Origin of the sequence: Haematobacter genomosp. 1 (assembly GCF_002196855.1) — a bacterium.
In the GTDB taxonomy this organism is placed as follows: domain Bacteria; phylum Pseudomonadota; class Alphaproteobacteria; order Rhodobacterales; family Rhodobacteraceae; genus Haematobacter.
Genome location: NZ_NIPW01000004.1, coordinates 168116 through 280046, shown reverse-complemented (window position 1 = coordinate 280046; position 111931 = coordinate 168116). Strand labels below are relative to the sequence as shown.

Genomic DNA, 111931 nt, shown 5'->3' with positions numbered 1-111931 from the left:
TTTCAGGGCTATATGACGGCGGAGGTCGCTGCCGCCTGCGAAGGCGCGCGTGCCGCGGGCGCGACCGAGATCGTAGTGAAGGATGCGCACGAAAGCGCGCGTAACCTGATCCTTGACCGGCTGCCGGAGGGTGTCCGGGTCATCAGGGGATGGAGCGGCCACCCTGACTCCATGATGTTCGGTATCGACAGCAGTTTCGATGCCGCCATCTACACCGGGTATCATGCAAAGGCGGGAAGCGATACGAACCCGCTGGCGCATACGATGAACGGGCGGATCGGTCGGCTGCTCATCAACGGTGAGGTTGCCTCCGAATTCACGATGAATAGTCTTTGTGCCGCGCGTTATGGCGTGCCATCGGCCTTTCTGGCGGGGGATGCTGGCATCTGCGCCGATGCAGCGGGTCTCGTGCCCGGCATCGCGACGCTGACGACCGGGCAGGGCTATGGCAACGCGACGGTCTCCCTCGCCCCGATCGAGGCCGTGCGCCGCATTCGTGCAGGCGTGGAAAAGGTGCTCCGCGGTGATTTTCGCGCCGCCCTGCCTGCACTTGCTTCGGATTATGAGATGGTCATCGAATTCTCCACCCCCGGCGACGCCTATCGCGGAAGCTGGTATCCGGGTGTCGAGCAGACGGGGCCGCGCAGTATCCGCTTCATCGCCAAGGATTTCTTCGAGATTCAGCGCGCCTTCCGGTTTGTCGGCAGTGCGTGATTGATCGGGTTTGTCGCAAAACTGTTACAATCCTTGCAACCGCCATGGAATGCTGCAACTCTGAGGTTCTAACACGGACCTCTGCAGGCCCGGTGACCGGGGGGCTTGCGCCATGGTGCCAACGTCTGATCCAACTGTTCAACTCATCGACCTGATCGGTGCGGCCGCACTTTTGCTGCTGGGACTGCGGCTTATCAAGCTCGGTGTGCTTCGTGCTTTCGGGGCGACGTTGCGGCAGTGGATCGCGCGCGGCACCCGCAACCGGGTGGCAGCCGCATTCTGGGGGTTCCTTGCCACGCTGGGCTTGCAGTCCAGCACGGCGACGGCGGCGATGACGGGGTCTTTCGTCGCGCGCGACATTCTGGACCCGCGGATGGCGCAAGCGGTGATGCTGGGGGCGAATCTCGGCACCGCTGTCGTCGCGCTGATTCTCTCTCGCGATATTCACTGGCTGGGGAGCGCTTTGATCGCCGTGGGCGTGGTGCTCTCCACACCTTCGCGCACCGGCAGGGTGCAGGCCATCGGCAGGAGCCTGCTCGGTCTCGGCCTGATGCTGCTGGCGCTCCGGCTGCTGGGCGGGGTGACGGAGCCGCTCCGCCATTCCCCGACGCTCGCCGTGGTGATGGCCTCGCTCGACAATGCCCCGATCTTCGCCGTGCTGCTGGCTGCGGGACTTGCGGTCCTGGGTTCTTCCAGCCTTGCCGTGGTGTTCCTCATCATGGCGCTGGCGGGTGCCGGGACAATTTCACCGGCGCTGGTCGTGTGTCTCGTGGCGGGCGCCAATCTGGGGGGCGCGATCCCTGCCTATCTGGCTGTCGCAGGGGAAGGTGTGGCAGCGCGGCGTCTGGCATTATCCAATCTGCTGGTTCGCGCTGCGGGGGCGGCAGTCGCCACGCTTTTCGCGGGCGACATTGCCGCAGTGCTGGAACCCCATCTGTCGCAGGGCATGTTGGCGGTGGGTCTGCACGTGCTTTTCAACCTCACGTTGCTGATCGTGTTCCTGCCGCTCATTGCCCCGCTGGGGCGGCTGGTGGAACGGCTTCTCCCGCAGGGACCGGGGACAGAAGGCGCGCCCAGTTATCTCGACGACAGTCTTCTTGCCACACCGGGGCTGGCGCTTGCCGTGGCCGCGCGCGAGGCGCTCCGGCTCGGCGATCTGGTCGGTCAGATGCTCGACCGTTCCGAGCAATCCCTCCGCTCGGGGGATGAGATGGCGGTGCAGGAGGTCGCACGTCTGGAGCGGGAGGTGGACCGTCTGCATGAGGCGATCAAGCTCTACGTCTCCCGGCTCGGCCAACAGGAGATGGACGCGGTGGACAGCCATCGGGCGAGCGAGATCATCTCTTATGCCATCAACCTCGAGCATGTGGGCGACATTGTCGAAAGCGGGCTGGCGGAGATCGCCGCAAAGCGCATCCGAAAGCGCCTGACCCTCTCGCCCGAGGGGCTGGATGAACTTTCGCGCTTCTTCGCCCATACGCGAGAAAATCTGCGGCTTGCACAGGCGATCTTCCTGTCACGCGACACCGACCTTGCGCGTCAGCTTATCAATGGCAAGGTGATGGCGCGCAAGATCGAGGCGGGCTCCGCGGAACGCCATCTCGCGCGGCTTCGGGCCGGGCGGGTCGAAACGATCGAAACGAGCACGATCCACCTCGACCTGCTGCGCGATCTGAAGCGGGTGAATGCTCACCTTGCCTCCGTCGCCTATCCGATTCTAGAGGAAATCGGTGCTTTGGGTGAGAGCCGCCTGACGCCGGCCAGCAAGTCGGTCACGCCCGTTAACCAACTATAACTTATATAATTTTATAAGATTGATGATCCATTATACTGGCTTGGTGTAGAGTCGGTTAAAGGGTTTCATCATGTCGAAGATTTGCGGGTTCACGGCGCTGGCGATGCTGGTGTCGGGCCCTGTCGTGGCGGCGCCGTTGAACTTTCAGGACATCCTGCAACAGTTCAATCTGGTCGTGCTCGGTAACGCGACAAACAGCAGTGAGGTCGAGGGCCGGACTTATGTCGGCGGCAACCTCAGCGGAACATCGAACTACTGGATCGGCGGTTCCCATGACCCGCAGGCCCCGTCAGACTATGCGGCGCTGACCGTAGGGGGAACGCTGACCGGCACCGTGCAGGTGAACAATGGCGGCGCGGTGGTTGTCGGCGGCAATGCCACGGGGATCAATCTGAACGGAGGCGGGACTGCGCTTATCGGAGGTGTGGCGACTCAGGTCCAGGGCGGCGCCGTTACATCGGGTGCCTCGGGAAGTGCCGGCTTCTCCGACCTGTTTCCGGTCTCCATCGAACAGACGGTGAGCGAAGCCTCCCTGTCTTTCGGAAATCTTGGCGGCGACGCCGTTACCATTACCGGAAACACGGCATATTTCGGCAGCGGGATGGCTGGCCTGACCATCTATGAGATGACGCTGGCTCAGGTTTCCGCGTTGGGACAGGTGGATTTCTCCCGGCTGGGTGTGGGCGAGAGTATCCTGATAAACGTGACCGGCGCTGGAACGGGAAGTTTTCTTGCCAACCCGCTGGGCGGAACCGGGGCGGCGGAGCATGTGCTGTGGAATTTCGCGGGCGCGACGGACCTAACCATTCAGGGTATCGTGGGATCGGTGCTGGCGCCGCTGACCCATGTCATCGTCACCAACCCGGTGGAGGGAACGCTGATCGCGGGCAGCGCAACGCTCAACAGCGAAGTTCACCTCAGGCCGGCTCGGGGAAGCTATCTCCCCCCGGATCCACCTGCGCCCGTGCCCCTGCCGGCCGCTCTGCCGCTGCTGCTTGCGGACCTCGGCGCAATGGGTCTGGCGGCGAAGCGGCGTCACTGATGATTGTGAGGGTGGCTGCCCTGCGGCCATCCCGCTCAGGCGGAGCGACGGCCCCGGCGGCTGACCCGCCCGGCGCGGGAGGGCAGTTCGGCCATGATCTCCGCCCGTTCCTCGGCGCTCATGCGTGTCCACATGCCGATCTCCATGGTAGTGCGGAAGCATCCGGTGCAGATCCGCTCCTTCGGGTCGATCTGGCAGACCTTGACGCAGGGCGTTTCGATCCCCCGTTCAATCCGCATCCTTCCGCTCCTCCTTCATGTAGCGCATCCGGTCCAGCGCGCCTTGAAGGATATAGGCAGCCGCGACGTTGTCGATAAGCTCTCCGCGGCGCTTACGCGACGTGTCGGCCTCCAGAAGCGCCCGCTCCGCCGCGACGGTGGAGAGGCGCTCGTCCCAGAAACCGATGGGGAGGTCCGTCAAACGGGAAAGGTTGCGGGCGAAGGCGCGGGTTGACTGGGCGCGCGGGCCTTCGCTGCCGTCCATGTTCTTCGGCAGGCCAAGCAGGAAACCGCCCAGCGAGCGGCCCTTGGCAATGTCGAGAAGCCGTGCCGCGTCCGCGCTGAACTTGGACCGGCGGACGGTTTCCAGCGGCGTGGCGACGCCCATCAGGATGTCGGACACCGCGACCCCCACGGTCTTCTCTCCAAGGTCCAGCCCGGCGATGCCGCGAACGGGGGGGAGGGCAGCGGCAAAATCCGCGATGTCGTCATAGACCATGGCGCCTCACAATCCGGTTACGCCCGCCTTTTCCGCCGCATCGCGGATGGGGGCAAGGGCGGAGTCGCGCCCGGCAAACACTTCCTGCGCTTCGGCCCAGACGGCGGCGGCTTTCTGTCCCTCCCCCAGCACACCGAGCGAGGAGATCAGCCGTGCCCAATCCTCGGGCGGCCCGCCTTCGCGGGAGAGGCGATCGGAGAGGCGATCTACCATGCCGCGCACCATGGCGTCGCGATCCTGTGGGGTCATGTCGTCCGCCGCGGATATGTCCGCCGCGGAGGGGCCGGCGATGGGCGGCGCCGCTTCCGGGGGCAGGGTGTAGTCCACCCCGGCGAGCAGCGCGAGGCGCGGCAGGTCCTGCCGGATCGCCGGTATCCAGGGACTGCCGGGCGGGCTGGTTTCCAGCAGATCGCTCCACAGGCGGAAGGCGAGGTCCGGGCGGCCGGTCTGCGCCAGCATCAGGCCGCTGTAGAAACGCGCCGCCGGATTCTGCGGGTCGCGGCGCAAGGTTTCCGTCAGCGCGGCTTCGGCTTCCGATGACACCCCGCCGCCAGCGGCGAGGATCAGATAATCGGCAAGATCGGCATAGTCGGAGGCCGCCGCGTCACTCCCCTTGAGGGTGACGACCCGCGACTGGGCTGCGGCAGCGGAGGAGAACCGGCCAAGTGCCGCTTCGTTTCTGGCCAGAAGCTGCTGCCCCCGGAGGTCGTCGGGGTTGGCATGAACCGCGGCGCGGAGTTTCTCCATGAGATCAAGGAAGGCCGCGTCCTGCGCCCCGTCGAGCGTGAGGGGCGGGGCGGCGGCCTCCATCTGGGCCTGTGTCGGACGGTTGGCCTTCAGCTCCGCCGCCGCAGCATACCGCGAGGCAAGCGGCATGTCCGGGTAATCCGGTGCGCCGAGCTTCAGATAAAGCCCGAAGCCAGCCGCAAGGAGGAGGATCACCGCAAGCCCGGCGACCAGCGGTGCACCGCGCCCGGCGGGCTGCTCCGTCTCGCGGTCGGCCTCCAGCAGCCGCCGGGAGATCTCCGTGCGCAGGCGCCCCGCTTCCGCTGCGGGCAGGGTGCCGCGTTCGAGATCACGCTCCACCTCCCGCAGCTGGTCGCGATAGACGCGGACATTGGCGTGCTCTGTGTCTTCCTCCCGGCGGGAGCGGAGGGAGAGCAGCAGAACGACCGCTATGGCGAGCGTAAGGGTCGCCGCGGCGATCCAGAAAGGCATGGCTCCTCCGATCTCATGACCTGTTCCATTTAGGACCTCCTGACGGGGGGAGAAAGTCACAATAAGTCGCAGAGCCTGAAAGGCATGTCGTCGCCGAAGGGCCGATGTCGGAAATTTCCCGATTGTGCCGCTTTGCGGCGTGGCCGATAGTCCCGGACGGTGCACAAGCGCCCAAGGGGAAACCCCACCACAGGGAACCGACCGTTCGATGAAACGCTACTCCGTCTTCGCCCTCGCCAGGGAAGCGATGCGACACCAGAAAGGGTGGGAGCGCGCCTGGCGCTCGCCCCAGCCGAAACCGAGATATGACGTGGTGATCGTGGGCGCGGGGGGGCATGGTCTTGCCACCGCCTACTATCTGGGCCGGAATTTCGGCGTGCGGAATGTCGCGGTGATCGAGAAGGGCTGGCTCGGAGGCGGCAACTCCGGGCGGAACACCACGATCATCCGGTCCAACTACCTTCAGGATCCGTCCTCCGCCATCTTCGAGAAGGCGCGCAAGCTCTATGAGACGCTGAGCCAGGACCTGAACTACAACGTAATGTTCTCTCCCCGCGGCGTGATGATGCTGGCGCAGACCCCGCATGAGATGCGGGGTTACCTGCGGACCGTGCAGGCCAACCGTCTGCAGGGCGTGGAGACGGAATGGATCGGGCCGGAGCGGGTGAAATCGCTGGTGCCCATCATGAATATCGACGGGCCGCGCTATCCGGTTCTCGGCGCGCTCTGGCAGCCGCGGGGCGGAACCGCGCGGCATGACGCGGTGAACTGGGGCTATGCGCGCGCCTGTTCCGCCATGGGCATGGACATCATCCAGCAGTGCGAGGTGACGGCCATCCGCTCCGCCAACGGGCAGGTGACGGGGGTAGAGACGACGAAGGGCCGGATCGACTGCGGCAAGCTCGGCATCGTCGTGGCCGGGCATTCCGGTGTGCTGGCGGAGATGGCGGGCTTCCGCCTCCCCATCGAGTCGCTGGCCCTGCAGGCGCTGGTGTCGGAACCGATCAAGCCGGTGCTCGACACGGTCGTGATGGCCAATACGGTGCATGGCTACATCAGCCAGTCAGACAAGGGCGAACTTGTCATCGGCGGCGGCACGGACGGTTTCGTGAACTATGCGCAGCGCGGCTCCTTCCAGCACGTGGAGGAGACGGTCCGCGCGCTGATCGAGACCTTCCCGATCATCTCGCGCCTCAGAATGATGCGGCAATGGGCAGGGATCGTGGACATGACGGGCGACCGCTCGCCGATCCTGTCGGCCACGCCGCTCGGCAACTGCTTCGTCAACTGCGGCTGGGGCACGGGCGGGTTCAAGGCGATCCCCGGCTCAGGCTGGGCGATGGCGGAACTGATTCACAAGGGCGCGCCGGGGCCGCTGGCCGCCGAATTCGGGCTCGGCCGCTTCCGCGAGGGGCGGTTCATCGACGAAAGCGTCGCCGCTGGCGTCGCGCATTGAAAGACCGGCAATGCTGATCCTGACCTGCCCCTACTGCGGTCTCCGCGCGGAGGAGACCGAGCTTCACCCCGGCGGAGAGGCGCATCTGATGCGTCAGGGCCCCGGTTCCGACGATCCTGTCTTTGAGGACTACCTCTTCAACAGGCGGAACCCGAAGGGCGTGCATTTCGAGCGCTGGCGCCATGCCTACGGCTGCGGCAAGTGGTTCAACGCCGCGAGGGACACCGTGACGATGGAGGTGTTCGGCACCTATCCGGCGCAGGTGCCGACCCCTCCCGCCGATCTCATCGCGCATATCAGGGAGCGCCGCCCGGACTGGACTTCCCCCTTTGCGGAGGTGGAGGCATGAGCGCGCGTCTTGCTGCCGGCGGGCGGTTGATCGACCGGACGCGGCCCATGACCTTCACCTTCAACGGACGCGCGCTTACGGGGTATGCGGGCGATACGCTGGCCTCTGCGCTGCTTGCGAACGGGCAGGTGCTGGTGGGGCGGAGCTTCAAGTACCACCGGCCCCGCGGCTTTGTCGCCTCAGGCCCGGAGGAGCCGAACGGGCTGTTCGGCATCGGGCGCGGCGGGCGGTTCGAGCCGAACCAGCGCGGCACCACGGCGGAGCTTTTCGACGGGATGACCGCCGTCAGCCAGAACCACTGGCCGAGCCTCGCCTTCGATATCGGGGCGATCAACGGACGGCTGTCGAAGTTCTTTCCGGCGGGCTTCTACTACAAGACCTTCATGCATCCCCGCCGCGCGTGGGAGAAGCTGTTCGAGCCGGTGATCCGTCACAGCGCGGGCCTTGGCAAACCGCCCGCGGAGCCGGATGCGGATCGCTACGAACACGTTCACCGTCACGTGGATGTGGTGATCGCGGGCGGCGGCATCGCCGGGCTTCAGGCCGCGCTGGTCGCGGGGGAGGCGGGCGCGGACGTGCTTCTGCTGGAGCAGAGCGCCACCTGGGGCGGTCGCGCTCCGGTGGACGGAGAGGAGATCGAGGGCCGCCCCGCAGCCGAGTGGGTTGCTGCGACGCTGGCCCGGCTCTCCGCGCTGCCGAATGTGAGCCTGCGCCTCCGCACGATGGCGGCGGGGCTTTACGATCACGGCTACCTGGTCGCGATGGAGCGGCTGGCGGAGCATACGCCGGGCGACGGTCGGCCGCGGCAGCGGCTCTGGCGCATCCGGGCGGGTCAGGTCGTCATGGCGACAGGGGCGATCGAACGGCCCGTTGCCTTTGCCGGGAACGACCTGCTGGGGGTGATGCTCGCCTCTGCCGGGCGGGATTTCCTGGTGAACTGGGGCGTGGCGGTGGGCCAGCGGGTGATCCTCGCGACGGCGAATGACGACGCCTATCGGAGTGCCATCGCACTTGCCGAAGCGGGGGTGACGGTGGTGGCGGTGGTCGATGCCCGCCCCGCCGCCATCGGACCGCTGCCGGACAGGGCGCGGGCGCTCGGCATTCCGGTTGAGACGGGTCGTGGCATCGTGCGCGCCCTGGGCGGCAAGCGGGTGACGGCTGTGACGCTGGGGGTGATCGACGGCACCGGGGTGGAAGGGGAGCACATTCCCTGCGATGCCGTGCTGATGTCTGGCGGTTGGTCGCCAGTCGTGCATCTGTGGAGCCAGGCGGGCGGCAAGCTCTTCTGGGATGGCCAGCTTGCCATGTTCCGTCCCGATGCCCTGCGTGCGCCCACGGGCGACCGGGGCCAGATCGTCGCCATTGCCGCGGGCGCCGCGAACGGCGCGCTCTCGGCTCAGACGACGCTGGCCGACGCGACGGCGGCCGGGCGGCGTGCCGCCATCGCCATGGGCCGCGAGGTGGGGGAGCCAGATCTGCCGGTCGCCACATCGCCGGAGGAGAAGCCGCTCCGCCCGCTCTGGCATATGCCGGAGGCGGCAGGCCCGGCCTTGCGGGAGAAGATGTTCCTCGACTTCCAGCATGACGTGAAGGTCTCCGACGTGGAGCTTGCCGCGCGCGAAGGCTATGAAAGTGTGGAGCACACCAAGCGCTATACGACGCTCGGCATGGCGACGGATCAGGGAAAGCTGTCGAACATCAACGGCCTTGCCATTCTGGCGGAGGCGCTGGCCGCGCCCATTCCTGCCGTCGGAACCACGACCTTCCGCCCGCCCTATACGCCGATCTCCTTCGGGGCCATCGCGGGTGAAGCGCGGGGCGAGCTGTTTCAGCCGCTGCGGCGGACCCCCATGGATGACTGGCATGCGGAGCATGGCGCGCATTGGGAGCCGGTCGGCCAATGGCGGCGGCCCTACACCTATCCGCGCAAGGGAGAGGATCACGCCGCCTCCGTCGCGCGGGAAATCCGGTCCACGCGGGAGCGGGTCGGGGTGCTCGATGCCTCCACCCTCGGCAAGATCGTGGTGAGCGGGCCTGACGCCGGGCGGTTCCTCGACATGATCTATACCGGGTTGATGTCGTCGCTTGCGGTCGGCAGATGCCGTTACGGGCTGATCTGCAATGAAAACGGCTTTCTGATCGACGACGGCGTGGTGGCGCGGCTGTCGGAGGACAGCTTCCTCGTCCACACCACGACAGGCGGGGCCGATCGCATCCACGCGCATATGGAGGAATGGCTCCAGACCGAATGGTGGGACTGGCAGGTGTTCACCGCCAACGTGACCGAGCAATACGGCCAGATCGCCGTGGTCGGGCCGAAGGCGCGAGCGGTGCTGGAAGCCCTCGGCGGTATCGACGTCTCGCGAGAGGCGCTGCCCTTCATGGGCTGGGTGGAGGGGGATCTGGCGGGCCATCCGGTGCGGATCTACCGCATCTCCTTCTCGGGTGAACTCTCCTTTGAAATCGCCGTGCCTGCCAGCCGGGCGCGGGCGCTGTGGGATGCGGTTCTGGCGGCGGGCGCGGAGCACGGGATCACCCCCTATGGCACCGAGGCGCTGCATGTGATGCGGGCGGAAAAGGGCTTCATCATGATCGGCGATGAGACGGACGGCACGGTCATCCCGCAGGATCTGGGGCTCGGCTGGGCGATCTCGCGCAAGAAAGCCGATTACATCGGCAAGCGGGCGCAGCAGCGGAGCTTCATGGACAACCCGGACCGGTGGCAGCTTGTCGGTCTGGAAACGGTCGATGGCTCGGTGCTGCCAGATGGCGCGCTGGCCCCGCTCGGGGCGGAGAATGCGAACCGGCAGCGCCGGGTGCAGGGCAGGGTGACGTCCACCTATTTCTCGCCGACGCTGGACCGTGGAATCGCGCTCGGCCTGGTTCATCGTGGCGTGGACAGGATGGGTGAATTCATCGCGTTTCAGGGGCCGACAGAGGACGCGCCCCTCGTGCGGGTGCGCATCGTGAACCCGGTATTCCTCGACGTCGAAGGAGCGCGGCAGAATGTCTGATCTGGGGATCCTGGCCTCCGAAGGTTATGTGAGCGTCGTGGAAGCGCCGACGCCCGGCATGGTGACCCTCCGTTGCCGGGACGGTGCCGCACTGACGGCGGCGCTGAAAGGGGTGGGCCTGACCTTTCCCGATCACCGCGGACGAAGCGTGACGGAGCGGGGCGAAGTGCTCTGGATGTCACCCGACGAGCTTCTGTTGCTCCTGCCGCCGGAAGACGTCGCGCGCATGATCGCAGCGCTGGGGGAGACGCTCGGCGGAGTGCCGGCTCTCATCGTGGATGTCTCGGACGCCCGTGTCATGTTCCGGCTGACCGGTGCGGGGGCCGGGGAGGTTCTGTCCAAGATCAGCCCCGCCCTCCTGCCAGCGCGGGGAGAGGTGAGGCGCAGCCGTATCGGACAGATCGCCGCGGCCTTCTGGCGCTCCGGCGACGCGGAGATGACGGTGATCTGTTTCCGGTCCGTCGCCGGATATGCGCGCGACCTGCTCTCCCATGCCGCGCGACGAGAAAGTCAGATCGACCCTGTCTGACACATATCGGGGGAGCATCTCCCCCGCAGCCCCTGTCCGGCGTGCAATTCCACCCCCGGTTGCCGCCAGCCCATCGCCCGAAGGAAAAGACCATGCCGCCCCGCAAGATCATCATCGATACCGACCCGGGGCAGGACGATGCCGTCGCCATCCTGCTCGCCCTCGCCAGCCCCGAGGATATGGAGGTTCTTGGGATTACCGTCGTAGCGGGGAACGTGCCTTTGCCGCTGACCCAGCGGAATGCCCGTATCATCTGCGAACTTGCCGGACGGCGCGACATGAAGGTCTTTGCGGGTGAGGCGGCGCCGCTGTCCCGGCCTCTTGTCACCGCCGAGCATGTTCACGGCAAGACCGGGCTGGATGGCCCGCAACTGCCCGAACCCACCATGTCCCTGGCGGGGGAGGATGCGGTGGGCTTCATCATCGACACGCTCCGCTCCGAACCTGCGGGAACGGTGACGCTCTGCCCGCTGGGCCCGCTCACCAATATCGCCACCGCTTTTCGCCGTGCGCCGGATATCGTGGGGCGGGTGCAGGAAATTGTTTTGATGGGAGGGGCGTATTTCGAGGTCGGCAACATCACCCCGGCGGCTGAATTCAACATCTACGTTGACCCGGAGGCGGCGGACGAAGTGTTCAGGTCCGGTGCGAAGATCGTCGTGCTTCCGCTTGATGTCACTCATAAAGCCATGACAAACAAGCGTCGCGTCGATGCATTCCGGGCGCTGGAGACAAAAGTGGGCCGCATGGTCGCGGCATGGACGGATTTCTTCGAGCGGTTCGACAAGGAGAAATACGGCGGAGAAGGCGCACCCTTGCACGACCCCTGCGTCATCGCCTGGCTGATCCGGCCCGAGCTGTTCTCCGGCCGTTTCATCAACGTGATGATCGAGACGAAGGGCGAGTTCACCACCGGCATGACCGTCGCCGACTGGTGGGGGGTGAGCGGGCGGGAACCCAATGCCCTGTTCCTCGGCGATGTGGACGCCGAGGGGTTCTTTGGACTGCTGACGGAGCGGCTTGCCCGCTACTGAGGGCTCAGGCCGTGGCGGGTTTCAGCCCGCCGCGCGCGGCCCTTGTCCCGCGACGCCCGTACCGCGAAATGCCAAGGTCGGAGGCATCGATTTCCGTGGGGCGGCGGGAGACGATATCGGACAGCACCTTGGCCGAGCCCATGGACATGGTCCAGCCGAGCGTGCCGTGCCCGGTGTTCAGGAACAGGTTCTGCACCGGCGTCCGGCCTATCACGGGCGTGCCGTCGGGCGTCATCGGCCGCAGGCCCGCCCAGAAGGTTGCGGCAGCCATGTCGCCCGCGCCTCCGAATAGCTCTCCCACCGATTTCTCGAGCGTCGCGCGGCGGCGGTCGTTCAGCGAGGTGTCAAAACCCGCGATTTCTGCCAGCCCGCCCACACGGATGCGATCCCCCAGCCGGGTGATCGCGACCTTGTATGTCTCGTCCATCACGGTCGATTCCGGCGCTTTGGCCGCATCCATGATCGGGATGGTGAGCGAATATCCCTTCAGCGGATAGACCGGCAGCTTCATCCCGAGCGATTTCACCAGCGCCGGGGAGAAGCTGCCCATCGCCACGACATAGGCATCCGCCACCATGGGCCCTTCGGAGGTCTGGATCGCGACGATCCGATCACCTTCCTTATCCAGCCCCTTGATGGTCACACCCTGTTTGAAGGTCACGCCGAGCGCCTTGGCCATCTCTGCCAGCCGGTTGGTGAACTTGAAACAGTCGCCCGTTTCATCCCCCGGCAGGCGCAGACCGCCCGCGATCAGATGCCTGGAGCCGGCGAGCCCGGGTTCGTGCGACAGGCACTCCTCCGCGCTCAGCAGTTCGAACGGAACCCCGTCCTCCCGCAGCACCTCGATATCCTTCTGAAGCCCGTCGAGTTGCTTCTGGCTCCGCAGGAGCTGCAAGGTGCCCTGCGTCCGTTCGTCATAGGAGATGCCGGTTTCCTGCCGCAATGCCGCAAGCCTGTCGCGGCTGTATTCGGCGACGCGAACCATGCGGCCCTTGTTGAGGGCATAGGCTTCGGAGGTGCAGTTGGAGAGCATCTGCCCAAGCCAGCCCGCCGCCTTCAGCGAGGCGAGCGGGTTCAACACCAGGGGCGCATGCCGCTGGAAGGCCCATTTCAGTGCCTTGAGCGGAATTCCCGGCGCAGCCCAGGGGGTCGAATAGCCCGGAGAAACCTCACCGGCATTCGCAAAGCTCGTCTCCAGCGCGGGACCGGCGGACCTGTCGATCACCGTCACCTCATGCCCGGCGCGGGAGAGTTCCCAGGCCGATGTCACGCCAATCACGCCTGATCCGAGAACAATGACTTTCATGGTTGCGAACCCCTGTTGTGCTTGAAAGACAATATGGGGCATCAGCCATGAAATTTCCCGGCAAAGACTCCCGTTGACGGCGGCATTCGTCGAAGTAAACACGATGAAATTCCCATGCCGTCGAACAATATTCGATCATCATCATTTATGGCGCAACTATTCCCCATCCTGTTTCCACCGGCCCGCCTTGCGGCTTGCGCTTGACCCGGTCCGCTGTTCGACTAAACCCGCTGGCATGGTGCCCTTGGATAAGCTCGACCGGATCGACCGCCGTTTCCAGTTTCTGGAGGCGAAGCTGAACGGTGGCGCCAGCCCAGCGGAGATCGCATCCCTCGCTCGCGAATATGCGGAGCTGAAGCCCGTCGTCGCCCGGATCGCCGATTATCGCCAACTTTTGCGCGATCTGGAGGAGGCGGAGACCCTGCTGGCGGACCCGGAAATGCGGGCGCTTGCAGAGGATGAGATTCCCGCTCTCCGCGCCGCACGGCCCGCACTGGAGGAAGCTTTGCGCATCGCGCTGTTGCCAAAGGATGCTGCCGATGCGCGTCCCGCAATGCTGGAGATACGTCCCGGAACGGGCGGGGAGGAGGCTGCGTTGTTCGCGGCTGATCTCCTGCGCATGTATCAACGCCATGCCGATCGGCAGGGCTGGCGGTTCGAGGTGCTCGACCTTCAGGAAACCGAGCTTGGCGGGGTAAAGGAAGTCGTGGCCTCCGTGCAGGGAGAAGGCGTATTCGCCCGGCTGAAATATGAAAGCGGTGTCCATCGGGTGCAGCGGGTGCCCGAGACCGAGTCCGGTGGCCGTATCCACACCTCCGCCGCCACGGTCGCGGTGCTGCCGGAAGCGGAGGAAGTGGATATCGATATTCCCGCGGCCGACATCCGCATAGATACGATGCGGGCATCCGGCGCCGGTGGGCAGCATGTGAACACAACCGATTCGGCTGTGCGGATCACCCACTTGCCGACGGGGATCGTGGTGACCTCCTCCGAGAAATCGCAGCATCAGAACCGGGCGATTGCGATGCAGGTGCTCCGCGCTCGGCTCTACGATCTTGAACGGCACCGCGCGGAGGAAGCCCGCGCCGCCGACCGCAAGGCCCAGGTCGGCTCCGGCGACCGGAGTGAGCGGATCCGCACCTACAACTTTCCCCAGGGGCGCATGACGGATCACCGCATCAACCTTACCCTCTATCGTCTGGATCAGATCATGGATGGCGATCTGACGGAGATCATCGACGCGCTGGTTGCCGCGGACCAGGCAGCCAAACTCGCCGAGATGGAAGGGTGAGAGCGGCGGACCTGTTGCCGGCGGCGGCGCGCCGCCTTGCCGACGCCGGTGTGGCCGATCCGGCACGTGATGCGCGGCGGCTGCTGACCTTTGCGTTGGGTGTGGCGCCGGATAGGCTCATGCTTCACCTTCACGATCCCGTAGAAGATGCTGTTATTACGAAGTTCAACGCGGCGATAGATGAGCGTTCCAGACGTCGCCCGCTCTCCCAGATCGTCGGAGAGCGACTGTTCTGGGGGCGGAGTTTTCACGTAAACCGTGACGTGCTGGACCCGCGACCCGAAACGGAAACGCTGGTGGAGCTTGCTTTGGCCGAGCCGTTCGGTGCGGTGCTGGACCTTGGAACCGGATCGGGAGCGATCCTGCTGACCTTGCTGGCGGAGCGGCCGGAGGCGAGAGGGCTGGGCGTGGACGTGAGTCCTGCGGCGCTTGCGGTGGCGCTGGACAACGCCTCGCGGCTGGGTGTTCTTGCAGATTTCATAGTGTCCGACTGGTTTTCCGACGTCAGCGATCAGTTTGATCTCATCGTGTCCAACCCGCCCTATATCGCGGCAGCCGAAATGGCGTTACTTGACCCTGAGGTGCGTGACTGGGAGCCGCATCTGGCGCTTACGCCCGGGGGAGACGGGCTCGACGCCTATCGCCGGATCGCCCGTGGGGCGTCTGCACATCTGAAGCCGGGGGCGCGCGTCATGGTGGAAATCGGCCCGACGCAGGGCAAGGATGTGGCCAAGCTTTTTCGTGATGAGGGGTTTCAATCGGTAAATATCGCCCCAGATATGGACGGAAGGGACCGTGTCGTGACGGCGCGGTGACCCGGTAAGGTGCAAATGCGCCAATTCTCGGGTGGCAGGCAGCAGAAAGTTGCACTGAAGCCCAGAATTCACTTGTTTTGTCGAAGTCCCCGTGTTTATTCGGCCCTGCGCAGAGGAAACCCGTTTCGAGGTTGACCGGCGCGAATTAGCCAAGAGCACGGACCGGGATCTTGCGGCGCGGCGCTGCCGCGGTTCTGACGGACCCCAGATCAACGCTGGAAACACAGTACACATGAGATCATCCAAGTCACGTTCGCGTTCGAAGTCGAACCGCCCGCGCACGATGGGAAATATCGTGAACCGGGTCTTCGACAGCTCCGGGCCTGAGGGAAAGGTGCGGGGCACGCCCCAGCAGATTATCGAGAAATACCTTATCCTTGCGCGCGATGCCCAACTGTCGAACGACAGGGTTGCAGCGGAAGCCTTTCTCCAGCATGCCGAGCACTACACCCGCATGTTGGGAGAAGCGCAGCGCGAGCTTCAGCGGGAAGCCGATGCCCGCCGCGAATATCAGGAAAGCAACGGCCACCATAACCAGCAGGGCAACAGCCAGCAGGGCAATGGTGGCAACCGCGACGGTCAGCGCGACTATCGCGATCAGGGGCAGCAGCCCCGCCGTCACCGCGAGGATGAGGGTCGCTCACAGGAGCAGCCCGCTTTCTACACCCCCTCGCAACGGCCTGCGACGGATTCCTCCGCCGACGTGATCGAACTGGATGGCGAAGGGGACAGCGGTCTCGTCGTGACGCCGGAGATGCAGGCACCCGCTGCCCCGCGGCCGGAACCGACCGCCGAGCAGGAGGCGCCCGCAGCGACGGCACCGCGCGCCGACGTCAACCCGGCGGAAGCTGCGCAGGAGGCGCCCGCAGCGGAGCCTGCGCCGGAGGTTGTCGAAGCACGTCCGCGCCGCACGCGCACGCCCAAGGCCGTGCAGCCGTCGGAAGACGGGGGTGAGGCCAAGCCGCGCCCGCGCCGCCGCTCTCCCACGCGTAAGAAGTCGGAAAACAGCGAAGCGCCTGCAGCCGAATGACGGCGCAGGTTCTTTGTGGATCAAGCAAAAAGCCGGGCAGTGACGCCCGGCTTTTTGCTTGAAGCCTTAGCCGAAAGTTCGGGAAAGGGCGCAGAACTGCTCCAGAGAGAGCTGCTCCGCCCGTTCGGTGGGTTTGATGCCCACGGAGAGCAGACGATCCTCGATATCCGGTGCGAGGCCCTTGAGGCTGGAGCGCAGCATCTTTCGCCGCTGGTTGAAGGCAGCAGCGACAACGCGCGACAAGATGGCGGGATCAGCCGGGTAGGCGGGTTCGGCCCGCGCGACGAGATGCACGACCGAGGAATGCACCTTGGGCGGGGGGGTGAAGGCGTCGGGCGGCAAGGTCATGACGATCCGTGCCTCCGTCCGCCATTGGGCGAGCAGGGCCAGGCGCCCGTAGGCAGGACTGCCGGGCTTGGCCACGATCCGCTCGGCCACCTCTTTCTGGAACATCAGCGTCAGGCTCTGCCAGAACGGCGGCCATTGCGGTGGCGTGAGCCAGCGGACCAGCAGCTCCGTGCCCACGTTATAGGGCAGGTTGGCGACGATGCGGATGGGCGGGGTCAGGCGTCCCGTCAGGTCCACCGTGAGCGCATCCCCCTCCACGATGTCCAGCCGGCCGGGGTAGTGCGCCGCGATTTCCTCCAGCGCGGGAATACAGCGGGGATCCTTTTCGATGGCGAGCACGTGCCGCGCCCCTTCCGCCAGCAAACCGCGCGTCAGCCCGCCGGGGCCGGGGCCGACTTCCAGCACATCCGCTCCGGTCAGATCGCCAGCAGAGCGCGCGATCTTCGCCGTCAGATTGAGGTCGAGCAGGAAGTTCTGGCCGAGCTGCTTGCGCGCCGACAGGCCGTATTCCGCGATCACCTCGCGGAGCGGCGGCAGGCCGTCGATCGCGCTCACGTCCGGCGGGTCCGGGAAAGTTCCGCCGCCATTTCCAGCGCCGCGATGAGGCTGGCGGGGTCAGCCACCCCCTTGCCCGCGATGTCGAAGGCGGTGCCGTGGTCGGGCGAGGTGCGGATGAACGGCAGGCCCAGCGTCACATTCACGCCATGGGCGAAGTCGATCGTCTTGATCGGGATCAGCGCCTGATCGTGATACATGCAGATCGCGGCGTCATATTTCGCCCGCGCCGCGGGGTGGAACATCGTATCTCCGGCAAGCGGTCCGGCGAGCGAGTAGCCCTCGCTGCGGAAGCTCTCGATCACCGGCAGGATCGTCTCGATCTCCTCCCGCCCCATGGCGCCACCCTCACCGGCATGGGGGTTCAGCCCGGCGATGGCGATGCGGGGGGCGCCGATGCCGAAGTCCTGGCGGAGTGCGTTGTGGGTGATCTGGATCGTCTCCGTCAGCAGGCGCCGCGTGAGTTGCTGCGGAACCTCGGCCAGAGGGATGTGGATCGTCGCGGGCACCACGCGCAGAGCGGGGCAGGCGAGCATCATCACCACACGGCTCACGCCCGCAAGATGCGCGAGATATTCGGTATGTCCCGGAAAAGCGAAACCCGCCCCGTCCTGCAATGCCTTCTTGCTGATCGGCGCAGTGCAGACCGCCCCCGCCTCACCCGCCTGAACGAGCTGCACGGCGCGGGAAATGACGTCGATCACACTGCGGGCGTTGCGCGGGTCGGGATTGCCGGGAATGGCCGGGCCGTCGAACGGGTGCGGCAGGACGGGAAGCCCATGCATCGCGGCGCGCTCGGCCTCCCGCGGGTGGCCGATCTCGCGCACGGGCGTCCCCTTCGGCAGATGCGAGGGGTCGCCGATCAGGAAGAAGGGCAGGCGGCTGCCGATCTCCTCCCAGGCGCGGGCGGCGATTTCCGGGCCGATGCCCGCAGGCTCGCCGCAGGTCAGAGCGATGGGGAGGATGTCAAAGCTGCTCATTGGCCACGGATGATCGCATTGGCGCGAAGTTCCGCAAGGTAGTTGTCCGCGAGCTTGCCGGCCCGCTGGTTCAGCAGTTGCGTGCGGACCTGATCGCGGTTGGGCGGCTCCGCCTGTGTCAGCGTGCGGCTGCACAGCATCAGCACCCGCAGCGAGTCGCCCTGGACGAGGCTGGTGGAGGTCTCGTTCTGGTCGAGGCGCGCGAGTTCCATCGCGACGTCGGCTGGCAGCTGGCCGGGGCTGGCGCTGTGGCGCTGCACGGCGGCCGGAGCGCCCCTGAGTGCTGCGTAAAGATCGTCGCAGCTATCGACGCGGGCGCGGAGCTTTGCCGCCTCCTCCACTGTTTCCGGCGCATGACCATTCGCCAGAAGTACTTCCGCATAGTCGAGCGTGGTGGCGGCAGGCGCTGGACGGGGGGTGTCCCGTCGTTCCCTCAGGAAGAAGATGGCGATGGCGTTCGGCACCTGCACTTCGCGCGACATCTGCCCGGGCCGCATGCCGTCCAGGACTTCACGGATCTGCGGGGGCATGTTCGCCTCCCGGATCCACTCGAGCCGGCCGCCCTGCTCGCGCGATTGCGAGGCGGAGAAGCGGCTCGCCGCTTCAGCGAAATCGTTGCTGTTATGCACGTTCTCGCGGATCAGGTCCGCGATCTGGCGGCTTTGTTCCGCATAGGGCGCAACGGTGGGAAGGATGATCTCCGACAGAAGGATTTCCCGCTCCGGCCGGATGGATTCGACCTGCAGGGCGCGATCGATATCGGCCTCGGTGACGGTGACACGCCCCCCGAACCGCGTCCGCACCACTTCCCGCCAGATCAGTCCGGCGCGCACGAACTCCCGGAAGGTTTCCTCCGACACCCCCACGCCCGCGAGGCGCTGGGTGAGTTGCTCGACGGTCAGTTGCCCGCGTTCGGCAAATTCCCGCATGCCCGTTCGAAGCTGATCGTCGGTGACGCTGACTTTCTGGATCCTGCCCGCGATGAGGTAGAGCCGATCATCGATCAGCGCCTCCATCGCCTGCCTCTCCGTCAGACCACCCGCGCCGAGCTGCTGCATGAACAGCATCCGTTGCCGGAGTTCGAATTCGGTGATTGCGGCGCCATTCACATAGGCACGCGCGGTGAACAGCCCCTGCGCCACGGCGGGAGCGGGGGACATGGCACCGAAGGTCAGGGCCAAAGCGGTAGCAAGCGGGATGAGGCGCATCGGTCGTCCGTTCTGCTCTTCCTCGCCGCGCGGGCGCGGCCGGTTCTCGCGCCGTTCAGCCGGCGCAGGTTCTTGTCACGGGCGGGCGTCGTCCGCCATTGCCGAAGCCCAGAAGCTCCACCGACAGATCGACCCGGGTGCTGGTCTCATCGCCGAGCGAACTTGTCAGGCGGTGGGAAACTTCCAGATCCACCTGAACGCATTCGTTGCGATAAACCACTCCGAGCGCTGCGCGTGCCGCCCTGTGCTCCGAGAAGTCATAACGCCATTCCGAGGTCCCGGTCCAGCGGTCGTTGAAATCATACTCCGCGTCCCATGCCCAGACGGAGCGCGAAGTTTCGCGCATCTCCCGCTGATCCGCATCCAACCAGACAAAACTCGTCGCCAGATTCATCGGCCCCCGGTCATAGCCCAGACGGAACTCATTCTTGGAAAAGTCCAGCAATCCTTCGAACAGAGACCGGTTGACGAGGCTGATCCCGTTGCCCCAGTCGAGCCGGACGGAGGTCAGCCAATCCGATCCTTGCCCGTCGAGGCCGCTCGCCGGGCTGAATTGTTCCTCATCCCCGCTCCAGCGGAACACACGACCCGCGGTGATGCCGAGCGTCCAGCCCGCCGGATCGATACGGGTCCATGTCGCGCCCAGATTTGCCCGCCAGCCTTCCTCATAGGCGTCCTCTCCGGGGAATCGGTCGAGGGAGAACAGGTTGGCTTCGTCGAACTCGACGAGCAGGCTGTCCTCGTTCAGCGGGCTGCGACGGCCTTCGGGGCTCCAGACGACCTGAGCCATGGGTGTCAGCACCTCACTGCCGCCGCCCGCGGTGCTGCGAACGAAGGGCCAGCTCAGCTTGGTGCCGAAGGTGGGTACGACGCGGGTGAACTCCGGGTCGCTTTCGGGTGTATTGCTGAACCAGAAGGCATCGGCCCGCAGATCGCCCGTCGCCGTAACAACGAGACCGGGAGCCGTGACCCAGTCGCGCTGCCAGTTGCCGTAAAGGCTGAAACGCCGCATGTCGCGACCATCCGCCACTCCGTCGCCGTTCAGATCATAAAGCGAATCCGAGCGATTGTGATAGGTCATCACCTGTGCCCCGAATGTCGCGATGCCGCCCGCCTCCGGCACGGGCATCCGCCGCTCCCATGTTCCGTCGAGCATGAGATTGGGCAGAACGGAGTTATCCTCGGCCTCGCTGAGAGACCGGTAATGCAGGGCCTCAAGGCTGATGAGTTCATCCCGCCGTGCGCGGTAAACCTGAACGGTGGATTCGAGCCGGTCCTTGTCATCCAACTCGTAATCATTGAGGAAATTGGGGTCACTGATCGAATAGACGTCAAATTTCATCGTGAACTGGGCGGGAAACGCGAGCTGGCCTTCTCCCCGCAGGTAGTGGCGGAGCGAGGGGCCGTTATCGAGATCGTCGGTGGCGATTGCACCCGTCCATTCCATCCAGCCGCCATTCAACGCCTGACGATAGGTGTTTTCGACCATGACAGCCCCGCCCGTGGTCACCAACGGGGCGATTTTCAGGTCGGCATGGTCACCCAGCGGCAGGAAGTAGGGCACCTGCATGCCATAACCAAGATCGCTCTGATGAAAGAACTTCAGCGGCAACAGGCCGGGCGCGCGGTCAACGCTCGGGTCCGGCATCCGCAGGCTTGGCAGATACATCACCGGAACGCCCATGACGCGGAAGGTGGCATCCTTGAAATACATCAGCCGGGTTTCCTGATCGTGCAGCACTTCCGCCGACCGGATCTCCCACAGCGGCACCTGCCGCCCGCCCGGACAGACCTGGCAGGAGGAGGCCACGACGCGCGTCATCTTGGTATAGCGCCCGCCGGTTCGCGCGATCTCGTTGGCGGCGATCTGCATCTGCTGATCGAGCACGATCCGCGCGCTTTTCAGCACACCGCGGGTGAGGTCGGAGGACAACTCCGCGCTGGAGGCGAGGGCGATCTGGTCCGGCCCCTCAACCAGCGTCATCGGGCCTTCGATCGTCACCTCGTCCTGGTTGCGGTCGTAGAGGATACGCCGGGCTTTCAGCGTGACCCCCTGCCAGAGCACCTCCACATTGCCCTGCGCCAGCAGCCTGTCATCGGACAGGATGCGGACATCGTCGGCAACGAGCGTCGCAAGTCCGTCTTCCGCGCTTGCGGGAGAAGCAAGCGCCGTGGTCAGAGCAAGCGCCAGAAGGCGGGTGAGGGCGGGACGCGACTTCATCCGTCCTCCATGTGAAGCAGAAGCCCTGCCGAAAAGAGCAGCCCTGCGACGGGCGGGCCCCAGGCCGCGAGCAGGACGGGAATCTGGCCGTTGTTGCCGAGTATCTGCGCGAAATTCCGCAGGAAGAACAGAGCGAAACCTATCAGAACAGCGATCAGCACCTTTACGCCCGTCCTGCCGGCGCGGGCGGGCTGCATCGTGAAACCGGCCGCGATCTGGATCATCGCGACGATGAGGAACGGTGTCGCCAGCTCCATATGGAAAAGCACCTGGTGACTGCGAGAGGAGAAACCCGCCCGCTCCAGCCTCCGGATCTGTTCCGGCAGTTGCCAGAAGGAGATCATGCCGGGGGCTTCGAAGCTGTTGCGGATTTCCTGCTGGGTCAGGTTGGTGTTGAGAGTCAGTGTCTCATGCCGCTCCGCATCCCGTTCGGGATTGGGGGCCTCCATCGGCCAGTCCTTCACCCCGGTAAGCTCCCAGGCCCCGCGGCCCAGCACCGCATGTGCGGCCTCCACGCGCCGGACGGGGGTGCCTTCGGTATCCAGACCGATGAAGATGGCGTTGAACAGCTCCGTCCCGTCCGGGGTGGCGCGGTCGGCCCGGATCACCCACTGCCCCGCCCGATCCCCCTGACGGAGCCAGATCGCCTCTCCGCTGACGGAGACGATGTTCTCGTCCCCGCCTTCAGGGGAGGCATCGGCCTTGCGGCTGGTGGCCGAAGCAATGGGGTTGAGCACCGTCACCGCCAGCATCCCGACGATTAGCCCGCCGATCAGCGCAGGCGACAGTGCCGCGAAAACCCAGACCCCAACGGCGCGGATCACCACGAGCTCGCTCGTCCTTGCAAGCGAAAGGAACAGCGCGATCGAGGCCAGCAACACCACCAGCGGGAGAATTTCGTAAACGCCCTGCGGGCTGTGCAGGAACGCGATCCAGGCGGCGTCCGCCAGCCCGCCACTGGCTCCGCGCCGGACCTGCTCCACCAGATCAATGAGGAACATGATGCCGAAGAACACCAGAAATGTCCCCGCAACGGTCAGCAGGAATTTCCGCCCAAGATAGAGCCAGAGCGTCATGCCGCCGCCTCGCTGCGTTTGGGATGGGGTCTGACACGGCGGGAGCGTCCCGCCCAGGCCAGCATCGCCACCGAAATCAGCGCGCCGATGACAGGGGCGGCATAATAGGCGGGCCAGTAGGACGCCTTCCTGAGCGCGAGATTGGTGAAGGCGTTGTCCAGAAACTGCACCAGCACCAGCATGAGAATCGCGCCGAGCACCTGCCGCCACAGGCCAAACCTGCTGAAGGCGCCGAGAAGCAGCGTGGCGAAGCCGATCATCGCCGCCACGGGTGCCAGAAACGGCGCGGAGAGACGGCTCTGGAGTTCGCGGAACGGCGCTGCGGGATCGGGGTTGCGCAGATTGGCGATGACCTCGTCCGAGGGATTGATGAGCATCGACGTCGGCAGGCTGCGGACATCGGTATAGATGCGCCTGTCGTCCCGCATCAGCGCGCCGATGTCATAGGTGAAGTCGTCGAATCGCATCACGGAGAGCCGCTGGGTGCGACCCTCGCGCGACTGGGCCATGCCGTCCAGCATGATAAGCAGCGGCCCCTGCGGTCCGCGGGCGAACAGGGCGCGCTTGGCAGTGTAGAACGTCAGATCGTCAGGTTGCCTGTTGTCCGACAGGAATACATCCCGCAGCTCTCCGGTGGAGGAGATGTCGCGGATGTAGAAGGTGATGCCGTCGGAAGGATGCAGGAACTGCCCCTCCGTCAGGAACCGGGCCGAGACGCTCTCCGAGATCTCGGTGCTGCGCTCGGAGAAGCGCTCCCGGCTCGCGGGCACGAGGTAATGCGCGAGGACCGACAGGATCGCCGCAACGATCAGTCCGAAGATCAGCACCGGCCGCGCAAGGCGAAAGGGAGAAAAACCCGTCGCCTGCATGACGACCAGCTCGCTCTCCGAGGCGAGGCGGTTGGTCACGAAGACCGTGGCCGCAAAGGCGGAGAGCGGCAGGACGATTCGGATGACGTTCGGAAGGCTCAGCGCCGAGAGTTCGAAGAACACCAGCGCTGTCTGCCCCGATCCTATGATCTGATCGAACAGCGAAACCGCGCGGTTTACCCAGTAGACGGCGACGAGAATGAGAGAGAAGAAGCCGAACACCGCCAGAAGCTGCGACAGCATGTATCTGTCGAATCTGGGCACGCCGGGAGGATCCTTCTCTGCTCGCCGCTCTGCTCGGCGGGTGTGGGGCGACGCTAGCTGAAAACGGGGGGACGGAAAACTGCTATCTGGCCATTCCGGGGCGCGGGCACTAGCCTCGCGCGGACCGTTGCCGTCCTGCGTCGCTTTTTGCGCGCCGGAGCGGCCAGTTTCAGACCGGAGACCGCCATGACCTCACCCGTTGCCATCCATTTTCGCGAGATGTCCTCCGAGGGGCTCGCCGCCTTTGAGGGACGCATCGTCGTTCTGATCGATCCTTCGGGCAAGCCGGATGCCACGGTCAGGCCGCTGAACCGGCTTGTGAAGGGAGCGATCGAGCGTTTCGCCTCCTCCGAGGCGTTCGAGAAGATGAAACCGGGCGACGCCGTTGATCTGGCCTGGCCCGCGGGCATCGGGGCGGAGGCGGTTCAGGTGGTGAAGCTGCCGCGGAAGCCGGAAGCGGCCATCGCCCGGAAGGCCGGCGCGGCCATCGGGCGGGGTGTCGGGCCGAAAGGGGCGATCGTGCTTGTCGGCGGCAATGGCGGCGCGGCGGAGCTTTCCTTCGGGCTCGCGCTCCGCGCCTATGATTTCGGCCTCTACAAGTCCGAACCGCCCGCGGAGCGGGGCACCGTCACGCTGATGGTCGCCGACCCGGAGAAGGTCGCCGCCGCCGCGCAGCCCATGGCCGCGTTGGCGGAGGGGGTGTTTTTCACCCGCGATCTCGTCAATGAACCCGCCAACGTCCTGACCACCAGCGATTTCGCCGCGCGTCTGGCCGCGATGCAGGAACTCGGGCTGGATGTGGAGATACTGGAGGAGGCCGATCTTGCCGATCTGGGCATGCGCGCGCTGCTGGGCGTGGGGCAGGGGTCGGAAAGCCCCTCGAAGGTCGTCGTCATGCACTGGCGGGGCGGAGAGGCGGGCACGCCGCCGCTTGCGCTTGTCGGCAAGGGGGTGGTCTTCGACACGGGCGGTATCTCCCTGAAGCCGGGCGCCGGCATGGAGGAGATGACCATGGACATGGGGGGCGCGGGCGTCGTGGCGGGCGTCATGCGGACACTCGCGCTGAGGAAGGCGCGGGCGAATGTCGTGGGTCTCGTAGGCCTGGTGGAGAACATGCCCGACGGCAAGGCACAGCGCCCCGGCGATGTGGTAAAGTCCAAGCGCGGCGTGACGATCGAGGTGAACAACACGGATGCCGAGGGTCGCCTCGTTCTGGCCGACGTGCTCTGGTATGCGCAGGAGCGGTTCCAGCCCTCCGGCATCGTCGATCTCGCAACCCTGACGGGCGCGGTGATCGTGGCCCTGGGGCATGAGATGACCGGCGTCTTTTCCAACGACGATGCCTTCTGCGATGCCTTCCTCGCGGCGGCGAAGGCGGAGGGCGAGGGCGCGTGGCGGCTGCCTCTGGGCGATGGTTACGACCGGCTCATCCGGTCCAACATCGCCGACATCAAGAACTCTGCCGGACGGGAGGCGGGATCGGTCACCGCAGCACAGTTCCTCCAGCGGTTCATCGCCGACGGCACACCGTGGATCCATCTGGACATCGCGGGCACGGCGCATGTGAAGCGCGACACCACCGTCGGACCGAAGGGCGCGACCGGCTGGGGGGTGATGAGCCTCGACCGGCTGATCCGCGACCGTTACGAGTCGTAGGACGGGTGGCTGCGCTTTTCTATCACCTGACGCGATCCCCGGCAGAAGCGCTTCTGCCGGTTCTCATCGACCGGTCGCTGAAGGCGGGCTGGCGCGTCGCCGTGCGGGGAACGCGGCCGGACAGGCTCGCGTGGCTTGATGAAAGGTTGTGGCTGGAGCCGGAGGACGGCTTCCTTCCGCATGGCCTTCTGGGGGGGGAATGGGACGCGGCGCAACCGGTTCTGCTCACGCCCGGGCCGGTGACGAACGGTGCACGCTGCCTGATGTGCATCGACGGCGCAGAGGCGGAGCCCGAGGATGCAGCGACACTCGACCGGGTGTGCATCCTCTTCGACGGAACCGATCCCGGAGCGGTGGAGGGCGCGCGCGGCCAGTGGCGCCGTCTGACCGGCGCGGGCGTCAGCGCGCAATACTGGAGCGAGGAAAGCGGCCGCTGGGAGAAGAAGGCGGAAAGCTGACCCTCCTCGGGCAGGCCGCCGCTCCGGCCGCACTGACGGTGCCAACCCTCTCCGCGAAGGACTTCGCTTTCGTTCCGGCCTACGTAAGGCAGAGTTTTCGCCGCCCTGCAGGTTTACTGCGGGCGGCGAAACCGGGCGCGATCACGCGCCCGCAACGATCCGCTGCGACTCGCGGCGGGTGGAAAGTTCCGCTGACACGAGGAAGGCGAGTTCCAGGGCCTGATTGGCGTTCAGGCGTGGATCGCAGGCCGTGTGGTAGCGGGAGGACAGGTCCTCGTCCGTCACGGCCCGAACCCCGCCGGTGCATTCGGTGACGTCCGCGCCGGTCATCTCAAAATGGACGCCACCTGGGATTGTGCCTTCGGCGTTGTGGACGTCGAAGAATTCCCGCACCTCGCGGAGCACCGATTCGAAGGGGCGCGTCTTGTAGCCGGAAGCCGATTTGATCGTGTTGCCGTGCATGGGATCGCAGGTCCAGACCACCTGCGCGCCCTCTTCCTGCACCGCGCGGATGAGCCGGGGCAGATTGTCGCCAACGGTGCCTGCGCCGAACCGGGCAATCAGCGTCAGCCGCCCGGCCTCGTTCGTGGGGTTCAGCTTGGCAAGCAGGCGTTTCAGGTCATCGCTGGAGAGCGACGGCCCGCATTTCAGCCCTATTGGGTTCTGCACACCGCGGCAGAATTCCACATGCGCGCCATCGACCTGCCGGGTGCGGTCTCCGATCCAGATCATGTGACCCGATCCGGCGACAGGCAGGCCGGTGGTCGAGTCGATCCGGCAGAGCGCCTCCTCATATTCCAGCAGGAGCGCCTCGTGGCTGGTGTAGAAATCCACCTTTGCCAGCTCATGCGCGGTGTCGGCATTCACGCCCGCCGCATTCATGAAGTCGAGCGCGTCGGAGATGCGGTTGGAAATCTCCCGGTACCGCTCCGCCGCGTCATGATCGGTGAAGCGGGAGGTGAAGGCATGAACGCGGTGGATATCCGCGTAACCGCCGGTGGAGAAGGCACGCAGCAGGTTCAGCGACGCGGCAGCCTGGGTATAGGCTTGCAGCATCCGCCGGGGATCGGGCGTCCGCGCCTCCGGGGTGAAGTCGAAACCGTTGATGATGTCGCCCTTGTAGGACGGCAGTTCGACGCCGTTCACGATCTCGTTCGGGGCGGAGCGAGGCTTCGCGAACTGTCCGGCCATGCGCCCGACCTTGATGACCGGCACCTTGGCCCCCCAGGTCAGCACAACGGCCATCTGGAGCAGCACCTTGAACGTGTCGCGGATCGCATCGGCGGAGAAGCCGGAGAAGCTCTCCGCGCAGTCGCCGCCCTGAAGCAGAAAGGCCTTGCCCTGCGCCACTTCTCCCAGCGCGCGTTTGAGCTTGCGGGCCTCCCCGGCAAATACGAGCGGCGGATAGTTCCCAAGCTGCGACTCCACCTCCGCGAGAATCGCGGGTTCGGGATAGTCGGGCATCTGCACCCGGGGGCGCGCACGCCAGTCCGACTTGCTCCAGCCTTTGCTCATGATGGCCTCCGCACAAAGTGGCTTGCCGTTATATGGGCGTTGGTCTCATCATGCAAACCCCAATCCCATACGATCGTTCTTAAGACGTGACCTCTTGCGTGGGCAGGAGAGACCTGCTTTTCTTGTCGCGAAAACGCCATGAAGGGTCGCAATCCATGCGCGACGTGAGACCCGACGGGCCCATCGTCTCTGGCCGCTCCCCCGAAGGCCGCCCCCATGAAGACCGCCCAACCCGTGAAGTTGGCAGAAGTGTCGTGAATGGCCGCGCGGGAGAGGTCCAGCCGCGTCGGTTCGTCTTCCTTCTGCTGGACCGCTTCACGCTCATCGCGTTCGCAAGCGCCGTGGAGCCGTTGCGTATCGCCAACATGATGTCGGGGCAGACGCTCTATTCGTGGCAGCTTGCGGGGGAAAACGGCGTGCAGGCGGTCTGTTCCAACGGCTGCGCCTTCCGGGTGGACATGGGGCTCGACGTGCTCGACCGGGAGGAGACGCTGGTCATCTGTGGCGGGCTGGAGATAGAGGCGGCCTCCTCCAAGCGGGTGCTGGCCTGGCTCCGGCGGGAGGCGCGGCGCGGCGGGCGGATGGCGGGGATCTGCACCGGTGCCTGGACATTGGCGCGGGCGGGCTTGCTGGACGGGCGGCGCGCGACGATCCATTGGGAAAATCAGGACAGCTTCATCGAGGAGTTCGAGAACGTCCGGCTGTCGAAGGCCGTCTTCGTCACCGACGGCAACCGGCTGACGAGCGCGGGCGGCACCTCCGCCATCGACATGATGCTGAAGATCATCGCCGACGATCATGGAGAGGATCTGGCCAACGCGGTCGCGGACCAGATGGTCTATTCCTCCATCCGCACGGGGCAGGACACGCAGCGCCTCTCCATCCCCACCCGGATCGGCGTCCGCCACCCGAAGCTCAGCCAGGTCATCCAGATGATGGAACGCAATATCGAGGAGCCGATCAGTCCAACCCGGCTGGCTGAAGATGTCGCGATGTCCACCCGTCAGCTCGAACGGCTGTTCCGACGCTATCTCAACCGCAGTCCCAAGCGCTACTACATGGAGCTTCGGCTGCAGAAAGCGCGGAACCTGCTGATGCAGACCGACATGAGCGTGATCAACGTGGCCCTGGCCTGCGGCTTTGCCAGCCCGTCGCATTTCTCCAAATGCTACCGGGCCCATTACGCGACCACCCCCTACCGGGAGCGGGGCAGTCACGCGATGCGGTTGTCGTTCTGACGGTGCAGGCGCCTCAGGCCGCGTCCTCTTCCAGCGCCTGCCGGATCCAGAGCGCGGCGTAGCGGCCCTTCTGCGACAGCAGCTCTGCATGCGTGCCCGCTTCCTGCACGGTGCCGTTATCCAGCACGAGTATCAGGTTCGCATCCACGATGGTGGAAAGGCGGTGCGCCACGGTAATCACCGTCCGCCCCCGGCCGAGTTCAGCCAGCGAATCGCGGATCCCCGCCTCCGTCTGCGTGTCGAGTGCGGAAGTGGCTTCGTCCAGCAGCAGGATCGGCGGGTTCTTCAGCAACGTCCGCGCGATGCCGACGCGCTGCTTCTCCCCGCCGGAGAGTTTCAGCCCGCGTTCGCCCACCTGCGTGTCATACCCTTCGGGCAGGCTCTCGATGAAATCGTGGATGCGGGCGGCCCGCGCGGCGCCGATCACATCCTCTTGCGTCGCGCCCTCGCGCCCATAGGCGATGTTGTAGAAGATCGAGTCGTTGAACAGGACCGTGTCCTGCGGCACCACCCCGATGGCGGCATGCAGACTCGACTGCGTGACATCGCGGAGATCTTGTCCATCGATGCGGATTGCACCGCTTTGCACATCGTAGAAGCGGAAGAGCAGGCGACCGACGGTTGACTTCCCGGCACCGGACGGGCCGACGATGGCCACCGTCTCTCCCGGAGCGGCGCGGAAGGTCAGGCCCTTCAGGATCGGGCGGGCGGGGTCGTAGCCGAAGTGCACATCGTCGAAAACCACCTCGCCGCCGCTGATGCGAAGCGGGTAGGCATCGGGCGCATCCACGACTTCGGTCGGTTGCTCCAGCAGGTCGAACATCGCCGCCATGTCCACCAGCGCCTGACGTATCTCCCGATAGACGGTCCCGAGAAAGCCCAGCGGCAGGGTGATCTGGAGCATGTAGGCGTTGACCATCACGAAATCGCCCACGGTCAGCGTCCCCGCCTGCACACCGCGCGCGGCCATGACCATGACGATCACCAGACCGGAGGTGATGATGAGCGTCTGACCGGCATTCAGGAACGCCAGCGAATAGGAGGTCTTCAGCGCGGCACGCTGATAGCCCGTCATGGCCACGTCATAGCGCGCGGCCTCACGCCCTTCGGCATTGAAATACTTGACGGTTTCGTAGTTCAGCAGGCTGTCCAGCGCCTTCTGGTTCGCCTCCTGATCCCGGTCGTTCATCTCCTTGCGCATACGGACGCGCCATTCGGTGACGATCGTTGTGAACAGGATGTAGAGGGCGATGACCACCCCCACGACCAGAGTATAGGTCGGGTCGAACACCAGGGCGAGAATGATGCCCACCAGCACCAGTTCAAGGATCAGCGGCCCGATGGAGAACAGCATGAAGCGCAGCAGGAAGTCGATGCTCTTCACCCCCCGCTCCATCACGCGGGACAGTGCACCGGTGCGCCGGGTGATGTGATAGCGCATGGACAGCCGGTGGATATGTTCGAACGTCTCCATGGCGAGGCCGTGCAGCGCGCGCATCCCGACCTTGGCGAAGATCGCGTCGCGCAACTCCTCGAAACCGTCCGACATGAGCCGCGCTACACCATAGGCGACCGTCAGGCCCACTGCGCCCAGCCCAAGCATGCCGAGCGGTCCCGTCACCTCGTGCGACAGGCTGTCCACTGCCGCCTTGTAGAAGAACGGCACCACGACCGAGATGAGCTTGGCCAGTACGAGGATCGCCATCGCGATGACGACGCGCCGCCGGACCCACGGCGTATTCTCCGGCCACAGATAGGGCGCCACACGCCGGATCGTGCGCCACGCGCTGCGGCTTTCGCTCATCGTTTCTGGTGTATGGGACATGGGGGGTTTCCGTCTGGAAGGGTGGCGACACTAGCGGACCGGGCGCCGGAAGGCCAGAGGCACCGGGCCTGCCACACGTGGGGTCACCCCTGCTCCTCTGGGATAGCGCCACTTTCCCCAAGGTTCGCGCCCATGGGCCGGAGGCCGAGGCTCGCCCCGGCGACCCAACTGGCTCTGCGCGGACCCTGGCGCGCATGACCTGCCAAAGCCCCCGGCCTTGCGAGCCGCGAGGCGACACCCTAGGAACAGCGGCGAAAAGCCACCTTCACGGAGCGATGTCATGGCCCGGCCCGAAAAATCCGTCTGCGTCTTCTGCGGCGCCCGTCCCGGAACGCGCGCGCCTTATGCGACGACCGCGGCCGAGATGGGCCGCATGCTGGCCGAGCAGAACTGGCGGCTCGTCTATGGCGCGGGCGACGTTGGCCTGATGGGGGAAGTGGCGCGCGCGGCGCAGATGGCGGGGGCGGAAACCTTCGGCGTGATCCCGGAGCATCTGGTGAAGTGGGAGGTCGGCAAGCGCGACCTGTCCACCTATATCGTCACGTCGAACATGCATGAACGCAAGACGGTGATGTACCAGAACTCGGATGCTGTGGTCGTCCTGCCGGGCGGTATCGGCACGCTTGACGAGTTCTTTGAGGTGTTGACATGGCGCTACCTCAAGCTTCACGACAAGCCGATCTTCATCCTCAATGTCGAGGGTTTCTGGGATCCGCTGGCCCGGCTCATCGACCAGTTGATCGACGAGGGTTTTGCGGGCGCGGAAATCCGCGACTTCTACACGGTAGTGCCAGATGTGCCAAGGCTCGCCGCCAGTTTGCGCGCCGCGCTCGCCTGACGGCGGAGGGCGACGATATAGATCAGCACGGCCAGCCAGATCATCGGGAAGGCCAATGCGTGCGCGTGGGTAAACGGCTCCCCGAACGCCAGTGTCGCGATGAAGAACTGGATGGTCGGGTTGATATACTGCACGACGCCCAGCGTTGACATCGGGATGCGCCGGGAGGCGTAGGTGAACAGCATCAGCGGAATCGCGGTGAGCGGCCCTGTCCCGATCAGCAGAAGCGTCGTGCGCCAATCCGAGCCGAAATGCTCCGCCCCCGGAACCTCCGTATGCGGCAGGATCAGCCAGACCAGCGCTAGCGGGGCCAGAAACATCACCTCCGCCGTCACGGAGACCGTGGCATCGGCGGTGATCTTCTTCTTGGCGAGCCCGTAAAGCCCGAAGCTCACCGCGATGGCGAGCGAGAACCACGGCGCCACCCCAAGGCCGATGGTCAGCGTCAGAACCCCCGTCGCCGCCAGTGCGACGGCGATCCATTGAAGCCATGATAGGCGTTCATGGAACACCACCAGCCCGATCAGGACCGCGACCATCGGAAAGATGTAGTAGCCAAGGCTCGATTCGAGCGCGTGGCCGATCTGGATCGACAGGATATAGACGAACCAGTTCACGCCCATCATCAGCGCGCCGAAAAGGATGAGCCCACCTTCCCGCGAGGTCATCGCGCGCCGAAGGGCGGGGAGCCGACCCTGCACCGCAAGGATGGCGCCGAAGAACACGACCGACCAGAGCGTCCGGTGAGAGAGGATCTCCAGCGCCGGGACATGGGACAGCAGCTTGTAGTAAAGCCCGAGCACCCCCCAGATCACGCTGCTGGAAATGACGGCGATAAGGCCGCGCTGACTGTCCGGCATGGCTCCGGTTCCTCACAGTGGAAAGCCCCCGCGCCTTGGAGCGCGGGGGCCGGGTTGCTTGTCCGACGTCCCGATACGTTCCAACGCTACCGGCTGAAAGTCGGGGTCGATGCTGACCTCAGAGACGGGAGGCCACGTTTTCCCAGTTCACCAGCTTGTCGAGGAAGTTGGTGAGGTAGGCAGGCCGCTTGTTGCGGAAGTCGATGTAGTAGGAATGTTCCCACACGTCGCAGCCCAGCAGAGCCGTCTGGCCGAAGCAGAGCGGGTTCACCCCGTTCTCGGTCTTGGTGATCTTCAGGCCGCCATCGGCATCCTTGACCAGCCAGGACCAGCCGGAACCGAACTGTCCGGCCCCCGCGGCGGCGAATTCTTCCTTGAACTTGGCGACGGAGCCGAAGGCTTCCGTCAGCGCCTTTTCAAGCTCGCCCGGAATCTTCTTGTCCTCGCCCGGACCCATGACTTCCCAGAACAGGATGTGGTTCCAGTGCTGCGAGGCATTGTTGAAGATCCCCGACTGCGCGACGGCACCGGCCTGATAGGTGCCCTTCACGATGTCTTCGAGCGGTTTGGACTCCCACTCGGTCCCCGCAATCAGCTTGTTGCCGTTATCGACATAGGCCTTGTGGTGGATGTCGTGGTGGAACTCGAGCGTCTCCTTGGACATGCCGAGGGATGCGAGCGCATCATGGGCATAGGGAAGATCGGGAAGTGTGAAAGCCATCGAAGACTCCTCTCGCGCTTTGGTGATCGGCAGCAGGAATAAGGCGCGTGCCGCCGGCAAGGTCAAGGAAGAACAGCTTTCCTCCCGCCCGGGTTCCGCATGGCCTCACGAGCGGCGGGTGTAAAGGCCGTCCGCCCCATCAGGGCGTGCGCAGGGAATCGGTCGCCCGAATGTCACGCGTATGACCTTGCTTTCCTCCGCCGGGACAAGGCGCATGGTGCCGAGGCTCAGGAGCGGAGTGCCATTCGCCGCAGGCCTCCGGTTCCCGGCGACGCTCTGAATTGCGCCGAGGATGAGCGGGCGACCGGCGGCGTCCGGGGCAAGCGGGAGGAGCACCATGCGCCGCTCGCACCCGCCTTCGGTGAGGGAGAGTTCGGCGCGTGCCCGGTCGCTCGTCACGGCTTCGAGGCAGGCGGCGATACGCCCGCGTGTGCCCGGTTCAAAGATCGCGCCGAAAGGGAGGCGTTCGGGCTCCTCTCCGGTGAGGGCGGACAGGCTCCTTCCCGCGTAGCGGAAACGCCAGCCCCAGGCGGCATCGCGGGTCAGCAGGAAACAGGCGTGGAGCGCGCCGGCAATGGCCGTCCCCGCAAGGGCGGACCGGGGCGGCAATCCATGAACAGGAAGTTCCCGGCAAGCCTTTTCCCAAGCCATGCGGATAAGATGGACGGGATCGCTCTCGACCCCGTCCATGCGGATGTTACTCATGACACTCGTACTCCAAACCACGGCGCGTTGACGGGTTGGTTGTTGCCAAGCGCAGTCAGCGTCCTTACCGAAACTTTAATACCGCTGTTTGCCGCAGGGCGGCAGCGAAAAGTGAACAAAAGGTTAACCCATGCCGCCTGAGATACCGACGCAAGTTCTGCTCTCCGATGATCCGGGAGGGCGCAGCATCGCGCGTCGCGGCATCCTGCTCATCCTGTCCTCGCCCTCCGGCGCGGGCAAATCGACCCTGTCGAAGCGATTGACAACCTGGGATCCGACCATCGGATTTTCCGTCTCCGCAACTACGCGCCCCCCGCGACCGGGAGAGGTCGAGGGGCGGGAATACTTCTTCCGCACGCGGGATGAATTCGAAGCGATGGTGGCCGCGGGCGAGATGCTTGAGCATGCGGAAGTCTTCGGGAACCTCTATGGTTCCCCCCGAGGGCCGGTGGAGGCCGCGCTTTCGCAGGGCAGGGACATGCTGTTCGACGTTGACTGGCAGGGAGGACAGCAGATTCGCAACTCCGGGTTGGGGGAGGATGTCGTCTCCGTCTTCATCCTTCCGCCGTCCATCAAGGAGCTTGAGCAGCGGCTCCGCGGGCGCGGTCAGGATCCTGACGAGGTCATCTCCGGGCGCATGGCACGCAGTCTGGATGAGATCAGCCGCTGGTCGGAATATGACTATGTGCTCATCAACCGTGACATCGACGCGGCTGAGGAGGAACTGCGCGCCATCGTCACGGCGGAGCGGCTGGAACGGAAGCGGCGGAGGGGTCTGGTGGGATTCGTGCGCGGTCTGAATGAGGAATTCACCCACCGCAACAAGGGCTGAAAAGGGAGAGGGACATGATCTATGCGCTGGATGGCGTGGCACCACAGGTGCCGCCAAGCGGAGACTACTGGATCGCGCCGACAGCGGTGCTCATCGGCGATGTGCTGATCGAGGACGGGGGCTCCGTCTGGTTCGGTGCTGTCCTGCGGGGCGACAACGAGCGCATCACGGTGGGCGAAGGCTCCAATGTGCAGGAGAACGTGGTTTGCCATACCGACATCGGCTTTCCACTGAGCATCGGGCGAAACTGCACCATCGGTCACAAGGCCATGCTGCATGGCTGCACCATTGGCGATTCCACCCTCATCGGCATGGGCGCGACAATCCTGAACGGGGCGCGCATCGGGCGGCACTGTCTTATCGGCGCAGGTGCTCTCATCCCGGAGGGCAAGGAGATCCCGGACGGCAGTCTTGTGATGGGGGCTCCTGGGCGCATCATCCGCCCGTTGGACGAGGAAGCCCGCGCCCGGCTGGACAGGAGCGCGGAAAGCTATCAGGCAAACATGCGCCGCTTTCGCGCGGGCCTGTCGCCGGTCTGACAAGACGGGTTGTCCTGCTTCGGCAGAGCGGATCGGCGGGCAGGGGTTCCGACAGTGCTGGTTGGCCGGCCTTCGACCGTGGCTGCAGGCGAAACCCGCGTCCTGCTCTGCGGGAGGTGGCCATGCCTGGGAGCGCGGCTCCGGTCAGGGAGAGGCAAACCTCACTCGCTGATCCCCCGCCGTTCGGCCACCGCCGCCGTTATCGCCGTTGCGACGGCTATGCTGCCTGAGAGCAGCCGCAACCCCTCATGCTCCGCTTCCGTCAGCATGAGGGATACACGGGCGAGCGCGGCAACGGGGCTGTCTGGCCCGTCCGTCAGCGCAATGATGGGCAGACCGCGTTCCCGGAGGCTGCGTGTCTGGTGCACCGCATCGCGCGAATAGGGCCAGAAGCTCACCACCAGCGCCGCGTCTCCGGGCCGGGCAAGGTCCAGCATCTCATCCTCGATCCCCTGTGCGGTCCCAATGAGCTGCGAGCGGATTTTCATCCGGCCGAAGGTGTAGGCCATGCTGCTGGCGATGGGGAAGGCGCGGCGGCGGGCGATCAGAAAGATGGTCTCCGCCCGGGCCAGCAGGTCCACCGCCGTCTCGAACCGCTCCTCGGTGATGGACTGGCGGGCCGATTCTACGGAGCGGGCGGCCGCATCGAGGAAACCGCCCAGCGTACCCGTGGCGACGGGTGCCTGCGGCTTCTGCAGATAGGGGCGGCGGAAGACGGCCTGCATGTCGCTGAACCCCTCATAACCAAGTGTCTGGGCAAATCGCACCAGAGTGGAGGGCTGCACCCCCGCCGCCCGCGCGATCTCTGCCGTCGTGCCCAGCGCCATTTCCTCCGGCTTTGTAAGGGCAAAGGCTGCCACCTCTCCGAGACGACGGGGCAGGCGTGATTCTCTCGCGCGGAGATGTTCCCGGAGCGTGTCGATATCGCCGGGGGGAGCAAAGGCTGAGGCGGGCTGGGTATCTGTCTTCTTGGGCATGAACTTTAAATGTGAGCGGTATCAGGATGGATTTTGGAATATATATTCCATTTCAGGGTGCCTCACCAGCGCCGATTTCCCGATTTTTAATGCATTGTAGTCCATATATGCACAAATATCGGGCATATATACGCTCCGCCGCTTTCTCTATTGACAGGTTTGGAACGAATTGTCATGTTTACTGCAGAACAAACGTTCCACGCACCAGCCAGGGGAGGGATGGTTCGGGGCGTTGTTCGCCGGCTACGCGCGGTTGGGGAGGTCGCCGTGGCCGGTCTGCTTCCCCGGCACCGTTTGAGGTGTGGGCCAATGGCCCCCTCCGGTGCCGGGGTTCACTCCCTTGCGGGTGTCCCCCTCGCGCAGATGACTGATGGACACGCCCGGCATAGCAGAGCCGTGGCGCTTTCTGGTGTCATCGAACCATCCCCTCCTGACAGATGCCGCTTGCCGGACGGGTTTTCACAAACCTGCCATGTCTTTTCCGTAAGCCCGCGTGTACCGAATCCCAGGAGGTCCTCCGAATGACACTGAAGGCAATTCTCGCAGCGACGATCGCCCTCGTCCCGTTGAGCGTCGAGGCCAAGACCCAGATCAGCTGGTGGCATGCGATGACGGGCGCGAACTCGGAAGTGGTCAACAAGATCGCCAGCGATTTCAATGCCTCACAGTCCGATTACGAACTCCAGCCGGTATTCAAGGGCACCTATCCCGAGACGCTGAACGCCGGCATTGCCGCCTTCCGGGCTGGTCAGTCCCCTGACATCATTCAGGTGTTCGACGTCGGAACGGGCGTCATGATGGCCGCAGAAGGCGCGATCAAGCCGGTGGCGGATGTTCTGACGGATGCGGGCGCGGCATTCGACAAATCGCAATACCTGCCGGGGATCGTGGCCTATTATTCCAAGCCCGACGGGACGATGCTGTCCTTCCCCTACAACTCCTCCTCGCCCATCCTCTACTACAACAAGGACGTGTTCGAGAAAGCCGGGCTGGATCCGAACGCGCCGCCGAAGACATGGAACGAAGTCTGGGACGCTGCGCGCAAGATCAAGGCTTCCGGGGCCGCGCCCTGTGGTTATACCTCCACTTGGCTCACCTGGATTCATACCGAGAATTTTGCGGCCTGGAACAACGTCTCCTTCGGCACCAATGAAAACGGGCTTGCCGGTTCGGACGTGGAACTCAAGATCAACGCGCCGATCTACGTGAACCACTTCCAGGCGATCGCCGATCTCGCCAAGGAAGGGGCGTTCCGCTACGGTGGGCGGACATCGGAGGCCAAGCAGATCTTCCTGTCCGGCGAATGCGGGATCCTGACCGAATCTTCGGGCGGGCTCGGAGATATCGTCAAATCGGGCATGAACTACGGCATCGGTCAGCTGCCCTATGACAGCGATGCGCCCGGAGCACCGCAGAACACGACACCCGGCGGGGCGAGCCTGTGGGTGATGGGCGGCAAGTCTGATGAAATCTACAAGGGCGTCGCGGCCTTCTTCCAGTACCTGTCGCAGACGGAGGTGCAGGAATACCTGCATCAGACTTCGGGCTACCTGCCGGTGACGCTGAAAGCCTATGAGGCGACGAAGGCCAGCGGCTTCTATGACAAGAATCCCGGCCGGGAGACGCCGATCCTGCAGATGATGGGCAAGGCTCCGACGGAGAATTCCAAGGGCGTTCGTCTGGTCAACCTGCCGCAGGTCCGCGACATCGAGAACGAGGAGTTCGAGAAGATGCTCGCCGGTCAGCAGACGGCGCAACAGGCGCTCGATAATGCCGTCGAGCGGGGCAATGCCGCGATCCGTCAGGCGCTGGGCAACTGAGCGCGTAAATGAAGCGGGTCCGTCCGGCGGCGGGCGGACCTTACCGGAGTCCTGAATGAACAGGGTCGTCTTTCCCCACCGGCTGCTGCCCCTCTTGCTGGTCCTTCCGCAACTCGTCATAACCGCGATCTTCTTCTACTGGCCGGCCGGACAGGCGCTCTGGCAGTCCATGCTGCGCGAGGATCCCTTCGGGCTGAAAACCACCTTCGTGGGCTTTGCGAACTTCCGCAGGGTGCTGTCCGATCCCGCCTACCTGAACAGCCTGAAGGTGACCGCGGTATTTTCCGTGGCAACGGCATTCCTGTCGATGGGCATCGCGCTGCTCCTTGCCGTGCAGGCGGAGAAGGTCGTGCGGGGCCGGGGCTTCTATCGAACCATGATGATCTGGCCCTATGCGGTCGCCCCGGCAATTGCCGGGATGCTGTGGCTTTTCATGTTCAACCCCTCCTTCGGCACGCTCGCCTGGCCGCTCCGGCAGATGGGCCTGCACTGGGATCCGCTGCTGAACGGCGGACAGGCGATGACGCTTGTCGTCGCGGCGGCGAGCTGGAAGCAGGTCAGCTACAATTTCCTGTTCTTCGTGGCGGGGCTCCAGGCGATTCCCCGCTCGCTGCTGGAGGCCGCAGCCATCGACGGCGCGCGTCCCATACGGCGGTTCTGGACGATCGTCTTTCCGCTTCTGGCGCCCACGACCTTCTTCCTGCTGGTGGTCAACACGGTCTATGCGCTGTTCGATACCTTCGGCATCATCCATGCCGTAACGGGCGGCGGGCCAGGCAAGGCGACGGAGACGCTGGTTTACAAGGTTTACAACGACGGCTTCGTCAACCTTCAGCTCGGCTCTTCGGCTGCGCAATCGGTGATCCTCATGGTGATCGTCATCGCGCTGACCGCCTTCCAGTTCCGCTACATCGAACGGAGGGTTCACTATGGTTGAGGAACCGGTAGGCTCCACCCCCCGATCCCGCGCCTGGGCGCATCTGTGGATGATCCTGGCCGTCGCGGTCGTGGCGTTCCCGATCTATTACGTCTGGGTCGCCTCCACGCATTCTCTGATGACGATCCTTCGCCCGCCGCTGCCTCTTGTTCCGGGGCCGGAAGCGGTGGAGAACTACCGTGACGCGCTGTCGGGCGGGGTTTCGCGCATCGGCGGGGTCAGCGTGGGGTGGCTGCTGTTCAACACCACCGTGGTGGCTCTGGGTATCGCGATTGGCAAGATCGTGATCTCGCTCGCCTCCGCCTATGCCATCGTGTTCTTCCGCTTCCCGCTGCGCATGGTGTGCTTCTGGGTGATTTTCATCACCTTGATGCTTCCGGTGGAGGTGCGGATTCTGCCTACCTACAAGGTGATGGTGGACCTCAACCTGATCGACACCTATGCCGGGCTGATCCTGCCGCTCATCGCTTCCGCCACAGCGACGCTGCTGTTCCGGCAATTCTTCATGACCATCCCGAACGAATTGCTGGAGGCCGCTCGGGTGGATGGCGCCGGGCCGTGGCGCTTCTTCAAGGATATCCTGCTGCCGCTTTCCTATACCAATATCGCCGCGTTGTTCGTCATCCTGTTCATCTACGGCTGGACCCAGTATCTCTGGCCGCTGCTGGTGACGAATTCCAACGACATGAACACCATCGTTATCGCGCTGAGGAAGATGATCTCCTTCGCCGATGCGGATACCCCCTGGCACCTTGTGATGGTGACCGCGGTCCTGGCCATGCTGCCTCCGATCCTCGTGGTCGTGCTGATGCAGCGGTGGTTCGTGAAGGGCCTCGTCGAGACGGAGAAATAATGGCCCGCATCACCCTATCCGACCTGCGCAAATCCTACGGGCCGCAGGAGGTCATCCATGGTGTCTCAATCGACATCGCGGATGGCGAGTTCATCGTGATCGTCGGCCCTTCCGGCTGCGGCAAGTCCACGCTGCTGCGCATGGTCGCTGGACTGGAGAGGATCACGGGCGGCACCGTTTCCATCGACGGCCGTGTCGTCAACGATCTGGAACCGCGGGAGCGGGACATCGCCATGGTGTTCCAGAACTACGCGCTCTATCCGCATATGAGCGTGCGGGACAATATGGCTTACGGGCTGAAGATCGCTGGGCTGTCGAAGGCGGAGATCGCGGAGCGTGTGAGCCGCGCCGCGAAGATGCTGGAGCTGGAGCCGTATCTTGACCGCAAGCCGCGCCAGTTGTCGGGCGGTCAACGGCAGCGCGTCGCGATGGGGCGGGCGCTGGTGCGCGATCCGGCGGCCTTCCTGCTGGATGAGCCGCTTTCCAACCTCGATGCAAAGCTGCGCGTTCAGATGCGCCTGCAGATCAAGGAGTTGCAGCGCACCGTCAACACCACCACGCTATACGTCACCCACGATCAGGTTGAGGCGATGACGTTGGCCGACCGTCTGATCGTGATGAATGCCGGTGTGGCGGAGCAGATCGACACCCCCATGGCGATCTATGACAGGCCGGCCACGGCTTTCGTCGCGGGTTTCATCGGCTCGCCCGCAATGAACCTCCTGCCCGGGACTGCTGCCGCGGGTGGTGTGCAGCTTCCCGGCGGTGGCCTTCTGCCGCTGGCCGACACCGTGCCTGCCGGTCCGCTGACCTTTGGTCTCCGGCCGGAACATGTGCGGCTGGTGGGGGAGGATGCGCCAGGTCTCGATGTCACCGCCTTTGCCGTGGAGACGCTGGGGGCGGATGCCTATGTCCACGCGCGCCTGCCGGGTGCGGGGCCGGAGGTGCCCGGCTTCGTCGTGCGGCTTCCCGGGCATACGCGCGTGGCGGAAGGGGACAGGCTCCGTATTGCTGCCGCGCCGGGCGAGGCCCATTTCTTCGACAGCGAGACCGGCCGCCGCCGCGAACCCTGACCCCTTTCAGGGGCCGTCAGCCGATAGGGGACGGGCATTCTGCCGGAGCCGGCTCCGCCAGACGGGGCGGATCGCGATAGTCGTGCTCCCCGCCCTTCGGGTCCGTCACGACATGGCGTCCCGGTTCCGCGCCTTCCGCGACATAGCCCGGTCCGATCGGCACCTTGCCGTAGCCGCCGGGAATGTCGAGCACGTAGATCGGCAGGCAGTGACCGGAGAGCCGCCCGCGCAGCTCCGCCATCAGCTTCTGCCCCTCGCCTATCGTCGTGCGGAAATGCCCCGTGCCGCGTGCAAGGTCGCAATGGTGGAGGTAGTAGGGCTGCACCCGGTTGCGGACCAGCCCGCGGAACAGGGCCTCCAGCGTGTCGGCATCGTCGTTCACGCCGCGGAGCAGGACGCTCTGCGACCGTAGGACGATCCCCGCGCCCGCAAGGCGAGAGAGCGCACCCGCCGCCTCCGCGGTCATCTCAGCCGGGTGGTTTGTATGGACGACGACCATGACCTGAGGCCGGATCTTCAACGCGCCGAGCAGGGCGTCGTCGATCCGTTCCGGGGCCACCACGGGAACGCGGGTGTGGAAGCGGATGATCTCCACATGCGGGATAGCGGCGATGCGGGAGAGGATCTGCCCGATGCGCCGGGCGGACAGGACCATCGGGTCGCCCCCCGTCAGGATCACTTCCCAGATCGCCGGATGCTGGGCCACATAGGCCAGCGCCGCCTCCACCTCCGCCTCGGTCAAGGTGCCGGCGCCGCCCACCGCCTCCCGTCGGAAGCAGAAACGGCAATAGACCTCGCAGGTCTGGGTGATGTGGAGGATGACCCGGTCGGGGTAGCGGTGCGTGAGCCCCTTTACCGGGCTGTGGGCCGCATCGCCTATGGGGTCGGCCAGTTCCTCCGGCCGGATGGTCAGCTCTGCCGTCGTGGGCACATACTGCAGCGCCACCCCTGGCGCCGCCGTCTCGCCCAGCGATTGTTGCACGGCGGGGGTAAGACGGATGCGGAACGCCTCCGCCACCGGAGCCAGGGGCGCCTCCAAAGCTTCGGGGATCAGCCCTTCGCTGCTAAGATCGGCCAGGGTGGTGAGCGCGCGGGCAGGGCGGGAGGACATCGGTGCGGACCTGTCTGGAAAGGGCAGAGCTTATCCTCCCGTCGGCTTCCAAAGGCAAGTATCCGGCCCCGCCCGGATAAAGCCGTGACAGCGCACGCTCCGCTATGGGATCTTTCACCCTCCCCGGTCTAGGATGCCGCCGACTCGCTGTCGGGTTTGGCGGCGACAAGGGGAGAAGGAGCAGGGAATGGACAGGCCGGAGATGAAGGATGCTGCGCAGCGCCTTTCGGCAGAGGGTAAACCCGGCAGCACGGGGGCGGACAGTCTCTGCGACACGCTTCTGGCAGCCGGGGTCGATACCTGCTTTGCCAACCCCGGCACATCGGAAATGCATTTCGTGGCCGCGCTTGACCGCAAACCGGCGATGCGCTGCGTGCTCGGCCTGTTCGAAGGCGTGGTGACGGGCGCCGCGGACGGATATGCCCGTATGGCCGGCAAACCGGCCACGACATTGCTTCATACCGGGCCGGGGCTCGCGAACGGGCTGGCCAACCTGCACAACGCGCGTCGGGCGCGCACGCCGATGATCAACGTCGTGGGGGATCACGCGGGCTATCACCTCGCCCTTGATGCGCCGCTCACCAGCGATATCGACAGCCTCGCGCGGCCCATGTCGAACTGGGTGCGCCGGGTCAGCCACGGCACCGTTTCCCGCGATACAGCCGATGCGATCGTTGCCGCGCGGGGAGAGCCGGGCGGTATCGCCACGCTGATCCTGCCGGCGGACGTGGCCTGGGGGCCGTCTGACGCGGCCCTTGTGACACCTGCCGCGCCGCGCCGCCCGCGCGTTCCCTCCGCCGCGGTAGAAGCCGCTGGCCGTGCCCTTCGCAGCGGCAAGAAGGTGCTTTTGCTCCTTGGTGACAGCGCGCTGCTGGCCGATCCGCTGGAGGCCGCCGGACGTATCGCCGAGGCGACGGGTGCGCGGCTGATGGCCGAACAGTCGAACCGCCGCATCGCGCGCGGGGCGGGGCGGGTGGATATCCCATGCAGGCCCTATCCGGTCGATCTCGCTCTGAAGGCAGTGGAAGGGGTGGAGGTGATGATCCTCGTCGGCGCACGTGCGCCGGTCGCCTTCTTCGCCTATCCTGGCAAGCCGGGGAGCCTCGTGCCGCCGGGCTGCGAGGTGCTCACCCTCGCCGAACCCGGTCAGGACATGCTGGAGGCGCTGGAGGGCGTTGCGAGCGCCCTCTCGCTCCCGGCGTCCGCGCGGGCGAAGCTCTCTCCGTTCTCTCCGCCTGCTCTGCCGGAGGATGACGGTGCGCTGACCCCGCGCGCGATTGCACAGGCGGTCGGCGCGCTGCTGCCCGAAGGCGCCGTCATCATCAACGAGGCGATCACCTCGGGGGCGGAGATCGCTCCGCTGACGGCCTCCGCCGCGCCGCATGACCTGCTTGCGTTAACCGGCGGTGCCATCGGCGAGGGTCTTCCGATGGCGACCGGGGCCGCCATCGGTGCGCCGGGGCGGAAGGTGATCGCCATGCAGGCGGATGGCAGCGGCATGTACACCGTTCAGGCCTTGTGGACGCAGGCGCGGGAGCGGCTGAACATCGTCAACATCATCTATGCCAATCGCGAATATGCCATTCTGCGGGGGGAACTTGCGAATGTCGGCGCCGGCGCGCCGGGCGTGAATGCCACGCGGATGCTCGATCTGGGCAATCCCGATATCGACTGGGTGACGCTGGCGGCGGGCTTGGGTGTGGAGGGCGCACGGGTGGAGACGCCGAAAGCCTTCAGTGCCGCGCTCCGCGCCGCCCTGTCGCGCGAAGGTCCGTTCCTGATCGAGGCGGTGATCTGATCGGGATGGTGATCTGATCGGGATGGTGATCTGATCGATACCGGCAGACCGGCCCGATGATCCCGGCAACGCGGTCCGGTTTGCAGCCTGATCGCGCGCCGTTCGTGGGCCGCCTTCCCTTGGCGCGCATTGTCCTGTCAGTCGTCGTCCGCTTCGGCCGGGGGGGGATCCCCGGCTGTCCGGGCGAGCGGATGGCGGGTCAGGACCAGTTCCTTCAGCCGCTCCTCCACCACATGCGTATAGATCTCCGTGGTGGCGAGGTCGGCATGGCCGAGCAGGGTCTGGATCACCCGCAGGTCAGCCCCGCGCTCCAGCAGATGGGTGGCGAAGGCGTGGCGAAGCGTGTGAGGCGTGACCTGAGCGGGATCGACGCCCGCCGCCACGGCGAACCGCTTGATGAGCGTGTGGAAATGGATCCGTGTCAGGTGCCCTTCGCGCCCGAAGGAGGGGAACAGGTAGCGGGAGGGCGCACGGCCCGCCAGCCTCTCGCTTTCCTCCCCTGCGTCGCGGTGGGCGAGCCAGGTGATCAGCGCCTCCCGTGCGGGGGTGGAGAGCGGCACCATCCGCTCCCGCCCACCCTTGCCGCGGACCAGCAGCATCCGCGGATCGCCACGGGCACCGGAAACGGGCAGACTCACCAGCTCCGAGACGCGCATCCCCGTCGCATAGAGCACTTCCATGAGGCAGGCGTTGCGGAGCCGCTCCCCCTCCGTCTTGCCGAAACCGCGTGCGGCGTCGAGCAGCCGCTCCACCTCCGCCACGCTGAGGGTGCCGGGCAGACGCTGATCCCGGCCGGGGCCTGTGATGCGGATGGCAGGGTGATCCTCGCGCAGACCGTCATCGACGGCGAAACGGTAAAGCTGACGGATCGCGGCCAGCCGCCGCGCGCGGGTGGCGCGGGACAGGCCCTGCGCCTCGCAGAAGACGAGATAGTCCTCCACATCGGTGCGGCCCGCGGTCAGAAAGTCCAGCTCTCGCCGCGCGAGCCAGCCCGCAAAATCCTTCAGATCCCGTCCGTAGGCGAGACGCGTGTTCCGGGCCGCGTCGCGCTCTGCCGCCTCGGCCTCCAGAAAGGCGGAGATCCAGCGCTCCATCAAGGTGAGTCGGGCGGGCTTGCCGTTCATCCCCGGCGATCCAGCAGAATGAGCTGCAGCCCGATCCGCCGCGCGTCGTCCTCCAACCCCACGGCGCGGAGCGTGGCCAACCCTTCCGTTACCGCCCGAAGATCGCCGCTCGCCCCCGCGCGAACCCGCAGGAGGGCATTCATCACGGCCTCGCCGCGCCTTTGCCAATCGAGCATCCCCTTCAGGTCGGCGGGAACCGCGTCGGCGCGCAGCCCGTCGCGGACCGCGCCCGCCATACGGTCCGGCGGGACGACACCACGCAGGCTGCCCGCGGCCACGCCTTTCAGGAAAGCCTCCATTGCGCCGTCCGGCGCGCGGACCCGGGCGTTCTTGGCATAGGCATCGGTGAGCAGGCCCATGCGGTAAGCCGTCGCCGCAGCCTCGCCCTCCAGTGTCAGGGCAACCACGCGGTCGCCGAACATGGCGGACAGCGGCACCTCCAGCTCGCTCTGCGCAAGCAGATCCCACCCCTGCGGAAGAATGAGCGAGAGCGGGCCGGTATCGCCTGCCTCGGCTTCCGTGAGGGCGGTGTCGAGCTGCTGCACGATCCGCACCCGGTCCCAGACCCCGCCGGAGGCCGCGGCGCGCTGCTCCGTGTAAAGGCCATGGAGGGCATTCGGGTCGAGCGCACCCGTCCGGGCGAGACGCTCGCCGGCCTCGATACGCGCCTTCCATCCGGTGTTGTTGCGCAGATCGGCGGTGGCGAAGGCCAGCGGCAGCGAGCCGGAGGGGATGGCCTCGCCCACCGCCTCGAACAGCCGCCATTGCAGCGGCGTCGGGCGGGAGGGCGGCGCGAGCGGGGCGCTTTCCTCTGCCATTTCCGGTTCGAGGAAACGGGTCAGCAGCTCTCCGTCATAGGCGTCGATCTCCCCCAGCGCGAGGCCCGCCTGCAACGTGGTCATCGCTGCGGCCCAGTCCTCCCCGCGACCGAGGCAAAAGACACGCGCGGCCAGCCCCGGCGCGAGCGAAGGGTGGCTCAGCATCTCCGGGCAGGTACGGTCCTCCTGTCCTGCCAGCAACGAAAGCTCGAACCAGCGGCGGAAGCTCTGCGGCGTATCGGCGCCTTCGCGGTCGAGCAAGGCCAGCGCCTGCTCCGTCGCGCCGAGGTCCATCAGCTTGTCGATCCGGGCAAGGAACAGCGCCGCGTTGCCATCGGAATCGACCGGCGGGTTCAGCTCGGCCAGAAGGATGCGGAACAACGTCTCATTCGCGGCCGGCAGCGCATCGACCGGCTGGGCCGCGATCAACCGCGCGAGTTCGGCGGAGGGTGTGATCCCCCAGAAATCCCGCGGCAGTTCCGCCCGATCCGCATCGACCAGACCGGCGGCGTCGGCATTGGTGCCCGGCAGCGGCGCGACGCCGATCTCCACCGGAGCCGCGGGCCGGGGCTGATCGGTCACGGGCGGAGCCGGCGGACGGGAGACGCTCTGGGAGAGCCAGTCGATCGCCGAGAGCGGCTGCTCTGCCCGGGCGGGAAGCGCTGCCGTCAGGGCAAGCATGGCGATGAGCGGCAGGCGCCGTATCTCAATCGACATTCAGCGTCACCGGCTGTGTGACCTGTGCCTGCAACGGGGTCAGCGATCCCGGCAGGTAGGACCAGCCGACGAGGCCGAGAAAGCCGAGGATGAGGATGACCGCGACGGTCTTCAGAAGGATGGTCATGGGATTCTGTTCCTGCTCTCGTCCGGCGCCGATCCGGGGGCGGATCCGGCTATGCGCCCGGTCTTATGCCGGGTTGATGCGGATTATAACTGGCTTTCCGCGCGAGTTCACGCCATTCAGGCGCAAAGATTTCGTGAGGCGGAATACGGGAACGCGGAAGGCGGGGGAGTGACCTGGCGGCTCAACAAGACGGTGGTGCTCGTCGGCATGATGGGCGCGGGGAAGACGGCGGTCGGCCAGTCTCTGGCGCGTGCGCTCGGGGTCCGGTTCCGCGATTCGGACGAGGAGATCGTGAAAGCGGCCGACCGGACCATCGCGGAGATATTCGAGCGTGACGGGGAGCCGTTCTTTCGCAGGAAGGAATCGCAGGTGATCGGCCGCCTCATAGATGAACGCCCCGCGGGTGTGCTTTCCACAGGGGGCGGGGCCTTTCTGTCGGAGGAGAATCGCCGGGTGATTGCGGAGCGCGCCGTGTCGGTCTGGCTGAAGGCGGACGCCGATCTGCTCTGGTCGCGCGTGCGGCACCGGACGCATCGTCCGCTGCTGCGGACCGCTGATCCGCGGGCCACCCTGGGTGAGATGCATCGCGCGCGCGAGCCGCATTACGCACAGGCGGAGCTGATGGTGGAAAGCGCGCAGGGCCGCTCCATCGAGGACATGACCGGACGGTTGATCGAAGCGCTTGCGACCCGTCCCGACGTTTTGCAGAGGAAATGATGGAAACCGTTCACGTCGATCTCGGTGATCGCGCCTATGAGGTGCGAATCGGAGGCGGTCTCATCGCCCGGGCGGGTGAGGAGATCTGGGATCTCCTCCGTCGCCCCCGCGTGGCGGTCATCACGGACGAAAACGTGGCGGCGCTGCATCTGGAGACGCTGGGGCAGGGCTTGGCCAAAGCCGGGATCGAGATGACCTCGCTCATACTCCCTCCCGGCGAATCGACCAAGGGCTGGCCGCAGTTCACCCGCGCCGTGGAGTGGCTGCTTGAGGCGAAGGTGGAGCGGCGGGACATTGTCATCGCGCTTGGCGGTGGGGTCATCGGCGATCTGGCGGGCTTCGCCGCCGCCGTGCTGCGCCGGGGCGTGCGTTTCGTGCAGATCCCGACGTCGCTGCTGGCGCAGGTGGACAGCTCGGTGGGCGGCAAGACCGGGATCAACACGGTGCAGGGCAAGAACCTTGTCGGCGCCTTCCACCAGCCGAGCCTCGTCCTTGCCGATACCGGTGCGCTGGCGACGCTGCCTCCGCGGGACTTTCTGGCCGGCTATGGCGAGGTGGTGAAATACGGCCTTCTCGGCGATCCGATCTTCTTTGACTGGCTGGAGGTGGAGGGCACCCGTCTCGCCGCCGGTGATCGCGCCCTCCGGCAAAAGGCGGTCGTCCGGTCGGTGGAGATGAAAGCCCGCATCGTGGAGCGTGACGAGACGGAGGAGGGAGACCGTGCGCTGCTGAACCTCGGGCATACCTTCGCCCATGCGCTCGAGGCCGCGACCGGTTATTCCGACCGGCTGCTGCATGGCGAGGCGGTGGCCATCGGCTGTGCACTGGCCTTCGACCTGTCTGCGCGACTCGGCCTTTGCGCGCAGGAGCTGCCGGGGCGGGTGCGCGCCCATCTTCAGGCGATGGGGATGAAGACGTCGCTGTCCGACATTCCGGGCGAACTGCCGGGGGCCGAACGGCTGGTCACTCTCATGGGTCAGGACAAGAAGGTGGTGGACGGTCGGCTGCGGTTCATCCTCGCCCACGATATCGGGCGGGCTTTCGTTGCCGACGATATAGATCCTGCCGTGGTCACGCGCCTCATCGCCGACGAACTGCCGCGCTGAACGGGGCGGAGCAGGCCGCAACGACGGGTGGGCCGACCAGGCGACGAAAAAGACGATGCCGGCGCACCCGTGGGGCCGCCGGCGCATCGTTCTGTCGACAGGATCGGTGTCAGGCGCCCCAGGTGCGCACCGTTCCGCAATCCATATGGACGAAGTTGGAGCGGGAGTAGGTGCCGACGCCGCCAGCCGCACAGGCTTTCGCCGCGCGCGCCATCTGGGAGACGGAACGGGACTTGAGCCGTAGGTCCGCCGCCATTCCCTTGAGATGAAGGGAGTTCTTTGCCACGCCGCTGCTCTGCCGCCGCAACATGTTGTTGGTCTGCGGCGAACGGTAGCCGGAGAGCAGCATGTAGGGCTCTGACACGTCCATCAGCCGGTGCGACGCGGCCATGATGTCCACGTTGCGCGGGTCGATGGTGATCTTCTGGTTGTTACGCCAGTCGCGCATGAAATGCGTGATTTCCGCCAGCGCTTCGGGAACATACTGCCCCTCGACCCAATAGATCGTGTCGATGCTTTCCCCGGTGCGGCCGGAATACATGCTGATTCGCCGCACGTCGCCCGCGCCCCGCAAAAAGCCGAAGGCGTTGGCGTAAGTAGGCGCCGCGACCAGCGTGGTCGCCGCGAAGACGCGCATAAGGCCGCGCCGCGAAATGCCTTTCGGCTCGATGTCGCTCATTGCCTGTCCCGTCGCTCGTTGTTGAATACCGCGGTCTTGCGCCGCTGCCGCCGGTCGTTGCCAGCCAGCGTTTTATGGCATCATCCGTGCTATCGACCAAGCTGTAGTTCCGCGAGCACGGGCGGGTTTTTCAACCATCGGCGGAATGCCGCCGGAATCCTCCCGGCGGTCGGCCAGAGGGCGCGCGAGGTCTGGCCTATGGCTTTTCCGTGACAGGTGCGGGGTTGGACGGGGCAGGCGGTGGACAGCGGCCGCGATTTCCCCGCATGTGGTTTCAAGAGCCGTATAACGAGGGGCCAGCCATGAACCGCGCAACCTGCTTCGCCTTGGGTCGCAGGGGGGCGTCGGGCCGCTCCGCGATGGTCGCGCTCTGGTTGTGCGCCGCGCTCTCGCCCGCATTCGCCCAGGAGGCAATGGTCACGCCCGTAGTCCTGCCCGGAGCGCCGGTGGCGATGTCGCCGCTCGAGCCGCCGGCTGAATTGCTGCCCGTGCCCTCGACCGTCTTTGCCCGCACCCTGTCCGATGCATTGGCGGGGGATGAGACGCTTGTCGGTTTCTACGCGCGGCGGGACTGGGCCCCGGTCTGGACGGGGGGAGAGGATGCACCGCGGCGGGCCGCCTTCTTCGGTGCGCTGGCGGAGGCCGGGGCGCAGGGCCTGCCGGAGCGGCGCTATGATGCCGAAGGGCTGGTGCGGCAGTTTCACGAAGTGCTGGGCGAGCGTGACCGGGGTCTGCTGGAGGCCGCGATGACCCGTGCCTTCCTGTCCTATGCGCGGGATGTGAGCAGTGGGGTGCTGACGCCCGCGCGGATCGACCCCGGCATCGTCCGGCAGGTGCACCGCCCCGAGGTGCTGGACTTGATGGAGGGCATCGCCGCCGAGGCGCCCGCGCGGTTCCTTGCGTCGCTCCCCCCGCACAGTGCCGAATATGCCGCGCTGCTCCGGGAAAAAGCCCGTCTGGAGGCGATGCTTTCCCACCCATCCGGTCCCGTCATCACCGCGGATGTACTGAAGCCCGGGCAGGCTGGGCCGGATGTCGTTGCGCTGGCGCACCGGTTGACGGTCCTGGGTTATCCGGCGGGCGACGGGCAGAGCTATGATGCGCGGCTTCGGGAGGCGGTGAAGCGCTTTCAGCAGGACCGCGGCCTCAACGCCGATGGAGTCGCGGGACGTGTCACGTTGCAGGAACTCAACCGGAATTCCACCGGCAAGCTTTCAGCCGTTCTCGCCGCGTTGGAGCGTGAAAGATGGTCGAACTTCGACCGGGGGCGGCGGCATATCTGGGTCAATATCGCCGACTTTCAGGTGAAGATCGTTGAAAATGGCCGCGTGACCTTCTCCACTCGTTCCGTGGTCGGCAAGGCCGAGCCGGATCATGAAACGCCGGAATTCTCCGACATGATGCAATTCATGGTGGTCAATCCGCGCTGGAACGTGCCGCGCTCCATCTCCATCAGGGAGTATCTGCCGAAGTTGCAGAAGAACCCCAACGCCGTTGCGCATCTGGACGTGGTGGACAGGGCGGGCAATGTGATCCCGCGGGATGCCGTGGACTTCACCCAGTTCACACCCCAGAACTTCCCGTACCGCATCCGGCAAGCACCGGGAGATGACAATGCGCTGGGATTGGTGAAGTTCATGTTCCCCAACAGGTATAACATCTATCTGCATGATACACCTTCGAAATCCTTGTTCGGCAAGGATGTCAGGGCCTTTTCCCACGGTTGCATCCGGCTGGCCGATCCTTTCGACTTCGCCTATGCGCTTCTCTCCGTGCAGGAGAGCGACCCGGAGGGCCGGTTTCAGCGTGTGCTGGCCACCGGCAAGGAGACGACCATCCGCCTGAAGGAGCCCGTACCCATCCATCTCGACTATCGGACCGCCTTTTCGGATGAACAGGGCCACATCGTCTATCGCGCCGATGTTTACGGGCGGGATGGAAAGATCGCCGCGGCTCTGGAAAAGGCTGGGGTGGCACTGCCGGGCGTTCAGGGTTAGATCCCGACCAGGCGACCGGCGCCCGGGGAGACTTGCGCATGGACCATACCGTCACGGAAATCGCGGCTGCGCTGGACGCGCGGGTTGAGGGCGACGGGGAAATCCGTATCTCCGGCGTCGCCGAGCCGCAGGAGGCGCGGGCAGATCAGCTGGCCGTCGCAATGGACCCGAAATACGCCGACGGGCTGGTAAAGGGTCACGCGCGGGCCGCGATCCTCTGGGCGGATGCGGATTGGGAATCGCTGGGTCTCGACGCGGCGATTTTCGTCACGCGCCCGCGCTATGCCATGTCGCGGCTCACCGGCTATCTCGACCCCGGCCCGGGGATCGAGCCGGGCATCCATCCGCTTGCCTACGTTCACCCCGAGGCGGAGATCGGGGCCGACGCGGCCATCGGCCCGTTTGCATATATCGGGCGCGGGGTGCGTATCGGCGCGCGGGCGCGGATTGCGCCGCAGGTCTTTGTTGGGGAAGGCAGTACCATCGGGGATGATGCGCTGCTGCAGGCGGGCGTCCGCATCGCGCATCGGGTTACCATCGGCGACCGTTTCATCGGCAATCCGGGTTGCGTGATCGGTGGGGACGGTTTTTCCTTCGTCACGCCAGAGAAATCGGGAGTGGAGGAAGTACGCGAGACGCCCGGCCATCGCGGCGAGATCCATGCTCAGAAATGGACGCGCATCAGCTCCGTCGGCGGGGTGGAAATCGGCGATGACGTGGAGGTCGGCTGCAACGCCTGCGTGGATCGCGGCACCATCCGCGCCACGCGTGTCGGCAATGGCACGAAGATCGACAACCTCGTTCAGGTCGGCCACAATTGCCAGATCGGTGAGGATTGCCTGCTCTGCGGCATGGTGGGCGTGGCGGGATCGGTGAAGATCGGCAACCGTGTCGTGCTTGGCGGGGGCGTGGGCGTCAACGACAACATCTTCATCGGAGACGACGTGATCGCGGGCGGTGCTGCGCGGATCTTCACCAATGCGCCTGCGGGGCGCGTGCTGATGGGTACTCCGGCCGTCAAGATGGAGACGCAGCTCGAGATCAACAAGGCCGTCCGCCGGCTGCCCAGAATGGCTCAACAGTTTGCAGACCTTCAGAAACGGGTTTCAAAGCTGGACGGCAGCGAGTAGAAATTCCCGGCTTTGAGGAGGATGCGCATGTCTGACAATGTTCAGGATACGGTCGTCGCTATCCTTGCAGAACAGGCGGTGCTGGCGCCCTCGGAGGTCGCGCTGGAAAGTTCGCCCGCTGACCTGGGGATCGACAGCCTGGGGCTGGTTGAGGCCATCTTCGCCATAGAAGAGGCGTTCGATATCTCCGTTCCCTTCAACGCGAATGATCCGGCCTCCAGTGAATTCGATATCTCCTCCGTCGCTTCCGTGGTTGCGGCGGTGCGGGAGCTGGTTCGCACGCAGAAGACTGCATGAACCGCGTCGCGATCACCGGGGCGGGAACGATCAACGCGCTCGGCCATGATGTCGTCCAGACGCTGGCGGCCTTTCGGGAGGGACGTTCGGGCATTGGCCCGCTTTCCCTCCGGGACCAGGAACGGTTGTCCATCCGTATCGGCGGGCAGGTGCACGACTGGGATCCCGAGACGATCTTCAATCGCCAGCAGATCGCGCTCTATGACCGCTTCACCCAGTTCACGCTGCTCGCGGCAAAGCAGGCCATAGGGCAGTCCGGGCTGGTGTTCGAGGGCCAGCTTTCCCATGAAGCAGGTGTCATCCTCGGCACTGCCGGCGGGGGTGTGAACACCTGGGACGAGAATTACCGGGCCGTCTATGAGGAGGGGAAGAACCGCGTTCATCCCTTCGTCGTACCGAAACTGATGAACAACGCAGCCGCCGCCCATGTATCGATGGAATGGAACCTGAAGGGACCGTCGTTCACGGTCGCCACGGCCTGTGCATCCTCCAACCATGCGATGGGCACGGCGTTCTGGATGATCCGCTCCGGTGCCGCGCGGGCCATCGTCACGGGAGGGTCGGAATCCATGCTGTGCTTCGGCGGCATCAAGGCATGGGAGGGGTTGCGCGTGATGTCGAAGGACGCCTGCCGCCCGTTCTCCGCCAACCGCAGCGGCATGGTGCAGGGGGAGGGCGCGGCTGTCTTCGTCTTTGAAGACTATGAGCACGCGCGCCTGCGGGGTGCGGATATTCTTGCAGAAGTGATCGGATTTTCGATGACGTCCGACGCTGCGGATATTGTCATGCCCTCCAAGCACGGTGCGGAGCGGGCGATGCTGGGTGCGCTGCGCGATGCGCGGCTGAACCCGGAGGAGGTGGGCTACATCAACGCCCATGGCACCGGAACGGCGGCGAATGACAAGACGGAATGCGCAGCGGTTGCCGATGTCTTTGGCCATCACGCGGATCGGCTGATGATCTCCTCCACCAAGTCCATGCACGGCCACCTTATCGGCGGCACGGGCGCCGTGGAACTACTGGCCTGCATCATGGCGCTGCGCGACGGCATCATCGCCCCGACGATCGGCTATGAAGAGCCGGACCCGGAATGCGCGCTCGACGTGGTGCCGAATGTCGCGCGTGATGCACAGGTGGATGTGGTGCTATCCAACGCCTTCGCTTTCGGGGGCATGAATGCCGTTCTGGCGCTGCGGCGGGTCTGAAATGCGGCAAGTCTGAATGCGACGGGCGCCCGAAGGCGCCCGCGGATCAGCGGATCGGGAGCCGATCACTGATTGTCGGCATTTGCCTTGCTCACCGCGTCATAGCCGGCGGTAAAGCCCTTCAGCGACACTTTCAGATTGACCTTGTGGTCGGGTGCGGCGACCGGGACGATGGTCATCATCGCGGCATTGCCCTTTTTCAGCGCATCGACTTCGGCAGAGGTGAAACCCACCCGCGCGATGCAGCCGACGGGTGCGCACCAGCCGAAGGGATAGTGCTTCACCGGGGCGCTGTCGATCTGGAAGCTGACCTGCTGGGTCAGGAGCGTTTCCAGCGGCGTGATGATCGTCGCGCCTGCGGCGGCCTGCTGGCCCGGAGGCAGCGCGAACAGGCTGAACTCGGCCACATTGTTGCCCTGCTCATCCTTCAGAAGCTGGTAGAGTTGGCAGGGATCCTTGCCGTTCTCCGTCTTGACGCAGCGCATCTGCCAGTCGCCATGCGTCGCGGCGATATAGGGCTGGTTGACAGCGGCATTCTCTGCGCCGGTCACCAGTTGGTTGCTGGGCGCGGCTTGCTGCGCCGGAGCCGGTGCGGCAGGAGCGGGGGTTTGCGGCTGGGTCGCCGTGTCCTGCGCAAAGACGATCGCCGGGGCGAGCGCCACGGCTGCGGCAAGAGCAAGGCGCTTGGGCAAGTTCGACATGAGACGTTCCGTTACTGGCTCGATCAGCGCGATCTACCACGGGCAGAGCGGTCTGTCAGGAAAAATCGGGATATCGGCGGGCTTCGCACGGTGTTGTTTATGAAAGAAAAGGGGCTCCCGCAGGAACCCCTCTCCTTTTCCCTGTCGGACCTCGACCGACTTATTGCAGCTGAAGCTACGAATTCGGCCGGGTAGCGTCAACGGTTTCATGACGATCAGGTGACGGATTTGAAGCATATGCATAAAATATACGCTCAATGCACAGCTCCTCCACAAAGATGAAATACACCCCCGTTGACGAGTGTTGAAGTAATGCGCGAACCCGGTAGGCTCGCGGCAGGCAGCGGGAGAAGCGGCAATGAGCGATGCGATCTTCGTCGGTGGCGGGGGGGAGGAGCATGACCAGCCCCAGAGCCTTCTTCTGAAGTACGGCAACCGTCACGGTCTGATCGCAGGCGCGACGGGAACGGGCAAGACGGTCACGCTCCAGATCCTTGCCGAAGGATTTTCCGATGCGGGCGTTCCCGTCATCATGGCCGATGTGAAGGGCGATCTTTCCGGCATCGCCTTTCCAGGGCGGGAGGACGCGCCCACACATGCCGCGTTCACCGCCCGCGCCGCGCAGATCGGCTACAGCGATTTCCACTACCGCGGCTATCCCGTGACCTTCTGGGATATTTTCGGCCGGAAGGGGCACCCTATCCGCACGACCGTGGCGGAGATGGGACCATTGCTGCTGTCGCGGCTGCTCGACCTCACCGAGGCGCAGGAGGGGGTGCTGAACATCGCCTTCCGTATCTCGGACGATGAGGGACTGGCGCTGCTCGATCTCGCCGACCTGAAGGCGATGCTTCAGTTCCTGTCCGAGAATGCAACGGAGATTTCCGGTCGCTACGGCAATGTCACCACGGCCTCCGTCGGAGCGATCCAGCGGCGTCTGCTGGTGCTGGACAATGAAGGCGGGACCAAACTGTTCGGGGAACCGGCCCTTCAGCTGGCAGATCTGATGACGACCGCACCGGACGGTCGGGGGCAGATCAACATATTGGCGGCGGATCAGCTCATGAACTCGCCGCGGCTCTACGCGACCTTCCTGCTGTGGCTGCTCTCCGAATTGTTCGAGGAGCTGCCCGAGATCGGCGACCCTGACAAACCCCGGCTCGTGTTCTTCTTCGACGAGGCGCATCTGCTGTTCGACGGTGCGCCCAAGGCGCTTGTGGCCAAGGTGGAGCAGGTGTCGCGCCTGATCCGGTCCAAGGGCGTCGGCGTCTATTTCATCACGCAGAACCCCGACGACGTGCCGGAGACGATCCTCGGTCAGCTTGGCAACAGGGTGCAGCACGCGCTTCGCGCTTTCACCGCCCGCGATCAGAAGGCCCTGCGCCGCGCGGCGGAGACCTACCGTCCCAACCCGCGCTTCGACACCGAAAGCGCGATCAAGGAAGTCGCCACGGGCGAGGCTGTCACCTCCTTTCTGGAGGCGAAGGGCGCGCCGGGAATGGTGGAACGGACGTTGATCCGCCCGCCGGTTTCCCGTCTGGGCGCGATCACGGACGAGGAAAGGGCGGAGGTGCTGGCCGCTTCGCCGGTTGCGGGTAAATACGACCGCCTCATCGACCGGGAATCGGCGGCTGAAATTCTGGCGGCGCGCTCCGCCAAGGCGGCGGAGGCTCCCGCCCCGCAAGAGGATCGGGAGTTCAATTCGGGCCAGCGGTATGGCGGCTCGACCGCGGGACAGGGGCGGAAGCCCTCTCCCGCGCCGCGGCGGAGCAATAGCGATTCCGTCGTGGAGGCCTTTGCGAAATCCTTTGCGCGCCAACTGGGCGGACGCTCGGGGCAGGCGTTGGTGCGGGGCATTCTGGGAGGGCTGTTCAAGGGGCGCTGAAGAGCGCGCCCCTAGCCGCGGGTGGGCCGGGTATCAGGCAGGCTGATCTTGGCCACCTGCTCTGCGATCGGATCGACAGAGAGCGGGTGGGTATCGCTGCTGTAATCTTCGGGATCACCGATGGGCTGCCAGCGGCCGCCGATATAGACCTCGAGCGCGTCGAAGTTCGCCTTGTAGCCCATCTTCCGGCTGCCGGGCACCCAGTAGCCCAGATAGACATAGGGAAGACCCGCCTCCCGCGCGATCTCCACATGGTCGAGAATCACGTAAGTCCCCAGCGAATCGGAGATCCGCGCCGGTTCGTAGAAGGAATAGACCATCGACACCCCGTCATCGAGGATGTCGGTCAGGCAGACGGCGGTGAGCCTGCGGCGACGCTCGCCCGGCTCGGGATCGGCGGAATACTCCACCAGCCGGGAGCGGATCGGCGTCTCCTCGATCATTGCGGCGAATTCCAGCACGTCCATATCCGCCATGCCGCCATCCGAATGGCGACTGTCGAGATAACGGCGGAACAGGGCGAACTGCTCCTCCGTGGCCCAGGGGCTTGTGGCCTCCCGGCGCAGGTCGGCGTTGCGGCGGAGCGCGCGCTTCTGGCTCTTCGACGGGGTGAAGTCAGCAACCCTGATCCGCGCGGAGTAGCAGGCGGAGCATTCTGTGCAGGAGGGGCGGTAAAGCACGTTCTGCGAGCGGCGGAAGCCCTGTTTCGACAAAGCGTCGTTCAGGCGTTCCGCCTGATCTCCCTGCAGCGCCGTGAACAACTTGCGCTCCATCCTGCCGTCCAGATACGGGCAGGGTTGCGGGGCAGTGACATAGAACTGCGGAACGATCGGAAGCGTGTGGCGCATCTATTTGTCCATCGTCGGCTGGCTCGGCAAGCGTCAGGGGGAGGGAGTGCTGGCGTCGGCATCCGCCGGTAGCTGAACTGGTCTGATATGGGCCTTGTTCCAACGTTAACAAGGCCCCCGGCAATCGCCAAGGGCCTTCATGACCATCTTGCGACAGTCTTTGGGGGGAGAGGTCAGAAGCGGGCGGCCCTGTTGATCGCCGCAGTGCCGAGCAGCATGTCCGTAAGGCTCTGGCCCTTGGGTGTTATCAACATCGTGGCGATGGAGATGAGCTGCGGAAGGCCGAAGCTCCATGACACGGTATAGCCGAGCACGTGCAGAAACGCCGTCAACGCATCGAGCCGTTCGCCGCGGAAGGTGCGAAACTCCAGAGAAACGAGTCGCTGCCCGATTGTCGCGGATTTACGTGTCAGCCCGATCCAGCGGTAGAGAAAGGCCACCACCATATAAAGCCCGACGAGATAGAAGAGCGCCGTGAACGCGGTGAGCGGCACAAGGATCGCCGTGATGAGCGCGATGATTGCCACATCGACACCCCAGGCGATGAAGCGCTTGACGGCCACGTCGCGGTAGAAGGCGCCCTCTGTCGCCGGATCGGGAAGGCCCCGCGCGAAGAAGGTGTCGTCGGTGCTGGTCATGGTCATCTCGTCAATGGCTCCGGTTATGGGGTGGGGCCGCAGGAAGGGCCGTGCGATGAAGGTCGCGGACGACCTTCATCTGGGTATTCCCGCCCAGTGGAAAAAGAGGCTCAGACGTTCTCGTTCTGCTCATCCTCGCGCGGGGCGCGGGCGACACGGGCGCGTTCGTCCATGAACTGATCGAACTCGGACTTGTCCTTGGCCTCGCGCAGGCGGGCGAGGAAGTCTTCGAACGCTTTCTGCTCATCCTCTAGCCGGCGCAGGGTATCTGCCTTGTAGGCGTCGAACGCCGTATTGCCCGAGGTGCGGAAGCCATAGCGATAGGCCGCATGCTTTTCGCGGATACGCTCACGGAAGTTGTCGGCGCCAGAACATCTGAACATGCGTTTGCTCCATATCATGTAAGCGAGAAGGGCAAGGCCCGCGGGCCAAAACAGGATGAAGCCGAGGATCATCGCGGCGATCCACGCACCCTTGCCCCGTTGGTCGAGCCAGTCCCCGGCCGCGGAGGGCCAAGCGGTGATTGCCGTCATCTTCGGGTCTCCTGTCTTAATGTGAAGGCTTTTCACATTGGGAAAGATCGTCACTCATCCCCTCCCGGTCAAGAGGAATGTGAAACTAATTTACATTCAGCCCTTCACGCTGTCGTCAGAGGACGAAATCCGCGACTTCCGCGCCCGTCACTTTCACCAGCACCTCCGGGTTGATGGCGAAGATGTGGCGGGGCGTGCCGGCAGCGGCCCAGACCTGCTCGAACGCCATCAGGCGGGGGTCGAGAAAGCTCCGCACCGGCAGCAGGTGCCCGACGGGTGATACGCCGCCGATGGCGAAACCCGTCCGCTCCCGGATCAGCGCAGCATCGGCCTTGCCCAGCGGCTCACCGGCCAGAGAGGAGGCTTTCTCATCCGATACCCGGTTGCCGCCGGCGGTCAGGAACAGCAGCACCTCACCGCTTTCCACACCCCGGAAGATGATCGATTTGGCGATCTGGTCCGGTGTGCAGCCAGCGGCGGCAGCGGCCTGTTCGGCGGTGCGCGTCTCCGCCGCCATCTCCTTGACCTCCGTCGCCACTCCGGCGGCTTCGAGGGCGGCCACCACCCGTGCGAGGCTCTTGCTCATGACTGTCTCCCTTCGTGTCGCGCGACTATCGCGGCTCCTCCCCGCTCCCACAAGCCGGTTGACCCGGACCGGTTGCCGAAGCACCTTCGCGCCATGAGCATTGCCGACCGCATAAACCGCTTCCCCTTGCCCTATGACCCTGATCGCGGCGCCGATGTGGCCGCCGGTTTCGCGGGCCTGCCGGAACCGCTGTCCCGCCTGATCGAAGGCACCGCTGGGTGCAGCCCCTATCTGGCGGGCCTGCTCAAGCGGGAGGCGCTCTGGTTCGACACGGTCGCCCATGCAGAGCCGGAGGAAGTGCTGGCGGCAGAGCTTTCCGCCGTCGAAGCCGCGGGCATTGCGGGTGGAGCGGGGCTGGCAGCGGCGTTGCGGCAAGCGAAACGACGGGTGGCCCTGCTGGTTGCGCTGTGCGATCTGGGCGGTATCTGGACGCTCGCCGAAGTCACGGGCGCGCTCACCGCGCTTTCCGACCATGCCGTGCAGGCCTCGGTCCGCAGCGCCGTGGCGGACGAGATCCGCCGGGGCCGCATTCCGGGCGCCACGCCGGGCGACGAGGCCTCGGGCGCGGGCATGTTCGTGCTCGCCATGGGGAAGACCGGGGCGGGGGAGCTCAATTATTCCTCCGATATCGACCTCATATGCCTGTTCGACGACGACCGCTTCCCCGGCGCCGAGGCGGCGGAGGCGCGCATGGCCTTCATCCGCGCCACACGGCGGATGACCTCGCTGCTTTCCGATGCCACACAGGACGGCTACGTGTTCCGCACCGATCTCAGGCTCCGCCCGGATGCCTCGGTGACGCCGGTCTGCATCTCTGCCGGAGCGGCGCTGGGATATTACGAAAGCGTGGGCCGCACATGGGAGCGGGCGGCCCATATCAAGGCCCGCCCCTGCGCCGGCGACATCGCGGCAGGCGAGCGGTATCTGGAGGCGCTTCGGCCCTTCGTCTGGCGCAAGAGCCTCGACTTCGCGGCGGTGCAGGACATTCAGGAGATGCGCCAGCGCATCCGGGATCACCGGGGCCTCGGCGGGCCGCTGGCGCTGGAGGGGCGGAACCTGAAGCTCGGGACGGGTGGCATCCGGGAGATCGAGTTCTTTGCCCAGACGCGCCAGCTCATCGCCGGGGGGCGTGACCCGGATCTGCGTGTGCGCGGCACGGAAGCCGCGCTGGCCGCACTAGCCGCGAAAGGCTGGATACCGGAGACGGCGGCCGACCGGCTGTGTGCGCTCTATCGCGATCACCGGGAAGTGGAGCACCGGCTCCAGATGATCAACGACGCGCAGACCCATGATCTGCCCGCCACGGCGGAGGGGTTCGACCGGCTGGCCCGCTTCTGCGGATCGGGCGATACGGAAGAATTTCGGGCGGGACTCTCCGCCCGGCTGAACGAGGTCGTGGACCTGACGGGCGATTTCTTCACCCCCTCCGCCCCGGCGAGCGGCCCCGCCCTCAGCCCGCAGGCGCAAGCGGTGGTGGATGGCTGGCCTGCCTATCCGGCCCTTCGCTCCACCCGCGCGCGTGAGCTTTTCGCCCGGATTCGGCCCGAGATCCTCTCCCGCATGCAGCGGGCCGCCCATCCCGAGGAGGCGTTGGGCCGGTTCGACGGCTTCCTGCGGGGTCTGCCCGCCGGGGTTCAGGTCTTCTCCCTCTTTGAGGCGAATCCGACGCTGGTCGATCTGATCGTGGACATCTGTGCGACGGCCCCGCGTCTGGCGGCATACCTTTCGCGGAACGCGACGGTGCTGGACGCGGTGATCGGCGGCAGCTTCTTCTCTCCCTGGCCGGGGGTGGCGGCGCTCCGCGCGGATCTGGTGGCGCGGGTGGGCACGGAGACCGACTATGAGCGGCAGCTGGATGCCGCGCGCCGCTGGATGAAGGAATGGCATTTCCGCATCGGCGTTCATCACCTTCGCGCCCTGATCGACGCCTTTGAATCGGGGCGGCAATACGCCGAACTGGCGGAGGCGGTCGTTTCGGCCGTCTGGGAGTTCGGAACGGCGGAATTCGCCCGCCGCCACGGCCCGATGCCGGGCAGGGGGGCTGTCCTGATGGGCATGGGTTCCCTCGGCGCGGGGCGGCTCAATGCGGCCTCCGATCTCGACCTTATCGTCATTTATGACGCGGCGGGGGTGGAGATGTCGGAGGGGCCGAAGCCGCTTGCCGCCCGCACCTACTACGCCCGCCTGACGCAGGCGCTGCTCACCGCGCATTCCGCGCCCACGGCGGAGGGGCATCTCTACGAGGTGGACATGCGGCTTCGCCCGTCCGGGCGGGCGGGGCCTGTCGCGACCTCCCTCGGCGCCTTCCGCGACTATCAGCGGACGGAGGCATGGACATGGGAACACCTCGCCCAGACCCGCGCCCGCGTTCTGGCGGGCGCGGAGGAACTGGCGCTGGATGTCGAGAACTTCCGCCGGGAGCTGCTGGTGGAGAAGTCGGGCGGCGAGACCGTGCGGGCCGATGTGCAGGCCATGCGTATCCGGTTGCAGGAAGCCAAGCCCGGCAGCATGTGGGACGGGAAGCTCGGCCGGGGGCGGTTGCAGGACATGGAGCTTCTGGCCCAGACCTGCGCCCTGCTTGCCGGTGATCCGGCGCGGCGGGTGGAAACGCAGGTCCTTGCCGGACGGCGCACCGGCGTTCTGTCGCGAGAGGAGGCGGAGGCGGTGCTCGCCTCCTACCGGCTGTGCTGGCGGCTGGTCGCGGCGGCGCGGCTGCTGACGGACGGGCCGCTTGATCCCACGACCGTCGGAGCCGGCGGGATGGAGTTCCTGCTGCGCGAAACCGGCGCCGAATCGCTGGAGGCGCTGGCAGGGGAGCTTCAGCATCGGGCGGCGGAGGCCGCTGCCGTTGCCGATCGCGTGCTGGGTTGAGAGGCCCTGCCGTTCTGGCTATGCCCGGTGCATCAGCGTTACCGGAGGGTCAGGATGGACCGTGAAGCGAGCAACCGGCTGGTGGCAGACCCGAAAGGGGGCATGCCGCGACTGCTGGAAATCATGCGGCGGCTGCGCGACCCGGAGACGGGCTGTGCCTGGGATCTGGAGCAGGATTTCGCCACCATCGCCCCTTATACCATAGAGGAAGCCTACGAGGTCGCCGATGCGATCGAACGGCAGGCGTGGGGGGAGTTGAAGGGCGAACTCGGGGATCTGCTCTTTCAATCCGTGTTTCATGCGCAGATGGCCGGGGAGCGGGGTCTTTTCGATTTCGGCGACGTGGTGACATCCATCGCGGACAAGATGGTCGCCCGCCATCCGCATGTCTTCGACACGCCCGACCCGGAAAGGACGGCGGATGCCCAGACTGTTGAATGGGAGCGCGTGAAGGCCGCCGAACGCAGCGCCCGTGCGGAGACGGGGGTGCTGGACGGTGTGGCACTCGGCCTGCCTGCGCTGCTCCGCGCGGTGAAGCTGCAAAAGCGCGCGGCCCGCGTCGGCTTCGACTGGACATCGGCGGAGGATGTTCTGGCGAAGCTGGCGGAGGAATCGCGCGAACTGGTGGAGGCGCGGGCCGAACTCGGCCAGCGTGAGGTGGAGGAGGAGTTCGGCGACCTGCTCTTCGTCATGGCCAATCTCGCCCGTCACCTGAAGGTGGACCCGGAGGCGGCGCTGCGGGCGGCGAACGCCAAGTTTACCCGGCGCTTCGCCGCGATAGAGGCGGGCCTCGCGCGCGACGGCCGCCGCCCGGAGGACGCGACGCTGGAGGAGATGGAAGCCCTCTGGACCGAAGCCAAACGCGCGGAAAAATCGTAGCATCGGATTGGCGAAGGTGAGGTGCGACTTCACCTTCGCCACGTAAGTTCCTGTCAGGTAAGGGCTGAAAGTATTCTCACCCAGCTTCTGATGCCCTTGTGATAGCTCTCAAGGTCATATTTCTCATTCGGCGAATGGATCTGGTCGTCATCCTTGCCAAAGCCGATGAGCATTGGATCGGTGTGCAGGATGTGCTGGAAATATCCCGCAATCGGAATGGACCCGCCCGCGCCGATATAGGCGGCAGGGATTTCCCATTCGTCCGACAGGGCACGGCGCGCCTTCTCGAACGCGGGGTTGGAGATCTGCACCTGGCTCGCGGCAGAGGCGGAGTGATCCTTGAACTCCACCTTCACATCCGCTGGAAGGCGGGAGCGGACGTAATCCTGAAACGCCGCTGCGATCTTCTTCGGATCCTGCGTGCCGACCAGACGGAAGCTGATCTTGGCGGAGGCCTTTGACGGCAGGACCGTCTTGAAACCGGCGCCTTCGTAACCGCCGGAGATGCCGTTGACCTCGCAGGTGGGGCGGGACCAGATCATCTCCAGCGGGGTTCGGTCCGTCTCGCCCGCGGGCACCGACAGGCCGACCTGTCCCAGAAAGTCCGCACTGTCGAAGGCGAGCCGCTGCCACTGGGCCCGCATCTCGTCCGACAGTTCCGGCACGCCGTCATAAAAGCCGGGCAGGGTGATGCGGCCGTTTTCGTCATGCAGTCCGGCGATGATACCCGCCAGAACCCGGATCGGGTTGATCGCGATACCGCCGAAGGAACCGGAGTGGAGATCCTTGTCCGCGCCGGTCAGGATCACCTCCTGCCCGACCAGCCCGCGAAGCTGGGTCACGATGGCGGGCGTGTCGCCGAACATGCCCGTGTCGCAGATGAGCGCGATGTCCGCCTTCAGCTCCTCCGCGTTCTCCTTCATGAACGGAACGAGAGAGGGGGAGCCGGATTCCTCCTCCCCCTCGAAGAAGATCGTCAGGCGACCCGGCAGCGTTCCCGTCACCGCCTTCCAGGCGCGGCAGGCCTCGACAAAGGTCATGAGCTGCCCCTTGTCATCCGCCGAACCGCGTCCGCGGATGACCTTGCCTGCAGGCGTGTCCTCAAGCTGGGGATCGAAGGGGTCCCGGTCCCACAGATTCAGCGGATCAACGGGTTGCACATCGTAATGACCGTAGAACAGCAGGTGCGGACCGGTGCTCCCCGAATGCGCCACGACCATGGGATGCTTGGGCGTGGACCGCTTGGACGCCTCGAAGCCGATCGCTGTCAGCTCATCCACCAGCCAGTCCGCCGCGCGGTTGCAATCGCCCGCGAAGGCCGGGTCGGTGGAGATCGACGGGATGCGCAGCAGTTCCATGAGGCGGTCGAGCGAATCCGGCAACTGCGCGTCCACGCGGGCGAGCACCTCGTCCAGCCTGTCCTGATCGAGTGACATGGGAGTATCTCCTTCCGATTGCGGACGGAGCCTATCAGGCATATCAGCCCTGTCCAGAGACGACCCCGGCAGAGTTTCCCCAAGGATGGAGAAGGCGGATGCGGATCTGGATCATGGCGGCGGCCCTGACGCTCGTTGCCGGTGCTGCTGCGGCAGGGCCGGTGGATGGTGCGGTCGCGAAGGGGGCGCTGTTCTCCCCAAAGGGAGCTCAGGCGTCCATCGGCGCGCAACCTTTCCTTTCCTCCAGCGACATCAAGGTGTTGGAGCAAGTTGCTGCCACGCAGAAATATTATGGTGCCGTGGCCTTGTCGCCGGACGAAGGGTTGATGTCGGAAGCGACCTTCGCCGCTGCGAATTATCACGCGGTCGAGCCTGCGCGGGAGGCCGCGCTGGCCGCCTGCAACGCGCGGCGCAAGAAGGGTTCGAAGCCCTGCGTCCTTGTGGGGGACATCCTTCCAGTGGGCTGGACGAAGGGTCGGCCGGTACAGCTTTCCACCGATGCGACGGCGGGATTCGAACAGGATTATCTGCCCGCCAAGGCGCCGAAGGCGCTGGCTGGGTCGCTTGAGACCGGGCACTGGGCCATTGCAACCGGAGCCGGAGCGCGCGAAAAGGCCGTTCAGGACTGTGCCGCAAAAGGCGGTGCGGGAGACTGCCGCGTGCTTCTGGCAGATTGAGCCTCTCCGACCAAAGTCTGGCCGCCGGCAAGCCACCGGCGGTTGACAGGAGGCGAGTCGGGGATTTTGGTGGAAGACGGTCCGGCGCACCCGGATCGTTCTGAGAAAGAGACGGGCGGCCCCGGCCGCCCTGCCCAAGCAAGCCGCCAGGGAGCGACGGATGAATTACGAACTGGCCCTCGACGAAGCCCTCGGCCATCTGCACACCGAAGGCCGCTACCGGACCTTCATCGACATCGAGCGTCGGAAGGGTCAGTTCCCGAAAGCGGTCTGGACGCGGCCTGACGGGTCGAAGAAGGATATCACCGTCTGGTGCGGCAACGACTACCTCGGCATGGGGGAACATCCCGCCGTGCTGGATGCGATGCATGCGGCGCTTGAGGAGACCGGGGCGGGTTCGGGCGGCACACGCAACATCTCGGGATCCACGGTCTATCACCGGATGCTGGAAGCCGAGCTTGCCGATCTGCACGGCAAGGAAGCGGCGCTGGTATTCTCCTCCGCCTATGTGGCCAACGACACGACGCTTTCCACGCTTTCCACGCTGTTTCCGGGCCTGGTCATCCTGTCGGACGAGCTGAACCATGCCTCCATGATCCAGGGCATCCGCAATGCCCGGTGCGAGCGTCACGTGTTCCGTCATAATGATCTGGCCCATCTGCGTGCGTTGCTGGAGAAGGTCGAGAAGGGGCGGCCCGTCCTGATCGCCTTTGAATCCGTCTATTCGATGGATGGCGACTTCGGTCCTATCGGCGGGATCTGTGATCTGGCGGAGGAATTCGGCGCGCTGACCTATATCGATGAGGTCCATGCCGTCGGCATGTATGGCCGGCGCGGCGGCGGCGTGACGGAGCGTGACGGGCTCGCGCATCGGATCGACATCATCAACGGCACTCTCGGCAAGGCTTTCGGCGTCTTTGGCGGGTATATCGCGACCTCTGCGAAGATGGCCGACGCGGTGCGGTCCTATGCGCCGGGGTTCATCTTCACCACTTCGCTGCCCCCCGTCGTCGCGGCGGGGGCCGCGGCTTCCGTGCGGCACCTGAAGGGCGATCAGGCACGGCGCGATCTCCATCAGGCGAAAGCGGCGGCGCTGAAGCTGCGCCTGCGCGGGCTGGGCATGCCGGTGATGGACAACGGCTCCCACATCGTGCCGGTGCTGGTCGGCGATCCGCGGCACTGCAAGATGCTGTCGGATCATCTGCTGGAGGATTTCGGCATTTACGTTCAGCCAATCAACTTCCCCACCGTTCCACGCGGGACGGAGCGGCTGCGCTTCACGCCATCCCCGGTCCATTCCGCGGCGGATATGGATCAGCTTGTTCGTGCGATGGATGCGCTCTGGTCCCATTGCGCGCTGAATCGCGCCGAACTTTCTGCCTGAAGATGTTCCCTTAATGCAAAACCCCTTGTCCTGTGTTAAGAGATAATCAAAAGGTCGAAGTCATCCTGTGCGAGGCGAATCGACCTGGGGCAGCAGGTTTTAGGGCATGGGGCAGAGCGCATGATCGGGCGGAGGTCTTCACTCCCGGTGGGGGACGTGGGCAGACCCAAGGGTTTTGACGACTTCGATCTGAAGCTCGGCGACATCATGCGCGGAGAGCGCGCGACGCTGGGCAAATCGCTGTTGGATGTCCAACGTGAATTGCGGATCAAGGCGACATATATCGCGGCAATAGAGAATACAGACGCATCCGCGTTCGAGGCGCCGAGCTTCATCGCCGGATACGTCCGTTCCTATGCGCGCTATCTGGGAATGGACCCGGATCAGACCTTTCAGCGATTCTGCACCGAGGCGAACTTCACCGTGGCGCATGGCATGTCTGCGGAAGCGTCGAGCCTCCGCGGCCCGGCCCCGCTTCCCCTGCGGAAGGCTCGCAAGGAATATCGCGATCCGCTGGCCGATCCGAACCCCAAATTCCTGCCGCGCAAGCAGAGCGTTTTCAGCCATGTCGAACCGCGGGCGATCGGCTCCGTTCTGGTGCTGGTCGGGCTCATCGCCGGGTTGGGGTATGGTGGCTGGTCCGTGCTCCAACAGATCCAGCGCGTGCAGCTTTCTCCGGTGGACCAGTCGCCCGGTGTGACGGCGGAGCTTGACCCGCTGGCGGGCGTTGAGCCGCTGGTGACGGCCGATTCCGCCGTGCTTGATCCGGTGCGGCCATCGCCCGAAGCCTTCGACCGGCTCTACCGTCCGCAGGCGCTGGACGTTCCGGTTATCGAAAGCCGGGACGGGCCGATTGCCGCCATCGATCCCGCGACCACCGGCATTCTTGCGCACAGCGCTCCCGTGGAACTTGCGGAAGCCGCGCTCCCCTTGCCCATCCCGATGCAAATGCCCGAAGTCGCCTTGCCGCAGGTCGTTGCCGCAGCAGCGCCGGAGGTGGCGATCATTGCCGTACGTCCGGCTTGGGTTCGCGTGCAGGCGTCGAATGGCACGATCATCCTTGAGAAGATACTGGACGCAGGCGAACGCTTCCCGCTTCCCCAAAGCGAAGAACCGGCGACGCTCCGTGCCGGCAATTCCGGGGCCGTCTATTTCGCGGTGAACGGTGAGACTTATGGACCTGCCGCCCCCGGCGCGCAGGTTGTCAAGAATGTGAAGCTCTCTCCCGATGCGTTGAAAACCAGCTTCCAGGTGGCCGATCTTGCAAAGGATCCCGCGCTTGCGAAGGTCGTCGCCATGGCGGAGGCGACCGAGTAGTTGCCGACCCATCCTGGTGCAGCTATCTAGGGGTGCGAGAGGAGAGCAGAATGTCGCTCAACCATGTGCGCCCCTGGCGCAACATCTACCGCCGCAAATCACGCCAGATCCGCGTGGGCTCCGTCCTCGTCGGAGGGGATGCACCGATCTCGGTGCAGACAATGACGAATACGCTGACGACCGATGTCGCCGGAACGCTCGACCAGATCAACCGTGCTGCCGCCGTGGGTGCGGACATCGTGCGCGTCTCCACCCCGGATGCCGAGTCGACCGCGGCGCTGCGGGACATTGTGCGTGAAAGCCCGGTGCCGATCGTTGCGGACATCCATTTCCACTACAAGCGTGCCATCGAAGCGGCGGAGGCGGGGGCCGCCTGTCTGCGCATCAATCCCGGCAATATCGGTTCGGCCGAGCGGGTGCGGGAGGTGGTGCGGGCGGCCCGCGATCATGGGTGCTCCATTCGCATCGGTGTGAACGCCGGCTCGCTCGAGCGGCATCTGCTGGAGAAATACGGCGAGCCGTGCCCGGATGCGATGGTCGAATCCGGCATGGATCACATCAAGCTTCTTCAGGACAACGACTTCCACGAATTCAAGATCTCGGTGAAGGCGTCGGACGTGTTCCTTGCCGCCGCCGCCTATCAGGCAATCGGTGAGGTGACGGATTGCCCGATCCACCTCGGCATTACCGAAGCGGGCGGGCTGATGTCCGGTACGATCAAATCCGCGATCGGGTTGGGAAACCTGCTCTGGATGGGGATCGGCGATACGATCCGGGTGTCGCTCTCCGCCGATCCGGTCGAGGAGGTGAAGGTCGGTTACGACATCCTGAAATCGCTGGGGCTGCGCCACCGGGGCGTCACGATCATCTCGTGCCCTTCATGTGCGCGTCAGGGATTCAACGTGATCGAAACCGTAGCGAAGCTGGAGGAGCGGCTGGCCCACGTGACCACCTCCATGTCGCTCTCCATCATCGGCTGTGTCGTCAATGGTCCGGGTGAGGCGCTGATGACCGACATCGGTTTTACCGGGGGTGGGGCCGGAAACGGCATGGTCTATATGGCGGGCAAGCAATCCCACCGCATGTCGAACGATGAAATGGTGGACCATATCGTCGGACTTGTGGAGCAGCGCGCAGAAGAGATCAGAGCGCGTGAGGATGAGGAAGCTGTCACGGCCACTGCCGCGGAATAGCCGCCTGCCGCGGCTCGGCGCTCTTGCCCGAACCACGGCCATCGCGAGAGCTTAGCCGCGGGCGTCAGCCACGATCTTCCGCATTCCATCAATCGGAACATAGCCGCGGACGAGCGTGTCGCCGATCACGAACATCGGGGTGCCCTGAATTTGCAGGGCTTCCGCCAGATCGTGGTTCTTCTGGATGACGGCCGTCACTTCCGGCGACTCCATTTCGGCCTTTACCTTGGCGGCATCGAGGCCAAGCTTCTTGGCAAGATCGGCCAGCGTCGCTTCCGTCGGCTCGCCCCTGAGCTCCATGAGGGTGTCATGCGCCGTCTTGTAGGCGGCATCCCCCCCGAGGTTCTTGACCGCGATCGCGAATTTGGAAGAGGTGAGGGACGCCTCGCCCAGAATGGGAAATTCCTTCAGGATGAAACGGATGTTTCCATCGGCGCGGATCAGTTCCTCCACCTCTGGATTGGCTTTCCGGCAGTAGCCGCACCGGTAGTCCATGAATTCGACCACAGTGACATCGCCCGCTGGATTGCCGCCGACCCAGGAGTAGCCGTCGTCGTAGATTGCGTCGTGGTTGTCCTTCAGCATCTTGATATCCGCCTGTGCCTGCTGGGCGTATTGCTGGGATTCGAGCGCCTGCGACATGTCGATCAGCACATCCGGGTGCTCCATCAGATAGTCACGGACGGCGGCGCCGAAGGCGGCCTTCTCCTCTGCCGTCATTGACTTGATGTCGAACGCGGCGGCCGGCATCGCGGTTCCGAGGGCGAGCAGCGCACCGAGCGCGAGGCGGCGAAGGGGCAGGGGCATCTGGGGTTCCTTGAACAGCGGAAATAGGGTCTCGGGCGGCTCTCTTCACGGCGGAACGGGCCTTGACCCACCCAATGCCGCGGCGGACAACGACGCCGTCGGTATGCGGCCATCATAAGGAGGGAGCGATGCGGAGTTCAAGGCGGGGACAGGTGGATCCCTTCATCGTGATGGATGTGATGGAAGCCGCGCGGCGGGCCGAAGCGGCGGGCCGCCACATCATCCACATGGAAGTGGGCCAGCCGGGAACGCCCGCCCCGCGTGGCGCAAGGGATGCGCTGCGTGGGGCGCTGGAGAGCGACGCATTGGGATATACGGTGGCGCTGGGGTTGCCGGCTCTCCGCGCGGGCATCGCGCGGCTTTATCATGACTGGTACGGCATCGAGCTTGACCCTGAGCGGGTCGTGGTGACGGCGGGCTCCTCGGGCGCGTTCCTGCTGGCCTTCTCCGCGCTCTTCGATGCGGGGGAGCGCGTCGGCGTGACGGAGCCCGGCTACCCCTCATACCGTCAGATCCTCCGCGCGCTGTCACTGGAGCCTGTGGGCGTTCAGACCGCGCTGGAAAACCGCTATCAGCCGGTGCCGGAGGATATCCGCCGTGCAGGCGATCTGGCGGGGATGATCGTGGCCTCGCCCGGCAACCCTTCGGGCACCATGCTGGACCGCGACTCGCTGGCGCAGCTGATAGACATCTGCGCCCGCTCCGGCACCGCCTTCATTTCCGACGAGATCTATCACGGGATCCAGTACGAAGCGCCGGCGGTCAGCGCGCTGGAGATTTCGGATGATGTCTATGTCATCAACTCCTTCTCCAAATATTTCTCCATGACCGGTTGGCGGATTGGCTGGATGGTGGTTCCGCCGGACCATGTGCGGCTGGTGGAGCGGCTGGCCCAGAACATGTTCATCTGCCCGTCTCACGCCAGTCAGGTGGCGGCTCTGGGCGCTCTCGGGTGCCGGACGGAACTGGACGGAAATCTCGCCGTCTATGCCGAGAACCGGAGACTGCTGCTGGAGGGATTGCCGAGGGCCGGGTTCACCCGGATCGCCCCGCCGGACGGCGCCTTCTACATCTATGCCGATGTGTCGGAGATGACATCGGACAGCCTGGCCTTTGCCGCCGAAATTCTGGAAAAGGCAGGCGTCGCCGTGACGCCGGGTCTGGACTTCGATCCGGTGCGCGGCGCGCAGACGCTGCGGTTTTCCTATGCCCGCGCCACGGAGGATATTCGGGAGGGCCTGCGCCGCCTTACGGTTTTCATGGCGGAAAGAGAGGGATTTCCGACGCTTGCGCGATAGGTTAGCCTCGGGGTCGAGGGCGCGCGAGACGCCCGGAGAGCCATATGCATCACCCCCTCGTCCGCGCGCTGGCCGCGCTGTTGTTCCTGTTTTGCCTGCCGTCCCTCCCGGTTGCAGCGGCGCCTGCCCGTATCGACGCGAGCCGGTCCCATGCGCAGGCCGGGTGGTGGGAGCTGCGGCTGGCGCTGGCGCTGGACAGGGCGGTGCCTTATCGGCTCACGCTGCGCGCCGATCCCCCCCGACTGGTCGTGGAGTTGAACGATGCCGATCTCTCCGCCTTCGATCCGCAAGGGCTGATCGCGGGCGGGCTGCGGGATGCACGGGTGGAAAAGGCGGGGAACGGATGGGCGCGGCTGGTGCTCACGCTCGATCGTCCGCGGGTGGTGACGGGGGCAGTCCTTTCACCTGCCGATCCGGTGCTTCGGCTGCGCCTTTCACCGGCGGGGGCGGACGTCTTTGCCGCCGCCGCGCGACCGGATGCGGTCGGGCCCACGCAAACCGCCCCGCTGCCCCGCGCCCCCGCCGCTGCCTACGTGATGCTGGACCCGGGCCACGGCGGCATTGACCCCGGCGCGGAGCATGGCGGCACGAACGAGGCGCGTCTTATGCTTGCCTTTGCGATGGAACTTCGCGAGGTGCTGGAGGCCGCGGGTTTCACCGTCGGCCTCACGCGAGAGGAAGATGTCTTCGTGCCGCTGGAGACACGCATCAGCCGCGCCCATGCGGCAGGAGCGGATGTGTTCCTGTCTCTTCACGCCGATGCGCTGGCAGAGGGGCAGGCGAGCGGTGCGACCGTATATACCCTTTCAAGCGCGGCCTCAGACCGGGCCTCGGCCGCGCTTGCGGAGCGGCACGACCGGACGGACATTCTCGCAGGGGTGAACCTGAATGGCCACGACGACCGTATCGCGCGGGTGCTGGTCGATCTGGCGCGGACCGATACCGGGCCACGGGCGGAGCATCTGGCCGACGCGCTGGTTGCCGCTATCGGGTCGGGGGCGGGGCCGCTTTACAAGACGCCCCGGCGCGCGGCGGGCTTCTCCGTGCTGAAATCGCCAAGCATGCCCTCGGTGCTCATCGAATTGGGCTATCTCTCCAATCCCGCCGATTTCGCGCGCATTGCCAACGCGGATTGGCGGGCGCGGATGGCGGAGGCCATAGCCACGGGGCTCGCGGTCTGGCAGCAGGATGATGCGGTTGCGGCGGTTCTTCGCCGCAGGTGACACGGACCCCCTCGCGGCAAAGTGACGCCCGGTCGCCATGGTTGGGGGCCTGTGCTATTTTGACCCCAGGGCCCCGGCGACATATAAGAGCCCGTTCAGGCAGCGAGGGACGAACCGAGTGCTCAGGGCGATATTCTCATTCTTCGGGACGGTGTTCAGTCTTATTACGCTGGCGCTGGTCTTTGGTGCGCTCCTTATCGGGGGGGTGTTCTGGAGCTATTCCCGCGATCTGCCGAACCACGAGCAGCTTGCCCAGTATACGCCGCCGACCATCAGCCGTGTCTATTCCGGCGAAGGCCGCATGATCGACGAATTCGCCGAGGAGCGCCGCATCTTCGCCCCGATCGACGAGATCCCGGATATCGTCAAGCAGGCGTTCATCTCCGCCGAGGACAAGAACTTCTACCATCACCACGGGTTCGACACCCGGGGCATCGTCGCCGCCGCCTGGCAGGCCATCGCCTCGCGTGGCCAGAACGTGCGGGGGGCGTCCACCATCACGCAGCAGGTGATGAAGAACTTCCTGCTCTCGGGCGACCGGACGGGGGAGCGGAAGATCAAGGAACTGATCCTCGCCACCCGGCTGGAGGAAACGCTGTCGAAGGACAAGATCCTCGAACTCTACCTGAACGAGATTTTCCTGGGCCAGAATGCCTATGGGGTTGCCGCCGCCGCCCAGACCTATTTCAACAAGACGCTGGGCCAGCTTTCGGTGGACGAGGCGGCTTTTCTCGCGTCGCTGCCGCAGGCTCCGTCCTCCTACCATCCTGTCCGGGCGAAGGAACGGCTGACCCAGCGGCGGAATTACGTTATCCGGGAGATGTTCCAGAACGGCTATATCGACGCGGCCACCCGCGACGCCGCTCTCGCGGAGCCGCTCAGGTCCGTGCAGAACGGCGACTATCCCGCGTTCCGGGAGAGCCTGCCGCCCCGCGACTACTTCACCGACGAAATCCGCCGCCAGCTGTCCTCCACCTTCGGGACGCAGGAGTTCTTCGGCGGCGGTCTCGCCATCCGGGCGACGATCGACCCGCCGCTTCAGCATCTTGCCGCCGAGTCGCTGCGCGAGGGGCTGGAGAAGTTCGACCGCAGCCGCGGTGTCTGGCGGGGCACGGGCAAGACCCTTCCCGCCGAGGCGCTGAGAGATGAGAAGAGCTGGCGCGCCGCGCTGGCCTCCACCGACGTGCCGCGCGACATCGACGGCTGGTATCCGGCGGTGGTGCTCTCGCTCGACAAATCCGCCGCGACCATCGGCATTCAGGGTGAGGAGAGCACCGGGACGGTTCCGGCCAGCGATGTCACATGGGCGCGGAAGCTCATCTCGAACGGCAGGCTGGCTCAGAAGGCCAAGGTGCCCGCCGATCTCGTCGATGTGGGCGACGTGGTTCTGGTCCGCAAGGGAAGCAACGGAGACTGGTCGCTCCGGCAGGTGCCGGAGGTGCAGGGCGCCTTCATGGCGATGGATGTGAGCACGGGCCGCGTGCTGGCCATGCAGGGCGGCTTCTCCTATCAGGATTCGGTTTTCAACCGCGCCACGCAGGCGATGCGCCAGCCGGGCTCCTCCTTCAAGCCGTTCGTCTATGCCGCCGCGCTGGACGAGGGCTACACCCCGGCCACGATCATCGTGGACGCTCCCATCGAGGTGAACACGCCGCAGGGCATCTGGCGGCCCAAGAACTCGTCCAACAAATACTATGGCCCGACGCCCATGCGGACGGGGATCGAACAGTCGCGCAACCTGATGACAGTCCGGCTCGCGCAGGAGATCGGCATGGCGCGGGTTGCGGAATATGCCGACCGCTTCGGCATCTACGCCCCGCTGCAACCCCTGCTGGCCAACGCGCTCGGCGCGCAGGAGACCACGCTTTTCAAGATGATCTCCGCCTATGCGATGCTTGCCAACGGGGGCGAGCGGGTAGAACCGACGCTGGTGGACCGTGTGCAGGATCGGTTCGGCAAGACGATCTACCGCCATGACCAGCGCGATTGTGCGGATTGCGACAGCCCCTATCTTGCGCCCGGCGTCGCCCCGAACGTCGTCTCGCACAATGAGCAGGTGATGGACCCGGTGACGGCCTATCAGGTCACGTCGATGCTGCAGGGGGTCATCCAGCGCGGCTCCGGCTCCGGCGTGCGGCTGCGGGTTCCCGTGGCGGGCAAGACGGGGACGACGAACGACGCAAAGGACGTGTGGTTCATCGGCTATACCTCCAACATCGTGGCGGGCTGTTACATGGGCTACGACCAGCCACGGACGCTTGGCTCCTCCGCCTATGGCGGAACGCTGTGCGTGCCGGTGTTCCAGGCGTTCATGGAGGAGGCGGTCAAACGTTTCGGCGGCTCTGATTTCGCGGTGCCGCCGGGCGGGCATTTCGTCAAGATCGACCGCTTTTCCGGTGCTCCGCTTCCTGCCGATGCGACGGGCGACAACGTGATCGCCGAATACTTCCGCGACGGGACGGAGAGCATGGGGATCGGCGTCTATGTGGACGGCGGCTTTGCCATGGGTCAGAACCTGCCGCTCTTCGGGCGTGGCGAGACGGATGAGGGCACACAGGTCCGCACCTCGACGGGAGAGATTCGCGTCATTCCGAAAAAGGCGGATTTCGGCACCATGTCCTCGGGCGGGCTTTACTGACCGCTGCTGGCGCCCGCTTGCCCTGAGCCGAGCAAGAGGGTATCACCCCGGCCTGATCCGAAGGAGGCAGACCCATGCGCGCTGAGGCCCAGAACCTTGTCGAGAGCATCCGCAAGAGCCTGAAGCTGCTGTGGCAGCGCATGGACGGCGAAACCGCGAAGCACCGGCTTGAAGAATTCAACGCCATCATCGAGGATCCCGAGCTGTGGGGCGATCCCGCGCGCGCGCAGAAGCTGATGCGGGAGCGGCAGTCGCTGCTGGACGCGGTGTCCAATTACGACAGCATCGACCGCGATCTGAACGACAATGTCGAACTGATCGAACTCGGTGAGGCCGAGGGCGACGATGAGGTCGTGCGCGAAGCCGAAGCCGCGCTCCGCTCCCTGAAGGAGACTGCGGCGGAGAAGGAGCTGGAGGCGCTGCTGGACGGAGAAGCCGACGGCAACGACACCTTCCTTGAGATCAACGCGGGGGCGGGCGGAACGGAAAGCTGCGACTGGGCCTCCATGCTCGCGCGGATGTATGTCCGCTGGGCGGAGAAGAAGGGTTATACCGTCGAAATGATCGCCGAGACGCCGGGGGAGGAGGCGGGCATCCGCTCCGTCGCCTACAGGATTTCCGGCCACAATGCCTATGGCTGGCTGAAGTCCGAGTCCGGCGTGCATCGCCTCGTGCGGATTTCGCCCTATGACTCCGCCGCCCGGCGGCATACCTCGTTCAGTTCCGTCTGGGTCTATCCGGTCGTGGACGAGAATATCGAGATCGACATCCCCGACCGTGATATCCGCATCGATACCTATCGTTCCTCCGGCGCGGGCGGCCAGCACGTCAACACCACCGATTCCGCCGTGCGCATCACCCACCTGCCCACCAATATCGTCGTGACTTCCTCCATGAAGTCGCAGCACCAGAACCGGGAAGCGGCGATGAACGCCCTTCGCGCGCGCCTCTATCAGCTCGAACTCGACAAGCGGAACGCGGCCATCAACGCTGCGCATGAAAACAAGGGCGATGCCGGTTGGGGCAACCAGATCCGTTCCTATGTGCTGCAGCCCTACCAGATGGTGAAGGATCTGCGCACAGGGGTGGAAACCTCGGACACGCAGGGCGTTCTGGATGGGGATCTGGATCAGTTCATGGCGGCGACGCTCGCGATGGACGTGGCTGGCAAGAGCCGTGCGGAAGCCAACGCCGAGGTCTGAACCCTGCCGTAGAGACCGCTCCTGCGTGGGCTCGGGCGTCACGTTCTGCGGCACCCGAGCCGGTTCATGCGGCAGTTACTTCGCGGCGGCAACCACGATGACCTCGACCTTGTAATCCGGCGCGGCCAGTTTCGACTCGCCCGTCGCACGAGCAGGCGTATGGCCGGGCGCGACCCAGGCATCCCAAACTGCGTTCATCTCGGCGAAATCGGCGATGTCCGCGAGCCAGATCTGCGCGGAGAGGATGCGGGTCTTGTCCGAACCCGCGGCGGCCAGAAGGCGGTCAACCTCGGCGAGAGCGGCCTCCGTCTGTTCACGGACGCTGGTTCCCGGCGCGCCGATCTGCCCGGCAAGGAAGATCAGGCCGTTGTAGACGACCGCCTCGCTCATGCGGGCGCCGGTTTCGAGACGGGTGATATCGGACATGGATGTCTCCTTCTGTAAGGCAGGATGCCGCCAGCCTCCTAGCGCGGCGCGCGTCCTGTCGCCAGCAGGAAGGGGAAGAGGCGGCCTCATATCTACCGAAGGGTTTGCAACCGGTGCGACCGATCCTGGTCCTGTCGGGGAATGGAAGTGGAAGGGCCTTCCATCGTGGGCCTACGCGGAGCAATGTCGGGCTAGACGGCATCCAGATCAGGGATGCATCCTATGGCGGCGGCGTTGGGATGGCCGCGCAGCATGCGACAGTCAGTGCCAGGACTCGCGTTTGACCGTGGCGGAGGGGAGGCAGCCCCTGACCAAATGCCGGGAGCGGAGATTCCCTTCGATTCCCGAGCGATCAAAATGCTCACACGCATCCCGCAATCGAGGACCGCGGAGACGGTGACCGTCCTGTCACCAGGCGAAGGCGGTTAGAAAGCGCATCCCTACAGCAGCGATGTAGATCTCCATCCTGAGGCCAGCTTCAGGCCATCAGCGCGCGCCGAGGAGGCGGTTGATCACGGAGGAGACAGCATTCCCCTGCACATCCCGCCGGAACCGGGTTGCGACACGACCCAAGCGGGCTATTCCTCCGGCGCGTAGCTTCCGTCCTCGCGGTGGCGCTCATTGCCGGAGAGGGGAGGGTTGAACACGCAGACCAGCCGCAGATCGCCCTTTGTCGCCCGCAGCACATGCGCGTCATTCCGGTCGAGGGCATAGAGCGTGCCGGGCCGTATAGGCCAGGTCCGCCCGGTTGCCACCTCCGTCACCTCGCCCTCCCCGGCGATGCAATAGTTGGCTTCCAGGTGGTGCTTGTATTCCAGATGCAACTCCTCCCCCTCCTTCACCAGCGTGTCGTGGAGGGAGAAGCCCATGCCGTCCGGTTTCAGCAGGATGCGCCGGCTTTCCCAGCCCGGACCAGTTGCATGGTTCGGGCCGGAGATCACGTCGTCCAGAGACCTGACGATCATCGCACGCCCCGGATCATGCCGACGATATCATAGGTTTGGTCGATGACGGGCGCGGCGATGGCGTTGGCGCGTTCCGCCCCGCGGGCGAGGATCCGGTCGATCTCCGCCGGGTCGGAGGTGAGACGCCGCATTTCGCCCGAGATCGGGGTGAGTTGCGCGACGGCCAGATCCGCGAGCGCCGGCTTGAACGCGCCGAAGCCCTGACCCGAGAACTCCGCCACCACGGCCTCCGGGCTGGTGTCGGCGAGGGCCGCGTAGATGTTGACGAGGTTGCGCGCCTCCGGCCGGTCCTTCAGCCCCTCCAGCGTTTCCGGCAGCGGCTCGGCATCCGTGCGGGCCTTGCGGATCTTGCTGGCGATGGTGTCGGCATCGTCCGTCAGGTTGATGCGGCTCATGTCGGACGGGTCGGATTTCGACATCTTCTTCGACCCGTCACGCAGGCTCATCACCCGCGTCGCGGCGCCCTCGATCACCGGTTCCGGCATCGGGAAGAAATCGACGCCGTAGTCATGGTTGAACTTGGCCGCGATGTCCCGGGTCAGTTCCACATGCTGCTTCTGATCCTCGCCGACGGGAACATGCGTGGCGTGGTAGAGCAGGATGTCGGCGGCCATCAGCGCGGGATAGGCGAACAGCCCGAGCGACACGGCTTCGGCATTCTTGCCTGCCTTGTCCTTGAACTGGGTCATCCGGTTCATCCAGCCGAGCCGTGCGACGCAATCGAAGATCCAGGCGAGCTGAGCATGACCGACAACCTGGCTCTGGTTGAACAGGATGGAACGCTCCGGGTCCACGCCGGAGGCGATGAAGCCCGCCGCCAGTTCCCGCGTCGCGCGGGTGAGGTCGGCCGGATCCTGCCAGACGGTGATCGCATGCATGTCCACGATGCAATAGATCGTCTCGATCCCGTTGTCCTGAGCGGCGGCGAAGCGTTTCAACGCGCCGAGATAGTTGCCCAGTTGCAGGTTGCCCGAGGGTTGGATCCCCGAGAACACCCGTTGCGGGAAGACACGAGGCGTTTGGACCGGCTCGGTCATGATTTTTCTCCGTCTGGATTATATGGTCCGGTCGGCTTATCGCTGGCCCATCATCGCGTCAACAGAATGCCGGACATGCACGATCCAGACCGCTCCCCGCTCAATCCCCTGCCATTCGTCGTCTGGGTGCTTGCAGGCCCCGTCGCCGCCATAGAACTGCTGCTCAGCCTCGCGGATCGGGGGATCGTCGGCGGCGGGCTGGGTTTTACCTGGCGGGTGGAAGCGATCCAGCGGTTCGGGTTCTCGGGCCAGATCTTCGACTGGATGGTGGCAAACCACTTCTATCCGGCCGAGCAGATGATCCGGTTCGTGACCTATCCGTTCTTCCACGCGTCGTTCACGCATATGATGTTCGTATTCGTCTTCATCCTCGCGCTTGGCAAGATGGTGGGGGAGGTATTCTCCACAGTCGCGGTGCTGGCTGTGTTCTTCGGCTCCGCCATCATGGGGGCGCTGGTCTTCGGGCTGCTGCTTGACGATCCGGCCTGGCTTGTGGGCGGATATCCGGCGGTTTACGGGCTGATCGGAGCATTCACCTTCCTGCTCTGGGTGCGGGCAGCGGGGCAGGGGTCGGGGCGCCTGCGGGCATTCGGGTTGATCGGGACGCTGCTGGGTATCCAGCTCCTCTTTGGGGCGCTGTTCGGCGGCTCCAACGAATGGGTGGCGGACCTGTCGGGTTTTGCCACGGGATTCGGACTGTCCTTCGTGGTTTGCCCCGGCGGCTGGCGCCGGGCGCTCGCCCTTATCCGTCAGCGCTGACGGCGAACCATCCTGAGCAGGTCGGCGAGCTTCATGACTCCGAGCACGATGGCGGTGACGAAGTAGACCGCCATTCCCGCGCCGCAAAGGATGAACAGCGCGAGCACCCGCGTGCCCTTCTGCGTGAGCATGCCATCCAGCACCTGCGCCGCCCCCCAAAGGAACAGGCCCATCACCGCCGAGGCGATCAGGATACGCACAAGGTTCTTCAGGAACCGCGGGTCGAAGCGGACGGCCTCGCCCATGCTGCGGGATCCCCACCAGAGCTGGAACACCATCGCCCATGAGGCGATCGTCGTGCCGATGGCCGCCGCGATGAAGCCCAGCCAGTAGGACAGGCCAAAGGCGAGCAGCGCGTTCACGACCATGGCCACGATGGCGTAATGGAAGGGGCGGCGCGTATCCTCCCGCGCGTAGAACACCGGCTGGAGCACCTTCTGAAGCGTGAAGGCCGGCAGTCCGGCACCATAGACGATCAGGGCCAGCGCGGTATTTGCCGAGTCCGCAGCCGTATATTGCCCCCGCTCGAAGATCACGCTGATGATCGGCCCGGCGATGACGATGAGTGCCACGGCGGCGGGCAGGGTCAGGAACAGCGAAAATTCCCATGCGCGGTTATAGGCGGTACGGCTGCCGCCGATATCACCGGCGCGGAGCCTGCGCGAAAGCTCCGCCGTCAACACCACGCCGACCGCCGCCGCGACGACGCCGAGCGGAAGCTGATAGATGCGGTCGGCATTGGATAGCCACGCGATAGCCCCGTCGTAATAGGAGGCGACCTGCCGCCCGACGACGAGGTTGATCTGCACGATCCCGCCCGCGAACACGGCGGGCATCGCCACACGCACCAGCCGCCGCATGTCGGGCGACAGCCGCGGCCATGACAGACGCATGGAATACCCTTCCTTCCGCGCCGCATGCCAGACCAGCAGGAGTTGCAGCACCCCCCCGACCGGCGTGGCCCAGCTCTGCGTCAGGCCCATCTCCCAGCCGTAGTGGATGGACAGGCCGAAAGCGATCAGGAAGACGATGTTCAGCACCGCGGGCGCCATGGACGCGACGGCGAAGCGCCCCGTCGCATTCAGCACTCCCGACAGCATCGCGGTGAGCGAGATCAGCAGGATATAGGGGAAGCAGATGCGCCCGAAGGTCACGGCGATATCGAACCGCTCATCGCCCTTGAAACCGGATGCCATCGCCAGCACCAGCCACGGCATCGCCACATGAGCGATCATCGTGAGCACGATCAGAACGGAGGCAAGGCCGGAGAAAGCGTCCTGTGCGAACCCCTTCGCATCCTCCCCCGCCTCGATCTTCTTGGCGAAGATCGGCACGAAGGCGGTGTTGAACGCGCCCTCGGCAAAGATCCGACGGAACATGTTGGGCAGGGAGAAGGCGACCAGAAACGCCTCTGCCACCGGGCCGGAACCCAGATAGGCGGCGATGATCACGTCGCGGATGAAGCCGAGCAACCGGCTGGCAAAGGTCCAGAATCCGACGGTCAGGAAGCCGTGCAGCAGGCGTATCTGCCGCATTCTAGCTGCGCGCCCTCTCTGCCCCTTCGTCCACCGCCTGGCGGAGTTTCTTTTCCAGCGCCTCGGCGCGCTGCCGAGAATGGATTTTCAGACCGAACATGTCTTTCACGTAGAAGGTGTCCACGACCTGCGCGCCATAGGTCGCGATCTGCGCCGAGGCGATGTAGATGTTGTTGGAGGCGAAGGTCCGCGCGAGATCGTAGAGCAGGCCCGGACGGTCGCGCGTATCCACCTCCACGATGGTGTAGATTTCCGATCCGTCGTTGTCGATGGTGATCGCGGTCGGGAAATGAAATCCGCGTTCCCGCTTCTTCACCTTGTCGCGATCCTTCAGTGCCTCGCGGGCGACGACCTCACCCTTCAGCGTCCGCTCGATCATGTTGCGCAGGCGCGGCAGCTTGCCGGGATCATAGGGCGCGCCTTCGGCATCCTGCACCCAGAAGGCCGCAGTGGCGTAACCGTCCTTGGAGGTGAAGGTGCGGGCATCGACCACATTCGCCCCGACAAGCGCCAGCGCCCCCGCCAGCCGGGCGAAGATGCCGGGATGATCGGCGAGGGCAAAGCAGACACGGGTCGCGTCCCGGTCCTGATCCGGGGTGAGGTCGATGCGAATCTCGTCATCCCGGATACCGCGGAGCAGGTGGGCGAACACCACCTGCGTGTCGAGCGGCAGTCCCTGCCAGTAGGGTCCGTAGTGCCTCTGCGTCTCTGCCCGCAGGTCCTTCCGGTCCCAGTCGGAGAGCGCGGCACGGAGCGCCCGTTTCGCCTCCGCCTCCCGGTGGGGGCGGTGCGCGGCCTCCAGCCCCATGTCCAGCACGGTCGCCGTCTCCCGGTAGAGCCGGTCGAGCAGCATGGCCTTCCAGTTGTTCCAGGTGCCGGGACCCACGCCGATGATGTCGCAGCAGGTGAGCAGGTAGAGCAGGTCGAGCCGCCGCCGGGACCGCACTGTCCGGGCAAAATCCCGTACCGTGCGCGGATCGGAAAGGTCGCGTTTCTGCGCTGCGTCCGACATGACGAGGTGGTTGCGGACCAGCCATTCGACCAGCTCCGACTCCTCCGCGTTCAGCCCCAGCCGCGGCGCCACGCGCCGGGCGATCTGCGCGCCGAGGATGGAGTGATCCTCCGGCCGGCCCTTGCCGATGTCGTGCAGCAGCAGCGCCACATAAATCACCCGGCGGTTCACGGTGCCTTCGGCCATGATATGCGTGGCGAGCGGCAGTTCGCGCGCCAGCTCCCCCCGCTCTATCATCGCGAGGGTCGAGATGCATTGGATGGTGTGCTCGTCCACCGTGTAATGGTGATAGACGTTGAACTGCATCATCGCCACGATCGGCTCGAACTCCGGCATGAAGGCCGCCACGACGCCGAGTTCGTTCATCCGGCGCAGGCTCCGCTCCGGGTTGCCGTGCTTCAGCAGAAGGTCGAGGAAGATGCGGTTCGCCTCCCTGTCCTGACGCATGTCCTCGTCGATCAGGTCGAGATGCGCGGCGACAAGCCGCATGGCGTCGGGGTGGATCAGGTGGCCCGTCCGCAGGCCCTCCTCGAAAATCCGCAGCAGGTTCAGCTTGTCCGACAGGAACGCCTTCTCATCGGCGACGGCGATGCGGTTGTGGCGGAGGACATAGCCCTCATGCAGCCGTTTCGGACGCCGGAACAGCCCTACGGTGACGGGCGTCGTCTTGACATGCCGTGCCTCGAGCGCCGTCAGAAAGATACGCGTGAGTTCGCCCACCTTGGTCGCGTGGCGGAAGTAGTCCTGCATGAAGAACTCGACCGCCCGCCGCCCCGCGCCGTCCTGATAGCCCATGCGGGGGGCCACCTCCAGTTGCAGGTCGAACGTCAACTGGTCCGTCGCGCGGCCCGTTAGGTAGTGCAGGTGGCAGCGCACCGCCCACAGAAACCGCTCCGCCCGGTCGAACGCCGCGAACTCATCCGCTGTGATGAGGCCGAGCCCGACGAGATCGGACACCTCCTCCACGCCCGTCACGTATTTCGCGATCCAGTAGAGCGTCTGGAGGTCACGCAGGCCGCCCTTGCCCTCCTTCACATTGGGCTCCAGCATGTAGCGCTGGCCCTGCCGCTTGTGCCGCTCCGCCCGTTCGGCGAGCTTGGCTTCCACGAATTCTGCGGCTGTGCGGGAGAAAAGCTCCTTGCGCAACCGGCTGTGGAGCGTCTTGGCCTGCCCCTTGTCGCCGGTGATGTAGCGCTCCTCCAGCAGGGCGGTCCGGACGGTGATGTCCTCCCGCGCCTGGCTCAGACATTCGGCGATGGAGCGGCTGGCGTGCCCGACCTTCAGCTTCAGATCCCACAGGATGTAGAGCATGGATTCGATCAAGGTCTTGACCGGCCCATTCTCCGCATCGGGTGTCAGGAACAGCAGGTCCACATCCGAGAAGGGGGCCATTTCCCCGCGTCCGTAGCCCCCCACCGCAAGCAGCGTGACCTTCCGATAATCCAGACTTTCGGCGGGCAGAAGGTGGCGCCGCACCACCTCCAGCACTGTCCGTACGACCTGATCGGTCAGCCAGCTTATGGAAGCGACAGTAATGTCGGAATCCAGCGGTTTCGCCAGAAATGCTTCCCTGATCGCGTTGAAGCCGCGCTGACGTTCCGCGCCGATCCGGGCGACAGCGACGGCGCGAAGGGCCCGCGCATCGGGCGCCTCCAGACCGGCGATCTCGGTATCGATCTGCTCCAGCACCGCCTCGGCGTCGAACAGAGCGGCGTCCGGCAGGATCAGCGCCGCAGCCGTGGTATCGTTTTCCGGCGTCGCCGCCGCGTCAGGAACCGGCACCGCTGAAGCTTCTGGGGGCATTTTCCACCACTTCGACCCTGTTGTCGCGGAGTTGCGCAACAGCCAATGCCCTTTGGTTACTGCCGTCTGCGGTGAATCGGAAGACGCCATTCGCACCGACGAAGCCGGAAGGCTGGGTCAGAGAGGCCCGGCCCAGCGGATCCGCCCGGCCCGAACGAACAGCGGCACCGATGGCGGCGATCCCGTCATAGGCCAGTGCGGCCAGCGGATGAGGTGCGGCGCCATAGGCCCCGGCATAACGGGCATTGAACTGCGCCGTGATGGCGGGATCGGGTACAGCGAAATAGCCACCCTGAAGCGATGGCGTGGTAACCGCACTTGCCGGAACGTCCCAACGCGTCAGGCCATAGAAAGCGGTGACATTGGGGTCGATGCCGTTGTCGCGCAGAAGCTGCGTCAGCATGGGCAGGGCGCCCGCCGTCCCCGCGGTAAAGAACACGCCGCTCGCGCCGGTATTGCGCACGGTGGTGGCGATATTCGGCGCGGCGGCCGTCACGCCCTGCTGCGACAGTTCATAGCTCTCGGCGCCGGCGACGCGGATGCCATTGGCGGCGGCGGCCGTTTCGATCGCCCGACGCCCCACCTGACCGGAGGCGTCAGGATCGCTCACCACGACGATGTCGCGACGGCCCTGACCGGCCGCGAACCGCATCAGCCGATCGGCGGAATTGGCGAATGTCTGGCCCAGAACGAAGACGTTTCCGCCCGCGATATCGGAATTGTTGGAGAAGCTGAGCACGTTTATCCCGCGAGAGGCAACGGCGCTTCCCGCAGCGTTGGCATCCTGCGCATGGATCGGCCCCAGAATGATCTTCGCGCCTTCATCCGCGGCCCGGAGCGCCATGGCGGAGGCCTGCGTCGGGCTGCCCGCCGTGTCATAGACCCGCAGATCGATACTTACCCCCTGAAGATCCGCGATGGCCAGACGCGCCGCGTTTTCGAGGTTCTGTGCAACCAGCCGGTCGCTCGCATTCGCGCTCTGCGGCAGAAGGAGGGCGACCTGCACCGGCTGAGAGGGGTTGATGGTGCCGCGACTCACATTGCCGGTCGGCGCGCAGGCCGCAAGCGCTCCTGCCGCCAGAAGACCGGTTGCGCTGCGGAAGAGGTTGCGGATACCGATCGGGCGGGTGAAAAACGGGCGACGTGTCACGGCGTCGGTCATGCGGCTATCCCTCTGGCTGACGGCCCGTTGGACCGGGCGTTCAAGCGAAGTCTAGGGCGACCTCACGGAAATGCTAGGTGGGGCCGGCGCATAAGTAAACAGAAGGCGGCAAAGATGCATTCCATCGGCGAAAGGGGGCCGCTCGCCCCCGGCCTGTACTTCATTGCGACGCCGATCGGTGCCGCGCGGGATATCACCTTGCGCGCGCTCGATATTCTGGCCACGGCGGATGTTCTGGCGGCGGAGGATACCCGGACCCTGCGGCACCTGATGGAGATCCATGGCATCCCGCTGGGCGACAGGCCGCTCGTCGCCTATCACGACCACAACGGAGAGGTTGCGCGGCCGCGCCTGCTTCGGGCGCTGGGGGAGGGGAAATCGGTGGCGTATGCTTCGGAAGCAGGGACACCGCTGGTTGCCGATCCGGGCTTCCAGCTTGGCCGTGCCGCGATTGTGGAGGGATTCACCGTCACCTCTGCACCCGGCCCGTCGGCAGTGCTCGCGGCGCTGACCGTCTCCGGCCTGCCCAGCGACCGGTTCCTGTTTGCAGGTTTTCTTCCCCAGCAGGGCGGCCCGCGGCAGAGGGCGCTGGCAGGCCTCTCCGACATCGCCGCGACGGTGATTTTCTATGAATCTCCCAAGCGCGTTCACCGATTGTTAGGGGAACTGAGCGCATCATGGGGAGGAGATCGGCAGGCGGTCGTCTGTCGCGAACTCACCAAGAGGTTCGAGGAGGTGAGCCGGGGCACGTTGGAGGAGCTGGAGGCGGCTTTCGCCGGGCGGGATGTAAAGGGGGAAGTCGTGGTTCTGGTCGACCGGCCCGGCGAGGGGCAGGCAGACCCGGCGGCGGTGGAGGAAGCATTGCGGGAGGCTTTGGGGCGTCTGCGGGTGAAGGATGCCGCTGCGGAAGTTGCCGCGAGATTCAATCTGCCGCGACGCGATGTCTATCAGACGGCGCTCACACTGCAGGGAGAGAGCAAGGATTAGCATGGACGGCGCAACGCGATATCACTCGGGGCTGGCGGCGGAGGCTTCTGTCCTTCGGCATTATAGTCAGCTGGGCGCACGCTGCCTTGCAGAACGCTGGCGCGGGCGTGCGGGAGAGATCGACCTTATCTTCCAGCAGGGGGAGGACGTGATTTTCGTCGAGGTGAAAAGGGCGGCGACCATCGCGCGCGCAGCCGAACGTCTTGGACCCCGGCAGAGCATGCGGCTGCTGCGCGCGGCGGAGGAATACCTTTCGCATTTGCCAGCGGGCCTGTCCTCTCCTTCCCGCTTCGACGTTGCGCTCGTGGATGCCACGGGTCGTGTCGAAACGCTGCAAAACGCGCTGATGGCCTGAGGCGGGCCGATTGCATCGCAGCCGGGCTTGCGTCATTCAGGGGCAGAAGCTTCTCGGGAGACAGGCATGACCCTGAACGTCGCCATCCAGATGGACCCGATCGGTCCGGTCAACATCGATGCGGACAGCACCTTCCGCATTGCGGAGGAGGCGCAGAAGCGCGGTCACCGGCTGTTCTATTATACCCCGGACAAACTCTACTTCCGGGAGGGAGAGGTCAGGGCGAAGGGGTATCCCCTTACGGTTCGCCGCGTGAAGGGTGATCACTTCACGCTTGGCGATCTGGAGGATGTACGGCTTTCCGACTTCGACGTGGTCTGGCTCCGGCAGGATCCGCCCTTCGACATGGCCTATATCACCACGACCCATCTGCTGGACCTCATCCATCCCGGAACGCTGGTGGTCAACGATCCCTTCTGGGTGCGGAATGCGCCCGAAAAGCTGCTGGTGCTCCAGTTTCCCGACCTGACGCCGCCGACCGCCATTGCCCGCGATCTGGACACGATCCGGGCCTTCAAGGCAGACCATGGGGATGTCATCCTGAAGCCGCTCTACGGCAATGGCGGCGCGGGGGTGTTCCGGCTGGACGAGAATGACCGGAACCTCTCCTCGCTCTATGAGCTGTTCACGGGATTCTCGCGGGAGCCGCTGATCGTCCAAAAATTCCTCCCCGCCGTGGCGAAGGGTGACAAGAGGATCATTCTTGTGGACGGAGAGCCGGTCGGCGCGATCAACCGGGTGCCGCAGGCGGGGGAAACACGTTCCAACATGCATGTCGGCGGCAGGCCGGAGAAAGTCGCCCTGACGGAGCGGGACAGGGAGATTTGCGCGGCCATCGGGCCGACCCTGCATGAGAAGGGGCAGATCTTCGTGGGAATAGATGTCATCGGCGACTGGCTCACGGAAATCAATCTGACCTCGCCGACAGGGATCCAGGAACTTGAGCGATTCGACGGCACGAATACGGCGGAGGCGATCTGGAAGGTGATCGAGGCGCGCGTCCGCCGCTGAAATCGCTCTAAGGGACGGGAACCGTCTTCGGTGTTCTGCGTTGGCCCCGCAGAACAAATGCTCCCTCAGGAGAAGCCGATGACCAAGACCGATGATATCCGCCGCTCGATCGAGAGCCAGATTTCCGACCTGCAGCAGCAGCTGCAAAGCCTGCGCGGCGATCTGTCAGAGCGTGGACACGAGTTTTACGATGTGGCGCAGGATCATGCGCAGGTAGCGGCGAAGCAATTCCGCACCCAGGCGCGCGTCATGGGTGACGTGGCCCGCGAGAACCCGGGCAGCGCCGCGACGGTTCTGTCGGTCGTGGCGCTGACCTGCCTTGGCCTTGGGTATCTTGCAGGCCGTTCCTCCGCCGAAGATCACTGGTAACCTCCGATCAGGCTCTTCCGATCTGCGTGGCGGCCAGATCGGTCTTTGTGAAAGACCGCCGAATTCTCGCCCTTCAGGCTAGGAGGAATGGATGGAAGGTTCTGCTCAGGTCGGCTGGATCGCAGCGATCATCATAGGCGGCATCGCCGGTTGGGCCGCATCTGCCCTTATGAAAAGCGATACAGGCGTTTTTCTGAACGTCATACTTGGTATCGTCGGTGCGGCAGTTGCCAGTTTCTTGCTCGGTTTCCTGGGTGTCGGTTTTGGCGGATGGCTGGGCTATCTCGTTGCTGGCGTGATTGGCGCATGCATTCTTATCGCGCTGGCGCGAATGTTTCGCGGAGCGCGATAGGATCACCTCTTTGGAGAAGCTGGCGCGGGCTTGGTCCCGCGCCTTTTTCATGGCTGGGCCACATCTTCGAGGCGAAGTTGCACCCGCTGCCGCCCTTGCCATTCATCCACTTCGACACGCCCCGCAACATGCAGGCGGGAGCCTTCCTTCAGCGCATCTCCCAGAGCAGTTCCCGCGGCGCTGAAGGCGATACCCTCCACCGTTCCCGTTCCGTCAGAAAACCGCACGCGCATGTGGCCGTTGCCGAAGACTTTCACCGATGACACCCTCTGGTCGGGAAAAGCGAATCTCGGGGCCGGGGCGCCCGCGCCAAAGGGCCCTGCGGTTTCCATCTCCCCGATCATCTGGATCGTCGCCGCGCCGGAGGTCAGAAGGCCATCCAGCTTCAGATCTGCCGGCCCCATCGTTCCTGCACCCTGACGGGCCAGCAACTCTCCCAGCCGCGCCATTGCCTCTTCCATGCGGGAGGGATCCACCGTCAGGCCAGCGGCCATTTTGTGCCCACCGCCGCGCAGCAGCAGCCTTTCCGAGGCGACACGATGAATCGCTGCGCCCAGATCGACGCCCGCGATGGACCGCCCCGATCCCTTGCCTTCTCCGGCACTCAGCCCGATCACGACAGCGGGGCGGTTGGTCGCCTCCTTCAGGCGGGCTGCCACGATACCGACCACGCCGGGATGCCAGCCTTCGCCCGCGGCCCAGACGAGCGGCCCGTCAAGTCCTCGCGCCTCGGCCTGGGCAAGGGCGGCTTCCCTCACCCGGGCTTCGATGTCCCGCCGCTCGGTATTGAGCGCGTCGAGCCGCGCGGCAAGCGCCTCTGCCTCATGCGGGTCATCCGTCGCAAGCAGCCGCGCCCCCAGATCGGCCGCGCCGATCCGCCCGCCCGCATTCACGCGCGGGCCGAGCAGGAAGCCGAGGTGATAGGGGGTCGGGGCCTGGTCCATCCGCGCGACATCGGCGAGCGCGGTGAGCCCCGTCCGCTCCCGCCGCCCCATGACTTTCAACCCCTGTCGAACAAAGGCCCGGTTCACGCCGACAAGCGGCGCCACGTCGGCAACCGTAGCAAGTGCCACGAGATCGAGCAGGGCTATCAGGTCCGGCCCGCTGACGCCCTCGCCCCGGAGCTGGCGATTGGCCTCCACCAGCATCAGGAACACGACGGAGGCCGCGCAGAGGTGGCTCAGATCGCCACTCTCATCCTGCCGGTTCGGGTTCACGACGGCCAGCGCGTCGGGCAACGTCTCACCGCCGAGATGGTGATCGAGCACCACGACATCCGTCCCGGCGGCGGCAGAGATCGCCTCATGCGACAGCGTCCCGCAATCCACGCAGACGATGAGATCGTGCCCCTCCGCCAATTTCCGCATCGCGGGCGGATTGGGGCCATAGCCTTCCTCGATCCGGTCGGGAATGTAGAGCGTGGCGGGATGGCCGAAATGCCGCAGCCATGTGATGAGCAGCGCGGCGGAGGAGCCGCCATCCACATCATAATCGGCAAAGACGGCGATCCGCTCCCGTCGTTTCAGCGCGGCGAGAAAGCGCCGCGCGGCCAGCTCCATATCGCGGAGGCTGAGCGGATCGGGGAGCAGGTCGCGGAGTGCGGGGGCGCAGTAAAGCGCGGCATCCTGGGCCGTCACCCCTTGCCGGACAAGCACCCGGCAGAGGGGTAGAGGCAGGCGCGTGGCCTGCGTCATCGCTTCGGCGAGGCGGTCCTCCTCTATCCCGGGACCGACCCAGCGCCGCCCGGTCGCGGACCGCTCGACGCCAAGGAAGGCGGGGCGGAGGAGGGCCGCCGCGTCGGTCACTTCACCGGGTTGCGGTAGCTCATCCGGCGGACGGAGCCGGTCTTGGACCGCATGAGGATGGTTTCGGTGGTGATGAAGCCGATTTCGCGCTTGATCCCGTGGACGAGGTTGCCGTCCGTCACGCCGGTAGCGGCGAAGATCACGTCGGCCGTGACAAGGTCGTCGCGCTGATAGACGCGGTCGAGGTCGTCGATCCCGGCCTTCCGCGCCCGTCCGATTTCGTCGTCATTGCGGAACAGCAGCCGCCCGTAGAACTGACCGCCCAGGCATTTGAGCGCAGAGGCGGCGAGAACGCCTTCCGGCGCGCCGCCCGAGCCCATGTAGATGTCGATCCCGCTGCCGGGCGTCGCGCAATGGATCACCCCCGCAACGTCGCCGTCCGTGATGAGCCGGATCGCCGCGCCCGTCGCACGAACCTCGGCGATGAGATCCTGATGGCGGTCGCGCTCAAGGATGCAGGCGGTGATGTCGGAGGGCTTGCCGCCCTTCGCCTTCGCCAGCCGCTCGATCCGTTCGGTGGGCGACATGGCGAGCGTGACGATGTTCGTCTCATAGCCCGGGCCTATGGCGAGCTTCTCCATATAGGTGTCCGGCGCGTGCAGAAGCGTGCCCGCGGGCGCCATGGAGATCACGGTGAGCGCGTTGGGCATGTCCTTCGCCGTCAGCGTCGTGCCTTCGAGCGGGTCGAGCGCGATGTCAACTGCCGGCCCTTTGCCGGTGCCGACTTTCTCGCCGATATAGAGCATCGGGGCCTCGTCCCGCTCCCCCTCGCCGATCACCACCGTCCCGGCGATGTCGAGCATGTTGAGCTGGTTCCGCATGGCGTTGACGGCGGCCTGGTCCGCGGCCTTCTCATCCCCCCTGCCGACGAGATGGGCGGACGCGATGGCCGCCGCCTCCGACACGCGGGCGAGGCCCAGAGAAAGCATGCGGTCGTGGAACTCAACATCATTCGCCATTCGGCCTGTCCCCTTGCGGTTCGTTGTTCGGTGCCATTGGTTTATCCCCGTGCAGGCGCAGAAACAAGGCTGCCTCGGGGGAGAGGCAGCCTTGCCGGCAGGACATGGCGGCGGAAGGGGTCTTTCAGACCGCCTCGATCCGGATGGCCACGGGCTCGCCCACGACGACGCCGGTATCGCGGAATCCTGCGAGCGCCACGTCGATGGAATCGCGCATGGTGCGATGGGTGACGATGACGACCGGCGCGGTCGGCTCGCTATGCCCATACTGGCGCATCCGGTCGATGGAGATCCCCGCGTCGCCCAGTTGCGTGGCAATCCGGGCCAGCGCGCCGGGTTTGTCCAGAAGCGTCATGCGCAGGTAGTAGGGCGCAGGCACGGCGGCCTTGGCCGGAATGGCGTGTGTCAGGCTGCTTGCCGGGCGGCCGAAAGGCGGGATCCGCACGCCGCGGGCAATGTCGATCACGTCGCCCATGACTGCGGAAGCGGTCGGCCCTTCGCCGGCGCCGGGGCCGCGGAGTACGATCTGGCCCACGGCATCGCCCTCCAGCACAACCATGTTGGTGCCGCCCTCGAGCTGGCCCAGCGGGCTTTGCGCGGGGACGAGGCAGGGCGTCATCCGCTGCTCCAGCCCGCGGCCCGTCATCTGTGCCACGCCCAGAAGCTTGATACGGAAGCCGAGGTTTCCGGCATGCCGGATGTCGTCGATGGAGATCTGGCCGATGCCTTCCAGCTCCACCGAATCAAAGTCCACCTCGGTTCCGAATGCGATGGCGGAGAGGAGCGAGAGCTTGTGCCCCGCGTCGATCCCATCCACGTCGAGGCTCGGATCCGCCTCCAGATAGCCGAGCGCGCGGGCCTCCTCGAACACCGTCTCATAAGGGAGCCCCGCGCTTTCCATCCGGGTCAGGATGTAGTTGCAGGTGCCGTTCATCACGCCCATCACGCGCTTGATCTCGTTGCCCGCAAGGCCTTCGGTCAGTGCCTTGATGACGGGGATGCCGCCAGCGACGGCCGCTTCGAACCGGAGCGCCGTTCCCGCGGCTTCCACCTGCCTGGCCAGTTCCTGACCATGATGGGCGAGCAGAGCCTTGTTTGCGGTCACGACATCCTTGCCCGCGGCGATGGCCGCTTCGGTCGCGGCCTTCGCGGGGCCATCGGACCCGCCCATCACTTCCACCACGACATCCACATCGTCCCGGCGGGCCAGCGCCACGGGATCATCCTCCCAGGTGTAACCCGAGAGATCGACGCCCCGGTTGCGCTTGCGGTCGCGCGCCGAAACGGCGGAGATCGTGACCGGGCGCCCCGCGCGCGCCGTAATGAGGTCGGGATGCGTCTGAATAATGCGGATCACGCCGGTGCCGACGGTGCCGAGTCCGGCGAGGCCGAGGCGCAGGGGCGTGGTCATGGTATCCTCCAGTGCAAAATCCAGCCCGCGTCTGTTAGCGGCTTGCAGAGGCTACCGCAACGCCCGCTTTATGCGCAGGCGGAGGCGTGGCGTCGCTGCACATCCACCTCGCGCATCGGGCTATTGGTCGAGGTTGCGGTTTTGCAGCAATCGCGCCCGGCGCGCAGTCTCCGCTCCGGCCGCCTGCACCTGAGCGGTATCGTCCGGGGTGACGCGCGTTGTTGCCTGCGCAAGCAGCGGGCCTGTGGGCACGATCTCCGGGTAGGGCTCGCGCCTGGCCTCCGCGCTTCCCAATGTGCGGATCTCGGGCGCATCCGGCGGGCTGCACGCGGAAAGCAGGCCTGCGGCGAGTGCAACCAGCAGAAGGGGCGGGCGGATTGGCAAGGCGTTCTCCGGGAAGGTTTCACATGCGCCGGTGTCAGAGTCGCATGGGCCGCAAGGCTGTGCAAGCCGAAGGGCGAGCGCGCTTCCAGCGCATCGGTCTGCCATCCCGCCGGCCAGACAGCGAATTGGCGTGTCATCGCGCCGGCCTGACCACGCACCGGCCCGACATCGCGAAGACCTGCCCGCGCAGACCTGCCCGCGCAGACCTGACCGCGCAGACCTGACCACGCAGACCTGACCACGCAGACCTGACCACGCAGACCTGGCACAGCATCGGCTTGGAACTGAACGATTGTTCAGTTAAGGCTGAACGCATGGCGCGCACGACAGGTTCCCGATCCGACATCACCCGCCAGCGTTTGCAGGATGCCGCGCTGCGTCTTTTCGCGGCCGAAGGCTATGCCGCCGTCTCCATGCGGCGGATCGCGGCGGAGGTGGGTGTGCAGGCGGGTGCACTCTATCTCTACACTCCTGACAAGCAGACCCTGCTGTTCGACCTCATGCATACGCATATGCAGGACATCCTCTCTGCCTGGGAGAGGGAAGCGCCCTTTGGGAGTGATCCCCGCGCGCGACTCGATGCCTTCGTCGCGTTCCACCTGCGTTTCAACCTCGACCGCCCGGAAGCGGTTTTCGTCTCCTACATGGAACTCCGCAGTCTGGAGCCGGCGAACTTCGCACTGATAGAGGGCCTGCGCCGCCGATATGAGGATGCCCTGGAAGCGATCCTGTCCGAAGGCGTAAGGGCCGGGGTCTTTCGTATCGCCGATACGCGTGTCACCACGCTTGCGCTCATCGCGATGCTGACAGGGGTCAACACTTGGTATCGCTCTGGCGGACGGTTGAGCAGGGAAGGCGTCACCCGGCTTTACACCGGGCTGGCCCATGGAACAGTGGGGGCGATGAACGCCCCCAACTCCTGAACTACCGCCCTTGCAGGATCACAGACCCTTGGAGCGATAGGCCGTCGCGACCCGCCCGATCGCGACCATGTAGGCCGCCATGCGGAGATCATGCACATCGCCGCGCCCGTTCCAGATCTCGCGCATGGACTGGTAAGCCTCGCGCATCGTGTCATCGAGACCCGAGCGCACATGCTCGATCTCTCCCGCGCCGCGGAGATACTGCTCCTTGAAGCCGGGCGACAGCGTCCAGTCCAGGCCCTTGTCCGCGGCGAGCCGCTCAAGCTCATCGACGAGCAGACGGTGACGCGCCTCCTCCTGCCGCCGTTCCATCCGGCCGAACTTGATGTGCGAAAGGTTCCCGACCCATTCGAAATAGGACACCGTGACCCCGCCGGCATTGGCATACATGTCGGGCAGGATCACGACGCCCTTCTGCCGAAGGATTTCGTCCGCCCCCGCGGTGATCGGGCCGTTCGCAGCCTCGACGATCAGGGGCGCTTTCACCTGCGCGGCATTGTCGAGATTGATGACGCCCTCCATCGCGGCGGGGATCAGGATATCGCACTCCGTCTCCAGAAGCTTGGATCCGTCGCTGATGAAGGTTGCGAAGGGATAGCCCTTCACGCCGCCCTGCCGGCTGATCCACTCCTTGACGGAAAGCACGTCCAGCCCGTCTTCCGAATAGATCGCACCGTCCCGCTCGATGATGCCGGTGATCTTCGCGCCGTCTTCCAGCGACAGGAACTGCGCGGCGTGAAAGCCGACGTTGCCGAGGCCCTGGACGATGATCCGCTTGCCGTCCAGCCCGCCGGAGAGATGCGCGCGCCGCACATCCTCCGGGTAGCGGAAGAATTCACGGAGCGCGTATTGCACGCCGCGCCCTGTCGCCTCCACCCGCCCGGCAATACCGCCCGCATGGACAGGCTTGCCGGTGACACAGGCGGCGGCGTTGATGTCGGTGGTATGCATCCGCGCATACTGGTCGGCGATCCACGCCATCTCCCGCTCTCCCGTGCCCATGTCGGGGGCGGGGACGTTCTGGGACGGATTGATGAGGTCGCGCTTGATGAGTTCGTAGGCGAAGCGGCGGGTGATCCGCTCCAGCTCGTGCTCCTCCCATTCGCGGGGGTCGATGCAGAGCCCGCCCTTGGAGCCGCCAAAGGGGATCTGCACCAGCGCGCATTTGTAGGTCATCAGCGCGGCCAGCGCCTCCACCTCGTCCTGATTGACGGTGGGGGCATATCGGATGCCGCCCTTCACCGGCTCCATATGCTCCGAATGCACCGACCTGTAGCCGGTGAAGGTGTGGATCTGCCCCCGCAGGCGCACGCCGAAGCGGACGACATAAGTGGAGTTGCAGACCCTGATCTTCTCCTCCAGCCCGGGGGAGAGATCGAGAAGCTTCACGGCGCGCCCATACATGAGATCGACGGAATCGCGGAAGCTCGGTTCGACTGCGGTCGCCATTGGAATTCCTTCTGATTTCGCAGCGAGTCCATGCGGATCTAGCATGGCGTGACGTAGCGTCGATAGCGGCAGAATGGCGCGCCGGGCATACTGTGGCTTTTGCCGCCTCTCGGGCGTTGCCCCACCCCGTTCGGGTTGCGCGCGCCACACGGTCGTTACCCTCCGGCGCGATCGGGCCTGAGGCATGGACAGAGACGACGGTTCACCGGATAATCGGCGGATGAGTCTTCCCCCCGGTTTCCTTGATGAACTGCGCTCGCGTCTTTCGCTGACCCAGGTGGTCGGGCGCAAGGTGTCGTGGGATCTGCGCAAGTCCAACCAGGGGAAGGGTGACATGTGGGCGCCCTGTCCTTTCCATCAGGAGAAGTCCGCCTCCTTCCACGTCGATGACCGCAAGGGCTTCTACTACTGTTTCGGCTGCCACGCGAAAGGCGATGTGATCACCTTCGTCAAGGAGACGGAGAACGTCGGCTTTATCGAAGCCGTCGAAATCCTTGCGCGCGAAGCCGGCATGCCCATGCCCCAGCGCACCGCCGGAGAGCAGGAGCGCGCGGATCTCCGCTCCGGGCTGGTAGAGGTGATGGAGGCGTCCGTACGCTTTTACCGGCTGCAGCTTGCGGGCGGGGCAGGGACTGCGGCGCGCGACTATCTGGATCGGCGCGGGCTCGACATGGCGGGGCGGGAGCGGTTCGGCATCGGTTATGCGCCGGACAGCCGGACGGCGCTCTGGTCGCATCTGACGGGCGCGGGCATCGCGCCGCAGCGGATCGTGGAGGCCGGGCTGGCCATCGCGCCGGATGACGGGGGCACCCCCTACGACCGGTTCCGGGGGCGCATCATGTTCCCGATCAGGGATGCACGGGGGCGGTGCATCGCCTTCGGCGGAAGGGCGTTGGATCCGAACGCGCGGGCGAAATACCTGAACTCGCCGGAAACGCCGCTCTTCGACAAGGGGCGGACGCTCTACAACATCGGGCCGGCGCGGGAGGCGGCGGGGAAGGGCAACACCCTTCTGGTCGCCGAAGGCTACATGGATGTCATCGCGCTGTCGGAGGCGGGTTTCGGCGCGGCGGTGGCGCCGCTGGGAACGGCAGTGACGGAGGACCAGCTCCGCCTTCTATGGCGGATTGCCGATGAGCCGGTGGTGGCGCTGGACGGCGACAAGGCCGGGATTCGCGCGGCGCTTCGTGTGGTGGACTTGGCCCTGCCGCTTCTGGAGGCAGGCAAGAGCCTGCGGTTCGCCCTGCTTCCCGAAGGGCGCGACCCCGACGATCTGATCCGCGCCGAGGGCCGCGGCGCGATGCAGCGGGTCATCGACCGGGCCGAACCGATGGTGAGCCTGCTGTGGCGGCGGGAAACCGAAGGCCACGTCTTCGACAGCCCCGAGCGCCGCGCCGCGCTGGACAAGCGTCTGCGCGAAGTGCTGCGCACGATCCGCGACCCTTCGCTCCGCCGCCATTATGGCGAGGAGATCGCTCGCCTCCGACAGGACCTGTTCGGGCGCGGGGCCGTTGCTCCGCGCAGCCGATTCGGCGGGCAGAGCCGCCGGGGCAAACCGGCAGTGCCCGTCGGTCCGGCGCCGGCCACCCGCCGCTCCCTGCTGGCGACGGCGGACGGGGTAGAGGATTCGCTGCGGGAAGCGGTGATTCTCGCAACGCTCCTGACACATCCTGCACTTATCGAGCGATTCGAGGCGGATCTGGAAGCGACGGAGATGATCTCTCCGGATCATCGTGCCCTGAGGATAGCAATCCTGCGCAACAGTCAGGCAGAACCGGAAGGGATACAGGCAAAAATAGCCTCCGAGGCCGCGCCCGCCCTTGAAAAACTGTGGAGTTCAAGCCATGTGACCATCGCACCCCCGATCCGCAATCCGGGCGATATTGAACTGGCCGAGATGTGTCTGGCCGAGGAATTCGCCAAACTAGACGCGCGACGCGGGGCCAGGAAAGAGATCGAGGACGCTGTGGAGGACCTCGGCGGAGTGGTTGACGAGGGGCTGACATGGCGACTCGGTCGCGCCGCTGAGGCGGTCGAACGCGCCGGAAGAAGACATCACGAGGATGCCAGTGACCTGGGAGAGGACCGCTCGGCCCTGTCGCGGCATCTTCAGACACTGATTGATAGGGAGATCTGGGTGAAGAACAGGAAGCCTCGATGACGTATCGGCTGTGATTCGGCTGAACGATTCGATAAACCGCACCCATGATTCGGACCCCCGAGGAGAGCGCATGGCCATCAAGGAAACCGACGACGGCAAGACGGACGATCAGGATGCTGAAATCACGCTCGACATGAGCCAGACCGCGGTCAAGAAAATGATCGCGGATGCGCGCGAGCGGGGGTTCATCACCTACGACCAACTGAACGCCGTCCTGCCCCCTGAGCAGGTTTCCTCCGAGCAGATCGAGGATGTGATGGCGATGCTGTCCGAGATGGGCATCAACGTCATCGAGGACGATGAAGCCGAGGAAACGGAGAGCGAGGGCGGAGCGGTGGTGGAAACCTCCGGCTCCCGTGAAGTCGCCATCGCCGGTGTCCAGTCCGAGACGCTCGACCGTACCGACGATCCGGTACGGATGTATCTGCGCGAGATGGGCTCTGTCGAACTGCTGTCGCGCGAGGGCGAGATCGCCATCGCCAAGCGGATCGAGGCCGGTCGCAACACGATGATTGCCGGGCTCTGCGAAAGCCCGCTGACCTTCCAGGCCATCACCATCTGGCGGGACGAGCTTCTGTCGGAAGACATCCTGTTGCGCGACGTCATCGATCTGGAGGCGACCTTCGGCCGCTCCATGGATGACGACGACATGGAAGGTCCTGTGGTTGACGGGCTCGACATGGAGCCGGGGGCCGATGCCGCCCCCCGCCGCGCTTCCTCCGCAGAGCCGGAGCTGGACGCCGATGGCAACCCCATCATGCGGTCCGACGACGATGACGAGGATGAAGACGGCTCCAACATGTCGCTGGCCGCGATGGAGACCGCGCTGAAGCCGCGCGTGCTGGAAACGCTCGACGCCATCGCCTCCGATTATGAACGTCTTGCCGAGATGCAGGATCTGCGCATGTCGGCCACGCTGAACGAGGACAATACCTTCTCTCTGGAAGCGGAGACCGCTTACCAGAAGCTGCGCAGCCAGATGGTCCATCAGGTGAACTCGCTTCATCTGCACAACAACCGGATCGAGGCGCTGATCGACCAGCTCTACGGCATCAACCGCAAGATCATGTCGATCGACTCGAACATGGTGAAGCTGGCCGATGCCGCGCGGATCAACCGGCGCGAGTTCATCGACGAGTATCGCGGCTATGAACTCGACCCCACCTGGCTTGAACGCATGGCGGGCAAGCAGGGCCGGGGCTGGCAGGTGCTGATCGAAAAGTCGCGCGCCAAGGTGGAAGGGCTGCGGGCCGAAATGGCGCAGGTCGGCCAGTATGTCGGCGTCGATATCCAGGAATTCCGCCGCATCGTCTCCCAGGTACAGAAGGGTGAGAAGGAAGCCCGGCAGGCCAAGAAGGAGATGGTGGAGGCGAACCTCCGGCTCGTGATCTCCATCGCGAAGAAATACACGAACCGTGGTCTGCAATTCCTTGATCTCATTCAGGAAGGCAACATCGGCCTGATGAAGGCGGTGGACAAGTTCGAGTATCGGCGCGGCTACAAGTTCTCCACCTATGCGACCTGGTGGATCCGGCAGGCGATTACCCGCTCCATCGCCGATCAGGCCCGCACGATCCGTATCCCGGTCCACATGATCGAGACGATCAACAAGCTGGTCCGCACCGGTCGGCAGATGCTGCATGAGATCGGCCGCGAACCGACGCCGGAGGAACTGGCCGAGAAGCTCCAGATGCCGCTGGAGAAGGTCCGCAAGGTGATGAAGATCGCCAAGGAGCCGATCTCTCTCGAAACCCCGATCGGAGACGAGGAAGACAGCCAGCTCGGCGATTTCATCGAGGACAAGAACGCCGTCCTGCCGCTCGACAGCGCCATTCAGGAAAACCTGAAGGAGACGACGACGCGGGTTTTGGCCTCCCTCACCCCGCGGGAGGAGCGGGTTCTGCGGATGCGTTTCGGCATCGGCATGAACACCGATCACACGCTGGAGGAGGTGGGTCAGCAGTTCTCCGTTACCCGCGAGCGGATCCGGCAGATCGAGGCCAAGGCGCTTCGGAAGCTCAAGCATCCCAGCCGCAGCCGCAAGCTCCGCTCGTTCCTCGACCAGTAAACCCTTCGTCGTCCTCGGCAGACGGTCGGATTGATCTCTGGGCGCATTCCCCTCCGCGGGAATGCGCCCTATATGTTTGCGGGAAGAAGGAGGCTCTTCATGACGCTGATAAAACTCCTCTCCGGTGCTGCCCTCGCGGCGCTCCTCTCCGGCCCCGCGGCGGCGGCTGTCACACGGAGCGGATTGCGTGTGGATCCGGTCGATGCGAACCGGTTCATCGTTCAGCCGAGAGGGGCGGTCGGAGAGTCCGACCTGTGGTGCGCCGCTGCGCAATTCGCCCGACGTCAAGGTCTCCCTGCTGCGGGGCGAATCTGGCGGGTCACACCCCCTCCGATGCGTGGCGGGCGCGGCGTGATGTTCTCCCTGTCGCCGGAGGACAGCGGCGGGAGAACCGGCGTCATTACCCTTGGCGGACGGCAGGACGGCTCCTTCAACCGTAGCTTTGCGGAGCAGTTCTGCTGGAATCCGTCGGAAGATCGGGACTGAAATTTTCGCTTGCACGACCCGGCTGAGAGCGGAACAATGGGTGAACCCTAATCGGAGACACTCATGACGCCCTTGGAGAGCCTACCGCAGGACATACAATATCTGCTGGGTGGCCTTGGTCTGCTCTCCCTGATCTTGTTTTTGGGGCTGCTGCGCGCCCGCCGGATGAGGCGCGATGCCGCTGACGCGTCCGATGCTTCCGAACGGGAGATGCGGGAGCTTCGCACCCGCCTTGCGGAGCGGGAGGACAAGCTTGCGGAGCGCACTGCGACCCTTGCCCGGTCCGAGGAGCGCGCGACGGAGGCGCATGTCCGCGCCGAGCGGCTGGAGGAGACGGTAGCGGGTCTTCGCGACCGGCTGGGCGCCCTCCGGCAGGAGGCGGGGCAGGTCCAGTCGGCCCTCGAACTGGCGCGGCGCGAGGGAGAGAGGCTTCGGGTCGAGGCGCGCGGTCGCGAAATGGCCATGGAAAAGGACAGGGAAGCCGCCGCGCGTGAGATAGCGCTCCTGAAGGAGCTGCGCGAGGAGATGACCACGCGGTTCCGCGACATGTCGGATGAAACCCTGCGCCGCCAGAATGCCGATTTCTCCAAGGCGCAGACGGACCGGCTCACCGCGCTCCTGAACCCGTTCCGCGAGCATGTCGTCCGGTTCGAGGAGGAACTGCGCAACGTTCATCGCGCAGCCGATCTGGAGCGGGCACGGCTCGGCGAACAGATCTCGCTGCTTCACCGCCGGTCCGAGGAGATCAGTCAGGAGGCCGTCGCCCTCACCCGTGCGCTGAAGGGGGACAAGCAGCGGCAGGGTGCCTGGGGGGAGATGATTCTGGAACGGATTCTGGAGGAATCCGGGCTGGAACGCGACATTCACTATGAGGTGCAGGCCGTCCGTCGCGACGATGCGGGCAAGACGTTCCGGCCGGACGTGATCGTGCGGATGCCGCGCGGTAAAGTCGTCATCATCGACTCCAAGGTTTCGCTGGTCGCCTATGAGGCCGCCGTGAACGCCGGAAGCCCGGAAGAGCGCGTGCTGCACATCCGGGACCATGTCGCCGCAATCCGCTCGCATATCGACCGGTTGGGTGCCAAGGACTACGCGGGCACGGATGCCGAGGCCGTCGATTACGTATTGATGTTCGTGCCGATAGAGGGCGCGCTGTCGGAGGCGCTGCGCGAGCAGGGCGATCTGACGTCCTATGCCTTGGCGCGTGGGATCGGTCTGATGACGCCGACGACCCTGATGGTCGCCCTCCGCACGATCGAGCATGTCTGGACGGTGGACAGGCGGGAGAAGAATGCCGAGGAAATCGCCCGCCGCGCCGGGCTTCTTTACGACAAGGTGGCGGGTTTCGTGGACGACCTCGCTTCGGTGAGCACGCATCTAGGGCGCGCGGCTTCGGCACATGAAGCGGCTGTCTCCAAGCTTTCGCGGGGCAGCGGAAACGTGCTTGGGCAGGTGGACAAGCTCAAGAAGCTGGGCGCGCGCAGCAACCGCAGCATGGCGCTCGACTTCGATGAGGAGGAGGACACGCCGCTCCTTCCCAGTCACGCGGCCGAGTGATGTTGGCCGAGCTGGGTATCATGACGCGCGGACGGGGGATGTACGAGATCACCGGGAGGGTGGCGGAGCTGCTGCCTGCGCAGGACGGCCTTCTGACGCTCTTTGTCCGGCATACGTCCTGCTCCCTGCTGATTCAGGAAAATGCCGACCCGGATGTGCAACGGGATCTCGCGGCCTTTTTTGCGCGGTTTGTCCCGGATGCCGACGACCCCCGCATGGATTATCTGGTTCACCGCGCTGAGGGGCCGGACGACATGCCCGCCCATATCAAGGCGGCCGTGTTGCCCGTTTCGCTCTCCATTCCCGTATCACAGGGGCGTATGCTGCTCGGAACCTGGCAGGGGATCTACCTCATGGAGCACCGTGCAGCCCCGCATTCCCGGAAGATCGCGCTGCATTTCATGTGACGCAGGCCAGCCACAGCCGTCACCCAACATCTGGGGGCTGAAATGGGCACTACCCAAGGGGTGGGAGTGTTCCTATAGTCACTGTGGATAAGTCATGAAATGCGACAAGGGGAAGGCGGATGCGCTGCCCGTTCTGCGGAAACATAGATACGCAGGTCAAGGATTCCCGGCCTGCTGAGGATCATGTCTCGATCCGTCGACGCCGGTTCTGCCCGGCCTGCGGTGGGCGGTTCACCACTTATGAACGGGTGCAGCTTCGCGATCTGGTCGTCATCAAATCCTCCGGGCGGCGGGAGGATTTCGACCGGGGCAAGCTGGAACGCTCCATCCGCATCGCCATGCAGAAGCGGCCGATCAATCCTGAACGCATCGACCAGATGATCTCGGGCATCGTGCGGCGGCTGGAAAGCCTTGGCGATACGGACATCCCCTCAAAGGTGATCGGCGAGATCGTGATGGAGACCCTGGCCCGCATCGATACCGTCTCCTACGTGCGTTTTGCCAGTGTTTACAAGAATTTCCAGGCTGCGGACGATTTCGACAAGTTCGTGTCGGAGCTTCGTCCCACCAGTCCGGCAGAAGAGTGAGCAGGCTCAGCGACAGCGACGCCCGCTATCTGACCATGGCCATCGCGCTCGGCGAACGCGGATGGGGATGCGTGTGGCCGAACCCGGCGGTGGGCTGCGTGATCGTGCGGGACGGACGCATCGTCGGGCGCGGCTGGACCCAGCCCGGTGGCAGGCCCCATGCGGAGGTCATGGCGCTTCGCGATGCTGGCGATGCCGCGAGGGGGGCCACCGCATATGTCAGCCTCGAACCCTGCTCGCATCACGGGAAGACACCCCCCTGTGCGGAGGCGCTGATTGCCGCCGGTATCGCGCGGGTGGTGAGCGCGCTTGAGGATCCCGATCCTCGCGTTGCGGGGCGGGGGCACCGAATGCTGGCGGAGGCGGGGCTGGCGGTGTTTGCCAATGCCTTGCCGGATATGGCGGAACGGTCTCACCGGGGGTTCCTGAGCCGTGTGCGGAAAGGGCGTCCCATGCTTACGCTCAAGCTTGCGACAACGCTCGACGGCCGTATCGCGACGGCAACAGGGGAAAGCCGCTGGATCACCGGCGCGGAGGCCCGGCGCTACGTGCATCTCATGCGGGCACGCCATGATGCCGTGCTGATCGGGGGGGGAACCGCGCGGGCGGATGATCCCGGGCTGACGGTGCGCGATCTGGGCGATATGCCTTCCCCCGTCCGCGTGGTGGCCGCTGCGGCGCTGGACCTGCCGGTCGACGGCCAGCTTGCGCGCACGGCGGTGGAGGGGCCGCCGGTCTGGCTGCTCTTCGATGCCGCGCGTGCCCCTGCCGCGGCGCGACGCTTCTGGGAGAAGGCGGGTGCGCGCCTGCTGCCGGTGCCCGCGGACGCGACGGGTGGGCTGGACGCGCGTGCCATGTTCGCAGCCCTTGGCGCGCAGGGCCTGACGCGGGTGTTCTGCGAGGGGGGAGGGATGCTTGCGGCTTCCCTGCTCCGCGCGGCGGTCGTGGACGATCTGGCCATGTTTACAGCCGGTCGCGCGATAGGGGCGGACGGTCACGCCGCCGTGGGGCCGCTGCTGCTCGACCGACTGGCGGATGCGCCGCGGTTCAGCCTGCGGGAAAGCCGGGCGATCGGTGCTGACATGCTGACCCAGTGGGAGGCGGTCTGAAGCATCGCCGCCTTGCTCCGTCTTGCCCTTCACGCCCAGTGGAGCTAGGGGTAGGCGCGAAAGGAACCGGCCATGTTCACGGGGATCGTCACCGATATCGGAGAAGTGCTGGCGCTGGAGCAGCGGGGCGATCTGCGCGCGCGGATCTCCACGCGTTACGACGTGGACCAGATCGACCTCGGGGCATCAATCGCCTGTGACGGCGTCTGTCTGACGGTCGTGGAAACCGGGCATTCCGACACTTCCGGCTGGTTCGAGGTCGATATCTCGGCGGAGACGATTGCCGCCAGCGCGCTTGGTGCGTGGGTCGCTGGCCGGCCGGTCAATCTGGAACGCGCGCTCCGCGTGGGTGATGAACTGGGCGGGCATATCGTCTCCGGCCATGTCGATGGCATCGCAGAGATCATGGAGATGCGTCATGAGGGAGACAGCACCCGCGTGACCCTCAAGGCGCCGGAGCTTCTCGCCCCTTTTATTGCACCCAAAGGCTCCATTGCGCTCGATGGCATTTCGCTGACGGTGAATGAGGTCAACGGACCGGACTTCGGGGTGAACCTCATCCCGCATACCAAACAGGTGACGACCTGGGGCAAGCTCGCCGTGGGCCAGGTCGTCAATATCGAGATCGATACGCTGGCGCGCTATGTCGCCCGCCTGCGGGAATGGAGCAAGCCGTGATCGACCATACCCCCTCTGTCTATTCCGACGCCGTTTCCTCCATCGAGGAGATCATCGACGATGCCCGGAACGGCAGGATGTTCATTCTTGTTGACCATGAAGACCGTGAAAACGAAGGCGATCTGGTCATTCCGGCCCAGATGGCCACGCCCTCCGCGATCAACTTCATGGCGACCTACGGGCGCGGGCTGATCTGCCTTGCCCTGACCGGAGACCGGATCGACGCGCTGAAGCTGCCGCTCATGTCGGCCAACAACTCCACCCGGCACGAAACGGCCTTCACCGTGTCCATCGAGGCGCGCGAAGGCGTGACGACCGGGATCTCTGCGCATGACCGCGCGCGTACCGTCTCGGTCGCGATCGACCCCACCAAGGGCGCGAGCGATATCGGCACGCCGGGCCATGTCTTTCCGCTTCGCGCGCGAGAGGGCGGCGTGCTCGTCCGCGCCGGCCACACCGAAGCGGCAGTGGATATCGCGCGGCTGGCCGGTCTCAACCCCTCGGGCGTGATCTGCGAGATCATGAACGAGGACGGGACGATGGCGCGGTTGCCCGATCTCGTCGCCTTCGCACAGAAACATGGGATCAAGATCGGCACGATTTCCGACCTGATCGCCTATCGCCGTCGCTACGACAACCTCGTGCATGAGGTTGCGGTGAAGAAGGTCACCTCTGCCTATGGCGGCGACTGGCTCATGCGGCTCTATTCCGATGAGACGCAGGCGGCGGAGCATATCGTGCTTTCCAAGGGCAATATCGGCCTGGCGGAGCCGCTTCTCGTGCGGGTTCACACGCTGGACCCGCTGGAGGATGCGCTCGGCATCGGCGGGGCATCGGGCAATCTGGCCGCGGCGATGCGCCTGATCGCGTCGGAAGGGCGGGGTCTGATGGTGCTGATCCGCGATACCTCCATGAAACTCTCCACGCAGGAGGAGGCCGCACCCCATACGCTGCGGCATTACGGGGTGGGGGCGCAGATCCTCGCGTCGCTCGGTCTGTCCAAGATCATCCTGCTGTCCAATTCGCCGACACCGCGCGTCGTCGGCCTTGACGGTTACGGTCTGTCCATCGAGGGCACCCGGCCGATCCCCAAGGAGTGAAACCATGGCCTCGGCCGAAACGCATTACTCGCCGCCGGTTCCGGCTTTCGACACAGCCCCGAAGGTTCTGATCGTCGTGGCGCCCTACTACAAGGATATCGCCGACGCGCTTGTCGCGGGGGCAAAGGCGATGCTGGAGAAGTCCGGCGCGACGTGGGAGCTGGTTGAAGTGCCCGGCGCACTTGAGATTCCGCTCGCCATCGGCATTGCGCTCCGGCAGTCGGACTATGACGGCTATGTCGCGCTCGGCTGCGTGATCCGGGGGGAGACCACGCATTATGAGACCGTGTGCAACGACAGCTCCCGCGGTCTGATGCAACTTGGCCTTGGCGGCGCCTGTCTCGGCAACGGTATCCTGACGGTTGAGAACCGCGACCAGGCGGTGGTCCGCGCCGACCCGGATGGCCAGGACAAGGGGGGCGGGGCGGCGGCTGCGGCGCTGCATCTGGTCGCGCTCACACGCTCGCTGAAGCGCGTGCCCCGTGAAGTCGGTTTCGTGCGGAAGGCTGGCGAATGACCAGCGCTCCCAACAAACGGCAGATGCGGTCGGCTGCGCGGCTTTACGCCGTGCAGGCCCTGTTCCAGATGGAGGCCTCCGGCACCACTGTGGACAAGGTAATGCGCGAGTTCGAGACATGGCGTTTCGGCGCCGAGATCGACGAGGGAACGGCGCTGACCGAGGGCGATGTCGATCACTTCCGCAAGGTGGTGGAAGGCGCGGTGACCTGGCAGGCCAGGATCGACCAGATGACGGACCGTGCGCTGGTCGCCAAATGGCCCATCGACCGGATCGACCCGGTGATCCGCGCGTTGTTCCGCGCGGCGGGGGCGGAGCTTGCCGCCACCGATACGCCTCCGCGTGTCGTCATCACCGAATATGTCGATGTGGCGCATGCCTTCTTCCCGGATGGCCGGGAGCCGAAGTTCGTCAACGCCGTGCTTGACCATATGGCCCGCGAGGCCCGGCCCGAAGCGTTCTAGGGGGAGGGGGCGTCTTCGCTCCCCGCCCGCAACTCGACTTCGAGAAACCGCTCGAAGGCGTCGAGTTCCACCGGCTCAAATTGCCCGAAGCCCTGCATCCAGACGGAGGCTTCGCGCAAGGCGTCCGGGTCGAGTTTGCACCAGTTGATCCGGCCGCGCTTCTCCTGCGTGATGAGACCTGCTCCTGCGAGGATCGCGAGGTGCTTGGAGATCGCCGCGAGCGAGATGTCGAAAGGTTGCGCCACATCGCTGACGGCCATGTCATCTTCCAGCAGCAGCGCAAGGATCGCGCGCCGCGTGGGGTCCGCAAGGGCCGAAAACACCAGGTCCAATCGACTGTCCATGCGCCGCCATAGGCCGGAAGGCACCTGACGGTCAACCTGTCGGTTGAATAACACGCGCAAGCTGCGGGCGCCAACATGTCGCACACGGCTATAGGCCGAAAGTATTAATGATAATAAATCAAATAATAACAGTATATTACATCGCATTTCTAAATTAATATGTCAGCTTGACTTGAGCGCAAGCTCCCCCTAGTTTCGCCGCAACTTTCCGGAAGGTGCGGGAATGACGGAAGAACCGGATCAGGAGCGGCTGCGCCAGCTCGAAGAACGGCTCTCCCGAATGAAGCGGGACAAGGCCCCCGTCGCACGCAAGGAACAGGGTGGTTTCACCCAGGGCGAAGTTGCCTGGCGGATGGTGATCGAGATGGTCTCCGGTCTGCTGATCGGCTTCGGTATTGGCTACGGGCTCGACTATCTGTTCGGGACGCTGCCGATCCTGCTGGTGATCTTCACTCTTCTCGGTCTTGTGGCCGGGGTAAAGACGATGCTCGGCACCGCTGCCGAATTGAACGCCAAGACCGGGCAGGCGCCTGCCAGCCGCGACGACGAGGGAAACTGACTTGGAACACGAAAGCTCGAGCCCCTTTGCGATCCACCCGATGGATCAGTTCGTCGTCAAGCCGCTGTTCGGCGGCGGCGAGGTTCACTGGTACACGATCACCAATGTGACGCTGTGGCTCGCTCTCGCCGTTCTGGCCATTTTCGCGGTGCTGGTGCTCGGCACCCGTCGTCGCGGGATCATCCCGTCGCGCAGCCAGTCCGTCGCAGAGCTGATCTATGGCTTCATCTACAACATGGTGGAAGAAGTGACGGGGCATGAGGGGGTGAAGTATTTCCCCTGGGTGCTTACCTTCTTCCTGTTCATCCTGTTCGCGAACCTGCTGGGCCTGATCCCTGGTTCCTTCACCACGACCTCCTCCCTTGCCGTGACGGTGACGCTGGCGCTGCTGGTGTTCTTGGGGGTCACGATCATCGGTTTCATCCGCAAGGGTCCGGGATTTCTCAAGATGTTCTGGGTGACCTCGGCGCCGCTGGCGCTGCGGCCGATCCTTGCCGTGATCGAGGTGATCTCCTACTTCGTGCGTCCGGTCAGCCACTCCATCCGGCTTGGCGGCAACCTCATGGCGGGCCACGCCGTCATCAAGGTGTTCGCCGGTTTCGCCACCGTTCTGGCCATCGCGCCGGTTTCCATTCTCGCTGTCACCGCGATCTACGGGCTGGAAGTGCTCGTGGCCGTTGTGCAGGCCTACGTCTTCACCATTCTGACCTGCGTCTATCTGAAGGACGCGGTGGGCGACGCCCACCACTGACCCCGGTCGGATCAACTTATCCCAGCCATTCCCATCAAGGAGATACGACATGGAAGGCGAACTCGCTCTCATGGGCAAATACCTCGGCGCTGGCCTCGCGGCCATCGGCCTCGCGGGCGCTGGCCTCGGCGTCGGTAACATCGCCGGCAAATTCCTCGAAGGCGCGCTGCGGAACCCGTCCGCTGCTCCGGGCCAAACGGCGAACCTGTTCGTCGGCATCGCCTTCGCCGAAGCTCTGGGCATCTTCTCGTTCCTGATCGCCCTCCTCCTGATGTTCGCCGTCTGATCCGACGGATCGACGAACGACAGTAGGGCGGTGCCTGGCGCCGCCCGCTTCAGGCTTTCGGGGGACGCGACATGGATTACGCACAGGAGGAGGCGGTCGCCGCGGCGGGTATGCCGCAGCTCGACTTCTCGGTCTGGCCAAACCAGATCTTCTGGCTCCTTATCGCGCTTGGCGCGATTTACTTCATCCTGACGCGCATCGCGCTGCCCCGGATCTCCGGCGTGCTGTCCGAGCGTAACGGGACTATTGCCAACGACATCGCCCAGGCGGAAGAACTCAAGCTGAAGGCGAAAGCGGCGGAGGAGTCCTACACCAAGGCGCTCGCCGACGCGCGGACAGAATCTGGCCGCATCGCCGAGGCGGCCCGTGCCGAGATCCAGAAGGACCTCGATGCGGCGATCGCGCATGCAGATGCGGAAATCGCGGCCCGGACTGCCGAATCCGAAGCGCGGATTGCGGATATCCGCGCCGGTGCTGCGGAAAGTGTACGTGAAGTCGCGCATGAGACCGCGCGCGCCATCGTGACCGCTCTGGGCGGTCGTGCCGGCGACGACGCGCTGGTGAAGGCAGTCGATCAGCGGGTGAAAGGGTGAGGGTCATGCGAATCATAACGACCACCGCCGTGGCGCTGACGGTTGCGACCCCAGCGCTCGCTGCGTCGGCGAACGGGTTCTTCACCTTCCACAATACGAACTTCACGGTGATGCTAGGCGCGCTGGTCTTTGTCGCCATCCTGCTGTGGTTCGGTGTGCCTGGCAAGATCATGGGCCTGCTCGACAAGCGGGCAGTCACGATCAAGAGCGAGCTGGAAGAAGCCAAGGCGCTTCGTGAGGAGGCGCAGAAAATCCTCGCTTCCTATGAGCGGCGCCAGCGCGAGGTTCAGGATCAGGCACAGCAGATCGTCGCGAACGCGAAGAAGGAGGCCGAGGCTGCCGCCGCGCAAGCCAAGGTCGATCTCGAACGCGCTGTCGTTCGGCGGCTGCAGACTGCCGAAGGGCAGATCGGTGTGGCGGAAGCCGAAGCCGTACGCAAGGTGCGTGACGAGGCTGTGGCTATCGCAGTCGCCGCCGCAGGCGAAGTCATTGCCAAGCAGATGACCAGGGATGAGGGGAACGAGATGATCGACCGCTCCCTTGGCGAAGTGGAAAAGCGCCTTCACTGAAGGCGTCTGTCCAGACGGAAAAAGCCCGGCAGCATTGCCGGGCTTTTTCCGTCTGGACATCGGATGAGCTACCGCGCCGGTTCACCCATTCGGGCGGATGGTGATTTCCACACGACGGTTCTGAGCACGGCCCTCTACGGTCGCGTTGCTGGCGATGGGCTGGGTCGAAGCGCGCCCGACGGTGCTGATGCGGTAGGCGGGAACACCATTGGCGGTCAGCACATTGGCGACCGATTGTGCGCGGCGCTGGGACAGGTCCTGATTATGCGCCGCCGTTCCGGTGGAATCGGTATGTCCGGTCACGACGATGGTGCTGTTGGGATACTGGAGAAGGTTGTTGGCGACAGCAGAAATGTCGCGCTGGGTCTGTATGCTTACCGTCGCGCTGTCCGTGGCGAAGGTAATCGCTTCCGGCAGCGTCACAACGAGTTCGTTGCCGGTGTTGACGATGCCGATATTGGGGTTGTTGACGTCGCGCCGCAGGTCAGCGGCCTGTGCGTCCAGCGTGGAGCCGAGCGCCCCGCCGATGCCTGCACCGATCGCACCGCCGACAGCGGACGTAACCCATTTGTTGTGCGACTTGCTTGTGGAGCCGATAGCGGCGCCGCCAAGCGCGCCCAGAATGGCGCCGGTCTGCGCCCCGGAGTTGCTGCCATCGCCCGTCGCGCAGCCGGAGAGCGCGAAGGCCCCGAGCATCGCGGTGATGAGATAGGTTTTTGCGTGCATGTCCCGCCTCGCCCTGTGCTTTTTCTTTGCCCGAGATCACGGGCACACGGGCTATAGCACCGCCGCTCCCGATGCGGCAACTCAGGCAAGACATTTCACGAAAATGCGAACGCTTTCAGCTGATTGCCGCGTCAAGACGCGCGGATTCCCACGCCAGCATGGCGCGTTTGACCGGAAGCCCCCAATGATAGCCGGTCAGCCGCCCGGTGGAGGAGATCGCCCGGTGGCAGGGGATGATCCAACTGATCGGATTGCGGCCCACTGCTGCCCCTACGGCACGGTTGGCCTTGGGAGAACCAATGGCGCGCGCGATCTCACCATATGTCGTCACGTGACCGGTGGGGATCTGCATCAATGCCTCCCACACCTTGATCTGGAAAGGCGCCCCGATCAGATGGAGCCGGGTTTCACCTTCGCCACCAAAGGCGGGGGAGAGCAGGGCTGCCACGCTTTCATCGGCCTGAAAGGTCGCCCGGGGCCAACGTGACGTCATGTCGGCCATCGCCGCTTCACGCCCGGTTTCCTCTGCAAAGGCCAGCCCGCAAAGGCCGCGCTCCGTCGCCATGACAAGCGTGTCGCCGAAGGGGCTCGCGGCAAAGGCGTGGCGGATGGTCAACCCCGCGCCCCCTTTGGCGTAATCGCCGGGGGACATGGCTTCCCAGCTCATGAACAGGTCATGCAGGCGCGACGGCCCCGAAAGGCCGCTGGCGAGCGCGGTGTCCAGCACCGTGAACCGCTCCGCCAGCAGCCGGCGTGCATGGCCGAGCGCCAGATACTGTTGATACCGCTTGGGCGAGACGCCAACCCAACGGGAGAAGGTGCGCTGGAAATGCGCGGGAGACAGGCCCAGTTGCGCGGCCAGCGTCTCAAGCGGCACTTCCCCTTCGCGGTCGATGATGTCCAGCGCGCGGGCGATGAGCGCATAGTGATAGCTGGCGGGCGAGATATCGTTGGACATGGCGTTTCTCCTTGCCCGCAACATAAGCCCGCAACCGCGCTTTCGCGACCCGGATCCTGCGGAATGCTGAGGGGGGTTGTCGTGCTGCCCGCGGGGAAGTAGGCGAGGAGCATGGTCAGACAGCTCGACTACAGCGACATGAAGGAGATCTTCCGCCGGTTCGAGGAGCGGGAGCCCGAGCCTGTGGGGGAGCTGAACTACACCAACGCCTTCACGCTGCTGGTCGCGGTGGCCCTTTCCGCGCAGGCGACGGATGTCGGTGTCAACAAGGCCACGAAGGGCCTGTTCGAAGTGGCCGATGCACCCGCGAAGATGCTGGCCCTGGGCGAGGAGGGCATCATCTCTCACATCCGCACCATCGGCCTTTACCGCAACAAGGCCAGGAACGTGCTGAAACTCTCCGCACTGCTGCAGGAGCATTTCGGGGGAGAGGTGCCGTCCTCGCGCGCGGCCTTGGAGACGCTGCCGGGGGTGGGGCGGAAGACGGCAAATGTGGTGCTGAACACGTGGTTCGGCTTCCCCGCACAGGCGGTGGACACCCATATCTTCCGCGTCGGCAACCGGAGCGGCATCGCCGTCGGGCGCAATGTGGAAGTGGTGGAGCGGGCGATCGAGGACAACGTGCCCGTTGAATTCCAGCGCCATGCGCATCACTGGCTGATCCTGCACGGGCGCTACACCTGCAAGGCACGTGCGCCCCTTTGCCCCGTCTGCCTGATCCGGGACATCTGCCTCTACGAAGAAAAGACGCTCGCGGGCGGCAAGATGTCCGCTCCGATTGATCCTTGAGCCGAAAGCGCTACGTGCCGCCCTGTTCGCAAGGAGGATTCCATGACCACTCTCTATTTCCGCAACGGCACCTGTGCGCTTGGCCCGCATATCGCGCTTGAATGGATCGGTGCGCCTTATGACGCGGTCGTTGCCCCTGCCGGTTCGGCGGAACTGCTGGCGATGAATGCTTCCGGTGCCGTGCCGGTGCTGAAGGAGGACGATGGCTGGGTGCTGACCCAGGCAGGCGCGATCCTGCGCTACCTGCTGATGAAGCATCCCGAGTCCGGTCTGGGCGGAGAAAACGGCGCGCGCGGTCAGGCGGAGCTCGAACGCTGGATCTGCTTCCTCACGGGCGATCTGCATCCCGCGTTCTATCCCGTCTTCATGCCCGACCGCTACACCGCCGACCAGAGCGATGGCGCGAAAGCGAAGGTTGTCGAAGCGGGTGTCGGGCTGGTGCGGAAGAATCTCCGGCTGCTGGACGCGCAGCTTGAAGGGAAAGAATGGATCCTCGGACCCCGGTCGGTCGCGGATGCCTATGCCTTTCCGATGATCCGCTGGGCGCGGGCCAAGCTGCCCGACGGGCTTGACGCCTATACGAATGTCCTGGCGCTTTATGACCGGCTGGCCGCAGATCCCGCCGTGCAGCGTGCCGTCAAGTTTCAGGCGGAGGCGAAAGCCCCCTGAGGCGCTTTTGGGCTTCCGTTCCGACGGTGAAAATCGGAGGGTCCGGCCAATTCAACGGAGGCCCGAATGAAGAAATACCAGGTCGTCGGCATCGGTAATGCCATGGTTGACGTGCTGTCCCGCACTGACGATGCCTTTCTTGAGCGGAATGGCGTCCAGAAGGGCATCATGCAGCTCATCGACATGGATCGCGCGGTTGAGCTTTATGGCCATATCGGGCCCTCGCGGG

107 protein-coding genes (2 of these 107 cut by a window edge) are annotated in these 111931 nt (G+C 65.2%); 65 read left to right on the top strand and 42 right to left on the bottom strand.

Annotation, left to right across the window (positions count from 1 at the left end; all coding sequences use genetic code 11):
- From CDV49_RS02160 to CDV49_RS02150, 3 genes are all read left to right on the top strand, one after another.
- Positions 1–714 carry the 3' portion of a M55 family metallopeptidase gene (locus tag CDV49_RS02160; protein ID WP_088213919.1) on the top strand. Its footprint begins 90 nt before the window's first position, so 714 of the gene's 804 nt are visible here — the last part of the coding sequence; its start codon lies beyond the left edge, outside the window; the stop codon is at positions 712–714.
- 112 nt (positions 715–826) lie between these two features.
- Positions 827–2509 (top strand): Na/Pi cotransporter family protein, encoded by a 1683-nt coding sequence (locus CDV49_RS02155; protein WP_088213918.1) that lies wholly within the window; start codon positions 827–829, stop codon positions 2507–2509.
- Between the two features lie 70 nt (positions 2510–2579).
- Entirely contained in the window at positions 2580–3551 is a 972-nt protein-coding gene (locus CDV49_RS02150; RefSeq protein ID WP_088213917.1) for a collagen-binding domain-containing protein, read from the top strand.
- A gap of 35 nt (positions 3552–3586) precedes the next feature.
- Here CDV49_RS02150 and CDV49_RS02145 read toward each other — a convergent pair whose 3' ends face one another.
- Genes CDV49_RS02145 through ccmI form a run of 3 tightly spaced genes read right to left on the bottom strand, consistent with a single transcriptional unit; the run spans position 3587 to position 5486 of the window.
- A complete protein-coding gene (locus tag CDV49_RS02145; RefSeq protein WP_035740877.1) occupies positions 3587–3790 on the bottom strand; it encodes a DUF1289 domain-containing protein in 204 nt (67 codons plus the stop codon).
- On the bottom strand, positions 3780–4268 hold the full coding sequence (gene ruvX / locus CDV49_RS02140; protein WP_088213916.1) for a Holliday junction resolvase RuvX: 489 nt from the start codon (positions 4266–4268) through the stop codon (positions 3780–3782). The genes CDV49_RS02145 and ruvX overlap by 11 nt, the downstream gene beginning before the upstream one ends.
- 6 nt (positions 4269–4274) lie before the next feature.
- Positions 4275–5486, bottom strand: a complete 1212-nt coding sequence (gene ccmI / locus CDV49_RS02135; protein WP_088213915.1) for a c-type cytochrome biogenesis protein CcmI — start codon at positions 5484–5486, stop codon at positions 4275–4277.
- Positions 5487–5694: 208 nt separating this feature from the next.
- Here ccmI and CDV49_RS02130 point away from each other — a divergent pair, with 208 nt between their 5' ends.
- The 5 genes from CDV49_RS02130 (at position 5695) to CDV49_RS02110 (ending at position 11868) form a co-directional block, all read left to right on the top strand.
- Positions 5695–6942, top strand: coding sequence for a sarcosine oxidase subunit beta family protein (locus CDV49_RS02130; RefSeq protein WP_088213914.1), 1248 nt, complete (start codon positions 5695–5697; stop codon positions 6940–6942).
- Positions 6943–6952: 10 nt separating this feature from the next.
- Positions 6953–7291, top strand: coding sequence for a sarcosine oxidase subunit delta (locus tag CDV49_RS02125; RefSeq protein ID WP_088213913.1), 339 nt, complete (start codon positions 6953–6955; stop codon positions 7289–7291).
- Positions 7288–10305 (top strand): sarcosine oxidase subunit alpha family protein, encoded by a 3018-nt coding sequence (locus CDV49_RS02120; protein ID WP_088213912.1) that lies wholly within the window; start codon positions 7288–7290, stop codon positions 10303–10305. Before CDV49_RS02125 ends, CDV49_RS02120 begins: the two co-directional genes overlap by 4 nt.
- On the top strand, positions 10298–10834 hold the full coding sequence (locus CDV49_RS02115; protein ID WP_088213911.1) for a sarcosine oxidase subunit gamma: 537 nt from the start codon (positions 10298–10300) through the stop codon (positions 10832–10834). Before CDV49_RS02120 ends, CDV49_RS02115 begins: the two co-directional genes overlap by 8 nt.
- A gap of 92 nt (positions 10835–10926) precedes the next feature.
- Complete coding sequence (locus CDV49_RS02110; RefSeq protein ID WP_088213910.1) at positions 10927–11868, top strand: nucleoside hydrolase; 942 nt, start codon at positions 10927–10929, stop codon at positions 11866–11868.
- Between the two features lie 4 nt (positions 11869–11872).
- On the opposite strand, the gene CDV49_RS02105 is transcribed toward CDV49_RS02110, so the two are convergent.
- Positions 11873–13174 (bottom strand): D-amino acid dehydrogenase, encoded by a 1302-nt coding sequence (locus CDV49_RS02105; protein ID WP_088213944.1) that lies wholly within the window; start codon positions 13172–13174, stop codon positions 11873–11875.
- 235 nt (positions 13175–13409) lie between these two features.
- Here CDV49_RS02105 and prfA point away from each other — a divergent pair, with 235 nt between their 5' ends.
- The 3 genes from prfA to CDV49_RS02090 all read left to right on the top strand — a co-directional run bounded on the left by prfA (position 13410) and on the right by CDV49_RS02090 (position 16310).
- Positions 13410–14465: a peptide chain release factor 1 gene (prfA, locus tag CDV49_RS02100; protein WP_088213909.1), complete on the top strand. Its 1056-nt coding sequence runs from the start codon at positions 13410–13412 to the stop codon at positions 14463–14465.
- Positions 14462–15280 carry a peptide chain release factor N(5)-glutamine methyltransferase gene (gene prmC, locus CDV49_RS02095; protein ID WP_088213908.1) on the top strand — a complete coding sequence of 273 codons (819 nt, stop codon included), beginning with the start codon at positions 14462–14464 and terminating at the stop codon, positions 15278–15280. The genes prfA and prmC overlap by 4 nt, the downstream gene beginning before the upstream one ends.
- Positions 15281–15512: 232 nt before the next feature.
- Positions 15513–16310 (top strand): DUF4167 domain-containing protein, encoded by a 798-nt coding sequence (locus CDV49_RS02090; protein WP_088213907.1) that lies wholly within the window; start codon positions 15513–15515, stop codon positions 16308–16310.
- 66 nt (positions 16311–16376) lie between these two features.
- On the opposite strand, the gene rsmA is transcribed toward CDV49_RS02090, so the two are convergent.
- The 6 genes from rsmA to lptF are packed head-to-tail and all read right to left on the bottom strand — an operon-like array spanning position 16377 to position 23831.
- Positions 16377–17213 (bottom strand): 16S rRNA (adenine(1518)-N(6)/adenine(1519)-N(6))-dimethyltransferase RsmA, encoded by an 837-nt coding sequence (rsmA, locus tag CDV49_RS02085; protein ID WP_088213906.1) that lies wholly within the window; start codon positions 17211–17213, stop codon positions 16377–16379.
- Positions 17210–18193: a 4-hydroxythreonine-4-phosphate dehydrogenase PdxA gene (pdxA, locus tag CDV49_RS02080; RefSeq protein WP_088213905.1), complete on the bottom strand. Its 984-nt coding sequence runs from the start codon at positions 18191–18193 to the stop codon at positions 17210–17212. The genes rsmA and pdxA overlap by 4 nt, the downstream gene beginning before the upstream one ends.
- Entirely contained in the window at positions 18190–19401 is a 1212-nt protein-coding gene (locus CDV49_RS02075) for a peptidylprolyl isomerase (protein ID WP_088213904.1), read from the bottom strand. Before CDV49_RS02075 ends, pdxA begins: the two co-directional genes overlap by 4 nt.
- Before the next feature lie 55 nt (positions 19402–19456).
- On the bottom strand, positions 19457–21622 hold the full coding sequence (locus tag CDV49_RS02070; RefSeq protein WP_088213903.1) for an LPS-assembly protein LptD: 2166 nt from the start codon (positions 21620–21622) through the stop codon (positions 19457–19459).
- A complete protein-coding gene (lptG, locus tag CDV49_RS02065) occupies positions 21619–22698 on the bottom strand; it encodes an LPS export ABC transporter permease LptG (RefSeq protein WP_088213902.1) in 1080 nt (359 codons plus the stop codon). Before lptG ends, CDV49_RS02070 begins: the two co-directional genes overlap by 4 nt.
- Positions 22695–23831, bottom strand: coding sequence for an LPS export ABC transporter permease LptF (gene lptF, locus CDV49_RS02060; RefSeq protein WP_088213901.1), 1137 nt, complete (start codon positions 23829–23831; stop codon positions 22695–22697). The genes lptG and lptF overlap by 4 nt, the downstream gene beginning before the upstream one ends.
- A 186-nt stretch (positions 23832–24017) precedes the next feature.
- On the opposite strand from lptF, the gene CDV49_RS02055 reads away from it, so the two are divergent.
- Both CDV49_RS02055 and CDV49_RS02050 read left to right on the top strand, forming a co-directional pair.
- Positions 24018–25487, top strand: coding sequence for a leucyl aminopeptidase (locus CDV49_RS02055; RefSeq protein WP_088213900.1), 1470 nt, complete (start codon positions 24018–24020; stop codon positions 25485–25487).
- A gap of 5 nt (positions 25488–25492) precedes the next feature.
- Positions 25493–25945 carry a DNA polymerase III subunit chi gene (locus tag CDV49_RS02050; protein WP_088213899.1) on the top strand — a complete coding sequence of 151 codons (453 nt, stop codon included), beginning with the start codon at positions 25493–25495 and terminating at the stop codon, positions 25943–25945.
- Positions 25946–26086: 141 nt separating this feature from the next.
- Here CDV49_RS02050 and CDV49_RS02045 read toward each other — a convergent pair whose 3' ends face one another.
- Positions 26087–27460, bottom strand: coding sequence for a class II 3-deoxy-7-phosphoheptulonate synthase (locus tag CDV49_RS02045; protein ID WP_088213898.1), 1374 nt, complete (start codon positions 27458–27460; stop codon positions 26087–26089).
- Between the two features lie 155 nt (positions 27461–27615).
- On the opposite strand from CDV49_RS02045, the gene CDV49_RS02040 reads away from it, so the two are divergent.
- Positions 27616–28698, top strand: a complete 1083-nt coding sequence (locus tag CDV49_RS02040) for a GlxA family transcriptional regulator (RefSeq protein ID WP_088213897.1) — start codon at positions 27616–27618, stop codon at positions 28696–28698.
- Between the two features lie 13 nt (positions 28699–28711).
- On the opposite strand, the gene CDV49_RS02035 is transcribed toward CDV49_RS02040, so the two are convergent.
- On the bottom strand, positions 28712–30523 hold the full coding sequence (locus CDV49_RS02035) for an ABCB family ABC transporter ATP-binding protein/permease (RefSeq protein ID WP_088213896.1): 1812 nt from the start codon (positions 30521–30523) through the stop codon (positions 28712–28714).
- A gap of 280 nt (positions 30524–30803) precedes the next feature.
- Here CDV49_RS02035 and CDV49_RS02030 point away from each other — a divergent pair, with 280 nt between their 5' ends.
- Positions 30804–31361 carry an LOG family protein gene (locus tag CDV49_RS02030; RefSeq protein WP_088213895.1) on the top strand — a complete coding sequence of 186 codons (558 nt, stop codon included), beginning with the start codon at positions 30804–30806 and terminating at the stop codon, positions 31359–31361.
- Here the strand turns inward: CDV49_RS02030 and rarD are convergent.
- The 3 genes from rarD to CDV49_RS02015 form a co-directional block, all read right to left on the bottom strand.
- The gene (gene rarD / locus CDV49_RS02025) at positions 31301–32221 is read right to left on the bottom strand and encodes an EamA family transporter RarD (protein WP_088213894.1); all 921 of its coding nucleotides are present in this window, start codon (positions 32219–32221) and stop codon (positions 31301–31303) included. The genes CDV49_RS02030 and rarD overlap by 61 nt on opposite strands.
- A 118-nt stretch (positions 32222–32339) precedes the next feature.
- Positions 32340–32942 (bottom strand): superoxide dismutase, encoded by a 603-nt coding sequence (locus CDV49_RS02020; protein WP_035740913.1) that lies wholly within the window; start codon positions 32940–32942, stop codon positions 32340–32342.
- Between the two features lie 105 nt (positions 32943–33047).
- Positions 33048–33647: a PAS domain-containing protein gene (locus CDV49_RS02015; RefSeq protein WP_088213893.1), complete on the bottom strand. Its 600-nt coding sequence runs from the start codon at positions 33645–33647 to the stop codon at positions 33048–33050.
- Positions 33648–33834: 187 nt separating this feature from the next.
- Here CDV49_RS02015 and gmk point away from each other — a divergent pair, with 187 nt between their 5' ends.
- Together gmk and CDV49_RS02005 are read left to right on the top strand one after the other, a co-directional pair.
- On the top strand, positions 33835–34479 hold the full coding sequence (gene gmk, locus CDV49_RS02010; RefSeq protein ID WP_088213943.1) for a guanylate kinase: 645 nt from the start codon (positions 33835–33837) through the stop codon (positions 34477–34479).
- A 14-nt stretch (positions 34480–34493) separates the two neighbouring features.
- Positions 34494–35018: a gamma carbonic anhydrase family protein gene (locus tag CDV49_RS02005; protein ID WP_088213892.1), complete on the top strand. Its 525-nt coding sequence runs from the start codon at positions 34494–34496 to the stop codon at positions 35016–35018.
- 161 nt (positions 35019–35179) lie between these two features.
- Here CDV49_RS02005 and CDV49_RS02000 read toward each other — a convergent pair whose 3' ends face one another.
- Positions 35180–35995 carry a MurR/RpiR family transcriptional regulator gene (locus tag CDV49_RS02000; protein WP_088213891.1) on the bottom strand — a complete coding sequence of 272 codons (816 nt, stop codon included), beginning with the start codon at positions 35993–35995 and terminating at the stop codon, positions 35180–35182.
- 521 nt (positions 35996–36516) lie between these two features.
- Between CDV49_RS02000 and ugpB the strand changes: the two genes are divergently transcribed.
- From ugpB to CDV49_RS01980, 4 genes are read left to right on the top strand one after another with little or no spacing between them, the layout of a single operon-like run.
- Positions 36517–37815, top strand: coding sequence for a sn-glycerol-3-phosphate ABC transporter substrate-binding protein UgpB (gene ugpB, locus CDV49_RS01995; RefSeq protein WP_088213890.1), 1299 nt, complete (start codon positions 36517–36519; stop codon positions 37813–37815).
- A 55-nt stretch (positions 37816–37870) separates the two neighbouring features.
- The gene (ugpA, locus tag CDV49_RS01990; protein WP_088213889.1) at positions 37871–38752 is read left to right on the top strand and encodes a sn-glycerol-3-phosphate ABC transporter permease UgpA; all 882 of its coding nucleotides are present in this window, start codon (positions 37871–37873) and stop codon (positions 38750–38752) included.
- Positions 38745–39605, top strand: coding sequence for a sn-glycerol-3-phosphate ABC transporter permease UgpE (gene ugpE / locus CDV49_RS01985; RefSeq protein ID WP_088213888.1), 861 nt, complete (start codon positions 38745–38747; stop codon positions 39603–39605). The genes ugpA and ugpE overlap by 8 nt, the downstream gene beginning before the upstream one ends.
- Positions 39605–40678, top strand: a complete 1074-nt coding sequence (locus CDV49_RS01980; RefSeq protein WP_088213887.1) for a sn-glycerol-3-phosphate import ATP-binding protein UgpC — start codon at positions 39605–39607, stop codon at positions 40676–40678. The genes ugpE and CDV49_RS01980 overlap by 1 nt, the downstream gene beginning before the upstream one ends.
- A 16-nt stretch (positions 40679–40694) precedes the next feature.
- On the opposite strand, the gene CDV49_RS01975 is transcribed toward CDV49_RS01980, so the two are convergent.
- Entirely contained in the window at positions 40695–41789 is a 1095-nt protein-coding gene (locus CDV49_RS01975; protein WP_088213886.1) for a lysine-2,3-aminomutase-like protein, read from the bottom strand.
- A gap of 187 nt (positions 41790–41976) precedes the next feature.
- Between CDV49_RS01975 and CDV49_RS01970 the strand changes: the two genes are divergently transcribed.
- Positions 41977–43587, top strand: coding sequence for an acetolactate synthase large subunit (locus CDV49_RS01970; protein WP_256947200.1), 1611 nt, complete (start codon positions 41977–41979; stop codon positions 43585–43587).
- 137 nt (positions 43588–43724) lie between these two features.
- On the opposite strand, the gene CDV49_RS01965 is transcribed toward CDV49_RS01970, so the two are convergent.
- The 3 genes from CDV49_RS01965 to CDV49_RS20390 are packed head-to-tail and all read right to left on the bottom strand — an operon-like array spanning position 43725 to position 46373.
- Positions 43725–44711 (bottom strand): tyrosine recombinase, encoded by a 987-nt coding sequence (locus CDV49_RS01965; protein WP_256947199.1) that lies wholly within the window; start codon positions 44709–44711, stop codon positions 43725–43727.
- Positions 44708–46246 (bottom strand): hypothetical protein, encoded by a 1539-nt coding sequence (locus CDV49_RS01960; RefSeq protein WP_088213885.1) that lies wholly within the window; start codon positions 46244–46246, stop codon positions 44708–44710. Before CDV49_RS01960 ends, CDV49_RS01965 begins: the two co-directional genes overlap by 4 nt.
- The gene (locus CDV49_RS20390) at positions 46236–46373 is read right to left on the bottom strand and encodes a hypothetical protein (RefSeq protein ID WP_179209093.1); all 138 of its coding nucleotides are present in this window, start codon (positions 46371–46373) and stop codon (positions 46236–46238) included. Before CDV49_RS20390 ends, CDV49_RS01960 begins: the two co-directional genes overlap by 11 nt.
- 168 nt (positions 46374–46541) lie before the next feature.
- Between CDV49_RS20390 and CDV49_RS01955 the strand changes: the two genes are divergently transcribed.
- The gene (locus CDV49_RS01955; protein WP_179209095.1) at positions 46542–47090 is read left to right on the top strand and encodes a shikimate kinase; all 549 of its coding nucleotides are present in this window, start codon (positions 46542–46544) and stop codon (positions 47088–47090) included.
- Positions 47087–48196: a 3-dehydroquinate synthase gene (gene aroB / locus CDV49_RS01950; protein ID WP_088213883.1), complete on the top strand. Its 1110-nt coding sequence runs from the start codon at positions 47087–47089 to the stop codon at positions 48194–48196. Before CDV49_RS01955 ends, aroB begins: the two co-directional genes overlap by 4 nt.
- A 109-nt stretch (positions 48197–48305) precedes the next feature.
- Here the strand turns inward: aroB and CDV49_RS01945 are convergent, their stop codons facing one another.
- Positions 48306–48875: a YcbK family protein gene (locus CDV49_RS01945; RefSeq protein WP_088213882.1), complete on the bottom strand. Its 570-nt coding sequence runs from the start codon at positions 48873–48875 to the stop codon at positions 48306–48308.
- A gap of 302 nt (positions 48876–49177) precedes the next feature.
- Here CDV49_RS01945 and CDV49_RS01940 point away from each other — a divergent pair, with 302 nt between their 5' ends.
- From CDV49_RS01940 to CDV49_RS01925, 4 genes are read left to right on the top strand one after another with little or no spacing between them, the layout of a single operon-like run.
- A complete protein-coding gene (locus tag CDV49_RS01940) occupies positions 49178–50872 on the top strand; it encodes a L,D-transpeptidase family protein (RefSeq protein WP_256947198.1) in 1695 nt (564 codons plus the stop codon).
- A gap of 38 nt (positions 50873–50910) precedes the next feature.
- Complete coding sequence (lpxD, locus tag CDV49_RS01935) at positions 50911–52002, top strand: UDP-3-O-(3-hydroxymyristoyl)glucosamine N-acyltransferase (protein WP_088213881.1); 1092 nt, start codon at positions 50911–50913, stop codon at positions 52000–52002.
- Between the two features lie 27 nt (positions 52003–52029).
- Complete coding sequence (locus CDV49_RS01930) at positions 52030–52299, top strand: phosphopantetheine-binding protein (protein ID WP_088213880.1); 270 nt, start codon at positions 52030–52032, stop codon at positions 52297–52299.
- Positions 52296–53504 carry a beta-ketoacyl-[acyl-carrier-protein] synthase family protein gene (locus CDV49_RS01925; protein ID WP_088213879.1) on the top strand — a complete coding sequence of 403 codons (1209 nt, stop codon included), beginning with the start codon at positions 52296–52298 and terminating at the stop codon, positions 53502–53504. Before CDV49_RS01930 ends, CDV49_RS01925 begins: the two co-directional genes overlap by 4 nt.
- A gap of 65 nt (positions 53505–53569) precedes the next feature.
- On the opposite strand, the gene CDV49_RS01920 is transcribed toward CDV49_RS01925, so the two are convergent.
- Positions 53570–54205, bottom strand: a complete 636-nt coding sequence (locus CDV49_RS01920) for an invasion associated locus B family protein (protein ID WP_088213878.1) — start codon at positions 54203–54205, stop codon at positions 53570–53572.
- Between the two features lie 358 nt (positions 54206–54563).
- Here CDV49_RS01920 and CDV49_RS01915 point away from each other — a divergent pair, with 358 nt between their 5' ends.
- On the top strand, positions 54564–56090 hold the full coding sequence (locus tag CDV49_RS01915) for a helicase HerA-like domain-containing protein (RefSeq protein ID WP_088213877.1): 1527 nt from the start codon (positions 54564–54566) through the stop codon (positions 56088–56090).
- An 11-nt stretch (positions 56091–56101) separates the two neighbouring features.
- Here CDV49_RS01915 and CDV49_RS01910 read toward each other — a convergent pair whose 3' ends face one another.
- The 4 genes from CDV49_RS01910 to CDV49_RS01895 form a co-directional block, all read right to left on the bottom strand.
- Positions 56102–56938 (bottom strand): arginyltransferase, encoded by an 837-nt coding sequence (locus CDV49_RS01910; protein ID WP_088213876.1) that lies wholly within the window; start codon positions 56936–56938, stop codon positions 56102–56104.
- Positions 56939–57111: 173 nt separating this feature from the next.
- Positions 57112–57576 (bottom strand): RDD family protein, encoded by a 465-nt coding sequence (locus CDV49_RS01905; RefSeq protein ID WP_088213939.1) that lies wholly within the window; start codon positions 57574–57576, stop codon positions 57112–57114.
- Positions 57577–57686: 110 nt separating this feature from the next.
- Positions 57687–58109 carry a DUF2852 domain-containing protein gene (locus CDV49_RS01900; protein WP_088213875.1) on the bottom strand — a complete coding sequence of 141 codons (423 nt, stop codon included), beginning with the start codon at positions 58107–58109 and terminating at the stop codon, positions 57687–57689.
- 115 nt (positions 58110–58224) lie between these two features.
- Positions 58225–58695, bottom strand: a complete 471-nt coding sequence (locus CDV49_RS01895) for a YbaK/EbsC family protein (protein ID WP_088213874.1) — start codon at positions 58693–58695, stop codon at positions 58225–58227.
- 93 nt (positions 58696–58788) lie between these two features.
- Between CDV49_RS01895 and CDV49_RS01890 the strand changes: the two genes are divergently transcribed.
- Positions 58789–61566: a glutamine-synthetase adenylyltransferase gene (locus tag CDV49_RS01890; protein ID WP_088213873.1), complete on the top strand. Its 2778-nt coding sequence runs from the start codon at positions 58789–58791 to the stop codon at positions 61564–61566.
- 54 nt (positions 61567–61620) lie between these two features.
- Complete coding sequence (mazG, locus tag CDV49_RS01885) at positions 61621–62445, top strand: nucleoside triphosphate pyrophosphohydrolase (protein WP_088213872.1); 825 nt, start codon at positions 61621–61623, stop codon at positions 62443–62445.
- 53 nt (positions 62446–62498) lie between these two features.
- Here the strand turns inward: mazG and CDV49_RS01880 are convergent, their stop codons facing one another.
- A complete protein-coding gene (locus CDV49_RS01880; RefSeq protein ID WP_088213871.1) occupies positions 62499–63881 on the bottom strand; it encodes a M20/M25/M40 family metallo-hydrolase in 1383 nt (460 codons plus the stop codon).
- Between the two features lie 98 nt (positions 63882–63979).
- Between CDV49_RS01880 and CDV49_RS01875 the strand changes: the two genes are divergently transcribed.
- The 4 genes from CDV49_RS01875 (at position 63980) to ispG (ending at position 68452) form a co-directional block, all read left to right on the top strand.
- The gene (locus CDV49_RS01875; protein WP_088213870.1) at positions 63980–64558 is read left to right on the top strand and encodes a 5-aminolevulic acid synthase; all 579 of its coding nucleotides are present in this window, start codon (positions 63980–63982) and stop codon (positions 64556–64558) included.
- 160 nt (positions 64559–64718) lie between these two features.
- On the top strand, positions 64719–65942 hold the full coding sequence (gene hemA, locus CDV49_RS01870; RefSeq protein ID WP_088213869.1) for a 5-aminolevulinate synthase: 1224 nt from the start codon (positions 64719–64721) through the stop codon (positions 65940–65942).
- 120 nt (positions 65943–66062) lie between these two features.
- Positions 66063–67259 (top strand): helix-turn-helix domain-containing protein, encoded by a 1197-nt coding sequence (locus CDV49_RS01865; RefSeq protein ID WP_179209092.1) that lies wholly within the window; start codon positions 66063–66065, stop codon positions 67257–67259.
- 50 nt (positions 67260–67309) lie between these two features.
- On the top strand, positions 67310–68452 hold the full coding sequence (gene ispG / locus CDV49_RS01860; protein ID WP_088213868.1) for a flavodoxin-dependent (E)-4-hydroxy-3-methylbut-2-enyl-diphosphate synthase: 1143 nt from the start codon (positions 67310–67312) through the stop codon (positions 68450–68452).
- Between the two features lie 51 nt (positions 68453–68503).
- Here the strand turns inward: ispG and CDV49_RS01855 are convergent, their stop codons facing one another.
- Positions 68504–69259 (bottom strand): DsbA family protein, encoded by a 756-nt coding sequence (locus CDV49_RS01855; protein WP_088213867.1) that lies wholly within the window; start codon positions 69257–69259, stop codon positions 68504–68506.
- Positions 69260–69387: 128 nt separating this feature from the next.
- Between CDV49_RS01855 and CDV49_RS01850 the strand changes: the two genes are divergently transcribed.
- The 4 genes from CDV49_RS01850 to prfB all read left to right on the top strand — a co-directional run bounded on the left by CDV49_RS01850 (position 69388) and on the right by prfB (position 75620).
- Positions 69388–70557, top strand: coding sequence for a pyridoxal phosphate-dependent aminotransferase (locus tag CDV49_RS01850; RefSeq protein WP_088213866.1), 1170 nt, complete (start codon positions 69388–69390; stop codon positions 70555–70557).
- Between the two features lie 44 nt (positions 70558–70601).
- Positions 70602–71780 (top strand): N-acetylmuramoyl-L-alanine amidase, encoded by a 1179-nt coding sequence (locus CDV49_RS01845; RefSeq protein ID WP_088213865.1) that lies wholly within the window; start codon positions 70602–70604, stop codon positions 71778–71780.
- A gap of 118 nt (positions 71781–71898) precedes the next feature.
- Positions 71899–74418 (top strand): penicillin-binding protein 1A, encoded by a 2520-nt coding sequence (locus CDV49_RS01840; protein WP_088213864.1) that lies wholly within the window; start codon positions 71899–71901, stop codon positions 74416–74418.
- 74 nt (positions 74419–74492) lie between these two features.
- Complete coding sequence (gene prfB, locus CDV49_RS01835; RefSeq protein WP_088213863.1) at positions 74493–75620, top strand: peptide chain release factor 2; 1128 nt, start codon at positions 74493–74495, stop codon at positions 75618–75620.
- A 75-nt stretch (positions 75621–75695) separates the two neighbouring features.
- Here prfB and CDV49_RS01830 read toward each other — a convergent pair whose 3' ends face one another.
- The 3 genes from CDV49_RS01830 to trpS form a co-directional block, all read right to left on the bottom strand.
- Positions 75696–76046 carry a RidA family protein gene (locus tag CDV49_RS01830; protein ID WP_088213862.1) on the bottom strand — a complete coding sequence of 117 codons (351 nt, stop codon included), beginning with the start codon at positions 76044–76046 and terminating at the stop codon, positions 75696–75698.
- 578 nt (positions 76047–76624) lie between these two features.
- A complete protein-coding gene (locus CDV49_RS01825) occupies positions 76625–77011 on the bottom strand; it encodes an ectoine synthase (protein ID WP_088213861.1) in 387 nt (128 codons plus the stop codon).
- Positions 77008–78048, bottom strand: coding sequence for a tryptophan--tRNA ligase (gene trpS / locus CDV49_RS01820; RefSeq protein WP_088213860.1), 1041 nt, complete (start codon positions 78046–78048; stop codon positions 77008–77010). Before trpS ends, CDV49_RS01825 begins: the two co-directional genes overlap by 4 nt.
- A 75-nt stretch (positions 78049–78123) precedes the next feature.
- On the opposite strand from trpS, the gene CDV49_RS01815 reads away from it, so the two are divergent.
- Positions 78124–78807 (top strand): rhomboid family intramembrane serine protease, encoded by a 684-nt coding sequence (locus tag CDV49_RS01815; protein WP_088213859.1) that lies wholly within the window; start codon positions 78124–78126, stop codon positions 78805–78807.
- On the opposite strand, the gene murJ is transcribed toward CDV49_RS01815, so the two are convergent.
- The 3 genes from murJ to CDV49_RS01800 are packed head-to-tail and all read right to left on the bottom strand — an operon-like array spanning position 78798 to position 84319.
- Positions 78798–80342, bottom strand: coding sequence for a murein biosynthesis integral membrane protein MurJ (gene murJ / locus CDV49_RS01810; RefSeq protein WP_088213858.1), 1545 nt, complete (start codon positions 80340–80342; stop codon positions 78798–78800). The two genes, CDV49_RS01815 and murJ, sit on opposite strands and share 10 nt — an antisense overlap.
- Position 80343: 1 nt before the next feature.
- A complete protein-coding gene (locus CDV49_RS01805) occupies positions 80344–83157 on the bottom strand; it encodes a [protein-PII] uridylyltransferase (protein ID WP_088213857.1) in 2814 nt (937 codons plus the stop codon).
- Positions 83123–84319, bottom strand: a complete 1197-nt coding sequence (locus CDV49_RS01800; protein WP_088213856.1) for a penicillin-binding protein activator — start codon at positions 84317–84319, stop codon at positions 83123–83125. Before CDV49_RS01800 ends, CDV49_RS01805 begins: the two co-directional genes overlap by 35 nt.
- A gap of 114 nt (positions 84320–84433) precedes the next feature.
- On the opposite strand from CDV49_RS01800, the gene rsmI reads away from it, so the two are divergent.
- The 5 genes from rsmI (at position 84434) to CDV49_RS01775 (ending at position 87393) form a co-directional block, all read left to right on the top strand.
- The gene (gene rsmI, locus CDV49_RS01795) at positions 84434–85306 is read left to right on the top strand and encodes a 16S rRNA (cytidine(1402)-2'-O)-methyltransferase (RefSeq protein WP_088213855.1); all 873 of its coding nucleotides are present in this window, start codon (positions 84434–84436) and stop codon (positions 85304–85306) included.
- Position 85307: 1 nt separating this feature from the next.
- The gene (locus CDV49_RS01790) at positions 85308–85661 is read left to right on the top strand and encodes a YraN family protein (protein ID WP_088213854.1); all 354 of its coding nucleotides are present in this window, start codon (positions 85308–85310) and stop codon (positions 85659–85661) included.
- Between the two features lie 66 nt (positions 85662–85727).
- Positions 85728–86672 carry a glutathione synthase gene (gene gshB / locus CDV49_RS01785; RefSeq protein ID WP_088213853.1) on the top strand — a complete coding sequence of 315 codons (945 nt, stop codon included), beginning with the start codon at positions 85728–85730 and terminating at the stop codon, positions 86670–86672.
- A 78-nt stretch (positions 86673–86750) separates the two neighbouring features.
- Positions 86751–87041: a hypothetical protein gene (locus tag CDV49_RS01780; protein WP_088213852.1), complete on the top strand. Its 291-nt coding sequence runs from the start codon at positions 86751–86753 to the stop codon at positions 87039–87041.
- 91 nt (positions 87042–87132) lie between these two features.
- Positions 87133–87393, top strand: coding sequence for a GlsB/YeaQ/YmgE family stress response membrane protein (locus tag CDV49_RS01775; RefSeq protein ID WP_088213851.1), 261 nt, complete (start codon positions 87133–87135; stop codon positions 87391–87393).
- A 47-nt stretch (positions 87394–87440) separates the two neighbouring features.
- Here the strand turns inward: CDV49_RS01775 and recJ are convergent, their stop codons facing one another.
- The 4 genes from recJ to CDV49_RS01755 all read right to left on the bottom strand — a co-directional run bounded on the left by recJ (position 87441) and on the right by CDV49_RS01755 (position 91952).
- Positions 87441–89198 (bottom strand): single-stranded-DNA-specific exonuclease RecJ, encoded by a 1758-nt coding sequence (gene recJ, locus CDV49_RS01770; RefSeq protein ID WP_256947197.1) that lies wholly within the window; start codon positions 89196–89198, stop codon positions 87441–87443.
- Positions 89195–90157 carry a class II fructose-bisphosphatase gene (glpX, locus tag CDV49_RS01765; RefSeq protein WP_088213850.1) on the bottom strand — a complete coding sequence of 321 codons (963 nt, stop codon included), beginning with the start codon at positions 90155–90157 and terminating at the stop codon, positions 89195–89197. Before glpX ends, recJ begins: the two co-directional genes overlap by 4 nt.
- 124 nt (positions 90158–90281) lie before the next feature.
- Positions 90282–91568 (bottom strand): homoserine dehydrogenase, encoded by a 1287-nt coding sequence (locus tag CDV49_RS01760; protein WP_088213849.1) that lies wholly within the window; start codon positions 91566–91568, stop codon positions 90282–90284.
- Between the two features lie 120 nt (positions 91569–91688).
- Positions 91689–91952, bottom strand: a complete 264-nt coding sequence (locus CDV49_RS01755) for a hypothetical protein (RefSeq protein WP_088213848.1) — start codon at positions 91950–91952, stop codon at positions 91689–91691.
- A 314-nt stretch (positions 91953–92266) separates the two neighbouring features.
- Between CDV49_RS01755 and CDV49_RS01750 the strand changes: the two genes are divergently transcribed.
- A complete protein-coding gene (locus CDV49_RS01750) occupies positions 92267–92875 on the top strand; it encodes a TetR/AcrR family transcriptional regulator (RefSeq protein ID WP_088213847.1) in 609 nt (202 codons plus the stop codon).
- An 18-nt stretch (positions 92876–92893) separates the two neighbouring features.
- Here the strand turns inward: CDV49_RS01750 and CDV49_RS01745 are convergent, their stop codons facing one another.
- The gene (locus tag CDV49_RS01745; RefSeq protein ID WP_088213846.1) at positions 92894–94324 is read right to left on the bottom strand and encodes a Glu/Leu/Phe/Val family dehydrogenase; all 1431 of its coding nucleotides are present in this window, start codon (positions 94322–94324) and stop codon (positions 92894–92896) included.
- A gap of 220 nt (positions 94325–94544) precedes the next feature.
- Here CDV49_RS01745 and dnaG point away from each other — a divergent pair, with 220 nt between their 5' ends.
- The 11 genes from dnaG (at position 94545) to nusB (ending at position 105458) form a co-directional block, all read left to right on the top strand.
- Positions 94545–96485 carry a DNA primase gene (gene dnaG / locus CDV49_RS01740; protein ID WP_088213845.1) on the top strand — a complete coding sequence of 647 codons (1941 nt, stop codon included), beginning with the start codon at positions 94545–94547 and terminating at the stop codon, positions 96483–96485.
- A 70-nt stretch (positions 96486–96555) separates the two neighbouring features.
- Positions 96556–98553: an RNA polymerase sigma factor RpoD gene (gene rpoD / locus CDV49_RS01735; RefSeq protein ID WP_088213844.1), complete on the top strand. Its 1998-nt coding sequence runs from the start codon at positions 96556–96558 to the stop codon at positions 98551–98553.
- Positions 98554–98652: 99 nt separating this feature from the next.
- A complete protein-coding gene (locus CDV49_RS01730; RefSeq protein ID WP_088213843.1) occupies positions 98653–99039 on the top strand; it encodes a hypothetical protein in 387 nt (128 codons plus the stop codon).
- 63 nt (positions 99040–99102) lie between these two features.
- Positions 99103–100596: a DNA recombination protein RmuC gene (gene rmuC / locus CDV49_RS01725; protein ID WP_088213842.1), complete on the top strand. Its 1494-nt coding sequence runs from the start codon at positions 99103–99105 to the stop codon at positions 100594–100596.
- Complete coding sequence (locus CDV49_RS01720; protein ID WP_088213841.1) at positions 100596–101003, top strand: secondary thiamine-phosphate synthase enzyme YjbQ; 408 nt, start codon at positions 100596–100598, stop codon at positions 101001–101003. Before rmuC ends, CDV49_RS01720 begins: the two co-directional genes overlap by 1 nt.
- Positions 101004–101122: 119 nt before the next feature.
- On the top strand, positions 101123–101590 hold the full coding sequence (gene nrdR, locus CDV49_RS01715; protein ID WP_035706100.1) for a transcriptional regulator NrdR: 468 nt from the start codon (positions 101123–101125) through the stop codon (positions 101588–101590).
- The gene (ribD, locus tag CDV49_RS01710) at positions 101587–102699 is read left to right on the top strand and encodes a bifunctional diaminohydroxyphosphoribosylaminopyrimidine deaminase/5-amino-6-(5-phosphoribosylamino)uracil reductase RibD (RefSeq protein WP_256947196.1); all 1113 of its coding nucleotides are present in this window, start codon (positions 101587–101589) and stop codon (positions 102697–102699) included. Before nrdR ends, ribD begins: the two co-directional genes overlap by 4 nt.
- A 72-nt stretch (positions 102700–102771) precedes the next feature.
- Positions 102772–103377, top strand: a complete 606-nt coding sequence (locus CDV49_RS01705; protein WP_088213840.1) for a riboflavin synthase — start codon at positions 102772–102774, stop codon at positions 103375–103377.
- Positions 103377–104477, top strand: a complete 1101-nt coding sequence (gene ribB, locus CDV49_RS01700) for a 3,4-dihydroxy-2-butanone-4-phosphate synthase (RefSeq protein WP_088213935.1) — start codon at positions 103377–103379, stop codon at positions 104475–104477. The genes CDV49_RS01705 and ribB overlap by 1 nt, the downstream gene beginning before the upstream one ends.
- Positions 104478–104481: 4 nt before the next feature.
- Positions 104482–104994, top strand: a complete 513-nt coding sequence (locus tag CDV49_RS01695) for a 6,7-dimethyl-8-ribityllumazine synthase (RefSeq protein ID WP_088213839.1) — start codon at positions 104482–104484, stop codon at positions 104992–104994.
- A complete protein-coding gene (nusB, locus tag CDV49_RS01690; protein ID WP_088213838.1) occupies positions 104991–105458 on the top strand; it encodes a transcription antitermination factor NusB in 468 nt (155 codons plus the stop codon). Before CDV49_RS01695 ends, nusB begins: the two co-directional genes overlap by 4 nt.
- Here nusB and CDV49_RS01685 read toward each other — a convergent pair.
- On the bottom strand, positions 105455–105802 hold the full coding sequence (locus CDV49_RS01685) for an ArsR/SmtB family transcription factor (protein WP_088213837.1): 348 nt from the start codon (positions 105800–105802) through the stop codon (positions 105455–105457). The two genes, nusB and CDV49_RS01685, sit on opposite strands and share 4 nt — an antisense overlap.
- Before the next feature lie 223 nt (positions 105803–106025).
- On the opposite strand from CDV49_RS01685, the gene CDV49_RS01680 reads away from it, so the two are divergent.
- The 5 genes from CDV49_RS01680 to CDV49_RS01660 all read left to right on the top strand — a co-directional run bounded on the left by CDV49_RS01680 (position 106026) and on the right by CDV49_RS01660 (position 108560).
- Positions 106026–106361, top strand: a complete 336-nt coding sequence (locus CDV49_RS01680) for an AtpZ/AtpI family protein (protein WP_035740992.1) — start codon at positions 106026–106028, stop codon at positions 106359–106361.
- A gap of 40 nt (positions 106362–106401) precedes the next feature.
- Positions 106402–107112 (top strand): F0F1 ATP synthase subunit A, encoded by a 711-nt coding sequence (locus CDV49_RS01675; protein WP_088213934.1) that lies wholly within the window; start codon positions 106402–106404, stop codon positions 107110–107112.
- Between the two features lie 49 nt (positions 107113–107161).
- Positions 107162–107398, top strand: coding sequence for a F0F1 ATP synthase subunit C (locus tag CDV49_RS01670; RefSeq protein WP_035706080.1), 237 nt, complete (start codon positions 107162–107164; stop codon positions 107396–107398).
- Positions 107399–107469: 71 nt separating this feature from the next.
- A complete protein-coding gene (locus CDV49_RS01665; RefSeq protein ID WP_256947195.1) occupies positions 107470–107991 on the top strand; it encodes a F0F1 ATP synthase subunit B' in 522 nt (173 codons plus the stop codon).
- Between the two features lie 5 nt (positions 107992–107996).
- Positions 107997–108560 carry a F0F1 ATP synthase subunit B family protein gene (locus CDV49_RS01660; RefSeq protein WP_088213836.1) on the top strand — a complete coding sequence of 188 codons (564 nt, stop codon included), beginning with the start codon at positions 107997–107999 and terminating at the stop codon, positions 108558–108560.
- An 81-nt stretch (positions 108561–108641) separates the two neighbouring features.
- On the opposite strand, the gene CDV49_RS01655 is transcribed toward CDV49_RS01660, so the two are convergent.
- Complete coding sequence (locus tag CDV49_RS01655) at positions 108642–109286, bottom strand: OmpA family protein (RefSeq protein WP_088213835.1); 645 nt, start codon at positions 109284–109286, stop codon at positions 108642–108644.
- Positions 109287–109401: 115 nt separating this feature from the next.
- Positions 109402–110244: a methylated-DNA--[protein]-cysteine S-methyltransferase gene (locus CDV49_RS01650; RefSeq protein WP_088213834.1), complete on the bottom strand. Its 843-nt coding sequence runs from the start codon at positions 110242–110244 to the stop codon at positions 109402–109404.
- 111 nt (positions 110245–110355) lie between these two features.
- On the opposite strand from CDV49_RS01650, the gene nth reads away from it, so the two are divergent.
- From nth to CDV49_RS01635, 3 genes are all read left to right on the top strand, one after another.
- Positions 110356–111033, top strand: a complete 678-nt coding sequence (gene nth, locus CDV49_RS01645; RefSeq protein WP_088213833.1) for an endonuclease III — start codon at positions 110356–110358, stop codon at positions 111031–111033.
- Positions 111034–111075: 42 nt separating this feature from the next.
- Positions 111076–111702, top strand: a complete 627-nt coding sequence (locus tag CDV49_RS01640) for a glutathione S-transferase family protein (RefSeq protein ID WP_088213832.1) — start codon at positions 111076–111078, stop codon at positions 111700–111702.
- Between the two features lie 66 nt (positions 111703–111768).
- A protein-coding gene (locus CDV49_RS01635; RefSeq protein ID WP_088213831.1) for an adenosine kinase crosses the window boundary here: on the top strand, positions 111769–111931 show its 5' portion. The gene runs 827 nt beyond the window's last position; the window shows 163 of its 990 coding nt (coding positions 1–163); it begins with the start codon at positions 111769–111771; the stop codon falls past the right edge of the window.

Bases quoted from the DNA above. Each gene is read 5' to 3' on its own strand.
- CDV49_RS02155 (WP_088213918.1), top strand. From the start codon at position 827: ATGGTGCCAACGTCTGATCCAACTGTTCAACTCATCGACCTGATCGGT.
- CDV49_RS02150 (WP_088213917.1), top strand. From the start codon at position 2,580: ATGTCGAAGATTTGCGGGTTCACGGCGCTGGCGATGCTGGTGTCGGGC.
- CDV49_RS02145 (WP_035740877.1), bottom strand. From the start codon at position 3,790: ATGCGGATTGAACGGGGGATCGAAACGCCCTGCGTCAAGGTCTGCCAG.
- ruvX (WP_088213916.1), bottom strand. From the start codon at position 4,268: ATGGTCTATGACGACATCGCGGATTTTGCCGCTGCCCTCCCCCCCGTT.
- ccmI (WP_088213915.1), bottom strand. From the start codon at position 5,486: ATGCCTTTCTGGATCGCCGCGGCGACCCTTACGCTCGCCATAGCGGTC.
- CDV49_RS02130 (WP_088213914.1), top strand. From the start codon at position 5,695: ATGAAACGCTACTCCGTCTTCGCCCTCGCCAGGGAAGCGATGCGACAC.
- CDV49_RS02125 (WP_088213913.1), top strand. From the start codon at position 6,953: ATGCTGATCCTGACCTGCCCCTACTGCGGTCTCCGCGCGGAGGAGACC.
- CDV49_RS02120 (WP_088213912.1), top strand. From the start codon at position 7,288: ATGAGCGCGCGTCTTGCTGCCGGCGGGCGGTTGATCGACCGGACGCGG.
- CDV49_RS02115 (WP_088213911.1), top strand. From the start codon at position 10,298: ATGTCTGATCTGGGGATCCTGGCCTCCGAAGGTTATGTGAGCGTCGTG.
- CDV49_RS02110 (WP_088213910.1), top strand. From the start codon at position 10,927: ATGCCGCCCCGCAAGATCATCATCGATACCGACCCGGGGCAGGACGAT.
- CDV49_RS02105 (WP_088213944.1), bottom strand. From the start codon at position 13,174: ATGAAAGTCATTGTTCTCGGATCAGGCGTGATTGGCGTGACATCGGCC.
- prfA (WP_088213909.1), top strand. From the start codon at position 13,410: ATGGTGCCCTTGGATAAGCTCGACCGGATCGACCGCCGTTTCCAGTTT.
- CDV49_RS02090 (WP_088213907.1), top strand. From the start codon at position 15,513: ATGAGATCATCCAAGTCACGTTCGCGTTCGAAGTCGAACCGCCCGCGC.
- pdxA (WP_088213905.1), bottom strand. From the start codon at position 18,193: ATGAGCAGCTTTGACATCCTCCCCATCGCTCTGACCTGCGGCGAGCCT.
- CDV49_RS02075 (WP_088213904.1), bottom strand. From the start codon at position 19,401: ATGCGCCTCATCCCGCTTGCTACCGCTTTGGCCCTGACCTTCGGTGCC.
- CDV49_RS02070 (WP_088213903.1), bottom strand. From the start codon at position 21,622: ATGAAGTCGCGTCCCGCCCTCACCCGCCTTCTGGCGCTTGCTCTGACC.
- lptG (WP_088213902.1), bottom strand. From the start codon at position 22,698: ATGACGCTCTGGCTCTATCTTGGGCGGAAATTCCTGCTGACCGTTGCG.
- CDV49_RS02055 (WP_088213900.1), top strand. From the start codon at position 24,018: ATGACCTCACCCGTTGCCATCCATTTTCGCGAGATGTCCTCCGAGGGG.
- CDV49_RS02045 (WP_088213898.1), bottom strand. From the start codon at position 27,460: ATGAGCAAAGGCTGGAGCAAGTCGGACTGGCGTGCGCGCCCCCGGGTG.
- CDV49_RS02040 (WP_088213897.1), top strand. From the start codon at position 27,616: ATGCGCGACGTGAGACCCGACGGGCCCATCGTCTCTGGCCGCTCCCCC.
- CDV49_RS02035 (WP_088213896.1), bottom strand. From the start codon at position 30,523: ATGTCCCATACACCAGAAACGATGAGCGAAAGCCGCAGCGCGTGGCGC.
- CDV49_RS02030 (WP_088213895.1), top strand. From the start codon at position 30,804: ATGGCCCGGCCCGAAAAATCCGTCTGCGTCTTCTGCGGCGCCCGTCCC.
- rarD (WP_088213894.1), bottom strand. From the start codon at position 32,221: ATGCCGGACAGTCAGCGCGGCCTTATCGCCGTCATTTCCAGCAGCGTG.
- CDV49_RS02020 (WP_035740913.1), bottom strand. From the start codon at position 32,942: ATGGCTTTCACACTTCCCGATCTTCCCTATGCCCATGATGCGCTCGCA.
- CDV49_RS02015 (WP_088213893.1), bottom strand. From the start codon at position 33,647: ATGAGTAACATCCGCATGGACGGGGTCGAGAGCGATCCCGTCCATCTT.
- CDV49_RS02005 (WP_088213892.1), top strand. From the start codon at position 34,494: ATGATCTATGCGCTGGATGGCGTGGCACCACAGGTGCCGCCAAGCGGA.
- CDV49_RS02000 (WP_088213891.1), bottom strand. From the start codon at position 35,995: ATGCCCAAGAAGACAGATACCCAGCCCGCCTCAGCCTTTGCTCCCCCC.
- ugpB (WP_088213890.1), top strand. From the start codon at position 36,517: ATGACACTGAAGGCAATTCTCGCAGCGACGATCGCCCTCGTCCCGTTG.
- ugpA (WP_088213889.1), top strand. From the start codon at position 37,871: ATGAACAGGGTCGTCTTTCCCCACCGGCTGCTGCCCCTCTTGCTGGTC.
- ugpE (WP_088213888.1), top strand. From the start codon at position 38,745: ATGGTTGAGGAACCGGTAGGCTCCACCCCCCGATCCCGCGCCTGGGCG.
- CDV49_RS01980 (WP_088213887.1), top strand. From the start codon at position 39,605: ATGGCCCGCATCACCCTATCCGACCTGCGCAAATCCTACGGGCCGCAG.
- CDV49_RS01975 (WP_088213886.1), bottom strand. From the start codon at position 41,789: ATGTCCTCCCGCCCTGCCCGCGCGCTCACCACCCTGGCCGATCTTAGC.
- CDV49_RS01970 (WP_256947200.1), top strand. From the start codon at position 41,977: ATGGACAGGCCGGAGATGAAGGATGCTGCGCAGCGCCTTTCGGCAGAG.
- CDV49_RS01965 (WP_256947199.1), bottom strand. From the start codon at position 44,711: ATGAACGGCAAGCCCGCCCGACTCACCTTGATGGAGCGCTGGATCTCC.
- CDV49_RS01960 (WP_088213885.1), bottom strand. From the start codon at position 46,246: ATGTCGATTGAGATACGGCGCCTGCCGCTCATCGCCATGCTTGCCCTG.
- CDV49_RS20390 (WP_179209093.1), bottom strand. From the start codon at position 46,373: ATGACCATCCTTCTGAAGACCGTCGCGGTCATCCTCATCCTCGGCTTT.
- aroB (WP_088213883.1), top strand. From the start codon at position 47,087: ATGATGGAAACCGTTCACGTCGATCTCGGTGATCGCGCCTATGAGGTG.
- CDV49_RS01945 (WP_088213882.1), bottom strand. From the start codon at position 48,875: ATGAGCGACATCGAGCCGAAAGGCATTTCGCGGCGCGGCCTTATGCGC.
- CDV49_RS01940 (WP_256947198.1), top strand. From the start codon at position 49,178: ATGAACCGCGCAACCTGCTTCGCCTTGGGTCGCAGGGGGGCGTCGGGC.
- lpxD (WP_088213881.1), top strand. From the start codon at position 50,911: ATGGACCATACCGTCACGGAAATCGCGGCTGCGCTGGACGCGCGGGTT.
- CDV49_RS01930 (WP_088213880.1), top strand. From the start codon at position 52,030: ATGTCTGACAATGTTCAGGATACGGTCGTCGCTATCCTTGCAGAACAG.
- CDV49_RS01925 (WP_088213879.1), top strand. From the start codon at position 52,296: ATGAACCGCGTCGCGATCACCGGGGCGGGAACGATCAACGCGCTCGGC.
- CDV49_RS01920 (WP_088213878.1), bottom strand. From the start codon at position 54,205: ATGTCGAACTTGCCCAAGCGCCTTGCTCTTGCCGCAGCCGTGGCGCTC.
- CDV49_RS01915 (WP_088213877.1), top strand. From the start codon at position 54,564: ATGAGCGATGCGATCTTCGTCGGTGGCGGGGGGGAGGAGCATGACCAG.
- CDV49_RS01910 (WP_088213876.1), bottom strand. From the start codon at position 56,938: ATGCGCCACACGCTTCCGATCGTTCCGCAGTTCTATGTCACTGCCCCG.
- CDV49_RS01905 (WP_088213939.1), bottom strand. From the start codon at position 57,576: ATGACCAGCACCGACGACACCTTCTTCGCGCGGGGCCTTCCCGATCCG.
- CDV49_RS01900 (WP_088213875.1), bottom strand. From the start codon at position 58,109: ATGACGGCAATCACCGCTTGGCCCTCCGCGGCCGGGGACTGGCTCGAC.
- CDV49_RS01895 (WP_088213874.1), bottom strand. From the start codon at position 58,695: ATGAGCAAGAGCCTCGCACGGGTGGTGGCCGCCCTCGAAGCCGCCGGA.
- CDV49_RS01890 (WP_088213873.1), top strand. From the start codon at position 58,789: ATGAGCATTGCCGACCGCATAAACCGCTTCCCCTTGCCCTATGACCCT.
- mazG (WP_088213872.1), top strand. From the start codon at position 61,621: ATGGACCGTGAAGCGAGCAACCGGCTGGTGGCAGACCCGAAAGGGGGC.
- CDV49_RS01880 (WP_088213871.1), bottom strand. From the start codon at position 63,881: ATGTCACTCGATCAGGACAGGCTGGACGAGGTGCTCGCCCGCGTGGAC.
- CDV49_RS01875 (WP_088213870.1), top strand. From the start codon at position 63,980: ATGCGGATCTGGATCATGGCGGCGGCCCTGACGCTCGTTGCCGGTGCT.
- hemA (WP_088213869.1), top strand. From the start codon at position 64,719: ATGAATTACGAACTGGCCCTCGACGAAGCCCTCGGCCATCTGCACACC.
- CDV49_RS01865 (WP_179209092.1), top strand. From the start codon at position 66,063: ATGATCGGGCGGAGGTCTTCACTCCCGGTGGGGGACGTGGGCAGACCC.
- ispG (WP_088213868.1), top strand. From the start codon at position 67,310: ATGTCGCTCAACCATGTGCGCCCCTGGCGCAACATCTACCGCCGCAAA.
- CDV49_RS01855 (WP_088213867.1), bottom strand. From the start codon at position 69,259: ATGCCCCTGCCCCTTCGCCGCCTCGCGCTCGGTGCGCTGCTCGCCCTC.
- CDV49_RS01850 (WP_088213866.1), top strand. From the start codon at position 69,388: ATGCGGAGTTCAAGGCGGGGACAGGTGGATCCCTTCATCGTGATGGAT.
- CDV49_RS01845 (WP_088213865.1), top strand. From the start codon at position 70,602: ATGCATCACCCCCTCGTCCGCGCGCTGGCCGCGCTGTTGTTCCTGTTT.
- prfB (WP_088213863.1), top strand. From the start codon at position 74,493: ATGCGCGCTGAGGCCCAGAACCTTGTCGAGAGCATCCGCAAGAGCCTG.
- CDV49_RS01830 (WP_088213862.1), bottom strand. From the start codon at position 76,046: ATGTCCGATATCACCCGTCTCGAAACCGGCGCCCGCATGAGCGAGGCG.
- CDV49_RS01825 (WP_088213861.1), bottom strand. From the start codon at position 77,011: ATGATCGTCAGGTCTCTGGACGACGTGATCTCCGGCCCGAACCATGCA.
- trpS (WP_088213860.1), bottom strand. From the start codon at position 78,048: ATGACCGAGCCGGTCCAAACGCCTCGTGTCTTCCCGCAACGGGTGTTC.
- CDV49_RS01815 (WP_088213859.1), top strand. From the start codon at position 78,124: ATGCACGATCCAGACCGCTCCCCGCTCAATCCCCTGCCATTCGTCGTC.
- murJ (WP_088213858.1), bottom strand. From the start codon at position 80,342: ATGCGGCAGATACGCCTGCTGCACGGCTTCCTGACCGTCGGATTCTGG.
- CDV49_RS01805 (WP_088213857.1), bottom strand. From the start codon at position 83,157: ATGCCCCCAGAAGCTTCAGCGGTGCCGGTTCCTGACGCGGCGGCGACG.
- CDV49_RS01800 (WP_088213856.1), bottom strand. From the start codon at position 84,319: ATGACCGACGCCGTGACACGTCGCCCGTTTTTCACCCGCCCGATCGGT.
- rsmI (WP_088213855.1), top strand. From the start codon at position 84,434: ATGCATTCCATCGGCGAAAGGGGGCCGCTCGCCCCCGGCCTGTACTTC.
- CDV49_RS01790 (WP_088213854.1), top strand. From the start codon at position 85,308: ATGGACGGCGCAACGCGATATCACTCGGGGCTGGCGGCGGAGGCTTCT.
- gshB (WP_088213853.1), top strand. From the start codon at position 85,728: ATGACCCTGAACGTCGCCATCCAGATGGACCCGATCGGTCCGGTCAAC.
- CDV49_RS01780 (WP_088213852.1), top strand. From the start codon at position 86,751: ATGACCAAGACCGATGATATCCGCCGCTCGATCGAGAGCCAGATTTCC.
- CDV49_RS01775 (WP_088213851.1), top strand. From the start codon at position 87,133: ATGGAAGGTTCTGCTCAGGTCGGCTGGATCGCAGCGATCATCATAGGC.
- glpX (WP_088213850.1), bottom strand. From the start codon at position 90,157: ATGGCGAATGATGTTGAGTTCCACGACCGCATGCTTTCTCTGGGCCTC.
- CDV49_RS01760 (WP_088213849.1), bottom strand. From the start codon at position 91,568: ATGACCACGCCCCTGCGCCTCGGCCTCGCCGGACTCGGCACCGTCGGC.
- CDV49_RS01750 (WP_088213847.1), top strand. From the start codon at position 92,267: ATGGCGCGCACGACAGGTTCCCGATCCGACATCACCCGCCAGCGTTTG.
- CDV49_RS01745 (WP_088213846.1), bottom strand. From the start codon at position 94,324: ATGGCGACCGCAGTCGAACCGAGCTTCCGCGATTCCGTCGATCTCATG.
- dnaG (WP_088213845.1), top strand. From the start codon at position 94,545: ATGAGTCTTCCCCCCGGTTTCCTTGATGAACTGCGCTCGCGTCTTTCG.
- rpoD (WP_088213844.1), top strand. From the start codon at position 96,556: ATGGCCATCAAGGAAACCGACGACGGCAAGACGGACGATCAGGATGCT.
- CDV49_RS01730 (WP_088213843.1), top strand. From the start codon at position 98,653: ATGACGCTGATAAAACTCCTCTCCGGTGCTGCCCTCGCGGCGCTCCTC.
- rmuC (WP_088213842.1), top strand. From the start codon at position 99,103: ATGACGCCCTTGGAGAGCCTACCGCAGGACATACAATATCTGCTGGGT.
- CDV49_RS01720 (WP_088213841.1), top strand. From the start codon at position 100,596: ATGTTGGCCGAGCTGGGTATCATGACGCGCGGACGGGGGATGTACGAG.
- nrdR (WP_035706100.1), top strand. From the start codon at position 101,123: ATGCGCTGCCCGTTCTGCGGAAACATAGATACGCAGGTCAAGGATTCC.
- CDV49_RS01705 (WP_088213840.1), top strand. From the start codon at position 102,772: ATGTTCACGGGGATCGTCACCGATATCGGAGAAGTGCTGGCGCTGGAG.
- CDV49_RS01695 (WP_088213839.1), top strand. From the start codon at position 104,482: ATGGCCTCGGCCGAAACGCATTACTCGCCGCCGGTTCCGGCTTTCGAC.
- nusB (WP_088213838.1), top strand. From the start codon at position 104,991: ATGACCAGCGCTCCCAACAAACGGCAGATGCGGTCGGCTGCGCGGCTT.
- CDV49_RS01685 (WP_088213837.1), bottom strand. From the start codon at position 105,802: ATGGACAGTCGATTGGACCTGGTGTTTTCGGCCCTTGCGGACCCCACG.
- CDV49_RS01680 (WP_035740992.1), top strand. From the start codon at position 106,026: ATGACGGAAGAACCGGATCAGGAGCGGCTGCGCCAGCTCGAAGAACGG.
- CDV49_RS01675 (WP_088213934.1), top strand. From the start codon at position 106,402: ATGGATCAGTTCGTCGTCAAGCCGCTGTTCGGCGGCGGCGAGGTTCAC.
- CDV49_RS01670 (WP_035706080.1), top strand. From the start codon at position 107,162: ATGGAAGGCGAACTCGCTCTCATGGGCAAATACCTCGGCGCTGGCCTC.
- CDV49_RS01665 (WP_256947195.1), top strand. From the start codon at position 107,470: ATGGATTACGCACAGGAGGAGGCGGTCGCCGCGGCGGGTATGCCGCAG.
- CDV49_RS01660 (WP_088213836.1), top strand. From the start codon at position 107,997: ATGCGAATCATAACGACCACCGCCGTGGCGCTGACGGTTGCGACCCCA.
- CDV49_RS01655 (WP_088213835.1), bottom strand. From the start codon at position 109,286: ATGCACGCAAAAACCTATCTCATCACCGCGATGCTCGGGGCCTTCGCG.
- CDV49_RS01650 (WP_088213834.1), bottom strand. From the start codon at position 110,244: ATGTCCAACGATATCTCGCCCGCCAGCTATCACTATGCGCTCATCGCC.
- nth (WP_088213833.1), top strand. From the start codon at position 110,356: ATGGTCAGACAGCTCGACTACAGCGACATGAAGGAGATCTTCCGCCGG.
- CDV49_RS01640 (WP_088213832.1), top strand. From the start codon at position 111,076: ATGACCACTCTCTATTTCCGCAACGGCACCTGTGCGCTTGGCCCGCAT.